The sequence below is a fragment of the Pseudactinotalea terrae genome (assembly GCF_009733845.1).
Taxonomy (GTDB): domain Bacteria; phylum Actinomycetota; class Actinomycetes; order Actinomycetales; family Beutenbergiaceae; genus Pseudactinotalea; species Pseudactinotalea terrae.
This window is the reverse complement of sequence record NZ_WNXZ01000009.1, coordinates 1-114406: the sequence shown is the minus strand read 5'-3', so window position 1 is coordinate 114406 and position 114406 is coordinate 1. Positions and strand designations below refer to the sequence as shown.

Sequence of the window (114406 nt, the reverse complement as noted above, 5' to 3'; positions counted from 1 at the left end):
GAGCGCGTCAGCCAGCATCAGGCGTTCTCGTCCTCGGCGGGAGCCTCGGCTGCAGCCTCGGTGTCCTCGGCGGGGGCCTCGGCCTCAGCCGGCGCTGCCGCGGCAGCAGCCTCGGCCTTCGCCTCGGCCTCGGCAGCGGCCTTCGCCTCCGAGGCGGCGGCCTTCTTGAGCTCGGCCTCGGCCTCGGCGGCCGCCACGGCGTCAGCGGCAGCGGTCTTGGGCGCAGCGGTCTTGAGGGTGCCCTCGGCGCCGGGCAGACCCTTGAAGGTCTGCCAGTCACCGGTGACCTTGAGGAGCGCGAGGACCTGCTCGGTCGGCTGGGCGCCGACACCGAGCCAGTACTTCGCACGCTCGCCATCGATGTCGATGAGCGAGGGCTCCTCGGTGGGGTGGTACTTGCCGATCTCCTCGATCACTCGACCATCGCGCTTGGTGCGCGAGTCGGCGACGACGACACGGTAGTAGGGCGCATGGGTCTTGCCGAAGCGCTTGAGACGAATCTTGACAGCCACGTTCTGGCTCACTCCTGGGGTTCAGATGGGTTGGGCCCGCGCGCTGCGCCGGTTGGGACTCGGCGGCTGCAGGGCCCGGTGGACACGCTGGCACCGGTGAGAGGGCCGGGACGAGCGGGTTCAGCGGGCCATTCTGCCACGAGGTGGCCGTGCGGGACGACACGGCGGGACCCGCTGGAAGGTGGTGTGCGCCTCAGCGGCCGAACATCTTGTCGAAGCCGGCGGGAAGCTGCAGCGAGCTGGGGTCGATCTGGTCGGCATCCTGCTGCAGCCCGAACGCCGAGCCCGGCTGGCCCTGGCTCGCCGTCGCGGCGCGCTCGGCGGCCTCGCGCTCCTGCTGCGCCCGCTTGGCGGGGTTGCCGGACTTGCCCTTCTTGGTGCGCTTCGGCGGTGCCATGCGGCCCTTGCTCTTCTTGCCGCCGCCGGGCAGGCCGCCCATGCCAGGCATGCCACCCATCCCCGGCACGCCGCGGCCGCCGCCGCGAGCCATCGACCGCATCATGGTCTTCGCCTGGTCGAACCGCTCGAGCAGCCCGTTGATGTCGCTGACGGTGGACCCGGAGCCGCGGGCGATGCGGGAGCGGCGCGAGCCGTTGATGATCTTCGGGTTGGCGCGCTCGGCCGGGGTCATCGAGTTGATCATCGCCTCGACGCGGTCGACCTCGCGCTCGTCGAAGTTCTCCAGCTGCTCGCGCATCTGGCCCATGCCGGGGATCATCCCGAGCATCTTCTTCATGGAGCCCAGCTGCTTGAGCTGGCGCATGTAGTCCATGAAGTCCTGCAGCGTGAAGTCGTCCTCGCCGGAGAGCTTGCGGCCCATCTCGGCGGCCTGCTTCTCGTCGAACGCCTTCTCGGCCTGCTCGATCAGGGTGAGGAGGTCACCCATGTCGAGGATGCGCGAGGCCATCCGGTCGGGGTGGAAGCGCTCGAAGTCGGTGAGCTTCTCGCCGGTGGAGGCGAAGAGCACCGGCTGACCGGTCACGGTCCGGATCGAGAGGGCCGCACCACCGCGAGCATCGCCGTCGAGCTTGGACAGCACCACGCCGGTGAAGCCGACGCCGTCGCGGAACGCCTCGGCCGTGGTGACCGCGTCCTGACCGATCATCGCGTCGACGACGAAGAGGATCTCGTCGGGCTGCGTGGCGTCGCGGATGTCGCGCGCCTGCTGCATCATCTCGGCGTCGACACCGAGACGGCCGGCGGTGTCGACCACGACCACGTCGTAATACTGCTCACGCGCGTGCTCGACGCCGGAGCGCGCCACCTGCACCGGGTTGCCGACGCCGTTGCCGGGCTCGGGCGCCCACACGGGCACGCCCGCCTGGCCGCCGACCACCTGGAGCTGGGTGACCGCGTTCGGGCGCTGCAGGTCGGACGCGACGAGCAGCGGGGTGTGCCCCTGCTCGCGCAGCCACTTGCCGAGCTTGCCTGCGAGCGTGGTCTTACCGGCACCCTGCAGGCCGGCGAGCATGATGACCGTCGGCGGGCGCTTGGCGAAGAACAGCTCGCGAGCCTCGCCGCCGAGGATCTCGATCAGCTGCTCGTTGACGATCTTGAGGACCTGCTGCGACGGGTTCAGTGCCTCGGACACCTCGGCCGAGCTCGCGCGCTCCCGCACCGCGGTGGTGAAGGCGCGGACGGCGGGGACGGCGACGTCGGCGTCGAGCAGGGCCCGGCGGATCTCCGAGACCGTCTTGTCGACGTCAGCCTCGGACAGGCGACCCTTGCCGCGCAGGTTCTTGAACGTCGCTGTCAGGCGATCGGAGAGTGAAGCGAACACGCAGGCGGTCCTTGTCGTCGATGGTCTGCCAGCCAGGATAACTGGGGCGGCAGCATCGGCCCCGCACCGCGAGTGCGCACATCGGCGGTGAGTGCGCACGGTGCCCGGTGCGCACTGACCGTCGATGTGCGCACTCAGCGCGGGGGCACCGGCTCAATCGGCAGCTCAGCGGCTCGCTCCGAGATGGTCGAGCACGTTGCGCGTGAGCGTGTCGACGAGGCGGGCACGCCAGGCCGTCCAGGCCTTCGGCCCGGCGGCCTTCGCGTCGGCCTCCGTGAGGTGGCGCAGCGCGCGCACCAGGTCGGGGCGACGCTCGAGCAGCACGGCGACACGTTCGAGGACCGCCGGGTCATGCGGGTCCTCGCTCGTGGCGGTCTCGGCCAGCAGGAGGTGGTGCTGGATGAGCAGCAGCACGTCGTGCTGCTCCTCATGCGTGAGTCCCACCCGTTCCAGGAGCGGGCGCGCACGTTCAACGCCAACCTCGGAGTGGTTCTCCGCGCCGGCGATCTTGCCGATGTCGTGCAGCAGCGCTGCCCACAGCAGCACGTCCCGCAGCACCAACGAGCGGGGCGCTTCGTGCACGTTCGCGACCGTCTGCACGAGGTGCCGGTCGACCGTGTAGATGTGCACGGGTGAGTGCTGCGGTCGGTTCCGCACCGCCGCCCACTCCGGCAGCCACCGCGTCACCACGCCGGCCAGGTCGAGTGCCTCCCAGATCGGCACCTGGGCCTCGCCGCTGCGCATCAAGGTCAGCAGGTGATCGCGGGCGGTCGCGCTCCAGGGCACCGGGAGCTCCGGAGTGCGCTGCAGCGACGCGATCGTCACCGGCGACAGCGGCAGCCGCGTCCGGGCGGCCGCCGCGGCGGCGCGCAGCGCGAGCTCGGGGTCGGCCTCCGGCCGGGCATCGATCCCCAGCACCAGCTCGCCGTCGTGCTCCACGAGGTTGTCCGCGACCGACCGCAGCCGCGGAGCCGTCCGGCGGCCCCGCACCAAGGCGGGCCGTAGCGACAGCGAGGGGCGGCGCAGTGCCTGCCGGGCGTGCCGGACCGTGGTGTCGAGCGCGTGCGAGATCGTGCGGGCGGACTCGGCGATCGAGGCCAGCAGGTCATCGGGATCGTCCTGACCCATCGCCTCGGCGACCTCGCGCTGGTGCACACGCAGCAGCCGGTTCGTGTGGCGGCCGGTCGCCGCTGCCAGAGCGTCCCGCACGTCGAGCAGGTGCGCGTAGGCACGATCGACCGTGCCGTGCGGCCGGTCGGTCAGCCAGGTGGCCGTGAGCGCCCACAGCACGACGGCGTCCCTGATCCCTCCCCGCGCTTCCTTCAGGTCTGGCTCGATCAGGTACGCGAGCTCGCCGTGCCGCTCGGCCCGCACCTTGGTGGAGGTCAGCAGCTCGGGCAGGCGGCGGCGGGCGGCGGAGCGCCAGTCCGCGAGCACGGCCGAGCGCGCCCGGTGCAGCACGGTCTCGTCGCCGGCCACGAGCCTGACGTCGAGGAGCCCGACGGCGGCAGGCAGATCCGCCGATGCCACGCCGCGGCACTGGGCCAACGTCCGCACTGAGTGGTCGAGATCGAGCCCGGCATCCCAGATCGGGTACCAGAGCGCGTTCGCGAGCGAGGCGATGTCCTCGCTGCTGTGGGTCTGCCCGTCATGGACGAGCATCAGATCGAGATCGGACGTCGGCCCGGCGTCGCGCCGGCCGTGCGAGCCGACCGCCGCGAGCGCCACCCCGGAGCCGACGTCGACACCGGACTTCCCGGCCGCCTCGTCCCAGAGCTCGAGAAGGGCCGTGTCGACCAGATGAGCCAGCGCGAGCCGGCGCGCGACGCCGTCGGAGATCTCGCCCCTCGACCGCGAGAGCTCCAGCCGAGCGGCACGAAGGCCCCGCAGCGGCTGTCGCGGGGCCTTCGTGGTCGGCGCGTCAGACTCAGAGGGCATCGGGTCCGGAGGCCCCGGTACGGACGCGGATCACCTGGTCGACCGAGCTGACCCACACCTTGCCGTCGCCGATCTTGCCGGTCTGGGCGGCGCTGACGAGCACCCCGGTGAGGGTGGTCGCGTCCTCGTCCTCGACGAGCACCTCCACGCGGACCTTCGGCACCAGGTCGACCGTGTACTCCGCACCGCGGTAGACCTCGGTGTGACCCTTCTGGCGACCGTAGCCGCTGGCCTCGGAGACCGTGAGGCCCCGGACTCCGGCCGCTTCCAGAGCGGCCTTGACCTCGTCCAGCTTGTGGGGCTGGATCACTGCGGTGATGAGCTTCATGACGCGATCCCCTCGTAGGCGCGCTCGGCGTGAACGGTCTGGTCGATACCGGTGACCTCATCCTCTTCCGGGATGCGCCACCCCATGGTCGCCTTGAGCGCGAGAGCGATCACCGTGGTGACGATCCCGGTGAAGACAACCGCAACGAGCGCGATGATCACCTGGACGACGAGCTGACCAGCCCCACCACCGAAGAACAGACCGGTGTCGGTGGCCAGGAAGCCGATCGCCACGGTGCCGATGAGGCCTGCGACGAGGTGCACGCCGACGACGTCCAGGGAGTCGTCGAAGCCCAGCTTGTACTTGAGGCTCACCGCGAGGGCACAGGCCGCACCGGCGATGGCCCCGAGGATGATCGAGGTCACGGGTGACAGCGCGCCAGCAGCCGGAGTGATCGCCACCAGCCCAGCGACGACGCCCGACGCAGCGCCCAGCGAGGTCGCCTTGCCGTTCCTGATCTTCTCGGCGACGAGCCATCCGAGCACGGCAGCGCAGGTGGCGACGGTCGTGTTGACCCAGGCCAAGCCCGCCAGGCCGTTGGCCTCGAAGGCCGAACCGCCGTTGAACCCGAACCATCCGAACCACAGCAGGGCAGCGCCCAGCATCACGAGCGGCAGGCTGTTGGGCTTCATCGGCTCCTTGCCGAAGCCCTTGCGCTTGCCGACGACGAGGGCGAGCACCAGACCAGCCATGCCGGCGTTGATGTGGACGACCGTGCCGCCGGCGAAGTCGATCGGATTGGTCCCGATCGCTGTTGCGAGCGGGCCGTCGATCGAGAGCAGACCGGCGGGCAACGCCCAGACCATGTGCGCCATCGGGAAGTAGCAGAGCGTCGCCCAGATCCCGGCGAACACCATCCAGGTGGAGAACTTGACGCGATCGGCGATCGCGCCGGAGATCAGCGCGACCGTGATGATCGCGAACGTCGCCTGGAATCCGACCCCGACGATCAGGGGGACCCCGAAGCCGTCGAGCGCGAACTCACCGGCCTCGTCGTAGATCGTGCCGGCCAGACCGAACTGATCGAACGGGTTTCCGACGATGCCACCGACGGACTCGCCGTAGGACATCGACCAGCCCCAGAGAACGTAGATGACACCGACCACGGCGAGGGCGCCGAAACTCATCATCATCATGTTGAGGACGGACTTGCCACGACTCATCCCGCCGTAGAACAACGCCAGCCCAGGGGTCATCAGCAGCACGAGAGATGCACTGACGAGCATCCATGCTGTGGACCCGAAGTTGAGGACTACCTCTTCCATCAATCCGCCTTTCGAACCCGACGCGGTGGAGGGGGCCGGGATAGGAAAAGCGTCGAGCAGGCGGATTTCTCTCGGGCGCCGCCGCTGTTACTGGCGTGTGACGGAATCCGCCACCGCGTGAACGGTGTGTTTCGTACTTAGCGGATTGTCCACATCACGAGACGATGGCGTCCACGAACGAGGCAGCGTCGAACGGCGCGAGGTCGTCGGGACCCTCCCCCAGCCCGACCAGCTTCACCGGGACCCCGAGCTCACGCTGGACGGCGACGACGATCCCGCCCTTGGCGGTTCCGTCGAGCTTGGTCAGCACGATCCCGGTGACGTCGACGACCTCGGCGAACACCTGCGCCTGCCGCATGCCGTTCTGACCCGTGGTGGCGTCGAGCACCAGCAGCACCTCCTGCACGGGCGCCTGCTTGGCGATGACGCGCTTGATCTTGCCCAGCTCGTCCATGAGACCGGCCTTGTTCTGGAGCCGGCCGGCGGTGTCGACGATCACCACGTCGGCACCGTTCTCGCGCCCCGCCTTGACCGCGTCGAAGGCGACGGCGGCCGGGTCGGCGCCGTCGCGGTCGGAGCGGACCACGGGCACACCCACGCGCTCGCCCCAGGTGGCGAGCTGATCCGCGGCAGCGGCGCGAAAGGTGTCGGCGGCGCCGAGCACGACGTCCTTGTCCTCGGCCACGAGCAACCGTGCGAGCTTGCCGACCGTCGTGGTCTTCCCGGTGCCGTTGACGCCGACCATGAGGATCGTGGCGGGGTGCGGCTGGCCGTCGTCGCCCAGCACCGGGCTGGCCGCGATGCGGCGGTCCATGTCCGGGTCCACGAGCTTGAGCAGCTCGGAGCGAAGAAGCTCACGCGCGGCGCCCGGCTCGGAGGTGCCCTCCACCTGGGTGCGGGTGCGCAGCGCCTCGAGCAGCTCGTCCGTGGGTCCGGTGCCGAGGTCCGCCATCAGCAGCGACTCCTCGATCTCCTCCCAGTCGGCGGTGCTCAGCTTGTCGCGCGAGAGCAACCCCAGAATCGTGCGCCCGAGCGCACCCGACCGGGAGAGCCGTTCGCGCAGCCGGACGAGCCGCCCCGCCGCAGACTCGGGCTTCTCGAGGACCGGCTGCGCCGGTGTCTCCTCGACGACGGCGGAGCCGGCCTGGTCCTGTGCCTCACCCTCGGTGGGCCGTTCCTGGGTGGTGACCCCGCCGTCGTCGGGCTCCCCCGCCTCGCTCGCCCCGCCCGGACGGACCGGCGGCTCCTTGAGCGTCGGCGCCGAACCGCCACGCGATCGGCCTCGGAACAGCGCGAACCCGCCGCCGGCGAGGACCACGACGGCCGCGACAGCGGCGATGATGATGTCTGGCGTTTCCACGACACCAGTGTGCCGCAGGCCCAGCAGTCCCCGGCCCCCACGCCCTTCGCGATTCGAGGAGGCTCAGGGGCGCGGAAGCGGGTCAGCGCAGGTGCGTCAGCGCTTGGAGCGGCCGCTGACGACCTCGCGGAGATCGACCGGCCGGTGGTAGGCGTTGCCCGGCTCGGCGAGGTCGAGGATCTGGCTGACCCGGATGTCACCGGTCTCGGCGGCCGGCTCGGCGAGCCGAGCGGACTCCTCCCGCATCGACCGGATCTCCTCGCCGGCCTTCACGGATCCGAACGAGTCCCGCAGCCACCGCCCGAGGCCGGAGTCGGGGATGTGGCGGCGAACCAGCACCGCGACGACCACGAGGGCCAGCACCACGGCGATTCCTGACACGATCAAGGGGTTCACAGCAGTCGAGTATCACCCGCGTACCTGGGAAACACCTGGGGCTCGCCGAGTCTTCACGCAATCGTCACCCGGGCCGCTGATCAGTCCTCCCCGCCACTGACTCGACCGAGCCAGTGGCCGCCTTGGCGGTGTGGAGGTGGTGCCGCCAGTCGGTGGAGCGTGGCGCCCGCCGGGAGCTTTGCTGCCAGGCACGCCGCCTCGGCCTCCGTCAGATCGGCGGTGATCGACAACCCGCAGTCGTGACACGTCGCCGTGGGACGACCAGGCCCGTTCAACTCGAGTTCCATGTGGATCGACCACGCCCCATAGGTGCGGAGCAGGTGCCAACCCTCGCCATCCCCTGGTTTGATCTCGATCGCCATCCCCGGATCACTGCGTCGGCGCATCGCACCGCGAGTGCGCAGCAGCTCCTCCGCGCCAGCAACCTGCTGGGGAAGCGATCGGCGATAGTCGGAGTAGGCATCGACCCAGGCAACCTTCACGGCAGCCTCGACGACATCGATGAGGGCACCCACGACGGCGACGACACCCGCCCGATCGTCGACATCGACATCGACGTAGTAGCCGAGCCGTGCCAACGGCGTCAGACCGCTTCCTGCAGCCGCTGGCTGATTACCGTCGTGACGCCGTCGCCACGCATGGTGACGCCGTAGAGGGCGTCCCCGATCTCCATGGTGCGCTTCTGGTGGGTGACGACGATCAGCTGCGAGTCCTCCTGGAGCTCGCGGAAGATGTCGAGCAGGCGGCCGAGGTTGACGTCGTCGAGGGCCGCCTCGACCTCGTCCATCACGTAGAACGGGCTGGGGCGCGCCTTGAAGATCGCGACGAGCAGCGCGACCGCGGTGAGGGAGCGCTCGCCACCGGACAGCAGCGAGAGTCGCTTGACCTTCTTGCCGGGCGGTCGGGCCTCGACCTCGATGCCGGTGGTGAGCATGTCGTCCGGGTTGGTCAGCAGCAGCCGACCCTCGCCGCCGGGGAACAGCCGGCTGAAGACGCCCTCGAACTCTCGGGCAGTGTCGGCGTACGCCTCGGTGAACACCTTCTCCACCCGTTCGTCGATCTCCCGGATGATCTCCTCGAGGTCGGCGCGGGACTTCTTGAGGTCGGCGAGCTGCTCGGTGAGGAAGCGGTGCCGCTCCTCGAGCGCCGCGTGCTCCTCGAGCGCGAGCGGGTTGACCCTGCCCAGCTGGTTGAGCGCGCGCTCGGCGGAGCGGAGGCGCTTCTGCTGCTCCTCGCGCACGTAGGGCCGGGGCTCGGGCAGCGGCACGTCCGGGTCGTCGCCGGGCTGCGGCACGTGCGGCACCAGCTGGTGCGGCCCGAACTCCTCGACGAGCACCTCGGGATCGGTACCGAGCTCCTCGATCGAGCGCTGCTGCAGCTGCTCGATCCGCAGCTGCTGCTGGGCTCGTGCGACCTCGTCCTTGTGCACCACGTCGGTGAGCTCGGCGTGCTCCTTGCCCAGCCCGTCGAGCAGCGTGCGGACCTCGGCGATCTCGGTGTCGCGGCTGCTGCGCTCGGCCTCCGCACGTTCGCGGTGACGGTGCGCCAACGAGAGCGAGGTGTCGAGCGAGGCGAGCGCACGCTCCGCACCGGCCCGTACCCGGTCGGCGATCTCCGCCTGCCGCGCACGACGCTCGGCGCGCTCCTGCGCGACCTTGCGGGCGTGGCGCTCGGCCGCGGCGGCACGCTCGAGCGACTCGGCGCGGCCGCGCACGTGGCGGACCCGCTCCTCGACGGTGCGCAGCACCAACCGGGCATCGGTCTCGGTCTGTCTCGCCTGGGTAGCGGCAGCAGCGGTCGCCTCCCGCGCGGCGGTCGCACCCTCGAGGTCGCCCTCGGCCTGCTCGGGCTCCCGCTGGGCGATCTCGAGCCGTTCGACGAGCTCGCTCAGCTCCGCGCCGTAGGTCTCGCGCTCCTTCTCGGCTGCCTCGATGGCAGGCTTGATGCGTTCGATCTCGGCGTTCGTGGCGCGCGTGGCGGAACCGAGCTGGCCCAGCCGCTCGGCGACGGCCGCCAGCTCGGCGTCCGAGGCGTGCAGCGCGGACAGCGTCCGCTCGACCTCCTGGCGCGCGGCCGCCTGGGCCTCGCGCGCGGGACCGAGAGCGAACCGCGCCTGCTCCCCGCGAGCGGTGGCCGCCGCGAGCTCGGTCTCGGCCTCGTCGTGCGCGGCGTGCAGCTCGAGCACGCTGGGCCCGCCGGAGCTGCCCCCACGCACCTCGGTCCTGGAGAGCACGTCACCCTCGCGGGTGACCGCGACGACGTCGGCCTCGGCCACCGCAGCCCGGGCCGCGGCGAGGTCCTCGACCACCACGACGCCGGCCAGCAGCCGCGCGAGCGTGCCCGTCACGCTGGGATCGCCACTGACCAGCCCCACCGCCCAGGCAGCGCCCGACGGCGGGTCCCCGGGCCCGCCGTCGACCTCACCTTCCGAGGCGATGACCAGGCGGGCCTGACCCGCCTCGTGGGCACGGACGAAACGAAGGGCGTCCACGGCGTCGCCGACGCCGCTCGCGAGCGCGGCATCGGCGTGCGTGCCGAGCGCAGCGGCGAGGGCGGTCTCGTACCCCGGCTCGACGCGGACATGATCGGCGAGCGTCGCGGAGATGCCGGGCAGCTCCTCGGCCTCGAGCAGCGCACCGGTCGCGTCCTTGCGAGCGAGGGAGAGCGTGAGCGCGTCCCGGCGGGCCGTCCAGGTGGCACGATCGCCGTCGGCTGCGCGCTCGGCCTCGACGAGGCGGTTCACCTCCGCGTCGGCGGCCTCCTGCTTCTCGAGCGCCTCCTCGTGAGCGGCGTCGAGCCCTTCCTCGCCCTCTTGCGAGCCGACGACCTGCTGCTCGAGCGCCGAGAAGTCGGACTGCGCGGTGCGGGCGCGCTCGATGGCGGCGTCGAGATCGGCCCGGAGCCGGGTGAGCTCGGACTCGGTACCCTCGAGGCGGCTGCGCCGTGCCGCGACCTGGCCGGTGAGGCGTGCGAGCCCTTCCCGGCGATCGGCCACGCCACGGTGCACGGCTGCGAGCGCCTTCTCGGCCTCGCGTGCGGCCTCCTCGTGATGTTGACGCTCGACGACGGCGGCCTGCAGGTCCGCCTGCGCCCGCTCGGCCTCCTGGGCGAGATCGGCCTCCTCGCCGCGAGCGCGCTTGGCCTGGTCGTCGAGGGCGTCCGGGTCACGGCCGCCCTCGTTCTCAGCGGTCGGTGCGCCCAGCAGCCGGCAGCGTTCGGCGGCAAGGCTCGCGGTGCCGCGGAGGCGCTCGCGCAGGCTCGAGAGGCGGTAGAAGGTGTCGGAGGCCTCGCTGAGCGCCGGCGCGGCCTTCGCGGCGGCGGCCTCGAGCTCGGTGAGCCGGGCACGGGCCTGCTCCTGAGCGGTCTCGACCTCGCCTCGGCGGGTGCGCAGCGCCGTCTCGTCGGCCTGCTCCTGGGCGAGGGTCGCCGTCAGCTGCACGAGGTCGTCGGCCAGCAGGCGGGCCTTGGCGTCACGGAGGTCGACCTGGACCACCTGCGCGCGGCGCGCAACCTCGGCCTGCCGTGCCAGCGGTCCGAGCTGACGGCGGATCTCGCCGGTCAGGTCGGTGACGCGCGCGAGGTTGCCGGCCATGGCCTCGAGCTTGCGGAGCGCCTTCTCCTTGCGCTTGCGGTGCTTGAGGACGCCGGCGGCCTCCTCGATGAAGTGACGCCGTTCCTCGGGACTGGCCTGGAGCACGGTGTCGAGGCGACCCTGGCCCACGATCACGTGCATCTCGCGACCCATGCCGGTGTCGCTCAGGAGGTCCTGGATGTCGAGGAGCCGGCAGGAGGTGCCGTTGATCGCGTACTCGCTGCCGCCGTTGCGGAACAGCGTGCGCGAGATCGTGACCTCGGTGTAGTCGATCGGCAGCGCGCCGTCGGTGTTGTCGATCGTCAGCGACACCTCGGCGCGGCCCAGCGGCGGGCGGGAGGAGGTGCCGGCGAAGATTACGTCGGCCATCGCGCCGCCGCGCAGCGTCTTGGCACCCTGCTCGCCCATCACCCAGGCGAGCGCGTCGACGACGTTCGACTTCCCCGATCCGTTCGGTCCCACCACGCAGGTGATCCCGGGCTCGAGGTGCAGCGTCGTCGCGGACGCGAACGACTTGAAGCCGCGCAGCGTCAACGTCTTCAGGTGCACCCGGTTAGCCTAGACGGCGCCACGCCCAGTTCCGGCCATCACCACACCATGGCGCCCGCGGTACCCCGCCGCGCACCGCCGGCACCCGCCCTCGTGGCCCAGGAAGGGTCGGTCGTCGGGTCGCTGGCTGCACATCGAGTTCGACGGCGAGGTCAAGTACCGGGACGACGCCCGCGGGCGTGATGCCGATCAGGTCCTCATCGCTGAGCGGAAGAGGGAGGCAGCCATCACGGACACCGGAGACTGGGTCGTTCGCGTCTACTCCGACGAGATCGCCGACGAGGACCGGGTGTTCCGGAAGATCACCCGCCGGATCGCTCCCGCCACGGTGGCGTCGTGGCGACCGGACCCGTTCCTGTTCCGCCTCCCTCGCACCTGACGTCCGGCTCCCTCGGCCTCACGAGATCGTTGCGGGGCGGCGGCTCAGTCGACGTCGGGATCGTCGTCCGAGTCGTCGACGGCGACCTCGTACCCCTGCTCGACGACGTCGGCCTCGGCGGCCCTGTCCTCGAGGTCGGGGCGGGCGATGGCCGGGTGGTAGTCCTCACCGCGCTCCTCGCCCTGATCCGCGAGCAGCGGGTTCGCTGGGTCGAGCTCGTCGGGCTCGGCCTCGCGCCAGTCGTCGTTCGGGAGTGACATGGTTTCCTCCTCGATGCTCGAGAACTCCATGATCCCGCAATCGCTCAGGCGATGCGGGGGAACCAGAGGCCGATCTCGCGGGCGGCCGAGGAGGGCGAGTCAGAACCGTGCACGAGGTTCTGCAGCACCTTCAGCCCCCAGTCGCGGGCGAGGTCGCCGCGGATGGTGCCGGGACCGGCCACGGTCGGGTCGGTGGCACCGGCGAGCGAGCGGAAGCCCTCGATCACCCGGTGGCCCTCGAGCACGGCAGCGACCACGGGCCCGGAGCTCATGAACTCCACCAGGGCGTCGTAGAACGGCTTGCCCACGTGCTCGGCGTAGTGGCCGGCGAGGAGATCGGCATCGGCGGTGCGCAGCTCCAGCGCCACCACCGAGTACCCCTTGGCCTCGATGCGGCGGAGAATCTCACCGGTGAGGTGGCGCTTGACGCCGTCGGGCTTGACAAGGACGAGAGTGCGCTCGGGCGCAGGTGCGTCGGTCATGCGCTCAACTTATCTTCGAGAGCGGTCCGCTCGGCACGCTCGGTGTCGATCCGGCGGCCCAGCACGATCGCCGCGACCCACAGCGCCGCGAACACCACGCCCACGATGTACATCGTGGGCAGCACCGCACCGGACGCGATCAGCAGCACCTGCACCAGCGAGCCCAACCAGAGGCCTGCCGTGCGTCGCACCAGCGCGGCCGCGACCAGGCACAGCAGCGCCCCAACGCCGGCGACCGCCCAGATCGGGCCCACGCTCGTGCCCGGCTCCCGCAACCCGAACGCCACGAGCGCGGCGAACACGACCACGAAGATCTCGAAGGTCAGCACGGCGGAGCAGAACATGCCGCGCGCCGATCGAGGCTTCTTCCTGGCCGGTGCTGCAGAACCACTCGTCGTCACGCGATCAGGATACGGCTGCGTATCAGGACGCTGTGGCAGACCTCGTCCAGGTCGATGGGTGCATGTTCTGTGCTCCCTTGCCTGCCATACCGTCTGACGCGGCGCTCAGACTTCGCCGAATCCCGACTCGATCTCCGCCGTCAGCGCCTCGAGCGCCTCCTCGGCCTGCGCACCTGACGCGCTGAGCTCCACCTCGGCGCCACCCGTGAGCCCGAGCGCCATCAGCGCGAGCACACTGGCCGCATCGACACCGTTGATCGTCACCTCGGCATCGAACTCCGATGCCTTGCGAGCGACGACGGCGGCCGGCCGCGCATGCAGCCCCAGCGAGTTCTTGAGCACGAGGCTGCGGGTCTGAGCGGCTGCGCCGCTCGTCGGTGCCTCGACGGCGGGAGTCGGCTCGTCGGCCGACCTGTCGCCGGATCCCGTGAACGCGTCCACGGCGGTGCGCGCCGCAGCACTGACCGCCTCGAGGTCACCACCGCCCTGGGCCGCCACCGCGGCGGAAACGGCGGCCTCGACGAACGGGGCCTCGACCAACCGCACTCGCTCGTCGTCGAGCATGTCCAGGACCGACTCGGCCGTGAGCGTCGCGGACCCCAGATCGGTCAGGATCGCCACGCCGTCCGCGCCGCCCTCCAACGCCTGCGCGACCGCCTGCTCCACGAGGTCGAAGCTCGTACCGATCGCGCCGTCGTCGGTGCCGCCTGCGGCGACGATCGTGACGTCAGGAGCCATCTGACCCGCCACCTCAGCGAGCCCTGCTGCGAGCTTGGCCGAGTGGCTGACCAGCACCAACGCCGTCGCCATCAGGCGCCAGCCGCCGCAGCCGCAGCCTCCAGCAGCAGCGCGGAGGATTGCGCGCCCGGGTCACGGTGCCCGATGGCCCGCTCCCCCAGGTAGGACGCGCGGCCCTTGCGGGCGACCAACGGCTCGGTCGACTCCGCGCCCGCGCGTGCGGCGTCAGCAGCCGCACGCAGGGCCTCGCCCGCGCTGCCGCCCGAGTCCGCGACCTCCTGCGCGGCTGCTGCTGCGGGGTGCCAGGCGTCGACCATCGTCTTGTCTCCGACCTCGGCCTTGCCGCGGGCAACGACGCCTTCGACGCCCGCCGCGAGCACAGCCGCCACCCCCGCCGCGTCCAGATCAGCGCTGTCCGCAGCCTTGGCACCGCGGAGGAAGGCGGTGCCGTAGAGCGGTCCCGCAGCCCCACCCACCTTCGACATCAGTGTGGTCGCCACCAGCTTGAGCACATCACCGACGGTCGCGGCCTCGAAGCCGTCGAGCTTCTCCAGCAAGATGCGGTAACCACGGTGCATGTTCTCGCCGTGGTCACCATCGCCGATCGCACGGTCGAGATCGATCAGCTCCTCACGGTGCTCGGTCACCACCGCGGCGCTGCACCGTACCCAGTCGAGCGCCCAGTCGACGCCGACCGTCGTCATCACAGGCCCCACCGCAGCGCCGGGGTGTGGACCGGCGCGTCCCAGAGCTCGGTGGTCTCGTCATCGAGGCGGAGCACCGTGATCGAGGCGCCCTGCATCTCGAGCGAGGTGATGTAGTTGCCGACGAGCGAGCGGGTCACGTTCGTGCCCAGCGCCTCGAGCCGTGCGCGCGCGTGGCGGTACACGATGTAGAGCTCCGAGCTCGGGGTGCCGCCCATGCCGTTGACGAAGAGCAGCACATCGTCGCCGCCTGCGAGACCGAGATCCTCGAGGATCGGGTCGAGCAGCAGGTCGGTGATCTCGTCAGCGGGTGCGGCCTTGATCCGCCTGCGCCCCGGCTCGCCGTGGATGCCGATGCCGATCTCGATCTCGCCCTCGGGCAGGTCGAAGCTCGGCTTGCCCGCGTGCGGCACGGTGCACGCCGTGAGCGCCACGCCCATCGACCGCACGTTGTCGTTGACCTTGGTGGCGACAGCCAGGACCGCGTCGAGGTCGTCGCCACGCTCGGCGGCGGCTCCCGCGATCTTCTCGAGCAGCACCGTGCCGCCGACGCCGCGTCGGCCCGCCGTGTAGAGGGAGTCCTCGACGGCGACGTCGTCGTTGACGACGATGGCCTTGACCGGGATGTCCTCGGCATCGGCGAGCTCGGCCGCGGTCTCGAAGTTGAGCACGTCGCCCGTGTAGTTCTTGACGATGTGGAGCACGCCGGCGCCACCATCGGCTGCCTTGGTGGCCGCGAGGATCGGGTCCGGCGTGGGTGAGGTGAACACGGGGCCAGGCACGGCGGCGTCGAGCATCCCGACACCCACGAAACCCCCGTGCAGCGGCTCGTGCCCGCTGCCGCCACCGCTCACGAGCCCGACCTTGCCCGAGACCGCACCGCCGGCGCGGGAGACGAAGAGCGTCTCCGGGTCGTCGCTGCCGACGATGATGTCCGAGTGGGCGAGGACGAAACCCTCGACGCTCTCTGGGACGACGTCGTTGGGGTCGTTGATCAGCTTCTTCACGGCCGGCTCCTTCGCTCGTGCTGACGGGCGGTGCTCCGCCCTGTCCCAAGGATCGCGCGGCGCTGGTGCGTGCGGGTGTCGTTTGGGTAGCCGCGAGACGAAGGTCGGCGTGACGCCGGTCACAGTCAGGCGGTCGGGCGCTGCGGCTGCGACTTGCTGACGGCGTCGACCAGGTGGACGAACAGCGCGTAGTTCGGCACGACACCGAGGGAGAGCCCGGCGAAACGACCCTTCGGGGTCCGGATGACGCCGACGTTGCCCTGGTGCAGCGCGATCCCGCCGTACTCGCTCCACGGCAGCAGCTTGCGGCCGTGGCTGATGCCTTCGCGGCTGACGCCCAGTGGCCCGAACGCGACGGTCTCGCCCCGGTTGACCGCATCGACCGCCGGCCGGAACTTCGCCTCGACGCTCTTGCGCTGCACGAGTGCCTGAAGCTCGTTCGCGCCCTGCAGCCCGGTGATCGGCAGCTGCTTCAGCCCCGGTCCGCCGATGCCGTGGTTGGCGGCGCCCTTGGCGGGCGTGATGACGTAGTTGACGTCGGTCCAGGCCCAGGTGTGCTGCTTGTCGTTCGCGATCACGCGCACGCCACCGTCGAAGGTCTGCAGCAGCTGGCCGTTCTTGGGCACCGCGAGATACAGGAACAGCAACCCCAGCAGGCCGAACGCGGCGGTGCCGAGGTAGTAGCCCCACGAGTCCTTCGTCATCCCGGTCAGCAGGAAGTAGCCGGCGAGAGCGATGAAGCCAGCACCGAAGATGATCCCGAAGAACGAGGAGCTCGTGGTGCGGCTGTGCGAGCTGATCGGGGCGCCGAGCTCGTCGGTCACCTGTGCCTTGGTCGCGATGTCCTGGCGCCACTTGAGGAATGTCATCACGGCGAACGCCACCCCGATCACGACCAGCGCGACGCCGGTCCACTGCCCCACCTGGTTGGCGCGGTGCGCCGCTGCGAGGACCTCGGCATAGGTGTCGGTCCCGACCGTGACACCGTTCTTGACGGAGTCACACACCTGGTTGGGAGCCATCGGGTCACCACCGCAGGTGGCGACGACCGTGGCGGTCTTCGTGAGCACGTAGGTGACGATGCCCGCGATCGTCACCACGGCCATCGTGGCGAAGGCCGCGATCGGGACGGCGCCGAACTTGGCACCGCCGTCGGTCGTGGGCCTCGCCTTCGACGGCGTCGCTGAGCTGGGCTGAGGCGGCACGGACATGGCGCACAGGCTAGTGGGGGTCATCGGCGATCGCGCGAGTATCCGGGCATGGGCAGCACTCCCCCACCCGACCGCCGCGGCATCGGGTGGGGAGCCGTGCGGGCTACTGCCCGCCGAAACCGGAGGTGGCGACGCCCTTGATGATCTGACGCTGGAACACCAGGAAGACCAGGATCAACGGGAGCGCTGCGAGCACCGCCTGGGCCATCACCTGCGAGTAGACGATGCCGTAGGCGCTGATCACGGTCTGCAGGCCGACCGGCAGGGTCATCAGCGAGGTGTCGTTCATGATGAGGAACGGCCACAGGAAGTTGTTCCACGCGCCGATGAACACGAAGATCGCCACCGAGGCCAGGATCGGGCGCGAGAGCGGCAGCACCACCGACCAGAAGATCCGAGGTCGGCCCGCACCGTCGATCCGTGCGGCGTCCTCGAGCTCGATCGGGACCTGGTCGAAGAACTTCTTGAGGATGAACACCATCGCCGGTGCGATCACCTGCGGCAGGATCAGCCCCCAGTAGGTGTCGACGAGGCGCAGCGCGAGCATCTCGTAGTACAGCGGGATGATCAGCACCTGGCCCGGCACCACGATCGAGGCGATCACCACGGCGTAGAGCCACGTGCGGCCACCGAAGTCGATGCGGGCGAACGCGTAGGCCGCGAGCGCGGAGATCGCCACCGTGATCGCCGTGATGATCACCGACGTCAGCAACGAGTTCCATGCCCAGATCGGTACGTTGCCGACCGCAAGCACATCGCCGAACGACTCCAGCGTGAAGCCGTTCTCGGGGATCCAGCTCGTCGACGTCGCGGCATCCTGCTCGGTCTTCAACGCCGTGTTGACGGCCCAGAGGAACGGCAGCAGCCACCCGATCGCCATCAGGATCAGGATGACGAAGGCGACGATCCGGCCCGGACCGGTCTTCCTGTCCGGCCCGCGCCCCCTGGGACCGACGGCGCGCTGGACCGGGGCGACGGCGGCGCTCATGAGTCACTCCTTCTCGTGAAGCGGAACTGGACGAGCGAGACGATGATGATGATCGCGAAGAACACGTAGGAGATCGCGGCCGAGTACCCGAACCGGTAACCGGTGAAGCCGACCTCGTAGACGTACTGCAGGATCGACCGCGTCGCACCTCCTGGCCCGCCCCCGGTCATCTGGTACACCTGATCGAAGAGCTTGAGCGAGGCGAGCACCTGCAGCATGACGATGAGGAGCGTGGTCGGCAGCAGCTGCGGCATCGTGATCGACCAGAACTGCCGGAACCGGCCGGCGCCATCGATCGCCGCCGCTTCGTACTGCTGCGGCGGGATGTTCTGGAGCGCCGCGAGGTAGAGCAGGAAGTTGAAGCCGATCGTCCACCAGACGGTGGCGATGACCACGCCGAGCATCGCGGTCTCCGGCTCCTGCAACCAGGCAACACCCTCGAGCCCGAACATCTCGAGGACCGCGTTCGCGATCCCGAGCTGCGGGTTGAAGATCCACACCCAGATCTGGCTGACGACCGTGGACGCCAGCAAGAACGGCATGAAGAACGAGAGCCGCCACAGCCACTGGCCCGGCAGCCCCTGCTCCACCAGCACGGCCATCACGAGCGCGATGACCACGAGCGGCACCGTGGACAGCAGCGTGAACCATGCGGTGTTGCCCAGCGAGCGCCAGACGTCGCCATCGGCGAAGGCCTCGGCATAGTTGTCGAAGCCGATGAAGCTCCCACCGGCGCCGGTGAGAGAGATCTCGGTGAAGCTCAGGTAGAGCCCGTGGATCATCGGCCAGATCAGGAAGGCGATGAAGAACACGAGGAACGGTGCGACGAATGCCCAGCCTGCGATGCGGTCCCCGGACCGCATCGAGCGCGCGCGCCCGCTGCTGGGGCCGGTGGCGGCCAAACCGGTCTCGGGGGCTGTCTGTGGTGCTGTGGTCATCTCGTCCTCCTCAACCCGCGACCGGGTTCGGCTGCCTGATCAGCGCGTCGACACGTCCCATGAACGCCTCGAACCCGCTCGCGGCGTCCTCACCGCTGAGCAGCACACCTTGCACGTACTCGGCGAAGTACTCCTGGAAGTTGCTGCCCGAACCGCTGAACCAGGCCTCCGGGTCGTAGTTGAGGATGTCGGCGGCGTTGGCGTAGTGCGCCTGCGGCAGCAGGTCCTCGTACTCGGGACTCTCGGTGATCGGGAGGAAGGCGGGAATGTGCCCGGCTTCGGCCCAGCGGAACGAGGAACCGAGGAGATCGGCGACGAACTGATAGGTCGCCCGTCGTGCGTCCGGATCCGGGTTGTCCTGGTGCGGGAGGACGAAGGAGTGAGAGTCGCCGTACGCGGCGTCGGTGCCGTACAGGTTGGGGATGGTCTGCGCGTCGAGAGCGATCTCGGCCCCGAGCATCGTCGGGAGCTCCCACACGCCGGTGAAGAACAGCCCGCTGTCGGTCCCGCTGGCGAACTCGGCGACCGCGTTGGCGTAGTCCGCGCCGCGGGCGCAGATGGTGTCGTCCAGGAGGGTCTGCATGAACTCCAGCGCAGTGACCGCCGCGTCGAGGTCGTACTCCGCGGCCTCACCGGTGAGCACGAGCTCGGCCCCTTGCTGCAGATACAGGCAGTACCAGAGCCGCCACATCTGGGCGCCGTCACCGAGGTAGCCGTAGGAGAGCGCGTGCACGCCGGTGACCCCCTGGATCGCGGCGGCCACCTCGAGGAAGTCCTCGGGGGAGGTGATCTCGGCGAGCTGGCCGTCGCTGCCGAGCACGCCCGCCTGATCGCAGATGTCGGTGTTGTACATCATGATGAACGGGTGCGCGTCGAGGGCGATCGAGTACAACGAGTCCTCGCTGAAACCCTTCTCCCAGATCGGGCCGGGGAACTTGTCCTCGGTGACGCCGACCTCCGCCAGCATGTCCAGGTCCCACGGGTCGAGCAGCCCGCCGGGCGCGTACCCGGGTAGCCGCGACGCGTGCATGATCCCGAGATCGGGCGCTCGGCCACCGGCTGAGGCCATGGCCAGCTTGGTGTAGTACGGAGCGCCCCAGGCGAGCACGGTCGGCTTGACCGAGTAGACGTCGCTGGCGGCGTTCGCGGAGTCGATCAGATCCGACATCTTGATGCCGTCGCCACCGCTGAGCAGGTGCCAGAAGTCAAGGTTCTCGCGGTCGGCGACCCCACCTCCCGGCGAGCATCCGGCCAGCAGCGGCGCGCCGACCGCAGCCGCGCCGAACGCGCCCACGCCTGTGGTCAGCAGCTGGCGTCTTGTCAGGCCTCTGGTGCGATCCACCATCGATGATCACTCCCTCGTGATGCCTCTCCCGCCGAGTTCCTCCCGGTGACCGCGTGCGAGCACCCGGCGTCTTGACCGTACAGCGCTGTAATTGGTCTCACAAGGAAACGCGCCGATGGGTACCATCCGGACAAGACGGAGGGGAGCCGATGGCGTCATCGCGCTCGAACGCACAGGTGCGGCTGGTCGATGTCGCCGCGCACGCCGGCGTCTCGATGAAGACCGTGTCGAACGTGGTGCACGGCCATCCCCACGTCAGCGCCGCCCTCCGCGCGCGGGTGCAGCAGGCCATCGACAAGCTCGGCTACCGCCCCAACCTCACGGCGCGGCGGCTCGTCACGGGCCGCACCGGGATGCTCGCGCTCGCGCTGCCGGAGATGGACCAGCCGTACTACTCCGAGCTCGCCCGGCACGTGGCCGAGGTGGCCCCGGAGCTCGGCTACCGGGTGCTGATGGAGCAGACGATGCTCTCCGCCGACGCCGAGCGTGCGGCGATCGGCGACCGCGAGAACGGTGTCGTGGACGGGATCCTGTTCCACCCGGTCCGGATGACCAACGCCGAGATCGCCTCGCTGCCGCGCGACGTCCCGCTCGTGCTCTTCGGCGAGAACCCGCCCGCAGCCGCCGACCACGTGATGATCGACAACGTCACCGCTGCCCGCGAGGTGATCGACCACTTCGCGGCCAGAGGCCGTCGGCGCATCGCGTTCCTCGGCACCGTGATCGACGAGGTCAGCGACGCGACCGCGCCGCGGCTGCAGGGATATCACGAGGGACTCGACGGCGTCGGGATCCCTCGGTCCGATCGTCCTGTCCTCATGTGCGAGGGCTACTCGGTCGAGGCCAGCGACGTGGGGCTGAGCGCCGCGCTGGCCGAGGGGCTGAAGATCGACGCCGTCATGTGCCGCGAGGACCGCTTCGCCGTCGGCGCCCTTCACGCGCTTCGCCGCGCCGGGCTGCGCGTGCCGGAAGATGTCGCCGTCGTCGGATGGGACGACACCCAGCCCGCCCGATGGTCGCAGCCACAGCTCAGCAGTGTCTCCCCCGACAAGCGCGAGCTCGCCCGGGTCGCGGTGCGGCTGGTGCACGAGCGGATCGGTGGCTACCAGGGTGAAGGTCGGCACCTGATCGTGCCGCACCGGCTGGTGGTGCGCGAGTCGAGCTAGGTCTGGCTCGGCGCCGCCGTCGAGCGCCGCAGCTCCAACCGCGGCTGGAACACCAGGTCGTGGTCGGGGCTCTCGTCCCGCAGCAGCGAGGACATCCTCGCCCACCCGAGCTGCCCCAGCATCTGGTGCGGAACCGACTCCGTGGTGAGCGAGGGCGACATGAACCGCGCGAACGGGATGTCGTCGAAGCCGGTGACCGAGACCTGCCCCGGGACGCTGACGCCGCGCTCCTGCAGCCCGTGCACGAGACCCACGGCGACCAGGTCGTTGAAGGCGAGCACCGCCGTCACCCCGGACGCGATCACGGCGTCGACGGCGGCGAGGCCGTCCTCGCTCGTGCCGCCGCCCGGCACCCGGACCAGATCGAGATCCTCGACGCCGGCACGGAAGTCACCGATCCCGTTGATGCGGTTGCGGTTCGCCACGCCCTCGGGGCCCTCGACGTACGCGATCCTGCGGTGGCCGAGCCCGTACAGGTGCCGCGTGAGGCTGACGAACCCGGCACGCGAGTCGACTGAGAGGGTCGGTGCAGGCAGGCCCGGGCATGCACGGTTGAGCAGCACCACGGGCGCCAACGACTCCGCGCACCGGATCAGCTCCGTCTCGGACATGCGTGGCGCGCACAGCACGAGCGCATCGCTGCGGCGGCGGATGTCGGCGGCGAGCAGCGGCTCGTCCTCCGCGGACTCGGCGGAGTCGGCAACCAGCACGCGGTAGCCGTCGGCAGCCGCCGCGGAGCTGAGCGAGGCGAGCACGGCCTGCGAGGACGGATTGGCGAGATCGGGCACGAGGAAGGCGATCGCGCTGGTCTGGCCCATCGCGAAGCTGCGGGCGAGGTGGTTCGGGGAGTACCGAAGCTCGGCGGCCGCCACCCGTACGCGCTCGGCGATGGCGGGGTCGCCGGCGAACCGCCCGTTCATCACGCGCGACACGGTCGACGCCGATACACCGGACCGCTCGGCCACCTCCGCGATCGTGGTCGCGCCTGGTCGTCTCATGACCATCAGCCATCCTCCCCTCGGTCCGTGTGCTCGCCCGGCGGGCGCTGCGACATCCTAGATTCCGAGCGTGATGCGCTCGTTCGCCTGCACGAGCAGATCCACGTCGTGGCCGGCACCGACCAGCCGCCCGCGGACTCCTCGAGGGCTGAGCCCGGTGACCGCGCTCACCTCGCCCTGCCGGTCGACGGCGATGCGCCAGCCGCGCGGGAACGTGAGCCAGAGCTCGTGGTCGCGATGGATCTCGACCCGCTCGTCGTCACCGACGATCTCGTAGCGCACACCCGCGACCGACCGGGCGTGCCCGGTCGCCAGCGGCTGCTCACCCCGGGCGAGGCGCGTGGGGGGCATCCCCGACAACCAGATCTCGCCGTCGGGCCGGGGAAGGACGCCGCAGGTGCGTTCGAGCGCATCGAGCAGCCACAGCATCGCGGGCGCGTAGCCGTCGGCGAAGCCCGGGCGGCCCGAGAAGGGGTCGACGCACTGCGGGAACGCCTCGTGCTCGGCCATCGCGGCGAGCAGGTCGCGCTCGATCTCGAGGAGCTCGGCATGGTGACCGTGCTGCTCAAACGCGTGCGGTGCGCGCAGCATCGTCAGCATGTTGACCGGGCCGGCCCACGAGTTGCGGTGGTAGTCGGCGTCGAACCGCGGGTCGTCCATCGCGATCGAGGTCAGCCCGGCCGCGGCGCGGAACCGGCGTCGGTTCATCAGGTACCGGTCGACCGCGGCGGCGGCAAGGTCGGCGTCGACGACCTCGCAGGCGAGCACGCGCAGCAGCACGTCGGAGTCCAGCCGCAGCAGCTCGCCGTCCGCCGTGCGGTCGTAGAAGGTGCCGGCCTCGGGGTCGAAGCACTGCTCGACGAGCGCAGCCCGGCTGGCGGCGGCCCGCTCGACCCAGGGCTCGGCGTCCTCCCCGAGCTCGGCCGCGATCAGCCCGAGATGGTGCCGCTGGCAGGCGGCGTTCGCCGTGAGGTCGGGTGCGACGAACGGCAGCCCGGGGACGTCGCCGTCGTACCGGGCGGCGTCACCGTGCAGGCAGCGGTCGGGGACGCCCCAGAACCGGGGCGACAGGTCGTGGCCGGTGTCGAAGGTGCAGAACACCTCGACGCCGCCGGTCCCCCGGGTGTCCCGGTGCCGGGCGAGCCAGGCATCGTGTGCTGCCATCGCACGGAACATCGTGGCCAGGTACTCGCCGTCGCCCTCGCGCAGGTAGTGGTGCCAGACGCACCGGGCCAGCGGCGTGACCATCTGGATCTGGCTGAAGGCGGGGCCGGCGGCGGTCACCTTGTAGGGCAGCAGCCCGTCCTCGCGCTGGTGGCGGGCGAGCTGCAGGTGGGTGGCCCGGGTGATGTCCGGGGCGAACCGGTCGAGCACCTCGGCCTCGATCGTGGCGGTGCTCTCGAGCCACGTGCCGTCGTAGCCGCCCCCCTCGTGCAGCACCGGCTCGCCGTCGTGACCCGGCCTGATGCAGTCGCCCAGCTCGGCCAGCGCCTGCTCCCACCGTCGCTGCAGACCACCGCCGACCGTCACGAGCGCGACGTCGGCGGTGGTCTCGCGCAGGCCCGTGAGGGCCTGCTCCAGAGATCTCACTCGTTAGCCCTCCAGCGCGGCAGACAACTCGTCGATCCACTGCTGCGCACCCTCGGCCGAGGTCACCCGGTCGAACAGGATCTCTGACTCGATCCGCTGCGACAGCTCGTTGAGGATCGCACCACCGGCGGGCTGCGGAGGTGCCACCACGCCGATCTCGAGAACCTCGGTGAGGTACGCGGCCGCCTGCGCGTCAGCGGGAGCGAGCAGCGGCTCGACCACCGAGAGGGTGTCCGGGTTGAACGGCAACCCGCGGTCGGACAGGATGATCTCGGCCGCCGCAGGCTGGTTGAGCAGCCAGTCGACGAGCAGGGCCGCTTCGGCCGGGTGCTCCGAGCCTGAGGCGATCGCCCAGAACTGCGACGGCAGCACCGCCAGCCCCGAGACTCCGGTGGAGGTCGGCGGGGTGAGGATCTCGACGTCGGCACCCGTACCCGCCTGGTAGGCCGCGATCTGGTTGCTGTAGCTGAAGGTCATCGCCGCACGACCGGTGCCGAAGAGACTCAGGTCTGGCGTCACGTTCCAGTGCTCCACGATCACCGAGGGGTCAGGCAGGCCACCCGCCTCGACCAGTCCGGCCTCCAGGTCGTACCACTGCTGGATCGTGGCGGCGTCGACGGCGAGCTGGCCATCCCAGTCGTAGATGCCGGTCTCGGTGTACTGGGCCACGTAGGTGCCCAAGATGTCCTGCAGGCGCAGGTCGAGACCGACGACGCCCTCGCCGGCGTTCGCCGAGATCTCGTTGGCGATGTCGATGAACTCCTCCCAGGTCCAGTCGGCCTCCGGGAGTGCGACGCCCGCCTGCTCGAAGATCGTGGGGTTGATGAGCACCCCGATCGCGTTGCCGCCGGTGGGGAGCCCGTAGAGGGTGTCGTCGACCGTGGCGTTGGTGAGCGTGAAATCGGGGTAGCCGTCGGTGGGCAGCTGCTCGCTCACCGTCGCGAGATCGAGCAGCGCTCCGGCCGCCCCGTACTCCTGCGGCTTGGCGCCGCCGAGCGCGAACACGTCCGGTGCCGTGCCGGAGGCGAAGTCGGTCGCGAGCCGGTTGAAGAGGTCGTCGGGAGCGCCCACCGGCTCCTCGACGACGGTGATGTTGGGGTGTTCGGCCTCGAACAGATCGATGGCCTCGGCCATGATCGCCGCACGGCCGTCGTTGCCCCACCAGGCGATGTGAAGCTCGACGGGCTGCTCGGTGTCGACCTCGCCGCCGCCGGTCCCGCCGTTGCCTGCGCCGCCGTCGCCGCCGGAGCAGGCCGCCAGTGCCAGGGCCGCCGCACCTGCGACGACGGCCGACCGCATCGAGCGATGTGAAGAACGCGTCATTGCTGTCTCTCTTCGATCGTCGTGGGCGATCGTCACGCCCGCGTGAAAGCGGATTCTCAGAAACCGCTTGCAGCGGAACGTAACAGCGCAAGACGAGGGTGTCAACGGTGCCGACTGGCAGCGCACCGGGTACGGCACGCTCTCGACGAAACCGCGTGATTACGCGCCTACTGCGTATTTGTTGACGAAGGCGACAATCCATGGTGATACTGGCCTACGTTCGAGAATGCGTTTGCACTCACGTGGGTGCGAGCGACGACATGGAGGTCTCGTGAGCAGCATCGGCGAGTTGCGCCAGCTGGCGCGCCAGCGCAAGCGCGGTGGGAAGGCCAGGAACCCCGACAACCTCGCCGGCCATCTCTTCCTGCTCCCGTGGTTCATCGGCGTCCTCGTCTTCACGATCGGGCCGATGATCGCCTCGCTGCTGCTGTCGTTCACCGACTACAACCTGCTGCAGCCGCCCACCTGGGCCGGGCTTGACAACATCGTCCGGATGATGGAGGACGAACGCCTCCTGAACTCGCTGCGCGTCACGCTCGTCTACGTGCTCGTGTCGGTGCCGCTGCAGCTCGCGCTGGCGCTGGCGGTCGCGCTCCTGCTCGACCGCGGGATGCGCGGACTGGCGTTCTACCGATCGATCTTCTACCTGCCCAGCCTGCTGGGCGGTTCGGTGGCGATCTCGATCTTGTGGCGGCAGGTCTTCGGCAAGGAGGGCATCGTCAACGCCTTCCTCGCGCTGTTCGGCATCGAGGGGCCGGGCTGGATCTCGCACCCGGACTACGCGCTGATCACGATCATCATCCTGCACGTGTGGACGTTCGGATCCCCGATGATCATCTTCCTGGCGGGGCTGCGGCAGATCCCGGAGATGTACTACGAGGCCGCGCAGGTCGACGGCGCCGGCAAGGCACGGCGCTTCTTCTCGATCACGTTCCCGCTGCTGACGCCGATCATCTTCTTCAACCTGGTGCTGCAGATCATCTTCGCGTTCCAGTCGTTCACGCAGGCGTACATCGTCTCGGGCGGCACCGGCGGCCCCTCGGACTCGACGATGTTCTTCACCCTGTACCTGTACCAGCAGGCCTTCACCGAGCTCGAGATGGGCTACGCCTCGGCGATGGCGTGGTTCCTGCTGCTGATCATCGCGGGGTTCACGGCCTTCAACTTCTGGCTGTCCAAGTTCTGGGTGTTCTACGAAGAGGACTCGGGGGCGCCGCCCAGACGCCAGCGCCGTGAGCGACAGGGGGCTGCGGCATGATGTCGTCTCAGCTCCGCTCCGTGATCAAGCATGTGTGTCTCATCGCGCTCTCGCTGCTGATGATCTACCCGCTGATCTGGCTGACGGTGTCCTCGTTCAAGCCGAACGCCACGATCTTCAGCGACCTCAGCATCTTCACCACCGACCTCACGCTGGACAACTACACGCACGGCTGGACCTCGCAGCAGCTCCCGTTCAGTCGGTTCCTCATGAACTCGGCGATCCTGTCCCTCGGCGCCATCCTGGGCAACCTGGTGTCGTGCTCGTTGGCGGCGTACGCCTTCGCCCGGCTCCGGTTCGCCGGTCGCAACCTCTACTTCGCCGTCATGCTCGGAACGATCATGCTGCCGTTCCACGTCGTGCTGGTGCCGCAGTTCATCATCTTCCGCGAGCTCGGCTGGCTCGAGACCTTCCTGCCGCTGGTCGTCCCGAAGTTCCTGGCCCTCGACTCGTTCTTCGTGTTCCTCATGGTGCAGTTCATCCGCGGGCTGCCCCGCGAGGTGTTCGAGGCTGCACGCATCGACGGCGCCGGCCACGTCCGCATCTACGCCGGTATCACGCTGCCGCTGATGGTGCCCGCACTCGCCACGACCACGATCTTCACCTTCATCTGGACCTGGGGCGACTTCTTCGGACCGTTGATCTACCTGCGCACGCGCGAGAACTTCACGGTGTCTGTAGCGCTCAAGGGATTCATCGACGCGCAGTCGAGCTCCAACTACGGCGCGATGTTCGCCATGTCGGTCGTCTCGCTGATCCCGCTGTTCGTCGCGTTCCTCGTCGGGCAGCGGTGGCTGGTGAAGGGCATCGCCACGACCGGCATCAAGTAGCGCGTCGCCCCCGCCGGGTCCGTGGATCAGCCAGCCGATCCTCCGTCACGCCGAGATCGTCGTTCCCGAGGGCAGCCGTCGGGCCACACTCGGAGAGCGTCAGCGAGCGTCGGGCTTGTCCCGGCCGAACACCGCCCGGGCCTCGGCAGCCAGGATGACCGAGCCGGCCACGATGACGCCGGTGCCGGAGCCGATGCGGTCGTCGTCCCCCTGCTCGGCGAGGTCGGCGGCCAGGGAGATCGCGTCGGGCAGCGAGGGCTGCACGTGCACGCGGTCCTCACCGAAGACGTCGCGGGCCACCTCGGCGAGCTCATCAGCAGGCATGGCACGGTCGAGACTCGCCTGGGTCACCACGATCTCGGGCAGCACCGGTTCGAGCACGGCCAGGATGGCCTCGGCGTCCTTGTCCGCCATCACGCCGATCACGCCGACCAGGCGCGAGAACGCGAACACCTCGTCGAGGGCGTCGACCAGCGCCTCGGCACCGCCGGGGTTGTGGGCGGCGTCCACCAGCACGGTCGGGCTGCGCCGCACCACCTCCAGGCGCGCGGGCGAGGTGACGTCGGCGAACCCTGCCTCGACGACCGACGCGTCCAGCGCACCACCGCCGAAGAACTGCTCGACGGCGGTCAGTGCGAGCAGCGCGTTGTGCGCCTGGTGCCGGCCGTGCAGCGGCAGAAAAATCTCGGTGTAGAGCCCGCCGGTGCCCCGCAGGTCGATCAGCTGGCCGCCCACCGCGACCACCCGGTTCGCGACCTCGATGTCGAAGCCCTCGGCCACCACGCGCGCGCCTCGCTCCCGTGCGGCGCGCGCGATCACCTCGGCCGCCTCCTCGGGTTGCGACGCGGTCACGACGACCTGTGCCGGGTCGGTGGCCTTGATGATCCCGGACTTCACCTCGGCGATCTCGGCGAGGCTGTGCCCGAGCCAGCGCTCGTGGTCCCGGGAGATCGGGGCGAAGACGGCGACCTCGGCGTCGAGCGTGTTCGTCGAGTCCCACTCCCCGCCCATGCCGACCTCGACCACCGCGACCTCCACGGGCGCGTCGGCGAACGCCGCGAACCCGAGGGCGGTCAGCACCTCGAAGAAGTTCAGCCGCGCCTGACCGGACGACTCGAGCTCGGCGTCGACCATCGCGACGTACGGCTCGATGTCGCGCCACGTGGCCACGAACTGCGCCGCGCTGATCGACTCGCCGTCGATCGCGATCCGCTCCCGCACGTTGTGCAGGTGCGGCGAGGTGAACCGGCCGGTCCGGAGCCCCGTCTCGCGCAGCAACCTCTCGATCATCCGCGCGGTCGAGGTCTTGCCGTTCGTGCCGGTGAGGTGGATCGCTCGGAAGCTGCGCTGCGGGTCGCCCAGCAGGTCCAGCAGCGACGCGACGCGCGCGATCGTCGGCTCGATGCGGTGCTCGGGAGCACGCGCGAGGATCGAGCGGTACACCTCGTCGGCCTCCCGCTCGAGCGCGGACCGGTCCTCGTTCCTCTTGGTCATGGCTGCTCGACCTTGGCCAGCTCGATGCCGACGCCCTCGGCGCCGTCCTCGTCGCGGACCGGCGCCGACTCCACGCCGACGTCGACCGCGAGCGTCTCCTCGCCGATCAGCTGGGCGCGGTCGGCCACCGCCTGCGCCCATGGTGCGGGCACCGCGAGCCGCAACGTGATCCGGTCAGCGACGTGCAGCCCCGCCGCCTTGCGTGCATCCTGCACCTGGCGGATCACGTCGCGGGCGTAACCATCACCGAGGAGCTCGTCGTCCAGCTCGAGATCGAGCACCAGGAACCCACCACCGGGCAGCACCGCAGCCGCGATCGAGTCACCGAGACGGTCCTCGACCTTGGTGACCAGCGCGTACTCGCCCTCCTGCAGCGTGATCCCTCCGGCGACCACGACGCCGTCGCGATCCTCCCAGCCGCCCGCGCGGGCGGCCTGGATAACCTTCTGCACGTCCTTGCCGAGCCGCGGCCCTGCTGCCCGGGCGTTGACCTGCAGCGTGGTCACGAGCCCGTACTCCGCCGCAGGCGTGGCGGCCTCGCTGACCAGCCGGACCTCCTTGAGATTGACCTCCTCCGCGATCAGGTTCTCGAACGGCGCGAGCGCCTCCGGGTCCGGCACGGCCACCACCAGCGAGCGCAGCGGCTGGCGCACGCGCAGCTTGTTGGACTTGCGCAGCCCGTGCGCCACGCTGACGACCTCGCGCACGGCGTCCATGGCCACCACGAGCGCGTCGTCGGCCACGAGCGCAGAAGCTGTCGCGTCAACAGTGCTCTCAGCGTTCGCGGCTTCGGGCCAGTCGGTCAGGTGCACCGACCGCTCCCCCGTCAGCCCGCGCCAGACCTCCTCGGTCACCATCGGTGCGAGCGGTGCCGCCACCCGGCACGTCACCTCCAGCACCGTGAACAGCGTGTCGTACGCGTGGGTGTCCTCGGCCCAGAAGCGCATCCGCGAGTTCCGCACGTACCAGTTGGTGACGACGTCGAGGTGATCCTTCAGCTTCTGCACCGCGCCCGGGATGTCGTAGACCTCGAGGTCGGCCTTCGCGGCGTCGGCGAAGGCACGCGTCTTGGCGAGCACGTACCGGTCGAGCACATCGAGCCCGGCCACGCCGTCTGCTGCCGGTGCCTTCGCGACATACCCAGCGCCGTCGGCCACGGTGTTGGCGTACAGCGAGAAGAAGTACCACGTGTTCCACAAGGGCAGGAGCGCCCCGCGAACCTGCTCGCGGATCGACTCCTCGGCCACGATGAGGTTGCCGCCCCGCAGCACGGGTGAGCCCATCAGCGACAGCCGGACCGCGTCGGAGCCGTACCTGGCCCACATCTCCTGCGGGTCCGGGAAGTTGCGCAGCGACTTGCTGGCCTTGCGGCCGTCGTCGCCCAGCACGATCCCGTGGCTGATGGCGGTCTGGAACGCCTGCCGGTCGAACAACGCGGTCGCGAGCACGTGCATCGTGTAGAACCAGCCGCGCGTCTGCCCGATGTACTCCACGATGAAGTCACCCGGATAGTGGTGCTCGAACCAGTCCTGGTTCTCGAACGGGTAGTGCACCTGCGCGAACGGCATCGACCCGGAGTCGAACCAGACGTCGAGGATGTCGGGGATCCGTCGCATGGTGGAGCGACCGGTCGGATCATCCGGGTTGGGCCGGGTCAGCTCGTCGATGAAGGGCCGGTGCAGGTCGGTGACCGGCACCCCGAAGGCCTCCTCGAGCTCGGCGAAGCTCCCGTACACGTCGATGCGCGGGTACTCCGGGTCGTCGCTCATCCACACCGGGATCGGGGTGCCCCAGTAGCGGTTCCGCGAGACCGACCAGTCGCGCGCGTTCTGCAGCCACGTACCGAACTGACCATCCTTGATGTGCTCGGGCACCCAGGTGATCTCCTGGTTGAGAGCGACCATCCGATCCTTGAAGTCGGTGACGCGGATGAACCACGACTCGACGCCCTTGTAGATCAGCGGGTTCCGGCACCGCCAGCAGTGCGGGTAGGAGTGGTCGTAGGTCTCCTGGCGCAGCAGCACGGTGCCGGGCGTGACGGATCCCGCGGCCTCGCCGCGGGTCGCCGCCTTCAGGTCGGCGATCACCTTGGGGTTCGCGTCGAACACCAGATCCCCGGCGTAGTCGACCACCGGCTCGGTGAACTTGCCGTCCGCGCCGACCGGCATCACGGCCTCGATGCCCTCGCGGTCGGTCACGACCTTGTCGTCCTCGCCGAAGGCGCCGGCGGTGTGCACGAGCCCGGTACCGTCGCTCGTGGTGACGAAGTCGGCCTCGACAACCCGGAACGCGTTCTCGCGACCGAGGTAGTAGGAGAACGGCGGCGTGTAGCTGCGCTCGAGCAGGTCGGCGCCCTTGAGGCGCTCGACCACCTGCTCCTCGACATCGTCGACGCCTTCGTTCTTCAGCTCGCGGGCGTATGCCTGCAGCCGCTCCGCGGCCAGCACATAACGCTCGGTCGTGCCGGTCGCGTCCGAGGACACCACCACGTAGTCGATGTCACGCCCGACGACGATCGCCAGGTTGCTCGGGAGCGTCCAGGGGGTGGTGGTCCACACGAGTGCGAGCTCACCGGTGGACAGCCGCAGCCCGACGGTCACCGCCGGGTCCTGACGCATCTGGTAGACGTCGTCGTCCATGCGCAGCTCGTGGTTGGACAGTGGTGTCTGGTCGCGCCAGCAGTAGGGCAGCACGCGGTAGCCCTGGTAGGCCAGCCCCTTGTCGTAGAGCTGCTTGAAGGCCCAGATCACCGACTCCATGTACCAGGGCTCGAGCGTGCGGTAGTCGTTCTCGAAGTCGACCCACCGGGCCTGCCGGGTGACGTAGTCCTCCCACTCCTGGGTGTAGCGGGAGACCGACTGGCGGCACTCCTTGTTGAAGGCCTCGATCCCCATCTCGTCGATCTCGGACTTGTCCGTGATGCCCAGCAGCCGCTCGGTCTCGAGCTCGACCGGCAGGCCGTGCGTGTCCCACCCGAACCGACGCTCGACGCGGCGCCCCAGCATCGTCTGGAAGCGCGGCACCACGTCCTTGACGTACCCCGTCAGCAGATGCCCGTAGTGCGGCAGGCCGTTGGCGTAGGGCGGGCCGTCGTAGAAGACGAACTCGTTGGAGCCGTTCTCCCCCGCTGACCGGCCGTCGATCGAGGCCTGGAAGGTGTTGTCGGCCTTCCAGTAGTCGAGCACGCCGGTCTCGAGGCTCGGCAGGTCCGGAGAGCTGACGACACCGTCCTCCGACGGCGGTATGGCCGGGCTGGCATCGCGGTGGCGGGGGTAGCTGTTGGAGCTCTGGCTCGTAGCCATCGTGGTCCTCTGGGGGCTGGGTGGTAGGTCTGCCTCGGCGAGGACGATCCGCCCGAGAGCGAACCGCGGTACCACCTCGCTTGCCCCGCTCACCCGTGGTTCCAGGTGGCGTGACCACTCCGCTGCGGCTGTCACGGGCCTGCCCCGTCCGGTTCTACTGAGCGCCACGATGATGCTGCGACGCGGTTCTTCCGGAGGCTCACCGGTGATAGCCGGGTCGATGCCTGTGCGGCCATGATACGCCGCGGCCGGTCGGCACGCTCGTCACGCGTACTTCGCCACTTCGCCCCCTGGCCGTCATGTCCGTGTCGACTCGCGTCCACCGGAGCGCACTTGCCTGGTCCCTGGCCGCTCCACTCCACCACAACCCACCGGGGGCAAGCAGGAATGACTGCGCTCGCTCGCACGCCAGCCCGACGAAAGTCGGCGGCGCACACCAGGTTCGTCCTCCGCGAGGGCCTCCTGTTCTGGGCACTCATCGTCCCGAACCTGGCGGCGATCATCGTGTTCGGCTACTACCCCACGCTCTACAACCTGGTTCTCAGCTTCACCGACTGGGACTTCGTGCAGCCGGCCCCGGTGCTCGTGGGGCTCGAGAACTACCTCGACCTGTTCCAGCCGGGCTCGCTGCTGATGGAGGCGCTGCGGAACACCGCGATCTTCGTGCTGTTCACCGTGGCCGGCACCATGATCGGCGGCCTGGCGATCGGTGGCCTGCTCGCACAACGGCTCCGCATGTCGGGCCTGGTCCGCACGATCGCGTTCGCGCCGCACATGCTCCCCGGCGCCGCGGTCGGTGTGCTCTGGCTGTTCCTCTTCGACCCGAACTACGGCTTGAGCCGCTGGTTCTTCGAGATGTTCGGGGCGGACTCACCGAAGTGGACCACGACCTCCGACTTCTCGCTCTGGGCGATCGTGATCGCCTACGCGTGGCAGCGCCTGGGATTCGTCGCGATCATCTACTACGCGGCGATCCTCGACCTGCCCAAGGACATCTTCGAAGCAGCCGCACTCGACGGCGCCACGGGCTGGAAGCTGTTCCGCTCCATGACGCTGCCGCTGCTCAGCCCGATCACGTTCTTCCTGACCGTCACGGGCATCATCGCCGCCGCGCAGACCTTCGACATCATCGCGACCCTCACCAACGGCGGCCCCGGCACCTCGAGCACCACGCTCCCTTGGCTGATCTACGACCAGGCGTTCGTGGAGTTCGACATCGGCACGTCCGCAGCCACCGCCACGGTGATGTTCGCGCTGCTGCTCGTCGTGACCCTCGTCCAGACCCGGTACGCATCGAAGCAGGTCCACTACTCATGACCCTCACCTCGCCCCGACCGGTCACCGCCGACATCCCCGCGGCCGACGACAGCACCGCGACCGAGCCCCGGCAGGAGTCACTCGGCCTACGCCCGGCCCGGGACCGCCGGCCCGCAGCACGGCGCTCGCGCCCGATGACCATCGCCCTCTACATCCTCATGGGGTTCGTGTTCGCGGTCTTCGCCATCCCGATCTACTGGCTGTTCAGCTCCTCCCTCAAGCCCGAAGGGGAGATCTACACCTTCCCCCTCACCTGGATCCCGAGCTCGCTCGAGTGGAGCAACTTCGCGGACGCGTGGACCTCGGCCCCGTTCGGTGCGTTCCTGCGGAACTCGATCATCACCACGGTGGTCGGCACCGCGCTGGAGATCGGAGTGGCCCTGCTCTCTGCCTATGCGTTCGCGTTCGTGCGCTTCCGCGGCAAGATGGTGATCTTCGCGATCATGGTCGGCTCGCTGATGCTCCCCGGGCACATCACGCTGCTCGTCAACTACATCACCGTGGCGGGCCTGGGCTGGCTCAACACCTACCAGGGACTGATCCTGCCGGGCATCGGCTCAGCATTCGCGATGTTCCTGCTCTTCCAGCAGATGCGCCAGGTGCCTGGTGAGCTGGTCGACGCCGCGAAGATCGACGGCGCGGGCCACATCCGCCGGATGTGGAACGTCGTCGCGCCCATCTGCCAGCCGATGATCCTCACGGCCACGCTGATCGTGATGATCGGCAAGTGGAACGACTTCGTGTGGCCACTGATCGTCACATCGACCGCGGACATGCGCACGCTCCCGATCGGGCTGATGTTCCTGCGCAGCCAGGAGGGCTACGACTCCTGGGGGCCCGTGATGGCCGGCACCGTGATCGTCGCGGCCCCGATGCTCATCCTCTTCTTCCTTGCCCAGCGCCGCATCATCGGCGGCATCGTCTCGGGCGCCCTCAAGGGCTGACCCACACGGGGGCTCCGCCCCCGTGCTCACCGCTGGGGCAGCGCCCCAGACCCCATCCCGCCTCACACCCCTACCCAAGGAGCACGACCCGCATGTCTTCTCTCATTCTTTCCCGCCGCCGCCTGCTCACCATGATGGGCATGGGTGCAGGGGCCGCCGCGCTGGCGGCCTGCACCGTGCCGACGAGCGACGCCGGCAGCGGCAACGACGTTGCGGGCAGCAACATCCGCTCCGACATGAGGCAAGCGGCGCTCGCCGAGATCCCCTCGCAGTACCAGGGCCGCACCAACATCCTGTTCTGGGCCCCCTGGACCGGCGGGCTGTTCGAGGGCGTGTCGAAGCTGTTCACCCAGTTCAACGACTCCCAGAGCGACATCTACGCCGCGATCGAGTCCGTCGGCGGCTACGACGACCTCAACACGGCGTTCACCGCGGCGCTCCAGGCGAAGGCGGTGCCCGACATGGTGTGCTTCCCGGAGATGCAGTGGATCCAGTTCTACTTCGCCAACGCCCTCGCTCCGCTCGACCAGCACTTCGACGACGAGTGGAACCTCGACATCTACCTGCAGAGCTACGTCGGCGAGGGCAAGGCGGGCGACGAGACCTACGTGGTCCCGTTCGCGCGGTCGAACCCGCTCTTCTACTACAACAAGACGCTCTTCAAGGACCTCGGGCTCCCCGTCGACACCCAGTACACCTGGTCGCAGCTGCGGGAGTTCGGTCCTGAGATCGCCTCGGTCCAGAGCTCGGGCCAGGCCGTGAAGACGTTCGCCTACGGGTCCGGGGACGCATGGTTCGCCAACTCGTGGCTGTGGGCGTTCGACGGCGTGTGGTCCGAGGGTTTCGACGTGATGCCCGACGAGGCCAAGGTCAAGGAGCTGATGACCTTCGCCAAGGAGTGGGTGCACACCGACGGCAACGCCTACCTCGCGCAGGCGGGGCACACCGACTTCCAGACCGGGCTGGTCGCAGCCGTGCACGGCTCGACCGCGTCGATGCGTGGCCTGACCGAGGCTGTCGACTTCGAGCTCGGTGCCGCCTTCATGCCCGGCGAGGTCAACCAGCCGCCGACGGTGCCGACGGGTGGTTCGGGCTTCTCGCTGGTCCGTACCGAGTCGCAGGAGCGCCAGGACGCCACCGCGGCTCTCCTCAAGTTCCTCGCGAGCCCGGAGATGTCCGGCCAGTGGCACATCGACTCGGGCTACGTCCCGATCGTGCAGGCCGCCGTCGAGGAGCCCGCGGTCGTCGAGCTGCACGCCAGCAACTCCAACTTCACGGTCGCGATCGAGCAGCTCCCGAACGCCAAGACGGTGGCACCGGTGAACTGGTTCCAGTCCGGCACCGCTGCACTGAGCCAGGCCTTCGCCTCGATCGCCGGTGACAACGCCGACGTCCAGACGACGATCGACACCCTGCGCGCCAGCTACGAAGAGCTTCTCGAGGACAACCGCGAGGACCTCGAGGCCCTCGGCGTCTCCTGACCGACACCCCACCCGAGAGAGAGCAGGGGACCGTGAGCACACCTCACAAGCTGTTGGTGGTGTCCGTCGACGCGATGCACACCGACGACATCCCGTTCGCCGCGACGCTGCCGGCATTCGCTCAGATCCTTGAGCGAGCGGCTGTCGCCGAGATCGAGGGGATCTACCCCTCGGTGACGTACCCGAACCACACGGCACAGACCACCGGTTGCCCGCCGGCACGGAGCGGGATCTTCAACAACCTGCAGTTCCAGCCCGGGAACGGTGATAGGTCTGAGTGGTTCTGGAACGCGGAGATGATCCGCGTGCCGACCATCTTCGAGGCCGCGAAGGCCGCGGGGCTGAGCGTCGCCGCCGTGCAGTGGCCGGTGACAGGCAACGAGCGCGACGTCGACTGGCTGGTGCCGGAGATCGCCAGCCCGCAGGTCTTCGACGGTCTGGAGGACCAGTACCGGAAGACGACGAACGAGGCGAGCCTCGAGCGCTACATCCTGCCGAACCTGGACAAGGTGATCGAGGGACCGAAGCGCAACTACTTCCCGTTCGTCAACCACGTCTCGGAGCAGATCCTGCGCCACGAGCGTCCCGATGTGATGTTCGTGCACCTGGTGGAGGTGGACTCCGCTCGCCATGCGGGTGGCAGCTACGGCCCGCACGTCGAGCAGGCGCTGCGGGAGGTGGACGCCACGCTGGGCACCTTCCTGCAGGCGCTCACCGACAACGGCGACCTGGAGTCGACCAACATCGTGCTGGTCTCCGACCACGGGCATCTCGACACCGAGCAGCACACCAACCTCAACTCGATCTTCGCTGAGCGCGGGTTCCTGCGCACCGACGGCGAGGGCAGGCTGGTGGACTACGACGTGTTCTGCCTCGGTGCCGGGTTCTCGGGTCAGCTGTTCCTCGCCGATGACATCACCCCGGAGCGTCGCGCCGAGGTGGCGGCCCTGCTCGCGGAGATCGAGGAGAACCAGGAGTACCGGATCGAGAAGTTCTGGACCTCGCAGGAGTCGCTGCGCGACTACGGGCTCGACGGCCCGTTCGACTACGTGGTGGAGTCCGAGCCAGGCGTCATCGTGGGCATGGTCCTGGGTCGTCGGCCGATCGTGCGCAAGGGCGACGACGACTTCCCGCCGTACATCGGCAACCACGGGCACGCGCCGCGGCACGGTGGCCAGCCGGTGTTCATCGGCACCGGGCCGGGGTTCACCCCCGGCGCCGATGCCGGCCGTCGCAGCATGCTCGACGAGGCCCCCACGTTCGCCGCGCTGCTCGGGATCGAGCTCCCGGCCGCCGAGGGCGCGGTCCTGGACGAGCTGCTGGTGAAGGCAGCGCAGCCGGTCTGAGCGCGCACGAAGAAGCGCCGCGTGAGGAGCAGTCCTCACGCGGCGCTTCTGCGTTCACCCGGATGTTGCGGAAGTGATCGCAACGCCGCGTATGGCAACGCCGAGGACGCGCCGCCGTTGTGGAAGCGACCACAACGGCCAGCCCCGCAACGCATCGCGGACGGCAGCGTTGCGGAACCCACCACCACGGCGGGTTCCGCAACCTGTACCGGGGCAGCGCGTGTCAGGCTCGCCCGTTCCGGGCTACTTACCGCCGGTGGTGGCGATGCCCTTGACGAGGTACTTCTGGCCGAAGAGGAAGGCCAGGAACATGGGCACGAGGGAGACGATGGACATCGCGAACATGGCGCCCCAGTTGCTGCCGGAGGTGGCGTCCAGGAACGACCGCAATGCGATCGGGACCGTGTACATGTCTGGGCTGGTCAGGTAGATCAGCGAGGTGAAGAAGTCGCTCCAGGTCCAGATGAAGGTGAAGATCGCGGTGGTGGCCAGCGCCGGGATCATCAGCGGGATCAGCACCTGCCCGAAGATGCGGACGTGGCCCGCACCATCGATGCGGGCGGCCTCGTCGAGCTCGGTGGGGATCCCGCGGATGAACTGCACCATCAAGAACACGAAGAACGCATCGGTGGCCAAGAACTTGGGCAGCACCAACGGCAGGAACGTGTTCACCATGTCCAGGTTGTTGAACAGGATGTACTGCGGCACCACGACCACGTGGTAGGGCAGCATGATCGTCATCAGCATGATCGCGAACCACAGCGTCTTGAGCCGGAACCGCAACCGGGCGAACGCGTACGCCGCCAGCGAGCACGCGATCAGGTTTCCCGCGATCGCACCCAGCACCACGATCCCGGAGTTGACGATGTACCAGTCGAACGGCCGCGCAAGCGCGGTCCAGCCGTAGATGTAGTTGTCCACGTACAGCTCGTTCAACCACAACCCCGGGGTCCGGAAGATCACCTCGGTGGGCCGCAGCGAAGACACGAGCATCCACACCAACGGGTAGATCATCGCCAGGCTCGCGGCGATCAGCAGCACATGCTTGAGCAATGAACGGCCCACCGAACCCGACCGACTCGCGCCAGGCGCTCTCATCGGCTCGTCCGCAGCATCCTCAGTCATCGGCTCGGTGGCCCGTTCCGTCGTCGTCGGCTCAGTCATCGTAGAAGACCCAGTACTTGGCAGCGAAGAAGTTCACGGCGGTGAAGATGCCGATGATGACCAGCAACAGCCAGGCCATCGCCGAGGCGTATCCCATCTGGAAATTCGCCCATCCCCGGTCGTAGAGATACAACGTGTAGAACAACGTCGAGTCAGATGGCCCGCCGGTGCCGTTGGAGACGATGAATGCCTGCGTGAAGGACTGGAACGCCCCGATGAGCTGCAGCACCAGGTTGAAGAAGATGATCGGCGACAGCAGCGGCAACGTGATCCTCACGAACTGCTTGCGCTTGTTCGCCCCGTCCAGCGCCGCCGCCTCGTAGTACATCCCCGGGATCTGTCGCAGCCCCGCCAGGAAGATCACCATCGGGGATCCGAACGTCCACACGTGCAGCAGGATCAGCGTCCACAACGCGTAGTCCGGATCGGACACGTAGCCGGTCGTGGCGTCGATCCCGAGCAGCTGCAGGACCTGGTTCACCAGGCCCCCGGTGCCGAAGATCTGCCGCCACAACAGCGCGATGGCGACCGACCCGCCCAGCATCGAGGGCAGATAGAACACCGACCGGTAGAACGCCAACCCCCGCATGCCCTTGTCTAGCAGCAACGCGATCGCCAGCGCCAACGCCAGCTGCGCGGGCACACCGACCACCACATAGGTGAAGGTCACCTGCAACGACTTGTGCAGCCGAGCGTCCTCCAGCATCCGCGCATAGTTGTCCAGCCCGATGAACTCCGGTGTCTGGATGAGGTTGTAGTCGGTCAGCGACAGGTACAACGACGCCAGCATCGGGCCCAACGTGAAGGCGAACAGGCCCACGAGCCACGGCAGCAGGAACAGGTAGCCGGCCTTGTTGTCCCGACCCGCCTCCTTGCGAGCCGCAGCCCGCTCCTCCGGCGTCCGCGCCCGCCGTGTCTTCAGCTTCGAGAGCTCGGAGATCGCACTCATGAATCAGCCACCGAGCGACGCGACGAGCTCGTCGTAGAACCCCTGAGCCGCGCCGGCGGCGTCGATGTTCCCGAACAGCATGTCGGTCGCATAGCGGAACAGCAGGGTGCCGAACTGACCACCGCCGGGCGGGGGCGCGATCGGGGTGTCGCCCAGCTCGGGAACGATGTCGTTGATGAACTGCAGCACCCGCTGCTGGTTCTCCGACAGATCCGCCGAGATCGACTCGGCCACCTCGGTGTTGGCGGGGATCCCGCGCTCGGCGAGCTCGATCGCGCCGGCGTCGGGCGAGTTGACGATCCAGTTGATCAGCTCGACGGCGGCTTCAGGGTTCTCCGTCGTCGCCGACACCGACCACAGCATCGAGGCCTTGTACCAGGCCTTGCGTGTCGTCGCGTCACCGTCGATGCTCGGGAACCGCAGCATCGCGATGTCCCCGCCTGAGGCCTCGGCCACGGCCTGCAGCTGGTTCGACCAGTACACGTTCATCGCGGTGTTGCCCACGATGAAGGCGCCCTGGTCGAAGGCCACGCTGGAGTCCTCGGTGATCTCCGACGCCGTGGGGATCGCTCCGGCGTCCGCGAACTGCTGGTGGAACTCCAGCCAGGTCACCACGTCCTCGACAGCGAAGCCTGGCTGGTTGCCCGAGACGAACAGCTCCTTGCCCTGCTGCCGCAACCAGCCGCTGAACATCGCGTCGTTGGAGATAAAGGTCGAGGTGCCCACGACCTCGCCTCCGGATGCCTCCGAGATCTCGGTACCCAGCGCCAGCCAGTCGTCCCACGTCCACGTGGTGTCGTCGGGCATCTCGATGCCGAGCTCGTCCAGGATGTCCTTGCGGACCATCACCGTGGGCGTGTTGATACCCGCGTTGACGCCGAAGGTCTGGCCCTCCAAGTCGCCGGAGTCGGCCGTGCCCTCGACGAACTTCGAGACGTCGATGCCGTGCTCGGCGAGGTCGAGGAGGGCGCCGCGCGCGCCGTACTCGCTGATGTACGCCATGTCCATCTGGATCACATCGGGAGCCGTGCCGCCGGCGGTCTGGGTCGCCAACCGGTCCCAGTAGCTCGCCCACTCGCCCGGCTGCTCCTCGATGGAGACCTCGGGGTTCGCCTCCTGGTAGGCCGAGAGCAGCGCAGAGGTGTTCTCGTTGCGAACGGGGTTGCCCCACCAGGTGAAGGTCAGGGCGGTGCCGTCACCACCACCGCCGCCCGCGTCACCACCGCCGGCACCGTTGCCGCCGCCGTCGTCGCCACCGCGGCTGCAGCCTGCGAGGCCGAGGCCTGCACCGACCGCGCCCATGGAAGCGAGGGTCAAGAACTGTCGTCGTGAGGTGCCCATCGTGGAGCCTTTCGCGTCTTTGTCGAGAGACGGTCCCTGCTCGCGTCGGGGACCCGCCGTCATGCTAGGTGGCAACCTCCGGATTTGAAACGGTACAGCGGCAAGTTGCAGCCACTTGCCACCAGGTCATGACCTTTCGTTTCTGTTCACATGGAACTCCGGCGTCAGCCCGGTGACACCGCGCGGCGGAGCTCGTCGGCCGTCATCGCTCCCGGCTTCGTCCCGCTGACGGCCGCCGCCCGCACGAGGGTGGCGAGGGCCGAGTTGACCGGTGCGGAACGCCCGAGGCGGTGGGCGATCGCAACGATCTCACCGTTGAGATAGTCGGTCTCGGCCGAGCCGGTGCCACGCTGCAACGACTGCCAGGTCGAGCCACCCATCCGCTCGGGCGCGCCGGGAACGGGCGCCACGGTGAGCTGGTTCCGGGAGTTTCGCTCGGAGTCCTCGGAGTTGATCTCGATGCCTGCCGCTGCGTACAGCTCGCGCGCCTCGGCACGCGCCGCCTCGGCGACGTCCTCGCCCTTGTGGCCGTCGCCGAGGATCGCCTGCACGGCATTGCCGAGGTTGCTCAGGAGCTTGCGGTACTTCCAGGGCATGACGTCCTCGGGGGTCGGGACCTCGATGCCCGCCCGGCGCCACTCCTCGGCAAGCTCACCGAGGAAGGCGGCATCGCCGTCGTCGGCCAACGACGCGGGGTAGCGCGCCGTGTGCAGGACGGCTCGCACCGGCGCGCAGCGGACGATCACCTCGCCGGGCTGAGCAAGAACCGCGGGCATCCACACGCAGACCCCGTGGACCCGTGCGAACCACCGCAGCGCGATCTCCTCGGAGGCGACGCCGTTCAGCGCGGTGAGCAGCGGCAACCGCTCCCCCGCCGTGCCGATCACCTCGCCCGCATCGTGCACAGGCGCGTCCGCCCATGCGGCCAGGGCGGCTGCCGCCTGGTGGGTCTTGGTCGTGAGGACGAGCACGTCGTCGCTCCGGAGCTCGACCTCCGCCGGCTCCGCGGCGACCTCCGGTCGACAGGTGATCACGCCGTCGGGCATCCGCACGGTGAGTCCACCCTCACGCATGGTCGCGAGGTGGTCGCCCCGAGCCACCAGCAGCACCTGGGCACCTGCGTCGGCGAGCAGCCCGCCCACGCCGGAGCCGATCGCACCCGCACCGATGATCACGTATCTCATGGGGCTCACTCTGCCGGATCCGGGGCAGGTGCGGCAGCCGGCGTCCACGTCCGGGGTGCGCGCGCCCCCTGGTGCTGCCTCAGACCCGCTCGACGCGCCGCGGCGCCGCCGCCGAGCCGAGCTCCTCGAGCGCCCGGGCTGCCAGGTCGGCAGGATCTGCCTCTCCCGTCACCTCGACGCTGAGCTCGTGCCCGAGCTCGGGGTGCGGCAGCACCTGCACGACGGCGGTGCTCACCCCGGGCTGTGCGACGAACCAGTCGTGGACACGCATGATCGAGACGTTGTGGCCGCCGACGACCACGACACCGTCGGAGCGGCCGTGCACGAACAGCCGGCCGCTCTCGTCGAGGTGACCGAGATCGCCGACCTCGACCTCCTGCTCGGTGACGGATGTCGCGCGCCATGGCGAGGTGATGCGCACCTGACCGACCTCGCCCGCCGGGAGGGGCGTCCCTTCGCCGTCGACGATCTCGATCCGGACGCCCGCAGCAGGGCGGCCGACCGTGCCGGGCGCGTCCCGCAGGTCCTCGGGCGTGGCGATCGTGGCGGTGCCCGCCTCGCTGGATCCGTAGAAGTCCACCAGCTGCTCCCCCAGCAGCCGGTGGGTACGTTCGGCGAGCTCGGCACTCAGCGGCGCGGACCCGGTCGCGATGCGCCGCAGCGATCCGAGCCCCGATCCTGGCGCCCCCGCAGCCTCCTCGGCCTCGAGCGCGTCGAGCACCATCGCCAGCTGGGCGGGCACCACCGCGAGCACGCCGGCGGCGTGGCTGTGGATGAGCTCGATCAGACCAGCGCCGTCGCGGCCCTGGCCCAGCGCGGCGGGTGCGCCGACCACCAGGGCCGCGGTGAGCACCAAGAGCCCATGACCGTGCGAGAGGGGCGGGGCGACCACGACCGGCTCGTCGCGGCGCAGGTCGAGGGCACGCATCAGGCTGAGCAGCGTCGCCAGCTGCCCGAAGGCGGCGCTGCCGCGCTCGGTCGTCTTCGGGGTGCCGGTGGTGCCGGAGGTGAGCAGCCGCAGCGAGCCGGTCTTGCGAGGCCGCGGCACCGAACGCAGCGACCGGCCCGGCGAGCGCTGAGCCAGCGCGATCACATCGAAGGCGCGTGCATGAGGCGCCGCCGCGCGGACCGCTGCCACGGTGGTGTCGTCGACCAGAACGACGTCGACGTCCGCGAGGGCGGCTGCCAGCACCTCGCTGCCCGCCGATGCCGGCACCAGCGCGCAGTCCAGGCCGAGCGCGCCGATCGCGGTGACGCCGGCCAGCAGCCCGCGGTGGCTGGCTGCGCAGACGCCGATCTCCTTGCCTGCACCCTGCCGCACCGCAGCAGCCACGGCGGCCGCGACGCTGTCCACGGCCGCCTCGAGAGCGGATCCGAACAACGGTCCCAGGTCGTCGACCAGGAGCTCCTTGCGCGGCCGCCCGCGCGCGGCAGCGAGCGCGACACCGGACAGGCTTGCGCCGTAGCGGAGCGTCGCGGGCAAGCCGCGGATGTCGGCGGGCCGCCACTGGCCGGCCACCTCGACCGCATCGGGGACCGCGTGCCAGGCGGGTGTGTGCGCGCCGCTCACGACCGCCGCCAGATCGCCTCGGCCAGCCGGTCGGCCGTGCTCGGGAACGCTGCCGTGGCCACCGCGCCGAGACGACCCCACCACGGGCTGATGACCCGAGCACGGGTGAGCGCGGCCCGACAGACCCAGGTCGCGGCGTCGTCGGCGGACAGCGCCGGCAGGCGTGTGCGCGCGTAGGTCGGTGCACTCATGGCGGTCCGGGTGAGCGGGAGGTGGATCGAGGTCACGGCCACGCCGTCGGCTGCCAGCTCGGGCGAGACCGACCGCAACCAGGCGTCGAACCCGGCCTTCGTGGCGGTGTAGACCGACCAGCCAGGTCCGGGCAGCGCCATCCCGACCGTGCCGACCGAGATCAGCTGTCCCTGCCGGGCCCGTCGCATCGCCACGAGGATCGGCAGCGCGAGCGCAACGGGGCCGAGCAGGTTGACCCCGGCCAGGCGGGTGACGTCGTGGAGACGATCGGCGTAGCTCACGAGATCGCGGTGGATGCTGTGGCCGGCGTTCGAGACCAGCAGCGCGGGTGCGCCGTGCTCGGCGACGATTCGCTCCCCCGCAGCTGTCGCGGCCTCGAGGTCGCGCAGGTCGACCGCGTGCACGGTGGCCTCGCCACCTGCCGAGCGGACCTCGCCGGCCACGCTCGCGAGCGCCGCCGCATCCCGCGCGAGCAGCAGCACGTGCGCACCGGCGGCCGCGCACCGCAGTGCCACGGCCCGCCCGATCCCGCGGGAGGCCCCGGTGATCACCACGAGGCGGCCGCCGACCGTGCGACGCAGCGCCTCGCTGTCCACCGCGTGCGGGCGCATGCCCAGCAGGGTGCCGACAGGCGAGCGCGTCATGCGCACATTCTCGCGTAGTCCTAGGCTGACAGCTGCGAGAGAGAAAGAGGCGGCATGAAGGTTCTCATCACCGGCGGGGCCGGTTACATCGGAAGCACGATCGGGCTGGCGTGCCAGGACAAGGGGTGGGACGTCGTCGTGCTCGACGACCTCTCGACCGGGCGGCGCGAGTTCACCGAGGGCACCACCCTGTACGAGGGTGATATCGCCGATCACGCCCTCGTCGCTCGGATCTTCGCCGAGCACCCGGACATCGAGGCGACCGTGCACTGCGCGGCCAAGATCGTGGTGCCGGAGTCGGTCGCGGACCCGATCGGGTACTACCGCAACAACGTGTCCAAGACGATCGAGCTGCTCGACTCGCTGCGGCGCGCGGGCTGCACCCGGCTGCTGTTCAGCTCGTCGGCCTCGATCTACGAGCCGGAGCCCGACCTCACGGTGAACGAGACCTCGGCGCTCAACCCGCAGAGCCCGTACGCGGCGTCGAAGATGCTCTGCGAGCGGATCATGGCCGACGTGGCGGCGGCGACCGACCTCCGCACGCTCTCGCTGCGCTACTTCAACCCGGTCGGGGGCGACCCCGACCTGCGCACCGGGCTCCAGAACCCGAAGCCATCGCACGCGCTGGGAAAGCTCGTCGACGCCTACACCTACGGCGACGTGTTCACGATCACCGGGGTGGACTGGGCCACCCGCGACGGCTCCGCGATCCGCGACTACATCCACGTGTGGGATCTCGCCAAGGCGCACGTGGCGGCGCTCGAGCACTTCGACGCGGTGTGCACTCCCGAGGAGCCGTACACGGTCATCAACATCGGCACCGGGACGGGATCGACCGTGCGCGAGCTGGTCGCCGCCTTCACCGAGGTGGTGGGCGAGGGCAACCTCAACGTGGTCGAGGGCCCGCCCCGCCCCGGTGACGTGATCGGCTGCTACACCACCTCCGGCCTCGCGCTGGAGAAGCTCGGATGGAAGGCCGAGCTCTCGATCGCCGACGCCATCCGCACCGCTCTCGAGTGGGCGAAGATCCGCCCGGAACGGCTGGGCGCGTAGCGCGTGCGGCTCACCCGGCTCAGCGCGGCCGAGTCGGAGCGGCTGCGTGGTTCGGCGGTCACCTACCCCGTGGTCGGCGGCACGCCCGTCGGGTACCTCACCTTCTCCCGGTCGGCAGTGATCGGGCACGGCAGGCAGTCGTTCACCGCGGCTGTGGAGGCGGTGCTCGGCTGGCAGGTCCAGCTGCGCTCGGGCTACGCCGTGGCGGCCTCGGAGCCCCGCGTCGAGATGGGAACCGTGGCGCGGCTGCGCATCCCCGTCGGACCCCTGCGCATCCAGGCGTACTGCCGCGTGGTGGAGGTCATCGATCAACCCGATCGCGCCGGTTTCAGCTACGGCACGCTGCCGGGTCACCCGGAATCGGGTCAGGAGTCGTTCGTGGTGACGATCGACGGGGCGGGCACGGTTCGCCTCGAGATCGCTGCCTTCAGCAGGCCGGTGAGCTGGTACGCCCGTCTCGGCGGGCCGGTGACCCGGTGGCTGCAGGACCTCGCGACCGAGCGGTACCTGCGTGCGCTCGCCCCTGCCGACTCCCTCGACGAGGTCGAGTCGGCGCGCCTGCGTGGGCTGGAGCTGTCGTACCCGGCGAGCGAGCGCGTCCGCCCGCCCGGCTACTGGGGCTACGAGATGTCCGCCGTCATCGGGCGCGGCCGCGCAGCGTTCGAGCAGGCGAGCGAGCGGGTGCTCGGCCACGAGGTCTTCCTCCGGTCCGGCATCGGTGTCGCCGCCTCCAGCCCGACGGCGGAGCCCGGCTCGGTCCTGCGGGTGCGGATCCCCGTGGCCATCCTGCGGTTCACGGGCTTCTCGAGGGTGGTCGCGATCATCGACGAGCCGGACCGCCGGGGGCTGGCGTACGGGACCCTGCCGGGACACCCGCAGTCGGGGCGCGAGGAGCTGGTCGTCACGATCGACGACCAGGCACTGGTGCGGCTTCACGTCACGGCCTTCTCCAAGCCCATGGCCTGGTACGCCCGGCTCGGCCGCCCGATCACACGCGCACTGCAGCTGCGGATGGCGCGCAGGTTCCTGCGCGCCATCCGGGCCTGATCGCTCAGCAGGGAGACCAGTGGCATGCACGGTACGTCGACGAGGTACCGCGGATGTCCGGACCGACAGACCCGTGACCCCAGAGGTGGTCACCGCCGGTCGACCCGGAGGCGCTGCCCAGGTACATCGCACCGGCGTACACGTCGGGACCGTAGGGGTCGCCGTATCCGTTGGTCGCGGGCTGGATCTCCTGCGCTGTCCGGAACCATGCCTGCTTCAGCGTCATCCCCGACCGCGCGTAGGAGGCGAACCGGCGCCCCTCCTCGGTGTTGTCGTAGGTGACCGCGGCGTAGCCCAGCAACATGTGCAGGCCGTCGAAGGCTCCGCTCCACCGCGAGAACACGCTCCCGCCGCCGTTGATGGCGTCGTCCTCCAACGGTCCGCACGCTGCCACGATCGCCCACTCGAGGTTCTCCTGGCCCCAGTGGTCCGACGGGCTGCCCTGCCACGGACCCACATCGGAGCTGTGCAGCCAGTCGCTGCTGCCGCCGCTGGCGAGCATCCACCCGTCCGGGCTGGCGTGACCGGTGTAGAACACGATGTCGACGTCGTCCACGTAGTTGTCGTCGTTCGAGAGCCAGTCCGACTTCCAGGCAGCCTCGTTGCCCCAGTTGAAGCGCCGCGACCAGCCTTCCGCCGTCATCTCGTCGACGAAGCCCTGCGCGTTGGCCTGGCTGCCGCCCAGCCCGCCCATCTCCCCGATCCACGAGGCTCCGAAGGACCGCGGCCGCAATGCCTCCCAGATGAGGGGGTAGAGCGAGAGGTCGAGCTGCGGCTTCACGAACACGTTGCCGCTCGGCCCGCGGGTGAGCAGGTCAGAGGCACGCACGCCGTTGCGCTCGAGCACGGCTGTGCTCACCGTCAGCGTGCTGGGCAGCACCTGTCCCGGCACCACGAGATGCCTCAGGTCGGTGAAGTCCTTCGCCTCGGCCCGCGGTGGGGTCTCGTGCTCCGGGACACCGATCTCCCCCACGTCGGTCGCCGGGATCAGTCGCACCCGGCTCGGCACCCAACGGTCGCCGTCCAACACATCGGCGGTGACGGCGTACACCGGGAACATCAGCTCCTGCCCGCTGAAGGCCGGGGCGCTGTAGTACCCGAGCGTGCTGCCCGTGATCTTGACGTCCTTGCGGCGCGTGCTGATCCCAGCCCGCTGGAGTGCCTGTGCCTGCGTCAGCAGCGGTCGCTCGTCCACGGCGTCGGCATCGCGCCACACCCCGTGGGCACCGACGACCTGTCCACCCTCGCCGACCGTGGCCCGGAACCGGCCGCCGCCGCCGAACATCGGGATCGAGTCGCCCACGATGTCGTCACGGTCCGAGATGTCCACGACGACGTCCCTCCCGAACGTCGACTCACCCTTGCGGGTACTGCGCTTGCCGGCGCGCTCGGTCACGGTCGTGGCCTGCCGGACCTCGCCCTTGGTGAGCCGGAACTGCCGGCCGAGCTCGGGGATCAGGTGGACCCGCTCCATCGCCTCCGTCGCGATCTCCGCCACCGCGCCGACGCCGGGGATCTTGGTCGGGCTCGGGTCCCACAGCCGGCTCAGATCGCCGGCCCACACGCCCCCGCGCCCGCGGTCGACGTCCAGATGCACCTCAGGTCCACGGATGGTGGTCGCGGGGCCTCGGGACTCCGCGGTCAGATCGCGACCACCGAGCACGTCTCGAGTCAACCGATCGACGTCGACATCGGTCTCGCGGCCCGCGTGCACGCTGAACACTGGCAGCGTTGCCATCGTGCGCTCCTCTCACAGAGCGAGGCTGGTCCTCGCCTGCAGGAGAAGAGCCGCACAGGTCCCGGGTGATACCGGACACGGAGGAGGGCCGTCAGGTCTGCGAGTGGTGCGACGTCGGCCGCGGCCTCAGGACGACCGTGCCAGCACGCGGCGCGCGAGCGCGAGCACCGGCTCGTCGATCATCTGGCCCTCGAACCGGAACGCACCGGGCTCGGACCTCGCCGCCGTGAGCACGGCCTCCGCCCACACGATCCGGTCAGCACCGGGGCGGTAGGCGCTGCGGATCACCTCGACCTGGTCGGGGTGCAGGCACGCCGTGGCGGTGAAGCCGCTCGCCACGGCATCCTCGGCCTCGATTCGCAGCCCGACCGGGTCGTCGAGGTCCGTGTGCACCGCATCGATCGCGGCCCTGCCGTGCGCACCCGCAGCCAGCAGCACGCTGGAGCGGGCATGCGCGGCGACGTGCCGATAGCGGCCGTCGGGCCACCGGCTCGAGGTCCCCCCGAGCGAGGCCACCAGGTCCTCCGCACCCCACATCAGCCCGACCACGCCGTCGGCGGCGGCGATCTCGGCAGCGTTCACCACGCCCAGGGCGGTCTCCACCAGGGCGAGGACGTCGTGCTGTACGAGCGCCCCGACGTCCGAGGCCGACTCGGTCTTGGCCAGCATCACGGTCCGGTACGGGGTGTCAGCGAGCGCGAGCAGGTCGGCCTCGAGCTCGCCCGAGAGCACGCTGTTGACCCTGACGATCGTCCGCGCAGGATCGAGGAGGTGCGCGGTCAGCGCCGCCCGCGCACCGGGCTTGTCGGTGGGTGCGACCGCATCCTCCAGGTCGAGGATCACGGCGTCGGCCCTCTCGGCCGCCTTCCGGTAGCGGTCCGGTCGGTCGGCAGGGCAGAACAGCAGCGCCGGCCCCAGGTCGAACGCGGCCGAGGCCACCTACGCCCCCGCCTGGTGCGCGAGATGATCGGCCTCGCTGAGCCACATCAGCACGGTACGCGTGGCCACGGCGACCACCACGTCGTCCTGGTTCCGGCCCGTGTGCTCGAAGGTCGCCACCCCTTGCCCGCGCCGCGACCGGGAGGGCCGCTTCGCCGTCAGCACGGTGTGCGCGTACAGGGTGTCACCGTGGAACAGCGGCGCGGGGAACCTCACCTCCTCGAAGCCCAGGTTGGCCACGATCGTGCCCTGCGTGAGGTGACCCACGGACAGGCCCACGAGGGTGGCCAGGGTGAACATCGAGTTCATCAGCCGCTGCCCGAACGGCTGCGACGCGCTGTAGGCCGCGTCGAGGTGCAACCCCTGCGGGTTCATCGACAACGTCGAGAACAGCACGTTGTCGGCCTCGGTCATCGTGCGGCCCGGCGCGTGCCGGTAGACGACGCCCTCGCCGATCTCGTCGAGGTAGAACCCTCGCTGCTGCACGTGTTCCATCAGCCCTCCACCTCGATCATCCCGCACGCCACCTCACGAGATCACAAGCCCCCGCCGGACAGCCCGAGCGCCCGGGCGATGACCATCAGCTGCACCTCGGTGGTGCCCTCGCCGACCTCGAGGACCTTGCTGTCCCGGTAGTGCCTCGCGACGACGTTGGAGTTGAGGAAGCCGTAGCCACCGAAGATCTGCGACGCATCGTGCGCGCACGCCACCGCGGCCTCGCTCGCCACCAGCTTCGCCATCGACGCCTGCTTCTTGAAGGGCTCCCCCGCTGCCATCAACCGGGCGGCCTCGACCCACGCGAGCCGCGCGGTGTGGACCTTGGCAGCCATCCGCGCGATCGTGAAGGCGATGTGCTGGCTGGAGGAGATCGGCTGCCCGAACACCACCCGCTCCCTGCTGTACCGGATCGCCTCCTCGAGGCAGCCCTGCGCGGCGCCGGTCGCGAGCGCCGCGAACGCGATCCGCCCCTCGTCCAGGCACGCGACTGCGTACGCGAAGCCGCGGCCGCGCTCCCCCAGCATGTTCTGACGCGGTACCCGCACGTCGGTGAGCGTCAGGGGGTGTGTGTCCGAGGTGTGCCAGCCGATCTTGTCGTACGAGGGGCCCACCTCCAGCCCCTCGCTCGGCACCGGCACCAGGAACGCCGTCAGCTCAGGGCCGGTGCTGCCGTCATCCTTCGTGACCTCGCCGGTCACAGCCGTGACGGTCAGCAGCCGCGTGATCTCGGTGCCCGAGTTGGTGATGAACTGCTTGGTGCCGTTGATGACCCACTCGTCGCCGTCGAGCACCGCGGTGGTCTCGGTGGCGCCGGCGTCCGAACCCGCGCCGGCCTCGGTGAGCCCGAAGGCGCCGAGCGCCTCACCCGCGGCGAGCATCGGCAGCCAGGCATCCTTCTGCTGCTGCGACCCGAACCGGAGGATCGGCATGGCGCCGAGCCCGATCGCAGCCTCGAGCGTGACGCCCAGGCTCTGGTCGACCCGGCCGATCTGCTCGACCGCGAGACAGAACGCGGTGTAGTCGCCAGCGGCTGTCGACCCGCCGTACTCCGCGGGGAACGGCAGCGCGAACAGGCCCATCTCGCCCATCTGGCGGATGATTCCGTAGGGCAGCGCCTGCTTGGTGTCGTAGTCGTAGGAGGCCGGCGCGACGACCGTGTCAGCGAACTCCTTGACCTGCTCTACCAGCGTGAGCTGTGCGGGGGTGAAGCCGTACTCCATCGATGACTCCTTCGTCCGATCTTGTGGATCATGGTTCATCCCTGATCTTGTGGATCGTCTGGGATGTGCTCGGGGTCTGGGGCGGAGCCCCAGCGGGGGCCACGGGGGCGGAGCCACCGTGCGTGTGGGTGTGAATGGTGGCGAGCAGCTGGTCTGCTGTGACCGTCTCGCCGCGCCTGACGGCAAGCACGAGTTTACCGGCGACCGGCGCCGTGACGGGGTTCTCCATCTTCATCGCCTCGACGACGGCGACCACCTCGCCGACCTCGATCGGCGCACCGTCGGTGGCCGGGATCGCGACGACGGTGCCGGGCATCGGCGTACGGACCTGCGGGTCTGGCGCTGCCCCGGCTCGCTCCCTGCGTGACCGCTCGACAGCCTCCTCCCGCGTCTGCTGTCGGATCTGCCAGGACTCGCCGTCGTGCCACAGCCAGGCCGTCGCCTGCTCGACGGCGCAGCGCACGCCGGTCGGTGCCTGCGCCGGGATCGGGGTGTCGTGGACATGCTCGCCCACGAGCAGCGAGACCGTCGGTGCGCGATGCTGCCCCAGTCGCCAGCCGGAGCGCGACGCCCAGGGCGAGGAACCGCCGTCGGGCATCGGTCGCAGCGCCCACGCGGCGGCTGCGAGCACACCTGCGTCCGGCTCGGTCGGCGCCGGCGGCTCGAGGGTGTCGAGGAAAGCGGTGTCGGCGGTCGCGTCGAGGACCTCGGGCGACTTCAGCACCGAGCGGAGGTAGGCGATGTTCGTGTGGACGCCGAGCACCACCGTGGTGGCGAGCGCCGCGTCGAGCCGCTGGATCGCCTCGGCACGCGTGGTGCCGTGGGCGATGACCTTGAGGAGCATCGGGTCGTAGTGCGCGGTGACGACCGATCCGGTGCTGACGCCCGAGTCCACGCGCACGCCGACCGGCTCGGCGACCTGCAGCAACCGCCCGGTGCTGGGGACGAAGCCGCGCTCGGGACGCTCGGCGTACACACGTGCCTCGATCGCGTGCCCCGCTTCACCGATCTCCCCGATCGAGATCGGCTCCCCGGCAGCGACCCGGAGCTGGGCCACCACCAGGTCGACGCCCGTGACCTCCTCGGTCACGGGGTGCTCCACCTGCAGCCGCGTGTTCATCTCGAGGAAGTACCACTGCTGCGGGTCCACGCCCGAGACGAGGAACTCGACCGTGCCGGCGCCCACGTAGCCCACACTGGCCGCCACCTGCGCCGCGGCGGCCGCGATCGCCTCACGCACGGCGCCGTGGGGGTAGGGCGCCGGTGCCTCCTCGATCTCTTTCTGGTGCCGGCGCTGCAGCGAGCACTCCCGCAGCCCGAGCACCTCGATCCGACCGTGCCGGTCCCCCAGCACCTGCGCCTCGATGTGCCGCGGCGCCACGACGAGGCGCTCCAGCAGCAGCGTGTCGTCACCGAACGCCGCCGCGGCGACCCGGCGGGCGGCCGCGAGCGCCTCTGGCAGCTCGGCCTCCTCGTGCACGACTTGCATGCCCTTGCCGCCACCGCCCGCGCTCGGCTTGACGATCAGCGGGAAGCCGACCTCGCCCGCCCGAGCCGCGAGCGCCGGGTTTCTGTCGTTCACGTCCGTCGAACGGGGGGCGGGTAGGTCGGACACGCCGGGGACGACAGGGACGCCGAGGGCGGCGACGTGGGCCTTCGCGCCGATCTTGTCGCCCATGAGCGTGAGCGCGCGCTCGTCGGGGCCGACCCACACGATCCCAGCCGCTGCGCAGGCTGCCGCAAGCACGGGGCTCTCGGACAGGAAGCCGTACCCGGGGTGCAGCGCCTGCGCACCGGCGCGCACCGCGACGGCCACGATCGCGTCTGCGTCCAGATAGGTGGGGACCTGGTACGCGAGGTCGGCCTCACGCACGTGGCGAGCACCGCCGTCGGCACCGGTGAACACGGCGACAGCCGTGCCACCCAGCTCCCGCACGGCGCGAATGACACGCACCGCGATCTCGCCGCGGTTCGCGACGAGGACACGCTCGAAGGGCCCCTCCATGCTCACGGCCCTCACATCCTGAACAGCCCGAAGCGGGGCTCCGGGAGCGGGGTACGGGAGACGACGTCGAGCGCGAGGCCCAGCACGGTGCGGGTGTCGGCGGGGTCGATGACACCGTCATCCCAGAGCCGCGCGGTCGCGTAGTACGGGCTGCCCTGGCTCTCGTAGCGCTCGCGGATCGGGGCCGCGAACGCCTCCTCCTCCTGCGGCGCCCACTCCTCGCCCCTGGCCTCGAGCTGGTCGCGCCGCACGGTCGAGAGCACGGAGGCGGCCTGCCGGCCACCCATCACCGAGATCCGCGCACCCGGCCACATCCACAGGAACCGCGGCGAGTAGGCGCGCCCGCACATCGAGTAGTTGCCGGCGCCGAACGAGCCACCGACCACCACCGTGAGCTTCGGCACCCGGGTCGTCGCGACAGCGGTCACCATCTTCGCGCCGTCCTTCGCGATGCCGCCGGCCTCCGCATCGGTACCGACCATGAACCCCGAGACGTTCTGCAGGAACAGCAACGGGATGCCCCGCTGGTCGCACAGCTCGATGAAGTGCGCGCCCTTGAGCGCGCTGGCACTGAACAGCACACCGTTGTTCGCCACGATGCCCACCGGGTGGCCGTGGATGTGCGCGAACCCGGTCACGAGCGTGGTGCCGTACTCGGGCTTGAACTCGACCAGCTCGCTGCCGTCCACGATCCGCGCGATGACCTCGCGCGCGTCGTACGGCTGGTTGACGTCGACGGGGACAGCGCCGTACAGGTCGGCGGGATCGACCGCGGGATCCCGTGCCTCGCGCACGTGCCAGGCCGGCTCGGCCGGCGGCGGCAGCGTGCTCACCATGTCACGCAGCATCGCGAGCGCGTGCTCGTCGGAGTCGGCGAGATGGTCGACGACGCCGCTCACCCGGGCGTGCACGTCACCCCCGCCGAGCTCCTCCGCGCTGACCACCTCTCCGATCGCCGCCTTCACCAGCGGCGGCCCGCCCAGGAAGATCGTGCCCTGCCCGGCCACGATCACCGACTCGTCGGCCATCGCCGGTACGTAGGCGCCACCGGCGGTGCACGATCCGAGCACCGCCGCGAGCTGCGGGATCCCGGCCGCGCTCATCTGCGCCTGGTTGAAGAAGATCCGCCCGAAGTGCTGTGCGTCGGGGAACACCTCGTCCTGCATCTCGAGGTTCGCGCCGCCGGAGTCCACCAGGTACAGGCACGGCAGCCTGTTCTCCGCGGCGATCTGCTGGGCGCGCAGGTGCTTCTTGACGGTCAGCGGGTAGTAGGCGCCGCCCTTGACCGTGGCGTCGTTGCAGACGATCAGCACCTCGCGGCCGCACACGCGCCCGATGCCGGCCACCACGCCGGCGGCCGGGCACTCGCCGTCGTACATGTCCTCGGCGGCCAGCGGGGCGATCTCCAGGAACGGGCTGCCCTCGTCGAGAAGCGCATCCACGCGCTCCCGGGGCAGCAGCTTGCCGCGCGCGAGGTGCCGCTCGCGCGAGCGCTCAGGCCCACCCAGGGCGGCCCGCGCCAACCGTTCTCGTAGCTCCGCCACGAGGGCACGCTGACTCTCGTCGTTGGTCCTGTACGTCTCGCTCGCCGGATCGACGGCGGTGCTGAGCGTGGTCCTCGTCGTCATCGACGCTCCTTCGCGCGGGGGTCTCCCGCTGCGGCAAGGATGTCATGACGGCACCCTGCCGTGGTGCGTCAGCGGCTCAGAAGATCCCGCACGCCGAGCCCCAGGCCGTGTAGTGCCCCAGGCCGACGTGGCGCCACACGTAGGAGGAGTAGCCGTCGTAGGAAGGCGAGTACACCGTCAGGCTGCGGCGGGTGCCCGAGCTGTAGCTCGACGTCGAGCTCGAGGCCAACGTGCTGCCGGTGGGGCAGCCGCTCGCACCGGTCGAGATGTCGTACAGCCGCAGGTAGGCGCTGACCGTGCCGGAGCCGTTGTACTGCCAGCTGGTGGCGACGTAGCTGCCCGAGCGAGAGATGCAGATCGTGCCGGGACCCGAGGTGCCGTTGCAGTCGCTGCCCACGGCCACGTTGGTGCGCATGCCCCCATCGAAGGCCAGCTCGGACGTGAGCGTCGTCGTGCTCGTGGGGCAGACCTCCTCACGCTCGACGACGGGGACCACGAGGTCCTCTGGCGCCCCGGCCTCGACATTGGCCCGCGGGTCGACGACCTCGCGCACCGTGACGTCGACCAACACGCAGCCATCAGCGGCAGAAACCGCTGCCCAGTCGGTAGCCTCGATCTCGTCGGCGGCATCGTCGGCCAACGCGTACCACGCGTCGTCGGAGAGCTCGTCGGTGGCGATGGTGTCTGCGGCGGCCGGCACCATCGCCGCCCCCAGCAGAGCAAGCGCGACGATCCCGGCTGCGGCGCGCCGCGTGTTCGACTGGACCATTCGACATTGATACACCACGGTGGGTACACCCTTCTGCGTGACGTGACCTACGTCACATGTAATCAGGTGGAGGGACCGGACATCTACACAGGTGAGGCGGGACGGGACGACGGATGAAGGCCGGCCGGGAGCGGTTCGAGGCGCTGTACTGGCGCCACCACCGCGATCTGGCCGCCTTCATCCGTCGGAGGGTCCCCCTCGACGCGGTGGAGGACGTGCTGGCGGAGACGTTCGTCGTCGCGTGGCGAAGGTTGCGGGACATTCCAGGGGAAGAGCGAGCGTGGTTGTTCGGGGTAGCACGCAACGTCATCCGGAACGCCTATCGAGCGGAGGCACGACAGCGTGCGCTCCACGTTCGCGTCGCGGAGGAGGCGACCGATCGCGTCGACTCGTTCGACGATGCGATCGCCACTCGCGCTGAGCTCGCCCACGCGTGGAACCAGCTGTCCGAGACCGAGCAGGAGGTGATAGCACTCGTGGCGTGGGACGACCTGAGCAACGCTGAGGCCGCGCAGGTCCTGGGTGTGACCACCTCGGCCTACGCGGTCCGACTGTTCCGCGCCAGGCGGCGGTTGCTCCACCTGCTCGAGCGCAGTGCGGGGGGTGCTCGATGAGGAGGCCGTTGCTCGATGCGGTCCGTGGTCTGGACCCTGCTGCCGGCGCACCGGAGATCGACGGCGAGGCGATGCTCGCCCGCATCAGGGCGAGCGCACAGGGTGCTCGGAAGGATGACGTCGCCCACCTGGTCCCGCGGCGCCCGTCGCGTCCGGTGCGCCGGCTGGCGGTCGGTGCTGCCGCGCTGTCGGCGGTCCTTGTGCTCGCTCTCGTGCTGACGCTCACCCAGGGCGGCGGTCAGGCCTACGCGACCTGGGTGGCTCAGCCGACTCTCGTGCCGGCCGAGACAGCCGGGGCCATCTGCCCCGAGGAGGCGGGCGGTCCGCCCCCCATCCCGGTCGAGCCCGTGCTCGCCGAGCGGCGTGGTGAGTACACGTTCGTGGTGCTGGTCGGCGACAACGTGTTCATGGAGTGCCTCATCAGCACCGCCGGCGAGGAGCTCTTCGTAGTGACTCAGGCTGCCGAGTCCGGTGTCGAGGGTGCGCTCGACCTCGGCGAGGCGCCGGCGCTGGTCGTCGTGCCGGGCGTGCCCTGGGACCCCGACCCCGGCGAGGGCCCGGTCACCACCGTGATGGGCGTCGCGAGCGAGGAGGTCACCGGTGTGCGCGTGACCACCACCGACGGGGTGAGCGCCGACGCCGCCGTCGCCGACGGCTGGTGGTCGGTCTGGTTCCCGGGCGAGGTCGAGATCGACGACGATCTCCTGCTGACCACGCCCGACGGCGAGAGCACGGTCAGTCTCGAGGGTCTCCTCGCTCCTGGGCTCGGCTACGGCTAAGGGCGTGCCTGCCGAGGTGTTCTAGGATGGTGTGTGGACTCCGAGGCCGATCTGCCTCGGCGCTCCCGGCTCGATCTGGCCGGGCGTCCCCGGCCGCAGCGGCCGGTCACGTCGCCCTGCCCGACTGGCCCCTGGAGCATCTCTCTTGTCTCTTCGCCGCGTCGGCACCCTCGGTGCCGCTCTCGCCCTCCTGCTGACCGCCTGCTCGGCCGGCACCGCTGACCCCCGTCCCACCGAGACTCCTGGTGCCACCGACCCCGCCGAGCCGCCCGGTGCCGCCTACCCCGTCACGGTGGACAACTGCGGCACCGAGGTGACGTTCGAGTCTGCCCCGCAGCGGATCGTCACCGTCAAGTCCTCCACCACCGAGCTGGTGCTGGCGCTCGGTGCCGGCGACCGCCTGATCGGCACCGCGTTCCTCGACGGCCCGTTCCCGGCCGACCTCGCCGAGGCCGGCGAAGAGGTGCCGGTCCTCGCAGAGAACGCTCCGTCGTCGGAGATCGTGCTCGGCGCGGAACCCGACCTGGTCTTCGCGGGCTGGGAGTCCAGCTTCGCACCCGACGCGATCGGCGACCGCGCAGAGCTGGCCGAGCTCGGCGTCGCGACCTACGTGGCACCGGCCGCCTGCCAGGGTGAGGGCTATCGGCCAGACCCGCTCACCTTCGACGCGGTGTTCAGCCACATCCTCGAGGCCGGCGACATCCTCGGTGAGCCCGAGGCCGCGGCCGCCCTCGTCACCCAGCAGCAGGAGGCGCTCGACGCGGTGACCCCGTCGGAGGACGGGCTGACCACGGTCTGGTACTCGTCCGGCTCCGACACCCCGTTCGTGGGGGCCGGCATCGGCGCGCCGCAGATGATCATGGAGGCGGCCGGGCTCACCAACATCGCGGCAGGGATCGACTCCTCGTGGGCGTCGATGGGATGGGAGAGCATCGCGGCCGCCGAACCCGATGTGATCGTCCTGGTCAACTCCCTGTGGAACAGCGCCGAGCACAAGATCGAGCTGCTCGAGGGCAACCCGGTGACCGCCGCGCTGCCGGCCGTGCAGCAGGGCCGCTACCTGGTGATCGACTTCGCCGCCACGGAGGCCGGGATCCGCAACGTCGAGGCGGTCGCGACCCTGACCGAGCAGCTGAGCGAGCTGGGATGACCGCTCGCCTGGAGGTCGCGAGGACGACGGCGCAGCCCGCCGCGCGTCGTCGTCCCCAGGTGCCGTGGCTCGGCATCGGGCTCGTGGTGCTCGTGCTCTCGATCCTGGTGGCGATCGTCATCGGCCCGGCCTCGGTGACCGGACCCGCGCCGATCACGCCCCTCGACGTGCTCGGCTCGGCGTGGCACCACGTCACGGCGTGGCTCGCCGAGCGCGGGCTTCCGGTCACGGTCGCTGAGAACCCGCTCTCGCTGGTGCGCGACGGGATCATCTGGCAGGGTCGCGCCCCGCGCGCCGTCACCGCGGTGCTGGTGGGCGCCGGTCTCGCGCTGTGCGGCGTGGTGCTCCAGGGCGCGACCCGCAATCCGCTCGCCGACCCCTACCTGCTGGGGATCTCCTCGGGCGCCGCGCTCGGCGCGGTCGCGGTGCTGATCCTCGGCGTGGCGGTGCCGCTGCCCGTGGCCGCGTTCGTGGGCGCGGTGCTGGCGCTGCTCGCCACGCTCGCCCTGGCCGGCATCGGGGGGCGGCTCACCGCGACGCGTGCGGTCCTGGCGGGGGTGGCGGTCGGGCAGGCTGCGGCCGCCGGGGTCTCGTTCATCATCTTCTCGACGGCGCAGGGCGACTCCTACCGCGACATCCTGGGCTGGCTGATGGGAACCTTCGGCGCTGCGAGCTGGAGCTCGGTGCTGATCGCGCTGGTCGCTCTCGTGGTGATCGGTGGCGTGCTGCTCGGGTTCGGGCGCACCCTCGATGCGTTCGCGTTCGGTGACACCGCCGCGACCGCGCTCGGCGTGAACGTGCCACGCACCCGGTGGCTGCTGCTGGTGCTGAGCGCGCTGCTGACCGGCGCGATGGTGAGCGTGAGCGGCTCGATCGGCTTCGTCGGTCTCACGGTGCCGCACGTGGTGCGGCTGCTGCTCGGCCCGACGCGCTCGGGGAACACGGCTGTCGCGCGCACCAGCGCCGCGGTAGGCGGCATCTTCCTGCTGTGGGCGGACACGGTGGCACGCACGGTGTTCACCCCGCTCGAGGTCCCGGTCGGCGTGCTGACCGCGCTGCTCGGTGCGCCCGTGTTCGCCTTCCTGCTGCTGCGCAGCCGCCGGCGGGGTGACGGATGACCGAGACCACGATGACCGCCGTCGACCTGACCGCCCAGGGGCTCGGCTACCGGGTCGAGGGCATCGACCTGCTCCGAGGCGCCTCGTTGCACCTACGTGCCGGCACCGTGACCGGGCTGCTCGGGCCCAACGGTTCGGGCAAGTCGACCATGCTGCGCGTGGTCGTGGGCGCGCTGCCGGCGAGCGCGGGCACGCTCGCCGTGACCGAGGACGGGATGTCGCTCGATCTCGCCGGCATGCGCCGGCGGGACCGGGCGAGGCGGATCGCGCTCGTGGAGCAGGATGCGCACGCCGAGGTGCCGCTGCTGGTCCGCGACGTGGTGGCACTGGGCCGGATCCCGCACGAGCGCCGCTTCGCGAGTGCCGTCGACGACGACCCGGTGGCGGCCGACGCCATCGAGCGTGCCGGCGTGACCGAGCTCGCCGACCGCTCCTTCGACACCCTCTCCGGCGGTGAACGCCAGCGGGTGCAGCTCGCCCGGGCGCTCGCGCAGCAACCGCGGGTGCTGCTGCTCGACGAGCCCACGAACCACCTGGACCTGGCCGCCCAGCTCGACATGGTGCGGCTGCTCCGCGAGGTCGCCGACACGGGTGTGGCGGTGCTCGTGGCCCTGCACGACCTCGCCCAGGCGGCGCAGACCTGCGACGAGGTCGTGGTGCTCCGTTCCGGCGAGGTGGCCGCGGTGGGCGACCCGGCCGACGTGCTCTCCCCCGCCCTGCTCGCCGACGTCTGGCGCGTGCGCGGCGAGTGGGTCACCGGGTCGCACGGCCGCGCCCTGGTGGTCAGCCCCTTGGCGTGAGCGTTCGCGGCGCTTGCTCGTGTGCTGCAGTCCCGCGAGACGACGGTCGAACGCGTGCTCGCCGCCCTCAGCGATCGGCGCCGCGTCAGCGGGCGGAAGGTGCTCCAGAGCATGCTCACCGAAGTCCGCGACGGCATCTGCTCGGTGCTGGGGCAGGTCGACCGAACAGGACGTGCGCTACCCGCGGTACTCCTTGGTCGCCGAGCTCGAGGGTCTCGCGTTTCACAGCTCGCTACAGGCTAGCGACGACGACGACGCCCGCGACCTTGCCGAGCTCGCCACCACGGCGGCCCACCGCCCGCGTCACATATGGGCTCGTGTTCACACGCTCGTGCCGGACGGCCTCGTGGATCGCCGACCTCCTGCACCACCGCGGCTGGACCGGAGCCCTCCAGCACTGCCTGACTGCCCTGCTCGACGCGCCGGGTGGTGCACTGTGCGCTGTCGTGTTCTCCACACGTACGACGCACGTGCGCAGAACACGCTAGAGCGTCTCTCGAACCATCCGCTGGAGGTGGGCGTGGTTCTCGGCCATGCCGGGTTTGCCGATGCGCGGGTCGTCCGACTCGCCGCGGCTGATCACGTCGGCGAGGTAGCGACGGTCGGCGTCGAGGCGGGCGAGCGGATCGGTGGTCGGGTGGCCGTGCCCCGGCACGAGCAGCTGGGCACGCGCGACGTAGGGAGCGAGCGCGTCCAGGCCGGCCAGGTACGCGGGCAGGTCGTCGGGCCCGAACGGGAGCGGGAGCTCGATGTCGGAGAGCATGTCTCCGGCCAGCAGCACGCCACGGTCGGGGTACCAGAGCGCGGTGTGCCCAGGCGCGTGGCCGTCATGGACCACCAGCTCGACCTCGCCCCACGGCTCCGGCAACCGGCCGGCGTCGAGGGCCTCGACCCGAGCGAACAGCGCCAGCAGACCGTCCGGCCAGCCTTTCCCCATGTTCTCGAGCAGGCCTGCGCGCTCGCTGACGGCGAGCTCGGCGGTCCGCGGGGACGCCCAGCGCGGCGCATCGCCGAACCGCGGGTGCCACAGCAGGTGGTCGTGGTGCGCGTGCGTGCTGAACCCGGCGGCCACGGTCAGCCCGCGCGCGTGCAGCAGGTCGGCGAGCGCCACCAGCTCGCTCGGCACCCACGCCGGGTCCACGAGCAGCACCTCTCTCCCCCGCACCACGATGGTCGAGGTCGTCACGTCGATCGCGCTGGTCGTGACCAGGACACCCTCGGTGACCTCGACGGCGGTCACCGGCTCCCCTGCGTCGCCGTCAGCCAGGCCTGCCCTCGCGGCGAGACGCGGTAGCCCACGGGGAAGCTGATCGTCAGGCCGAGGTTCTTCAGCTTGCGGACGTCGAGCTTGAACGGGTCCCGCTCGCGCCCGACCATCGCCGCGAGATCGGGCGCGCGCCGCTCCGGGTGCGCTGCGATCAGCTCGAGCGTCTGCCGGGTCCACGGCCCGATCGCCGACGCCCGGTCCAACCGGTCCAACCGTGCTGTGATCATCTCGACGTCCGTGGGCGAGAGGTCGGCGGCCTGGGCCAGGTCGTCGCGCTCGTCCGGGCCGTCGTACAGGTGGAACTCGACGCGGTAGATCGGCAGCCCCGGCTCGCCCGGCAGCTCACGCAGCAGCGCCGCCGCGCTCGGGTAGCCGGCGCGGACCGCGTCGGCGCGCGTGATCGACCGCGCGGGCACCGTGTCGACGGCATCGACAGCCAGCCTTCCCACCACGGTCCGGTACAGCCGGCCCGGGAGCACCTGCGGCCGCTTCCACCGCCGGAACGTCAGGGTGATCTGCCCCGCCTCGACCGCAGCCTTGTCCCGCATCAGCATCCGCACGGGACCATCCTCTCGCGCGGACTGCTGCCCGGTCAGGCCACCAGCGGCCGCACGACGTCGAGCTCACCGTTCTCGATCAGCCACCGGACCGACTCGAGCACGGCGGCCTCGGGCTGGTATCGCGGCGCGTACCCCAGCAGGGTGCGGGCCTTGTCGATCGACATCACATGGTTGCGGTGCAGATGGTCCCAGCTCACCTCGGCGTGCTCGGGCGTGGTCAGCTCGGCGAACCGGTCCCAGCCCACGCCGGAGGCGGTCGCCTGCTGCCCGAACCATCCCGCGGCGATCGCGATGTAGCCGCGCACAGTCAGGGCGGTGGGCGCGACGACGCTCAGGTCCTCGCCCGCCACCGCGTCGCGCCGCTCGATCGCGCGCTCGAAGGCCTGGGCGACATCGTCGGCGTGCACGTGGTGCATCGCCTCGGTGCCGCTGCCCGGCACCTCGATCACCCCGCCCTGCGACAGCCGCGTCCACACGCCTGGGTCGAGGTTCCCGAGCGGGCCGATCGGGTGCCAGCCCGGACCCACGATGTGCCCCGGATGCAGCGAGGTGGTGACCAGACCGCCCGCGGCGGTCTCGTCCTTGAGCATCCGCGCGATGCGGTCCTTCTCGATGCCGTACTGACCGACCGGCGGCTCGGTCGAGTCGGAGCCCTCCGCGATCGGGAGCGTACGGCTCGGGCCATGCCGCCAGATCGAGCCGCAGTGGAGCAGGTGGTCGACCTTGCCGCGCAGCGCCTCGACAAGCGCCGTCGCGGAGGTCAGCGTGAAGCAGACCAGATCGACGACGACGTCGGGCTCGAGCGCGGTCACCACCTCGCCCCAGGTGCCCGCCGCGTCGTGCTGCGCCCGGTCCGCGACGACCTGGCGCACCTGGTCCCACTCCGGTGCCGGCAGATACGCAACGCGGGTCCCGCGACTGATGTTGATGACCTCGTGACCGGCCCGGACGAGGCGCGGGACGAGGAAGGTGCCGATGTGACCGCTCCCGCCGATGACGACGACTCTCATGGTGCTCCGATCTCGTGGCCGAGGGCGCGGCTGCCGTTCGGTCGGACGACCATCCTCGCCTATGGCTGCGACGACGGCTCGGCGCGCCGCCGCCATGCTCGCGGTGACAGCCCGCTGTCCCGGCGGAAGCGCCTCGAGAAGTAGAGCGGATCGGGGTAGCCCACCCGGGTGGCGACCTGGGCCGCCGTCAGGTCGGTGTGGTCCAGCAGCTCGCGGGCCGCGTCCATCCGCACCCGTTCGACGGCGGCCATCACCGACATCCCCGTCGCCGCCTTGAGCGTCCTGCCGAGCTGCGACGGCGAGATCCCGGCCACGGCCGCGAGCGAGTCCAGCGTGTGGGGCTCCGCGATGTGCGCGCCCACGTGCTCCAGCACCGCGAGCACCGCGGCGTCCGTCCGGCCGCTGCGAGAGCGCTCGGATCCCGCCCACAGCAGTGCCTCCTCGATCGCGTTGAGCGTGAGCGCGCGCGCCTGCGCGAGACCGGTCCGGTGGTGGGCGATCGCCCGCGTCATCGCCGCCTCGACCCGCTCCGCTATCACCGGGGACAGGTCGAGCCGACCGATCCCCGGCGCGCACGGCGCCCACTCGAGCAACGGGAGCCAGTCGGTGCGCGGCTGCAGGTGGGCCCACTGCACGTCCCAGCCGCCGGGGCTCGGTGCCGCGGCGTACTCCTGCGGCACGTGCGGCCGGTAGGCCACGATCGAACGGGCAGGCAGCTGGAGCCAGTCCAGCGAGGTCGCGGGCCGCAACCGTCCGCACCCTCCGACGGTGTGCAGGATGACCCATTCGGGGACCCCGCGGGGGCGCACGGTGTCGAAGCCGGGCCCGACTGCCATCCGACCGGGCAGCACACCGTCGATCACCGGACCCGCATCGTCGCGCCGCGCCACTGCCACGAGTCAGATTGTCCATGTTCGTGACGCGACCGTCCATAGCGTCGGACCGCCGCACACGCCAGGCTGGGCGCATGACAACCCTCGTCACAGCCCCCACCACCCGCCGCGAGCAGTACGAGCGCGACGGCGTCGTCCAGGTCGAAGCTCTGCTCGACGCGGCGGAGATCGCGACCATCCGTCAGGCGTACATGGAGCAGGTCGAGCGGGATCGCACCGCCGTCGGCGCGATCGGGGAGGTCGACGAGAACGACGTCCTCGCCCGCTACCCCCGCTTCATGCAGCCGCACCGTCGCCCCGACCTGGCGATCGGACAGCTCGCCCGGAGGTACCTCAGCGACCCGCGCATCGTCGGCACCCTCACCGACCTCGTCGGCCCTGTGTACGGCGCGCAGTCGATGTTCTACTTCAAGCCGCCGACCGCCCGCGGCCAGGCGATGCACCAGGACAACTACTTCCTGCGCGCCCATCCCGAGACCTGCGTGGCCGCGTGGATCGCGGTCGATGACTGCGACGCCGAGAACGGTGCCCTCTCCGTGGTGCCGGGATCTCACACGATGGAGGTCGTCTGCCCCGAGGAGGCCGACGCCGAGGAGTCCTTCACCAGCGGCCTCGTGCGGCCGCCCGAGGGCATGGAGGCCGTGCAGACCGAGATGACGGCCGGCGACGTGCTGTTCTTCCACGGCAGCATGGTCCACGGGTCCCTGCCGAACACCTCGGCCGACCGGTTCCGCCGCTCGCTGATCCTTCACTTCGTGCCGCAGGCCAGTGTCGAGATCTCGCGCTTCTACCTGCCGCTGGTCGACCCCGTCACGGGTGCCGACGTCACGATCGACGAGGCCACCGGCGGCGGTCCGTGCGGCGAGGTCTGGGAGGGCGGCGCGCACTGACCTCGAGCCGCCGGGTCACGTCCCGGTACGGAACATGTCCTCCTCGGGACTCCTGACGACGGCGCGAGCGCCCGGGCCGTCGTCGGGAACGATCCGCGCACCCGAGCCACGCACGACGGCGACCGGTCGCCCCGCGACCTTGCCCTTGACCAGGTCGGCGGCTGCGGCGATCTCGTCGGCGATCGCGACCGTGGTCACCTGGAGCTCGCGGCCGTGCGAGTCGCTCACCCCACGCAGGTCCGCGATCGGGTGAAGGCCTGCGACACCGATCGCGATGTCGGCGATGCCGCGGCGCCACGGCCGACCCACGGTGTCGGTGACGATCACACCCGGCCGCACGCCGAGGCGTACGTTCAGGCCACGACGGATCCGGCGTGCCGACTCGTCGGGGTCCTCCGGCAGCAGCAGCACCGTGCCCGCGGGGACGTTGCTCGCGTCGATTCCCGCCGCCGCGAGCACCAGCCCGTGGTGCGTCTCCACGATGCGCAGCACCGTGCCGTCCGGGTTCTCGCGCCGCGCCACCTCCCGGACCGACTCGGCGTCGATGAGCGACTCCCGGTCCTCGGCACGCACGAGCCGGCCCTCCGCCTTGGCGACGATCTTGCTGGCGATGACCACCACGTCCTCGCCCGTGATACCCGTCGACCCATCGGGCCACACCAGCCCCGCCAGCAGGGGTGTCAGGACGGCAGCGAGGTCGGTCCCCGACGTGATCTGAGGCAGCCCCTCGGGCGCCTGGGCGAGCAGCAATTCGAGCTCCTAGGTGGTGAGGGCGGGAAGCACGTCGCGGCCGAAGGTCTCGATCCACTCGCGCTGGTTGCGGCCGACGTTGTGCAGGTAGACGCGGTCGAAGCCGAGGTCGAGGTAGCGCTGGATGTCGGCGCGGTGCTTGTCGGTGTCGGCGGAGATCACCATGCGGCCCTCGAAGTCCTCGGGACGCACCATCTTGGCGATCTGAGCGAGCTCGAACGGGCTGCGGATGTCCGCCTTCGGGAACCGCATGCCGCCGTTCGGCCACTCCTGGATCGCGTTCGCCATCGCCTGCTCGTCGGTGGGCGCCCACGACAGGTGCAGCTGCAGCACCTTCGGCATCGTGGCGGCGTCCTTGCCAGCCTCGCGCGCGCCGGCGGCGAACCTCGCGAGCAGCGCGGCGAGCTTGTCGATCGGGGCGCCCATGGTGATGAGGCCGTCCGCGCTGCGACCAGCACGGCGCGCCGTCACCGGGCCCGCCGTGGCGACCAGGATCTCCGGCGCCTGCTCCGGCATCGTCCACAGCCGCGTCGACTCGAGCCTGTAGAAGTCGCCCGCGTGCTTGTGGTCCTTGCCCGCCAGGCTGCTGCTGAACAGCTTGTGGATGATGTCGACGGCCTCGAACATGCGATTGATGCGCTCGGGCGCCTCCGGCCAGTACGGCGCGACCACGTGCTCGTTGATCGCCTCGCCGGAGCCGACGCCGAGCCAGTGCCTGCCCGGGTACATCGTGGCGAGCGTCGCGCTCGCCTGGGCCACGACGGCCGGGTGGTACCGGAAGGTCGGTGCCGTCACACCGGTGCCGAGGTCGCCCGTGGTGCGCTCGCCCGCCGCGGTCAGCACGTTCCACACGAAGGCCGCCTGCCCCTGCTGCGGCAGCCACGGCTGGAAGTGATCGGCGGCCATCACGCCCGAGAACCCGTGCTGCTCGGCATGCACGCAGTAGTCGAGCACCTCACGCGGGTCGAACTGCGCGAGCATGGCCGCATACCCGATGGTCGCGGCGGCGCGCTCGGCCCTCCCGGTGTTCACCACGCCTCGATCCTTCCAGGCCCGTCGCCGGTCTCCCACCACCTGCGCCAGACTCTCACCGACGACAAGCTCGACAGCGAGGTACCCATGGAGTTCCAGGATGTGGTCCGGAAGCGCCGGATGCATCGCAGGTTCACCGGCGAGGCGGTCTCCGCCGCGGCGCTCGATCGGATCGTGCGCAACGCCGTGCGTGCACCCAGCGCCGGTTTCAGCCAGGGCTGGGCGTTCGTGGTGCTGGAGTCCGCGCACGACCGGGACCGGTTCTGGGCGGCCTCCACCCCGGTCTCCTCCGACCGCGACATGTCGGCATGGCTCGACGGGATGCGCACCGCCCCCGTGCTGATCCTCGCTCTCGCGTCCAGGGCCGCGTACCTGCGTCGTTACGCCGAGGACGACAAGGGGTTCCATGGCGACGACGAGGCGCGCTGGTCGGCGCCGTACTGGCACATCGACGTCGGGATGGCCGCCTTGCTCATGCTGCAGACCGCCGTCGACGAGGGCCTGGGCGCCTGTTTCTTCGGCGTGCCGCCCCAGCGCTGCGCGGCGGTCCGCACCGAGCTCGGGATCCCGAGCGAGCTGGAGATCACCGGCGTCGTCGCCGTCGGGCACCCCGCCGAGGGCGGGGCCGCCGGCTCGGCCGGTCGTCGCGAGCGCAGGCCGCTCGAGGAGGTCGTGCACCGCGGCGGGTGGTGAGAGAGCCTGAGCGTGGCCCGCCCAGGACGTCCGAGCCGGGGTTCTCGAGGTGCAGGACGACGGCCCCTAAACTCGGCGGGTGCATGTCACTCTCCTCGCCGGCGGGGTCGGCGGTGCGAGGCTCGCCCACGGCCTCGACCTCGCGTTGGCGCCAGGCTCGGCGACGACCGGGCTGCTGACCGTCGTCGTCAACGTCGGCGACGACGTCGAGCTCCATGGCCTGGCCGTCTCGCCCGATGTCGACACCGTCGTCTACACGCTCGCCGGGCGCGGCGACGAGGAGCGCGGCTGGGGTCTGCGCGACGAGACGTACGCGACTCTGACGGCCCTGCGCGAGCTCGGCGAGGACACCTGGTTCACGCTCGGTGATCGCGACCTCGCCACGCACATCGTGCGCACGGCACGGCTGCGCAGGGGCGAACCGCTGTCCGCAGTCACCGCCCATCTCGCCGAGGCGATGGGGGTGCGCGCCCGGGTGCTACCCGTGACCGATGACCGGCTCGCGACCCTGGTGGACACGCCGGCCGGCCGGCTCGGGTTCCAGGAGTACTTCGTGGAGCGGCAGCACACGGATACCGTTCTCGGTCTGCACCTCGACGGAGCCGAGGGCGCCCGCCCGGCCCCGGGCGTGCTCGACGCCCTGACGGCCGACCTGGTCGTGGTGGCACCCTCGAACCCGTTCCTGTCGATCGAGCCGCTGCTGGCCGTGGCAGGGGTCCGTGCGGCTCTCACCGCCGCTCCGGGGCTACGGGCGGCCGTCAGCCCGATCATCGGCGGGCGGGCGATCAAGGGCCCGGCGGCCGAGATCCTGGAGTCGCTGGGCCACGAGGTCTCGGCTCTGGGCGTGGCACGGCTCTACGCCGACCTGGTGGACGTCATGGTGATCGACGAGCGCGACGGCGACCTCGCCGACCAGGTGGCGGGCCTGGGCCTCAGGGTTCACGTCACCGACACGGTGATGGGTGGACCGGCCGGCCGCGAGCGGCTCGCACGCGAGCTGCTGACGCTGGTATGACCGGCGCGGAGCCCGGGCAGGACCGCGCGGTCGCCGTCGTCCCGCTCCGCGACGGCGTCTCGGGCAAGTCCCGACTGGCGGCCGTGCTCGATCCCGACTCGCGGCGGCAGCTGGTGCGCGTGCTCGCCCGGCATGTCGTGCGGACCCTGCTGACCACCGACGGGATCGAGCGGGTCCTCGTGGTCACGGCAGACCCGACGTTCGCCCGTGAGGCGCTGACCGGGCTGGATCGGCTGGGGCCGCGGATCGAGGTGATCGAGCAGCCGGCGGACCGCCCCGGCCTCAACCCGGCCCTGGAGCACGCGCGCGAGGTGCTCGCGGCCGCACCCGCGCGCCTCGACGTCCCCCCGCATCGAGTCCTGGTGGCCCACGCCGACCTGCCGGCCCTCACCGCGCAGGACGTGGCGGCGCTGCTGGCCCCGGGCGAGCAGGTCGTGGTCGCGACCGATCGCAACAGGTCAGGCACCAACCTCCTCCTGCTTCCCGGTGGCGCGGACGGCGCACGCTTCGCCTTCCGGTTCGGGACCGACTCGCTCGCCTCGCACCTCGACGAGGCACGACGGGTCGGGATGACGGCCGCCGTCGTCGACCGACCGGGCTCGGCCGTCGACCTCGACACCACGCAGGACTGGTCGCAGCTTCCCGAGGGCGTGCGTGCCGCTGTCCGCCAGCACGTCCGCCACCTCCCGTAGCTCCCGGGCGGGACCGGCGTCAGGCGTCCAGGACCTCACGCAGCAGCGGCTCGGCGGCGAGGTAGCCGTCGAGCAGCGTGCGTCCGAGGTCGGGCGACCGCACCAGGGGGTGCTCGGCGAACGCCCGCCAGGCGAGCTCACGAGACCCGGTCCTGGCGGCCTCGATCACGAGCCGTTCGCTGGCCTTCACCGAGGTCACCAGCCCGAGCTGCTCCAGCGTCAGCGGGGCGTGCGGGCCAGCAGGCCGAGCCCCGCTGTCGTCGACGTGAGCAGACACCTCGATGACGGCATCGTCGGGGAGCGCCGGGATCACGCCGTCGTTGGCGAGGTTGAGGATCATCCAGGCGGGCGTTCCCGTGAGCAGCGCCGCCATCAGGTCGACGGCGACCTCGTGGTAGCCGCCGCCCTCCCGCTGACCGCCGCTCAGGTCGGTGTGCTCGCGGGTGCGGGCGTCGGCCATATAGGTGTTCTCACGCTCGGCGAGCGTGGCCTTCCAGCGCTGCGCCGGGTCGCCCGAGGAGCCCGCGTCGAAGAAGGCAGCCTGCTGGGCGGCGAGGAACTCCGCACGGCCCGGGCCGGTCTGCTCGCGCGCGGCACCCTGCTCGTAGTAGTGCAGGTACTCCCCCGGCAGGCAGCGCACGGCCTGCAGCCACTCGACGTCGTAGAGCGCGGCCTCGTCGAGCCGCAGCAGCAGGTCGCGATCGGCCAGCAGGCTCGGCAGGTGGTCGGCGCCCTGGTGGTCCAGCGACCGGAGCCAGCCCAGGTGGTTGAGCCCGAGGTAATCACCGGTCACCTCGCGCTGCGGGAGCCGGAGCGCGCGGGCGGCACTGCGCAGCAGCCCGATCGGGGTGTCGCAGATCCCGATCACGCGATCGCCGAGGTGGGTGCGCATGGCCTCGGTGACCAAGCCCGCGGGGTTGGTGAAGGAGACCACCCACGCCTGCGGCGCGACCTCGGCCACGAGCCGAGCGACGCCGTCGACCACCGGCACGGTGCGCAACGCGTACGCGAGGCCACCGGGGCCGATCGTCTCCTGCCCGAGGAGCCCGAGATCGCGCGCCACCTGCTCGTCGCGTACGCGGCCCTGGGTGCCGCCCACGCGCATCGCGGAGAAGATGACATCAGCGCTCTCGACGGCGGTGCGCAGGTCGGTCTCGATCCGCACCCTGGGTGCGTCGGTCCGCCCGCCCAGCTGCGCCGCGGCGACGGCCGCGATGACCTGCAGGCGACCGAGGTCCAGGTCGTGGAGCACGATCTCGTCGATGTCGACCCGATCTCGGGAGCCCGCCACCGAGTCGATCACGAGCGGGACCCGGAAACCGCCACCACCAAGAATCGTCAGCTGCACACCGGCCACGCTACCCGTGAGCGGGGCGCGGCGAGATGGCAGACTCGGTCCATGGCCGAGGAACCCGAGCTCGATCTGCTGCTCGCGGGCACGGTGTTCTTCGACATCGTGTTCACGGGGTTGCCGCACGAGCCCCGACCCGGCCAGGAGGTGTGGACCGAGGGCATGGGCTCGTGCCCGGGTGGGATCGCGAACCTCGCCGTCGCGGCTTCCCGGCTGGGGTTGCGCACGGCGCTGGCCTCGGGGTTCGGGGACGACGTGTACGCCGAGTGGCTGTGGGGCGTGCTGCGGGACCAGGAGCGCGTGGACCTGCGCTACTCGCAGCGCCACCACGGCGAGCACACGCCCGTGACCGTGGCGCTCAGCTACGAGGACGACCGAGCCTTCGTCACGCACGGCCACGCCTGGCCCACCTCCGCCGGCGAGATGCTGGCCGAGCTGCCACGGACCCGCGCGGTCCTGGTGGACGTCGGTGACGAGGCGGTGCGGGCCGAGACGTGGTGGCGGCACGCGGCTGCCGCCGGCGCACTGGTGTTCGCGACCGCCGGCTGGGATCCCGACCAGCAGTGGGACGGTCGGATCCTCGACGAGATCCGCGGCTGCCACGCGTTCATCCCGAACGCGGTGGAGGCCATGGGGTACACCCGCACCTCGTCCGTGGACGAGGCGCTGGTCGCCCTGTCCGAGCGGGTGCCACTGGCGATCGTGACCCGCGGGCGCGACGGCGTGAGCGGCATCGACACGACCACGGGCGAGCGAGCGGACGTCCCGGCCGTGCCAGTGCCCGTGATCGACACGACCGGTGCGGGTGACGTGTTCGCCGCAGCGGTCGTGCTCGGGACCCTCCGGGGCTGGCCGCTCAAGAAGCGGCTCGCGTTCGCGGCGCTGTGCTCAGCGTTGGCGGTCACGCAGGTCGGTGGCTCGTTGGCCGCACCGGGATGGGGTGACGTCGCGGACTGGTGGCGCGAGCACAAGGACCCTGCCGACGGCGACGCCGCCGCTCGGGAGGTCGCCGACCGTTATGGGTTCCTCACCGACTGCCTCCGCGGTGTCGAGACGCCCAAGGTGCGTCGGGCAGAGGCCACGATCGCCAAGTTCTCGGACGCGGGGTGAGGGACGTGCTGGTCGACGACGTGCGGGAGGCACTGGCTGCTGCCCGGCCCGGTGCCGAGGTCGTCGAGAAGACGATGTTCGGCGGGGTGGCCTTCATGGTCGCGGGACGACTGGCCCTGTCCGCCGGGAGGTCCGGCGACCTGCTGGTGCGGGTGGCCGACGAGCGCTCGGCGAGCCTGCTGACGCGGTCCGGCGTGACGATCGGTGAGATGGCCGGCCGGTCGATGGGTCCGCACTGGCTGGTGGTCGATGCCGCCACGATCGCCGATCCCGACGAGCTGAACTTCTGGGTGGCCGAGGCGCTGAGGATGAGCGGGTGAACGCAGGTGGCGGTCTGGACGTGCTCGGCGTCGATCTCGGTCCGGGTGTCAGCGCCGGCTTCTCGAACCGGTCCGGGGGCAGCTCCCTCGGGCCGCACACCTCCTTGAACCTCGGGTATCACGTCGGAGACGACTGGGACCGTGCCTACGCGAACCGGCAGGTGCTGGGTGGCTGGCTGCGCGCACCGATCACGATGACGACCCAGGTGCACGGGGCTGATGTCGCCCACGTGGACCGGTACCGGCCGAACATGAAGCGCAAGGCGGATGCGCTGCTCAGCACGACACCCGGTGTGGGCATCGGCGTGATGGTGGCCGACTGCGTGCCGGTGCTGCTGGCCGATGCGCGGGCGGGCGTCGTGGCGACAGCACATGCGGGCCGTGGCGGTCTCGTGGGTGGCGTGGTGCCGAACGTGGTGGCGGCGATGGTGGCGCACGGCGCACGCGTGCCGTCGATCCGAGCAGCGATCGGCCCCAGCATCTGCGGTCGTTGCTACGAGGTGCCCGAACAGCTGCGAACCGAGGTCGAGACGGCTGTGCCGGGCACGGCGGGCGAGACGTCCTGGGGCACGCCGTCGATCGATATCGCAGCGGGCGTCCTCAGCCAGCTGAAGGCTGCAGGAGTGCAGCGGATCTCGCGGGTCGACGACTGCACGTACGAGGACGAGCGCTACTTCTCGTACCGGCGCGACGGTGTGACCGGACGGTTCGCGGGCGTCGTCGCCCTGATCGGGCCCGCCCCCTCCCATGCCTGAGCCGCTGCTGACCCGGGACGGCCGGCCGGCGGCGGAGCTGTGGCCGAGCTCCGGTCTCGTGCACCTCAACCATGGGTCGTACGGCCGGGTGCCGCTGGCGGCGAGCCGTCATCGGCTCGGCCTCGTGCAGGAGATGGAGGCGCGGACCGCAGGGTTCATGGCCCGAGCGCCCGAGCGGCTGGCGCAGGCGAGGTCGTTGGTGGCGCCGTTCCTGGGCGTCGAGGGCGACGATCTCGCGTTCGTGCCCAACGCCAGCGCGGGGGTGAGCACGGCGCTGCGATCGCTGCCGCTGCCGGCGGGCTCGGAGGTGGTGGTCACCGACCACGCCTACGGAGCCGTGCGCATGGGAGTGGATCGGGCCGCACGCGAGGCCGGCGCCCAGGTACGGGTGGCCACAGTCCCGCTCGAGGCGGACGCCGATGCTGCGGTCGAGGCGATCTGGTCGGTAGTGACCGACCGCACGACGATGATCGTGCTGGACCAGATCACCTCGGGAACCGCGCGACGACTACCGGTCGGGCCCATCTGCGCCCGCGCGCGCGGGCGCGGGATCGTCTCCGTGGTCGATGCCGCGCACGCGCCGCTGCTGCTCAGCGACCCCGTGCGCGAGGCGAACGCGGACGTGTGGGTGGGAAACCTCCACAAGTTCGGTGCCGCACCGCGGGGCACTGCCGCGCTGGTCCCGCACCCGGACATCGCGGATCGCCTGTGGCCGCTGATCGACTCCTGGGGCGCGCCGGACCCCTTCCCGCGCCGGTTCGACTGGCAGGGCAGCGACGACTACACGGCCTGGTTGGCCGCCCCGGTGTCGTTGCAGCACCTCGAGGACGAGCTGGGCTGGGAACACATCCGCGCGCACGCCGCGATGATGGCGGACCACGCTGTCGACGTCATCACGACCGCCCTGGCCGACCGCTTCGACGTCGACCCCACGGTCGAGGTGGGCATGCCCGTGGACCCGATCCGCCTGATCGCGCTGCCCGCGGGCCTGACCGAGGACCCGGCCACCCTGCGTGCACGCTTCCTCGCGGCGAACATCGAAGCCACCTTCACGAACCACGACGACCGCGCCTTCTGGCGGCTGTCACAGCACGCCTACAGCACGCCGGCCGACCTGGAGAGCGTGCTCCCGCGGGCTCTCGACCTGCTCACCGGCCCCGGCTGAGACCGACCGCGGCCCTGTCCCCTCACGAGCAGGGCCGCGGTTCGGTGGTTCGAGCGGGGCGCAGCTCGCCCTAGAAGAGGCTCTGGTTCGAGACCCGGCGCGCGAGCCAGTTCGCCAGCAGCAACATCCCGAGGGCGATCACGGACTTGAACAACCCGATCGCCGAGGCGTAGGAGTACTGCGGGATCGACGAGGCGAAGGCCACCCGGTAGGAGTAGGTGTCGATCACCTCCGACACCGACAGGTTGAGCGCGTTCTGCATCAGCAGGACCTTTTCGAACCCGACCGACAGCATCGACCCCATGTTGAGGATCAGCAACGTGATCATCACGGGCATGATGCCGGGGACATCGATGTGCCAGATGCGTCGGACGATGGAGGCTCCGTCGACCTTGGCGGCCTCGTGGAGCTCGGGGTCGATCCCGGCAAGGGCAGCGAGATAGATGATCGCCGAGTAGCCGAGGGTCTGCCAGGCACCGGACCACACGTAGGTGTGCCGGAACATGTCGACACCGAGGAAGTCGACCGCTTCACCGCCGAGCGCGACGATCGCCTGGTTGACGATGCCGCTGTCGGGCGAGAACAGCATGATGATGATGCCGACCACGACGACGGTCGAGATGAAGTGCGGTGCGTAGGTGATCAGCTGGACCGACTTGCGGAACCGGCTGCTGCGGACCGCGTTGAGCAGCAGCGCGAGAATGATCGGCAGCGGGAACAGCGCGATCAGCTCGTAGACGTTGAGGATCACGGAGTTCTTGATGACGGTCCAGAACTGGAACGACGTCACGAACTGCTCGAGGTACTTCAAGCCGGCCCAGGGGCTGCCCGTGATGCCGAGCGCGACGCTGAAGTCCTTGAACGCGATCTGCAGCCCCCACAGCGGCCCCCACAGGAACACGAGCGTGTAGATGGCCGGCGGTGCCAGCAGCACGTACAGCCGCCACGACTTCGCCAGCCGCCGCTTCAGCGACGGTCGCGGGTTGAGCGGGGGTGTGATCACTTTCTCGGTCGCCCCGGGAGCGGGACGCATGTCGACGGCGGTCATTTGAGCGATCCGATCAGCGCACCCTTGACGAAGTGCTTCTGGACGAAGGGATAGGCGATCATCGGAGGGATCATGGCCACCACGATCAGGGCGTACTTCAACTTGTCGAACAGCTCCTTGCGGCGCAGCAGCTCGGCGACGTTGCCGCCGATGTCTGCGGGGTTCACCTCGCTCTGGGTGAGGATCTCCCGCAGCACCAGCTGAAGGGGAAACAGGTCGGCGTTCGAGAGGTACAGCAGCGCGTTGAACCAGCTGTTCCACTGGGCGATGCCGTAGAAAAGCAGGTTCACCGCAATGATCGGCTTGCTCAGCGGCAGTGCGATCTTGAAGAAGAACGTGAAGTCGGTGGCGCCGTCGACCTGCGTGGCCTCAAGCATCTCCTTGGGCACGCTCATCCGGTAGAACGTCATCGTGATGATCATGTTGAAGACGTTCATCGCACCCGGCAGCAGCACGGCCCAGACGGAGTCCAGCAGCCCGAGCGAGTTGACGATCATGTACGTCGGGATGATGCCCGCGCTGAACAGGGTCGGGATGAGGAAGAAGAACATCACCCACCGCCGGAACGGCAGGTCGTCGCGGGACATGGCGTACCCGGCCAACAGTGTCAAGCCGGTCCCGATCGTGGCACCACCGACCGTGTAGAGCACCGAGTTGAGGAAGCCCCGGACCAGCTGCGGCGAGTCCAAGATGGCCTGGTAGGCGCCACCGTTGAACCCGACCGGCCAGAGCCGCACCTCCCCCGAGCTGAGCGCGTCCCCGCTGGAGACGGACGCGCTCAGCACGAAGATCAGCGGGTACAGCACCGACAGGGTGAACCCCACCAGGAGGATGTAGGTGGTCACCATGAACACGAGGTCGCCTCGTGTCAGTGCTTGCCGCCGTGATCGGCGTACGAGAGCTCTCACGCCGGTCGAGCGTCAAACGCCTGCTGGTGCAGGTCGATGTAGGCCGGTAGCCCGATCGCCTCGAACGCCGAGGTGTACTCCTCCCATGCGGCGTCGTCGTTGATGTCGCGCTCGGCCACGGCGAACTCGGCCATGCTCTGGCGGACGTAGCCCTCCAGCGTCGCAGCGATGTCGGCCCGCGTGGAGGCCTGCGAGGCGTCGAAGATCAGCGGCGGCAGCTGGAAGTCCTGCGGCGGCTGGAACTCCTCGTACGGCTCGGTCGCCTCGAACAGCGCACGCTCGAGGTCGGGGTTCGCCGGGTCGGAGTACTGGCCGAGACGGAAGTCGTTGGCGTTGTACAGCAGCGAGTATACGTCCCAGCTGGTCCCGGGCGGGGCCGGCCACTGCTTGCGCTTCCACACGGCCTGCTCGCCATTGATGCCGGGCTCGCCCTCGTCGGCGTAGGACCAGTTGTCCTCGTTGCCGTTCGTGCCGCGGATCGTGCCCTCGAGCTCGAGCATCGTGCTCGCCCACTGGACCAGCACCTCGGGGTTCTCACAGTTGCTCGTGATGACGAAGGGGCGGCTGCGGTCGGTCTGGAAGTTCCAGTTCGCGTACTGCACACCCTCCGGGCCGGCGAGCGGCGGCACCGAGACGTACTTCTTCCACAGCGCGTCCTCGGAGTCCTCGATGTCGGCGAAGAAGCCCCAGTAGTAGGACCGCACGAAGCCGAGCCGGCCCTGGTTGCCTGCGCGGAGCAGCTCGTCGGAGGTCATCGTGAACGCGTTGCGGGTCAGCGTGCCGTCGTCGAACAGCGTGCGCAGGTAGCGCAGCCCCTCGCGCCACTCGTCCTTGTTGGCGACGAAGTCGACCTTGCCGCCGTCCACGCGCAGCCAGCCACCGCCCTCACCCGTGGAGCCCGGGTTGTACAGGAACGAGTTCATGATGTAGTTGTCGATGAAGTCGTTGTCACCGCCACCCGAGAACGGGATCATCTCGCCGGTGCCCGAGGGGTCCTGCTCCTTGAAGAGGCGCAGCACCTCACGCAGCTCCTCGGTGGTCGTCGGCATGTCGGCGCCGACCTTCTCGAGGTACTCGCTGTTGATGAAGGCACGCGAGGGGCTGACCCGGCAGTGGTAGCAGTCGTTCGGCGCGCTCAGCTGGTACTTGTGACCGTCGAGCGCGGTGATCGAGGGGCCCCAGTCGGGGTAGTCCTCCATCAGCTGACGCATCTCGGGTGCGTAGGTCTCGATGAGGTCCTCGAGCGGCTGGAACACGCCCTGGCTGCCGTAAAGCGAGAGCTGGTCGTTGGTGAACGGGATGGCCAGGTAGGCGTCCGGCATGTCGCCGGAGGCGATCGAGGCGTTCACACGGGTGAGGTCGTCGTCGCTGTTGAGCACCACCTGGTACTCCACCTTCACCCCGGTCCGCTCCTCCATCCAGGCCGAGAACTCGTTCGTGTTCCAGTCGCCGATGGTGTCGCTGCTGAGCTTGACGCCGATCTTGAACGTCTTGGAGCCGTCGTGGAAGGGCTCCACGACGCGCGCGCGGGGCCCGACGTAGCCCTCGGGGTAGAGGATGTCGGCGACCTCCTCGCCCAGCTGCACCTGCTCCACGCCCTCGACACCGCTCGGGCTCGAGGGGTCCTGCGTGGTACCCCCGCCGTCCGAGCAGCTCGCGATCATCGTGGATGCCGCCAGTGATCCTGCCCCGAACGCGCCGTAGCGCAGCAGCGAACGGCGGTCGATCGTGCGCGGCGTCGCGCCCGTGTTCGTCGTCATCTCGTTTCCTCTCCTTTGAGCCGACTCATGTGGTCGTCACGTTCGTCAGCACCATGCCGACGACGTCAGTGATGGCGTTCTCCTCGGCCATCGAGCCGAAGACGCAGTCCTCGATACCAAGGTCCGTGATCGGACTGTGGGTGAAGCCGGCGACGTGCAGGGCGCGCTTGGCCTTGCCCACCCGCACGTTCGTGATCTGGATGTTGCGGACCACCGGGATCCGCGGGCCGTTCAACCCTTCACCACGGTGAAGGTTGAGGCTGAGGAACTCCTTCTTGAGCTCGCTCGCCTCGACGCCGTCGACGTAGACGTTGGTCACATACCCGCCGCGCGCGGCGTTCGACTTGATGTAGAGGCCGTAGTAGAGCTCCGGCGACCCGATCGTGCAGCGCCGCACGTAGACGTCGCTCACGCCCCCGGTCAGCTCGCTGCCGATCGTGAAGGCGCCATACCGAGTGGTCATCACGCAGTCCTCGATCACCACGTTGCGGGTGGGCACCCCGACCCGCTCACCGTCGTCCTCGCGGCCGGACTTGATGGCGATCGCGTCGTCTCCGACGTCGAACCGGCTCCGTCGGATCACCACGTCGGTGCAGCACTCCGGGTCGACGCCGTCGTTGTTCGGGCCGTAGGTGTCGATGTGCACGTCCTCGACCAGCACGTTGGTGCACAGCACCGGGTGGATCTCCCACATCGGCGACCGCAGCACGGTGACGCCCTGCACCCAGACGTTCCGGCACCGGTAGAACTCGATCATGCTGGGCCGGAAGTGCGAGCGGGGCGCCACGACGCGCTGCTCGACGGGCACCCCTCGGCGCACGTCCTCGACCAGCACCTGCCAGTCCTGCTCCTGGGTGCGGATCCCTTCTCGCCAGCCATACTCGGCGAGTCCGGACCAGGGCCACCAGTTCTCGTTGGACGCACCGCCGTCGAGCACTCCCTCGCCGGTCACGGCCACGTTCTCCGCATCGAGCGCGTAGATCAGGGGCGAGTAGCCCATGATCTCGACGCCCTGGAAGCGGGTCAGGACGGCGGGCAGGTAGCGCTCCGGCTCGGTGACGAAGCGGACCCTGGCGCCGGCGGCGACGTGAAGGTTGACCCCGCTGCGCAGCACGATCGGGCCGGTCAGGTACTCGCCGCGAGCCAGCACCACGCGGCCGCCGCCGGCCTCGTGCACGGCGCGGATCGCCGCGGCGATCGCCTCCGTGCAGTCCGACTGTCCGTCACCGACCGCGCCGAGCTCCTCGACGGCGACGTCGCGATCCGGGAAGACGGGGGCGTTGACGCGCCCGACGATGGCGTCGGCCCGGTGCCATCCCGGTCCTTCGTCTGCCCAGTCTTCGGCCTGCATGCCTGCCCTGCTCACATCGTCGTGGTCGAACCTCGCGAACTCTGAGCAAAGGTACTATGTCTCACGTCTTACGTCAACGTGTGACGGGCTACGGACGTCGGCGTGTCAGATGCTCGATCAGATCCCCGATCCCGAAGCTCCATGGCGCCAGCGACTCGCAGTGCTGCACGCGATTGACGAGCGCGCCCAGCCGCGGCGAGGAGATGCTGACGACATCGCCGACGTGGTGGGTGAAGCCGAGGCCGGGCTCCCCCCGGTCGTCGGTCGGGGCGAACATCGTCCCGAGGTAGAGAACGAAACCGTCCGGGTATGCGTGGTGCGCGCCGCCGGCCTGCCGTGCGAGGTCCGCGGGGTCGCGGCTGATCTGCTCCATGTGGGAGCTCGCCTGCAGCTCGAAGCCGTCCGCGCCGTGGACCGAGAGCGTCACGGTCTCGGCGCGGACGTCGTCGAGACCGAACCGCTCGTCGAAGAGCCGGATGAACGTGCCGAGCGAGGCGGAGGCGTTGTTGTCCTTCGCACGGCCGAGCAGCAGCGCGGACCGGCCCTCGATGTCACGCAGGTTGACGTCGTTGCCGAGGGTCGCGCCCACGATCGCGCCGCGGGCCGAGACCACCAGCACGACCTCGGGCTCCGGGTTATTCCAGCGCGACTCGGCGAGCACACCCACGTCGACGCCCGACCCCATCGTCGCCAGCACCGGAGCCTTGGTGAAGATCTCGGCATCCGGGCCGATCCCGACCTCGAGGTACTGGCTCCAGAGCCCGGCAGCGATCAGGACCTCCTTGAGCCTGGTGGCCTCGGGCGAGCCGGGGACCAGATCGGCCAGGTCGCCGCCGATCGCGTCCAGCACCGTCGCGCGGATGCCCTCGGCGGTGTCGGCCTCGCCGCGCGCCCGCTCCTCGATCATCCGCTCGAGCATGGAGACCGGGAAGGTCACGCCCGCCGCCTTCACGACCTGGAGATCGATCGGCGAGAGCAGCCACGGCCGATCCTGGCGCCGGGTGTCCGGGTCCGTGTTCGCCCAGAGGTCCTCGAGGCTTCCGACGGCGGGGCCGGCCGCGGCACGCACGGCGCCCAGCGGGTCGGTGGACTCGGTGAGGTCCCGCATGGTGCGGAAAGTCGCCGACAGGTCATGGAGCACCCCGTCGCGCAGCACGACGACCGCGGGTCCCTCGACCTCGGGCAGCCAGGCGCGCCCCACGAGCAGGGCGTCAGCGGCGTCGGCGGGAAGGGTGTCGGTAGCGGATCCGGTCCAGGTGTCGGTCATCGAGGCTCCTCGTCTCAGGTGATCGCTCTAGCGTCGCAGCAGTCAGCGACCGTGGAAGATGCCGTCTCGCCGCTCGGCGAACGCCGCACGCCCCTCGGCCGCGTCCTCGGTCGCGAACGTGATCGCCTGCATCTCCCGCTCGTAGCTGATCGCCTGCTCCTGCGGCAGGTTGGCCGCTGCGCGCAGGTTCGCCTTGGCGGTCTCGGCGGCGATCGGCGGGCGTGCCGCGATCACCGCCGCGAGCTCCTGGGCGCGGGGCAGCAGCTCCTCGGCCGGCACGACCTCGCTCACCAGGCCCCACGCGAGCGCACGCCGTGCGTCGATCGGGTCACCGGTCATCAGCATCAGCGCCGCGTTGCTCGCGCCGATCGAGCTTGCGAGCAGGGCCGACATGCCACCGCCACCGATCCAGCCGAGCTTGATCTCGGGCGCGGCGAAGCTCGCGTTCTCGGCGGCGATCCGGATGTCGCACGTCAGGCTCGCCTCGAGCCCTCCCCCGAAGGCGTAGCCGTTGACGGCGGCGATCACCGGCTTGCGGAGCTCTCGGAGGGCGTCGCAGTAGTCGCGCCGGTTCCGGAACTCCCAGGGCGTCGCGTACGCATCGAGGGTCGCGATGTCGCTTCCGGCGCTGAAGGCGCGCCCGGTGCCGGTGTAGACCACCGCACGGATCGCCGGATCCTCGTTGATGGCGCGCACGATCCGCACGAGCTCCTCGCTCATCGTCTGCGTGACGGCGTTGAGCTTCTCCGGGCGGTTGAGCCGCACGGTGATCACGGCCCCCTCGGTGTGAACGGCGACGAGGTCGGTCTCGGAGGTGATGGTCACGGATGGTCCTCTCGGAGGGTGGCGAAGCGTTCCTCGATCTCGTCGAGGGCGCCCGCGGGCGAGCGGGCGCCAAGAGCGGCGGCGCGCACGATCGCGGACGCGGTCGACTGGAACGGGATGTATCCCGGGATGCGCGGCCGCACCCACGAGGTCTCGATCGTGGCGAGGGTCGCGGAGTAGAAGCCGTGCGCGGCGGCGTCCACCTCGGGGTCGGTCCACGCCGCCCGTGAGGCGGGCTGGCCGTCGTGCTGCGGGATGAAGGTGCGCTGAGTGCTGGCATCGAGCAGCCAGGCGAGGTGCTGCAGCAGCGCAGGGGTGGGCTCGCACCGGGCCGTCACGGCGATGCCGGTGCCGCCGATCGTGGAGCCGATCCGGTGCTCGCTCGCGGGGGCCGGGCCGAAGGCCAGGCTCGGCGAGGAGTAGTTGACATACCCGTAGATCAGCGGGACGAGCCCGATGTCACCACGGTCGCGCATCCGCTCCAGCAGCCCGATCGGGTTGAGCGAGGTGGTGCGCTCGGGTACCCGCAGCGCGAGGCGAGCCAGCAGCTCCAGGGCGCGCTCCGCCGTCGGGCGGTCGAAGAGGTGCCCAGGAGCGCTCCCGGGGTCGTCGCCGCAGGAGACCGCGATCGAGCACAGCGAGAGGAAGGCGTGCGGCCCGGCGAGGCTGAGCGCCACGAGACCGCGCTCGGCCAGCGCCTCGACGTCCTCCCAGGTGGTGGGCGCCTCGGGGACCAGATCGGTGCGCCGGGCGCAGACCTGGGTGGCGGCGTCCAGCGGCAGGGCCCAGAGGTGCGCGTCCATCAGGTACGACGCGATGCTGGGGCCGACGGCGGCATCCTGCCAGGCCCGGACCTGCGTGGCGTCGAACAGGGCGTCGATCGGTTGCAGGCTGCCGCCGGCGATGGCATCGCCGAGATGCGGGTGGTCGAGCACGAGCAGGTCGTAGCGCTGCGCGAGCTGCTCGATCGGTGCGGACTCGAACCCTTCGAGCGGCTGCACCTCCCAGCGCAGCGTGTCGCCGCCACCCATGCGCACGGACGCGGCCTCGAGGGCGGTCCGACCGCGCGGGTGGTCCCAGGTGAGCCCGCGGAACTCGGTCATGGGGAGACGGGCACGCCCGACTCGGCGATCGCGCCGGAGTCCAGCAGCGCCTGCGCACGGTCGTCGTCGATCCCGAGCTCGGCGAGGATCTCCCGGGTGTGCTCGCCGACCAGCGGGGCGCCCCGATCGACACGCGGCGGGGTCTTCGAGAACCGGTACGGGAAGCCCGGAGTCTTCACGTGCCCCTCGGTGGGGTGGTCGTACTCCACGAAGGTGCCGTTGTGAAGGATCTGCGGGTCGTTGACGAGCTCGGAGTAGCCGTAGACCGGACCGACCCACATGCCGGCGGGGAGCAGCACGTCGAGCCACTGCTGCGTGGTACGGCCCGCCAGGTGACGGGCCACCGTGGCGTACAGCTCGTCGCGGTGGCTCCAGCCGTGCTCCTCGGCGTCGAGGCCGAGAAGTGAAGGATCGCCGAACAGCTGACCCAGCTTCTCGAGGTCGGCGAAAGCGAGCGCGAGGTAGCCATCGCTCGTGGCGAAGACCCCGTACGGCGCGCGGATGTAGACGTGCGCGTGGGGCTCGGCGCTGCGCTGCTGCGGCACACCGCCGACCGTGTAGACGCTGAGCTCCTGCATCTGCAGGGTGGTGAGCGCATCCAGCATGTTGACCGTGACGAGCTGCCCCTCGCCGGTGCGCTCGCGGTGCAGCAGCGCGGCCAGCACCCCCTCGAAGGCCGTGGAGGCCGTGACGGCGTCGGCGAGGTACTGACCCGCCGGCGTCGGCGGCTCGCCGGCGCGACCTGCCGAGAGCATCGCGCCGCTCATCGCCTGCAGGATCAGGTCCTGGCCGGGACGATCGCGGTAGGGGCCGTCCTCGCCGTAGCCGGAGATCGAGACGTAGACCAGCGAGGGGTTGATGGCCGAGAGGGTCTCGTAGTCGAGGCCGAGCCGGGCGGCGACACCGGGCCGGTAGTTCTGCAGGAACACATCGGCACCGGCGATGAGCTCACGGACGAGGTGGCGACCGCCGTCGGACTTGAGGTCTACGGCGAGCGAGCGCTTGTTGCGGTTGAGCGAGAGGAACGAGACGTTGATCTGGTTCCCCTTCGCGCCGCCTGCTGCGGCGAAGCGCTGCCACTCCCCTGCGGTCGGCTCGACCTTGACGACATCCGCGCCCAGGTCGCCGAGGCGCTGGGCCGCGAACGGACCGGCCATCGCGATCGTGCAGTCGATGACGCGGTAGCCCTCGAGGACTCCGCGGGTGGACGTGGCAGACATGGGTTCCTTCGAGTGGGGTCTCAGTGCACGGGTGTGTCGACGCCGCCAGCCGCCGATGAGCGCAGCAACGCGTCGATCAGCTCGACCGATCGCGCGGCGACTTCTGCGTCGGAGTTGTTCTCGGTGCTGGCACCGGTGATGAGGTCGATGAAGCGCGACGGCGGGACAAGACACTCGTACTCGCCCTCGCCGGGTGCGATCTCGACCTCCTGGCGCGTGCCGTCGTAGCGGCTGAGCGTGACCCGCTCCCGCTCGACGTCGAGCATCAGCACGCCCTCGGTGCCGAAGAGGCGGATGTCCACCTGGTAACTGTCGCCGTCGGCGAGGGTCGCGGCTCCCGAGAGCGTGCCGAGGGCACCGCCCTCGAAGCGGATGACGCCGGCGTCGAACAGGTCCACGGGCGCGCCCGCCGTGCTGACCCGGCCCGCCACCGAGGCGGCGCGCAGACCTGTCAGCCAGAACAGCAGCGCCGAGGAGTGCGTCACCTGACCGTGCGCGTAGCCGCCGCCGCGAGCGGGGCTGGACCACGTGGTGGGGTCGGGCGCCACCTCCGAGCTCCAGCGCTCGAGCATGTGCGTCGGGTCGCTGCCGAACAGGCCACGGGTGGGCGAGGCCATGTGGCACATCGCGTACTGGATCTGACCGACGCCGCCCGCCTCGAGCATCCGCCTCGCTGCGACGGTGAAGGGTTTGTAGTTCCAGCCGTACGGCACCAGGAACACCGTGCCTGCCCTCTCGGCGCGCGTGGCGAGGTCCCACGCCTCGTCGGCGCGCAGGGTCATCGGCTTCTCGCACAGCACGTGCAGGCCGCGCTCCAGCGCCTGCGCGGCGAGCGGGTGGTGCAGGTCGTGCGGCGTGGAGATCACGACGGCGTCGATGTCGGCGGCGAGGAGCTCGTCGCTGTCCTCGGTGGCGAAGGTGAAGCCGAACTGGTCGCGGATCGCCTCGAGCCCGGGGCCCTTGCTGCACACGCCCACGAGCTCGACGTCGTCGTGCGCCGCGAACAGCGGGAAGTGGTTGCTGGTCGCCCACCAACCGGCACCGATGGCGCCGAGCCGGACGCGGCTCATGCGAGCCACCGCCAGGTGCGCGTCCCGTCGCGTTCGCCCTCGACGACCTTGCCCTGGGCGACCAGGCGCTCGAGGTTGCCCGTGACCGGGAAGATCAGGTACTCCGCGGCGCCCGGACCCCACGGCCCGAGGTCGGCGGTGATGCCGCGGATCAGCTCGAGCGAGGTGAGCTCCTGCCCCTGCTCCAGCTCCTTGGTGATCACGCGGTCGATCAGCTCGGTATAGGCGAGCGAGGCATCGAGGAACGCGGCCACGTCGTCACCCTCGTACACCGGGTAGTGCGCGGTGAGGAGCAGCTCGGCGTCGTAAGAGCCGAGCCGGCGGATCGTCTCGACGTAGGCAGGCGTGTCCCGATAGGTCGGCGGGAAGGCCGGTGCGCCGTCGGCGAACGGGACGGTCTCCCCGAGGACGGCGTCGGAGATCACGAGGGCCCGGTTGCTGGGGTCCCAGAGCGCGAGGTGACCGGGCGAATGCCCCGGGGCGGCGAGCACCTCGACGACGCGGCCGCCGCCCAGATCGAGCCGCTCACCGCCGTCGAGCGCACGATCGACGCCCACCAGCCCGGTGGCGCGCCGCACCTCGGCGGTGGTCTCGGGCGGGTCGTCGAAACCGTCGCGCTCGGCGAACTCGCCGTAGCGGCCGCTGATGAGCAGCTCGACGTCCTCGGTCATCGGCACGTCGGCGCGGCCGGCAAGCAGCTGGACGTTCGGCGCGACCTCGCGCAGAGCCGCGTTCCCGCCCGTGTGGTCGAAGTCGCAGTGCGAGCTGATCACCCAGCGCAGGTCGGCGGGATCGAACCCGATGCCGCTCAGGTAGGGCAGCAGCGTGCTCCGGACCGACTCGGCCACGCCGGTGTCGAAGAGCAGCGCACCTTCCGGCCCGGTGAGCAGGTACATCGCGATGAACCGCTCCCCGAGCGGCGCCTGGATGCGGTGCAGGCCCGGCCGGATCTCCATCTCAGTCCTCCCAGTGACCGTGATCGACCAGGCGGAGGCCGCTGCGCGGTGAGCGCACGTGCGGCCCCGCGGGTTCCTGCCAGGTGCCCGAGGCCTGCGCGCCGTCGATCGCGACCTCGTCGACAGCGATTCCCACGCCGGGGCGGTCGCCCAGCACCACACCGCCGTCGGCGAACTCCTGATCGAGCGTGAGCCCGAACGGGGACCCGAGGTCCTGCACCTCGGCGGAGAGGTGGTTCGGCACGGCGGCGGCCGCTGCCGTGACCGCGTGGTTCGCCGTCAGCCCGACCGGGCTGACGGGCAGGTCCCGGCTGTGGGCGGTGACGGCGACCCGCAGGAAGTGGGTGATTCCCCAGACAGCGCCGGCCTGCACGATGTCGGCACCGCCCGCGTCGAGGAGGGGACGGTACATCTCGAGCCCGGTGAGGTTCTCGCCGGTCGCCACGGCGGCCCTGATCGCCGCGCTCAGCCGCGCGTGGCCCTGCGCGTCCCAGCGGCGCAGCGGCTCCTCGATCCAGGTGAGATCGACCTTTTCCTCGAGCGCCGTCACGTAGCGGACCGCCTGCTTGAGGTTCCACGACTCGTTCGCATCGAGCATCAGCGCGGGCGCGGTGTCGTTGACCGACAGCAGCTCGGTGACGATGCCGAACCGCCGCAGGTCGGTGGCCACGTTGCGGCCACCCTTCAGCTTGGCGGCGGTGAAGCCACGCTCGGCGAAGCGGCGGTACAGCGTGGTGAGCTGGTCGTCGGTGAGTGCGGCGTCGAGGCCCGAGGCGTACCCGTGCACGAACCGGTCACCGGCGCCGAGCAGCCGCCACAAGGGCTCGCCGGCGGCCTTCGCCTTGATGTCCCACAGCGCCGTGTCGAACGTGCCGACGCCGCCGAACGTCGCGCCGCCGTGGGAGGACTTGAACACGCGGGCGAGCATCGCGTCGTACAGGGTCGACACCGCTCGCGGGTCGCGACCCTCGAGCGCGGGGAAGAGCCGGTCGAGGTCGGCGTGCGAGCCCATCCCGATGCCCTCGATACCCTCGTCGGTCTCGAGGATGACGACGGGCACGTCTGTCAGGCCGGAGGCGATGTAGCCGTTGACGTCGCCAACGGGTCGCCCCCAGTCATGGACCGTGCGCAGTGTGCGGTATCCAGTGATCCTCATGTCGCCCTCGAAAGTGAGACCATCATGGATGAACATACATCATATGTCTGTTCTTTGCGGGTGTCGAACCACGGCTCTCCGCTGCTGACTGAATAGATTGGCACTCATGTCCCAACCAGCGGAGGGCGGAACATCCGCCCGGACCCGCCGCCCGATCGACCGGATCGGCACCACGGTGCTGAACGAGCTCGTCCAGTCGATCGTCACAGGTGAGTACTCCCCCGGCGACCTGCTACCGCCCGAGGCGCCGCTCAGCGCCGAGTTCGGGGTGAGCCGGACCGTGATCCGCGAGTCGATGAAACGACTGCAGGAGAAGGGCATGGTCACCGTGGTGCAAGGCCGCGGTACCCACGTCACGCCCTTCACGAGCTGGAACGTGCTCGACCCGCTGGTGCTGAGCGCCATGATCCGCCACGACAGCACGCTCGGCGTGCTCGAGGATCTCAGCATCGTTCGCGCCGCGCTCGAGGCGGCCATGGCTGCCGGCGCCGCGGGAAGCGTGGACGAGGATGGCCGCGCCCGGCTGCACCGGCGCCTCGAGGCGATGAACGAACGGGTGCACGACTCCACCGCCTTCCGCCAGGCCGATGTCGACTTCCACATCGAGGTCATGGAGCTGTCCGGGAACGACCTCGCGGAGAACATCGCTCGCTTCCTCATCGCCCACGCCGTGAGCAGCGACCGCTACACCGGCGTCGACCCCGAGCGCGCCTTCGAGATCACGCTCGGCGAGCACCAGCGGATCGTCGATGCGATCTCGGCCCGTGACCGCGAGGCCGCGCGCGTCGCGATGCACGAGCACATCCTCGGGTCGTGGGAACGCCGTCGACTTCCTTCCGACAAACGGGCCTGAGCCGGCGCCCTCAGCCCTGTCGCGGGGCTGGGGACGGCAGTGGGGGCGATCTCGCCGGCTCACCTTGGCGGCGGTCGCCTGTGCTTGCACGGCGTTCGTGCCGCAGGTCAACCGTGACCATCGTGCCGTTTGGGCAATGTGGTCAACGCTGCCGGGACCGAGCGTTGACTTCTGTGCCAGATGGGCAAGCCGGTCACGCTGCGGTCGCACCGGCGTGGACTCCCACGGTTCGAGACCTCGACGAATGCTGCCGGGGATGCCGATCGGATCGGGCGGCAAGGTCACCTCGATGCGGCTCGCTCCTTCGGTGACCACGGGCGCCACCAGGATGGCGGAGCCGAAGAAGAACTGGGGGTCGACGTCGGGGGCGGCAGTGCCGGGAACCGTCAGCCAGCCGTGCCGGAGCGCGGGAACCTCGGTCGCCGTCGCCTCTGCCACGAGCTGGCACAAGACTCCGAGAGGGGGGCGAGCAGCTGGGTCATGCGTGCGAAGGTGCTGCGCGCCTCCTCGTCGCTGTCGACCTGGACGTTCCCACCCGGCCGGTTGCCCTCCCCGCCGGCCACTCGGCGCGACCCCCGCCTCCGTCAAGCGGCTCCACGCTGGGTCAGGCGATGGACCACCCCTCACAGGCGCAGATCGACGACTGCCGTAGTGGAAGGGCCGGACTACGACGGCAGCGCCGCGGAACCTGCCCTGGTCTCGCCGTACGGAACTCAGCCGCCCGGCGCTGCGCACCTGGCCCTTCTTGATGGGCCACGCCCGCGCGACCCGCCTCACGCCACCGATTCCCAGCGGTAGCCGGCCGTTCAGCGTGCATCCGTGCACTCCGACACAGGTGTCGGTGGTCGAGCATGGGATTGATCCATGATCATGCACCCTCGTGTGTTTGCCGTGGACCCTGACGCGGCTGAGCTGCCGGGCGCGCTGAGGCGCGGTCGTGGCTGGAATGTCGGTGGTCGAACATAGGTTTGATCTGTGACCACCACTGCCAGCCTTCAGACCGCCGCTGCCGCTGCGACGTGGGTGTCAAGAGAGTTCGGGTGCGGTCGTATCCGGATGTCAGTGGTCGAACATAGGTTTGATTCATGACCACGACTGCCACTGTTCCTCGCACCGCTGCGGCTGCTGCTGCGGTGGTGCGGGATGCTGATGAGGTGCTGGGGTCGGCGCGGGCGGCGCGGGCGCGGGCGGTTGCTGCCGAGGTGCAGGTGCTGGTGGATGCGGTGGACTGGGCGGTGTTGAATCCGCCGTTGTTCGGTCGGGAGGCAGCCACCTGGTATGCGGCCACGTCGCAGGGATCGGCGCCGGTGGCGCTGGAGCTGACGGCGGAGGGGGTGCCGGATGTGGATCGGGCGGCGGTGGCGGAGCTGGGCATCGCGTTGGGGATGAGCACGCAGGGCGCGCAGCGGTTGCTGGCGGAGGCGTTGGAGCTGGCGTTCCGGTTGCCGACGCTGTGGGCGCGGGTGGTGGCCGGTGAGGTGACGCCGTGGCGGGCGCGCCGGGTCGCGCAGGCCACCCGGCCGTTGTCCAAGCTCGCAGCGGCGTTCGTGGACCGGGAGATCGGCCCGGTGGCGGACCGGGTCACCGGTGCCCAGCTGGAGGGGTTGGTCGCGACCGCGATGGCTCGTCATGACGCCGAGCTGGCCGAGCAGGTCGCCGCGCAGCGGGCCGAGCAGCGTGATGTGCAGATCCGGCTGGGTGAGACCACGCTGGCGGGGTTGACCGAGGTCAGCGGCTGGGTGGACCTGCCCGATGCGTTGGATCTGGATGCGGCGCTCTCACACAGCGCCGCACAGCTGGCCGCGTGGGGTTCGTCGGAGCCGTTGCCGGTGCGCCGCGCCCGTGCCCTGGGCGAGCTGGCCCGCGAGCACCTGACCTTCCAAGGCCAACCCGTCACTGGCGCCGACCACCACCTCGACGACGACAGCAGCCACGACCGTGACCTCGATGGCGACCACGGCGACCACGCCGGTGAGACACGTCAGGTCAGCCGCCGCGGGGCTGGCGGTGCTCGGGTGCGTCCCAAGCGGCAGGTCATGCTCTACGTGCACCTGACCGATGCCGCCATCTACGACATGATCAGCCGCGGCAACAGCACGGCAGGCGACGATGCCACCCAGGGCACACCGGGCGGTGCGTGCGGCACCAACGAGGACCGGTGGCGGGTGCCGGTGTGGGTGGGGCGGGTGGAGAACACGGCCGCCGCGATCACCGCGGAGACGATCCGGTCCTGGTGCGCCGATCCCGACACCCGGCTCACGGTGCGGCCGGTGCTGGACCTGAACGGCTACCAGCAGGCCGACTCCTACGAGATACCGGGCCGCATCAAGGAACAGATCCGGCTGCGTGATGGCACCTGCATCTTCCCCGGCTGCCGGGCCAAGGCCCTGTACTGCCAGGACGACCACGTAGAACCCTACGACCACGCCAACCCCGACGCCGGCGGCCGCACCGAGACCACGAACCTGCGGCTGCTGTGCCAGCACCACCACAACCTCAAGACCCACCACGGGTTCCGCTACCTGATCCTGACCAACGGAGCAGTCCTGTGGCGCACCCCCCACGGGCTCCGCATCCGCCGCAACCGCGACGGCACCATCGACTACCTCACCAGACACCGCACCCGCTACCGACCCGACGACGGTGCCGACGGTGCCGACAGTGACGGTGGCGACGAGGCTGACGCGCACCTGCCCCAAGGAACCGCAGCTACTCGGGCCCGCCGCCGCGGCATCCCCGGCTGGGACACCATCGCCGGGCTCGAAGCCCTCAACCCCGCCGACACGGCCGACCCCGCATGCCCGGCCGAGAGCCCGAACGCTCTCGACCACCACGACCCACCACCCTTCTGAACCACCCGCCCCGGACCCCGTCACCACACCAGGAGACGGGGATATCCGGCTGCTGCCAGCGGCGGGGTCAGGACGTCGAGGCGGTCGCCCATTGCGCGATGGCCTCGACGACGTCCGCGACCGGGCGACCGCTCGTGTCGACGCGGGCCAGTCCCAGCGAGCGGTACTCCGCCGCATCCTTCAGCGCCTGCGCCACACCGCCCGTCGCCTCGCCTCGGTCGCGCAACCGACGGCCCCGCTCCTCGTCGTCGCAGTCGAGGAGAAGCCACTGCCCCTCGGGCCACCGCGCTGCGGCGTGGTCGAGCTCCGCCGGCGTGCACACGGTCGTGAGCAGCACCGGGACCGACCCGAGGCTGACGACCACCGAGCGCACCAGCTCGGTGTACGGGGCCCAGAGCTCCTGATGCTGACTGACCGACCGCCCGCTGAGCCGCTCGACCGCCGGCATCAACCAGTCCCAGTCGAGGACCACCCATCCGGGCAGCCGCTCCCGGAGCAACGGCAGCGCCGTGGTCTTGCCGACGCCTGGCGCACCCAGCACGTACCGCATCTGCACACCACCAGCGTTCCACACGGTGGCCCACCACCCGGCCGCGCGGCAATAGCCTGATCCCGTGGAACCGACGTCGACCCCCGTCCTGGCCAGCACTCCCCTCGAGTTGGACCCTGCCCCCGGTCACGAGCCCGAGTTCACCGCCCTCTTCCCCGAGGGCGCCACGCTCGACCTGCTCGCCACAGGCGGCACCTGGTTCGAGGGCCCCGCCTGGACCGGTGAGAACGAGATCGTGTGGAGCGACGTCGTCGGCAACCGCCTGCTCGTCTGGACACCGGAGCAGGGCGCCGGGATCCTCCTCGAGCCCTCGCACCACCAGAACGGGCACACGATCGACCGCGAGGGTCGCCTCGTGGCCGCCAGTCACGGCGAGCGCGCCGTGGTCCGCCGCGAGCACGACGGCGCCTGGCACGTCCTCGCCGACCGCCACGAGGGCCGCCGCTTCAACTCCCCCAACGACCTCGTCGTGGACAGCCGCGGAGCGATCTGGTTCACCGACCCCCGCTACGGCATCGACAAGCCCGAGGAGGGCTATGGCGGAACCGTCGAGATGGACGGCGCCCGCCTCTACCGCCTCGACCCCGATGGCAGCGTCACCGCCATGACCCCGCCACACCCCGGCCCCAACGGCTTGGCCTTCTCCCCCGACGAGTCGGTGCTCTACCTGGCCGACTCCGAGGTCGGCCACATCCTCGCCTTCGAGGTGCTCGACGGCGGGACGAGCCTGCGCGCGCCCGTCACCTTCGCGGTCCTCGACCCCGGTCCGCCCGACGGGGTCCGCGTGGATCCCGAGGGGCGTGTCTGGTCCTCCTGCGCCTCCGGCGTCCAGGTCTTCGCGCCGCCCGCGGCGTCCGACCGGCCCGCCGAGCGGCTCGGCACGGTCCGCATCCCGGAGCGCACCGCCAACCTGGCGTTCGGCGGCCCGGGCGGCACCACGCTCGCCGTCACCGCCACCTCCGGGCTGTACCGCCTGCAGACCTCCTGAACGGCTCCGATCGGACGCATACAGGCTGCACGCCGACGGCTCAGCCGCGACCGTGACCCCCGCCACGTCATCGAGCGTGGGCATCGTCCCCGGAACCCGGCTCGCCTCGCTGGTCGGCGGGACGACTGCGGGGTACCCTGGCCCCGTGACCTCGATGTTCTCGTCCCGCCCTCAGGTGGTTCTGACGCGCGTCGAGGTATCGGTACGAGTACACGTACCTCTCGTCTGAGCGCTCTGGCCATCGGCCGCGCTCGCGAACCGCAGGACACCCCTGCCCCAGCCGCACCGCGGGCGAACCGGCCCGCCGATACCGGAGAGACGAAGCGATCATGACCAGCACGACGCCGAGCCAGCCGACCTCCACCCGCCAGGCGCAGGTCCCGGACAAGGTCGCGCTCGAGGGCCTCGAGGGGCAGTGGGGCCAGACCTGGTCCGACCAGGGCACCTACGCCTTCGACCGCACCCGCCCGCGCGAGGACATCTACTCGATCGACACCCCGCCGCCCACGGTCAGCGGCTCCCTGCACGTCGGCCACGTGTTCTCGTACACGCACACCGACATCGTCGCCCGCTTCCAGCGCATGCGCGGCCGCGAGGTCTTCTACCCGATGGGCTGGGACGACAACGGCCTGCCCACCGAGCGCCGCGTGCAGAACTACTACGGCGTGCGCTGCGATCCGAGCCTGCCGTACGTCGAGGGCTTCACGCCCCCGTTCGAGGGCGGCGTGACCGAGACCGGCAAGGCCATCAAGCCCGCCGACCAGGTGCCGATCTCGCGTCGCAACTTCATCGAGCTGTGCGAACGCCTGACAGCTGAGGACGAGAAGCAGTTCGAGGAGCTCTGGCGCTACCTCGGCCTGTCCGTGGACTGGTCGCAGACCTACCAGACCATCGGCACGCGCGCCCAGAAGGTCGCCCAGGTCGCGTTCCTGCGCAACCTCGCCCGCGGCGAGGCCTACCAGGCCGACGCCCCAGGCCTCTGGGACGTCACGTTCCAGACCGCTGTCGCGCAGGCCGAGCTCGAGGCCCGCGACTACCCGGGTCACTTCCACGAGGTCGCCTTCCACACGCCCGACGGCGGAAGCGTGGTCATCGAGACCACCCGCCCCGAGCTCCTCCCCGCCTGTGTGGCGCTGATCGCGCACCCCGACGACGAGCGCTACCAGGCGCTGTTCGGTACAACCGTGACCTCGCCGGTCTTCGGCGTCGAGATCCCGGTCCTGCCGCACCCGGACGCGGAGCAGGACAAGGGCTCCGGCATCGCGATGTGCTGCACGTTCGGTGACCTCACCGACGTCACGTGGTGGCGTGAGCTCAACCTGCCCACCCGCTCGGTGGTCGGCCGCGATGGCCGCATCCTGGCCGACACCCCGGACTGGCTCACCACCGACTCGGGCCGCGCGACCTACGCCGAGCTCGCGGGCAAGACGACCTTCTCGGCGCGTGCCGCCGTCGTCGACGCCCTGATGGCGAGCGGCGACCTGCTCGCCGAGCCCAAGCCCACGCAGCGCAAGGCCAACTTCTTCGAGAAGGGCGACAAGCCCCTCGAGATCGTCACCAGCCGCCAGTGGTACATCCGCAACGGTGGCCGCGAGGCACCGGGCCGCAACCTGCGCAGCGAGCTGCTCGCCCGCGGCGACGAGCTCGGCTTCCACCCCGACTTCATGGGCGTGCGCTACGCCAACTGGGTCAACGGCCTCAACGGCGACTGGCTGATCAGCCGCCAGCGCTTCTTCGGCGTGCCGATCCCGCTCTGGTACCGATTGGACGAGTTCGGTGAGCCCGACTACGGCGACCCGATCCAGCCCACCGAGGACGAGCTGCCGATCGACCCGAGCTCTCACGCCCCCGCCGGCTACAGCGAGGACCAGCGCGGCGTGCCCGGTGGCTTCATCGGCGACGCCGACATCATGGACACCTGGGCCACCAGCTCGCTCACCCCGCAGATCGTCTCGGGCTGGCTGGAGGACGAGGACCTGTTCGACCGGATCTTCCCGATGGACCTGCGCCCGCAGGGCCAGGACATCATCCGCACCTGGCTGTTCGCCACGGTGCTGCGCAGCCACCTCGAGCACGGCTCGCTGCCGTGGACCGATGCCGCGATCTCCGGCTGGATCCTCGACCCCGATCGCAAGAAGATGAGCAAGTCCAAGGGCAACGTCGTGACCCCGATGGGCCTGCTGGAGGAGCACGGCTCCGACGCCGTGCGCTACTGGGCCGCCTCGGCACGCCTGGGCACCGACGCTGCGTTCGACCCGCAGCGCCCCACCCAGATGAAGATCGGGCGCCGCCTCGCGATCAAGGTCCTCAACGCGAGCAAGTTCGCGCTCACCTTCGGCGGCGACGAGCCGATCTCGCTCGACGGCGCTGCCGTCACCGAGGCGGTCGACCGCGCCGTGCTCGCTGCGCTCGCGACCGTGGTCGAGGAGGCCACCGCCGCGCTCGAGAGCTACGACCACACCCGCGCGCTCGAGGTCACCGAGACGTTCTTCTGGACGTTCTGCGACGACTACCTCGAGCTCGTCAAGGACCGCGCCTACGGCCGCGAGGAGGCCGGGCTGAACCCGGCCAGCATCACCTCGGCGCGCACCACGCTCGGTCTCGTGCTCGACGTCGTGCTGCGGCTGCTGGCCCCGGTGCTGCCGTTCGCGACCGAAGAGGTCTGGTCCTGGTGGCGCGAGGGCTCGGTGCACCGCGCTGCCTGGCCGGTCGCGGAGCCGCTGCGCGAGGCAGCCGGCGACGGCGACCCGTTCCTCCTCGCCGCAGCCGGCGCCGCGCTGGCGGCGCTGCGCAAGGTCAAGAGCGAGGCCAAGGTGAGCCAGAAGACCCGGTTCGCCGCCGCCGTCGTGCACGCGCCCGAGGCCGAGGTGGCGCTCCTGCCCGCAGTCCTCGAGGACCTGCGCGCGGTGAGCAAGATCGACGGCGAGCTGACGTTCGTCGTGGCCGACGAGCGCCGCGCCGAGGGCGACCTCGTCCTCACCGAGGGCGACTGAGCCACCGCGCAGCGCCGCCGCTGCGGCTACCCGTGCGGCGGCGCGCAGCGCGTCAGAGGTGCTCGCTGCGCTGCCGGGGCTTGAGGGCGCGCCAGCGCTCCAGCAGCAGCTTGCCGTAGCGGAGTGCGACGAACAGCGAGAAGGCGCCGAGCACCAGGCCCAGCCAGCTTCCGTGGCTGGCCGAACGGAAGTTGATCACCGTGATCACCACCGAGAGCGCGAACCAGGCAACGGCACCGCCGGTGGAACCTCCAGGCCGCTTCTCGCCCATCCGAACCTCCTCGATCAGCGTCCAGCCTACGGGTTGAAGTTGCACGAAGGAGCCGCGCCGTGTTGGCTCGCCCTCGATGAGCAGCGACGACGCCACCCAGGGGCCCCACGCCTGGTTCAGCCATGACCGTTTCGGGATGTTCGTCCACTGGGGGCTGTACTCCCTCGCGGCGCGCCACGAGTGGGTGATGACCAACGAGCGCATGAGCATCGCCGACTACGAGCGGTACACCGAGCGCTTCGAGGCCGACCTGTACGACCCGGCCGCGTGGGCGCGGGCCGCGAAGGCCGCCGGCATGACCTACGTGGTGCTGACGACCAAGCACCACGACGGCTTCTGCCTCTGGGACTCCGACCTCACCGACTACACGAGCGTCAACACGCCGTTCGGTCGCGACGCCGTCGCCGAGTTCGTCGAGGCGGTCCGCGCCGAGGGTCTGCGAGTGGGCTTCTACCACTCGCTGATCGACTGGCACCACCCCGACTTCGTGGTCGACGGCGTCCACCCCCGGCGCGGGGACGACCTCGAGGCGCTCAACGCCGACCGGGACTGGGACCGCTACCGCACCTACCTGCACGGCCAGGTCCGCGAGCTGCTCACCCGGTACGGACAGGTCGACTACCTGTTCTACGACTTCAGCTATCCGCACGGCCGCGACGGCCTGCCCGGCAAGGGCCCCGACGACTGGGACTCGCAGGCGCTGCTGGCCCTCACGCGCGAGCTGCAGCCGGGCATCATCGTCAACGACCGGCTCGGTATCCCCGGTGACCTCACCACGCCCGAGCAGTACCAGCCGACCGGCCCCGTGACCGACGAGTCCGGCCGCGAGATCCTCTGGGAGGCGTGCCAGACCATCAACGGCTCCTGGGGCTACGACCGCGACAACCACGACCACAAGTCACCCGAGCTCCTCGTGCGGATGCTGGTGGACGGTGTCTCGAAGGGCGGCAACCTGCTGCTCAACGTCGGCCCCACCGGGCGCGGCGACCTCGACCCGGTCGCGCAACGGACCCTGGCCGGCATCGCCGCGTGGACCTCCCACCACGAGCGCTCGTTCCGCGGAGCCGGTCCCGCGCCGTTCACTCCCCCGGCCGACGCCCGCTACACGCTGCGCGGCGACCGGCTCTACCTGCACCTGTTCTCCTGGCCCATGAACCACGTGCACCTGAGCGGGCTGGCGGGCAAGGTGTCCTACGTCCAGTTCCTGCACGACGCCTCGGAGGTTCGGTTCGAGGAGGCCACGGCCAACGACGAGCCGCATGGGAGCCTGACACCGGACGCACCGCAGGATGCCGTGACCCTGCACCTGCCCGCCCGCAGGCCGGAGGTCGTGGTCCCCGTCATCGAGATCTTCCTCAAGGAGTAGCAACCAGATGATCCACACCTGGCGCACCGACGAGACCGACCCCGCCGCACGCGGCGAGGAGCTCGGGACCCGCTGGCGCGACGAGGTGCGTGCCACGCTGGCCGAGTACGAGGCGCTCTTCGCCGGGCGCGGCGTGACCCCGGCCGTCGTGCAGGATCTCTCGAAGGACTCCCGCGAGGTGGTCGCCGAGCACGCCCCCGAGATCCTCGCCGAGATCGACGGCGTCGCGACCGGTGCGGGCATCGAGCCCTGGCAGGCCATGGCACTGAATGCCCGCACCGAGATCCTCGCCCGTGCGTCGGTGATCACCGAGGAGTGCTCGACGTCGGTGTTCCTGCCAGCCGATGGCGGCGCACCTCGCACCGTGCAGACCTGGGACTGGTACAGCCAGATGGCGCACGAGACGCTCGTGCGGTCGCAGCCGGCCCCGGGCGATGCTCGGGTCGTCATGTTCGGTGAGTTCGGCCAGGTCGCGAAGATCGGGGTCAGCAGCCGCGGCCTGGGCGTGCACTTCAACATCCTTCAGCACAGCAGCGACGGGTCGCGCACCGGCGTGCCCGTGCACGTGCTGACGCGCATGATCCTCGACCGGGCGGGCACCCTGCAGGAGGCACTGGAGATCGTGGACGGCGTGCCGCTCGGTGCCTCGACCGTGCTCACCGTGATGACGGCCGAGCCGGCCGCGGCGTGCGTCGAGCTGAGCCCGGCGGGGTGGGCGGCGATCCGGGCCACCCCAGGCGAGCCGCTGCTGCACACCAACCACTTCCTCGACCCCGCACTCGCGGCCGGCGAGACGCCCGCCACGGCCTTCAGCACCACGCGCGAACGTCTCGACTTCCTGCAGGGGCGAGCGGCCGCCGTCGAGATCCGCGAGCCGCTGGCGAGGGTGACCGCGCTCGCCTCCGAGCAGCCCGGCTCGATCTGCGTGGACCCGGACCCGCGCCGCGCGCTCGGAGACCGGCCGCAGACCAAGGCGACGTTCACGATCGACGTCGGGCGGGCCGAGCTGGGTTTCCATCCCGGCCATCCACGCCAGGTCGAGGCCGCGACCTGGACGGTGCTCGGGGCAGCCGTCACCCCGTGACATCTGTCAGGTCCCACCCGTGAACGGCACGCACGGACAGGTGAAGAACGGCACTACCGAGAAGCACCCCCGGCGGGCAGGCTCGTGGTCATGGCTGATCTCCTCATCTCCCTCCAAGACTTCACCGCTTCGCTGCCGCCGTTCCTGCGCTGGTTGGGCGTCATGCTCGCCGCTGTCATCCCGTACGTCGAGGCCGAGGGCGCCGCTGTGCTCGGCATCGCGGCAGGGTTGCACCCGGTGGTCGCGATCGCGGCCGCACTCGCCGGCAACGCGCTCGCTCTCGCCGTCGTGGTGAACGCCACCTCGGCTGTTCGCTCAGGCGTCGCGGCGCGCCGCTCGGGCAGCACGCCCACCGGAGGCGTCACCGTGATCGAGCGCGACGACGATCCCGCACCTGATGCCAAGCGCGCCCGGATGCGTCGGGTGTTCAACCGCTACGGCGTCCCAGGCGTCAGCTTCCTCGGCCCGCTGCTGCTTCCCTCGCACGTGACCGCGGCCGCGATGGTCGGCTTCGGCGCACCCAAGCGCACCGTGCTGACGTGGGGCATCATCGCCGTCGGCGCGTGGGCGATCGTGATCGGGACGATCGCGTACCTCGGGGTCTCCGCGGTCGTGGGGTGAGCTCAGCGGCGCTCGCGCACCCACATCTGCACCAGTCCGCGGAAGTGGGCCACGAACCTCTCGTGCTCCTGCGCCGGATAGGTGGTGCGCACCGTCTCGACCAGCATGGCGTCGAAGTCGGCGGAGTCCACCCAGTCCAGCACGCGCGCCTCGAGGTCGGGAAGGTACTCGGCGCACCAGTCCCAGTAGCGATCGGTCTCGAAGTGGCCGTCGGCGAGGCGCCGGTACCGCTCCATCTTCTCGTCGTAGCCGAGCGAGGCGTCGTCGGCGACGTCGAAGTAGGACTCCATGCTGAGGTCCGCCTTCACGCGGCGCTCGGTCACGAGGCAGTACACGCTCCAGCGCACCAGCGCCGTGATCGCCCAGGGGAAGTAGTAGTGAAGGGACGTCAGCGCCACATCCGGGCAGGCGTTGGCATAGTCGATCGGGTACACCTCGGTCCCGGCGACCAGCATCTCGGCGGAGTTGAACTCCCATCCGAAGAACGCGTTGACCACCCTGCTGACCGTGACCACCTCGGCGCCGGTCGACGGCGACAGGAAACCGTGGTTGACCTGGTACCGCTCATGCATCGGCAGCTCGGGCCGGAAGTCCATCACCATCGTCTCGGGGCCGATCGAGAGCGCCCGGGCGAAGTGGTCGTAGTCGACCGTGGCCTGCAGATGCATGAGCATCTGCCCCGAGTCGTCGTACGCGGCATGAAGCTGCTCGGCGTTCTCGATCCGGGAGACACCGCGCCAGGCCCCGCCGTCGAAGGGCTTCATGTAGAGCGGGTAACCGAGGTCCTCCGCGATGGCGTCGAGGTCGAAGGGGTCGTTGTAGGTCTGCGAGGTGAAGGCCCACCGGTCGTTGTCGACAGGATTCTTGTAGGGCACCAGCACCGTGCGCGGAACCTTCAGCCCGAGCCGCAGCATCGCGCAGTACGCGCTGTGCTTCTCCATCGACTGGAACGTGAAGGGCGAGTTCAGCAGATAGGTCCCGTCGATGAGCGCGGCCTTCTTCAGCCACTCACGGGGGTGGTAGTACCAGTGCGCGAGCCGGTCGATCACCAGGCCCGGCCGCACCGGGTCCATGAGGTCGAAGGGCGCGATGCGCAGGCGGTCGCTGCTGAAGGTGTGCGTGGTGCCATCAGCGGTGTGGATGTCACCGACCCGCCGCAGGATCTCCTCGAACGCGCGCGGCCAGTCCTGCTCCGCGCCGAGCAGCAGCCCGACCAGGTGCCTCGAGATGTCAGCCATCGATTCCTCCGATCCTCGTCGAACGCTATCGGTTCAGCAGCGCCGGCAGCTGATGAGCGAGCTGCAGCCGCCACCAGTGCCAGTGGTGCGCGACGTCGTGCCCCCACACGTCGAGATCGTGCGGGATGCCCACCTCGGCCAGCTTGGCCGCGATCTGGCGGGTGCCGGGCAGTGCACCCGTGGGCCAGGTCTCCCACTCCCCCTGGCCGACGACGAGCTGCACGAACAGCCGCGAGCGCAACCACTCCAGGTGGTCGGCGTCGAACGAGTCGAGGTACCTGCTGGGATTCGTCCAGTGCAGGTGCTCGCCGTGCTCGCCCCACGCATGCCACAAGGAGGGGTCGTAGCTTCCCGAGAGCGCCAGCACCCGTGGCGCGATGTCGGCTCTCGTGATCGCCAGCTGCAACGCGTGGTACGCGCCGAGGCTGGCGCCCACGGCGATGAGGTCGGCGGGTGCGTGCTCGTGGACGCGCGGCACCACGTGGTGCACGAGCCAGCTCTCGTAGGCGCGGTAGCGGCGTGCGCGCTCCTCGGCAGCGCTCCCCCGGTCGGACCAGGTGAAGGCGTCGTAGGTGTCGACGCAGAACAGCATCACCTGGCCCTCCTCGATCAGCGGCGCGATCGCGCCGACCATCCCCTCGTCCTCCCACTCCCAGGCACGCCCGAGCTCGGTGGGGAAGGCGAGCACCGGGCGACCGGCGTGACCGAACCGCAGCAGCGCACCGGGGTGCGGCAGGTCCGGCGCCTCGATCTCGAAGTGCTCGCGGCGCATGTCAGCCCGCCGCCGCGAGCAGGTTGCGCAACGCCGGGTCGAGACCGTCGCGCCAGCAGGTGAAGTTGTGCAGGTCGGGCACCTCGGTGTAGGTCACCGCGACGCCGACCTCCCGCAGCCGCTGCGCGAGCAGCCGGTTGTTGAGCGCGTTCTCCTCGTGGCTGCCGCACGTGAGCGCGATCGGCGGCAGCTCGCCCGCGGCGGCTTGCGTATGCAGCTCGGTGACGAAGCCCGTCAGCTCGGGCCACCGCGCGAAGCCGGACTCCTGCGGATCGGTCTGCGGCGTGAAGAAGGAGCCCGACTGCAGCAGCAGCGCGTCGAACGTGCCGGGGTGGCGCCACTGCGCGTGCAGCGCCGCGATCGCACCGAGACTGGCGCCGACGGCGATCGTCGCGGTGGTCGGCCAGCGGTGCCTCGCGCTGGGGATGAGCTCCGTCACGAGCGTGTCCGCGTAAGCCTCCGACGCGGCGTAGTGCAGCTCCCGAGGATCGGCGGTGAGCAGCAGCGCACGCGTCGGTGGCGCCGCCCCCTCCTCTGCGAGGACGCCGAGGTACCGCGTGAGCTCGCCGCGCTCGGCGTAGTCGGGTCCGTCGTGCACCACGAGCAGCGGTGCGAGCGCATCGTCCCCGAGCCCGTCGGGTGACCACAGCGCGGCGGTCACACCCTCGACGTCGGCGGCGACCGCCGTCGTCGTGCCCGAAGGAACCTCGCGTGCCACCCAGGCGGGGGCGCGGTACCCGGGCAGCTCGACCACGGACCGGTTACCGAAGCCCGTGTCGACCAGCGCCGGGTTGGCCGGGTCGGTGATCGTGCCGGTGACCTCGAAGCCGTACTCGATGCGGTGCAGCGGCGGGAGGTCGACCGTGACCGACCAGGCGCCGTCGGCCCAGGTCAGGTCGGGGCGGTCACCTGTGGTGCCGAGACCGGCGTCGAGGCGGACCCGGCTGTAGCTCCGCTCGGGGTCGGGCAGGCGGAACTCCAGACGGCCGTCGCCGCGCGTTCCTGCGTGCATCCGGCGAGGCTACCGGCCGCGCCCCGATCCGCTCGCGCGGCGCGATGGCAACCTTCACTCCGGCCGGTCGACGCCGTCCACGTACGTACGGAGTCGAGCGGCGAAGTCCGCGACGTCACCACGAACCCCGCCGTCCCACTGCTGCCACCAGGGATGGTCCTGGGGTGTTCCGACGTGCCGGGCAAACAGGTGCTCGTGGAAGTGGGATATGCCGAGCCCTGCCACCAAGGCGTGCACATGCTCGACGCCGAGCTCGGTCCGCAGCCCGCGGGCCAAGCGGGTCCGAGCCTGACCGATCACCCTGGCCTCGTCCTCGGTCAGCTGACCGAGTGACGCAACGTGCCGCTTCGTCTCGATGAACACATACCCCAGCGGTCCGTCGGCTCGATGGGTTACCTCGATCAGCGTGTCCGAGTGGATCACCGGTCCGACCAAGGGTCCGTCACCGCGGTGCTTCTGACAGATCGGGCAGGCCGGGTTCGAGATTGCGCCGGTGGCCGTGGTGCTGGGTGGCTGCTCGATCGACATGAGGTTCGCCTTCCGTTCCGTGCCGCGTCCTACGACTCCCTGCTGCCGTGAGTATCGCGCGACAGCAGGTGTCATGGCCGACGGCGCGGCGAGAGAGCTACGAGGCCGCGACGGCGCCGATCACGATGACGGCGGGAGCGCGCACCCGGACTTCTGCAGCGACGGCGACGATGTCGGCCAGAGTGGCGCGGGTGAGGCGCTGCTCCGGGGTGCTCCCCCGCTCCACGACGGCGACCGGCGTGCTCGGATCGGCGCCGGCACCGCGGAGCTGCTCGACGATGTGACCGAGGTTCCCCACCCCCATGAGGACGACGAGGGTGGCCGACTCCTCGCGAACAGAGGCCAGGGCGGCGTCGGCCAGCGGCTCGTGGCCGCTCGTCACGTGCACCGCGGCGACGAGACCGCGCTGCGTGACCGGGATCCCCGCCAGCGCCGGCACCGCGAACGCGCTGCTGATGCCGGGGACCACATCGACCGGCACCCCGGCCTCTTGGCAGGCGAGCACCTCCTCGCCGCCCCGACCGAGCAGGAACGGGTCGCCGCCCTTGAGCCGGACCACGCGGCGGCCGAGCTGAGCCTGCTCCACCAGGATCCGGTTGATCTCGTGCTGCGGCACCGGGTGGTGCCCCGGGGTCTTGCCGACGTCGATGATCTCGACACCAGGCCGCACGTTCGTGAGCACGCTACGCGGGCCGAGGCGGTCGGTGACGATCACGTCCGCCTCCGCGAGGGCGCGGCGGCCGGCCACCGTGATCAGCTCAGGGGCGCCGGGCCCACCACCGACGAGCGTGACGGCGCCGAGCGTGCCGGTAGGGCGGCGGAGATCGAGGTCACCGTGGGCGAGGAGGGAGCCGGCGTCGTGGATCTGGGCGGCGGTGGCGTCGTCGTCGACGACGCACCAGATGCGACGCGCCTCGGCCCAGCCCTGCACGCGGGCACGGTCGGTCGAACCACCGTCAGCGGCGACGACCAGCCACACGCCGTCGAGATCGGACTCGCGGGGCTCGCGCTCGTCGAGCGTGACGGTCGCGGCGTCCCGGACCACGAGCTCGTGGAGGTCCTCGCACACGTGCGGCGCCACCACCCGCACGAGCGCCCCCGCCTGCCGCAGATCGCCCGCGTGCGCCGCCGCCGCGGGACCGCCACCGGTGACGAGCACGTCACGGCCGGCGAGCGGCAGGCCGACGAGCAGCGGGGAGGTCATGCGTCCATGGTGACGTGGCGTCGCGATCTCGGGCGAACCCTCCCCCGGGCGTCCACCTACCGGACGCCCGACCCGTTCGACACGTTCTTCCTGATCAGCCCACCGTGACATCGGCGTTCTCCTTCTCGTTCGCTCCCAGCCAGTCGAGCAGGCCGCAGACCCTGGCCGTGCAGCTGCCGCAGCCCGTGGTGGCCCTGGTGGCCCGCGCGACCTCCGCCACGCTCCGTGCTCCCGCGTGGAAGCTGTCCGCGATATCGCCCTTGGAGACCGAGTTGCACGTGCACACCGTGGCGCGCGCGGGCATCTGCTCCGGTCCCGCCGCCACCGCGGGCGACGGCACCACCGGTCGCAGGAACAGCATCGACGGATCGCCCGGCACCGGGGTCCGCCGCGTGTACGTCGCGACAAGATCGGCTGCGAGGTCGGGTGACCCGACACACGTCGCGCCCACGAGCTGTCCCTGCGCCACCACCACCTCGACGTGCCGACCGGACGCTGCGTCGTCGAGCCGGAGCACGCGGTGGTCGGGTGCGGGCGGGCTGCCCCCGCACACGCCCATCGCGACGACGTCGAGGCCGTGCGCCTTGAGCTTGACCACATCGGTGCCGGACACGGCGGGGACCGCAGATGCCGCACCCCGCATCTCACGCGCGGCGATCACGGAGCCGAGCCGCACCGCCACGCTCGGCCGCGTCCGCACCTGTCGAGCCGGGTCGGACTCGGAACCGGTGAGCTGCGTCGCCAGCTGCCGGGCCTGCGCCCACCCCTGCGCGATCAGCCCGCTCGCACCCTCGGGCGGCTCCGCGCAGTCGCCGATCGCGTAGATCGCGGGGTCAGCCGTGCCGAGGTCGGCGCCCACGCGGATCCCGCGCCCGGTCGCGAGCCCCGCCGCCGCGGCCACCGAGCACGCGGGTGCGGTCCCTATCGCGAGCACCACGAGGTCGGCCTCGAGATCGGCGGCTGCCGCGGTGTCCGAGGCAGTGCCAGCCGGCGGACACCCCTGCACCGCGACCGACGCCACCCGGCCGTTGCGCGTGCTGATACCGAGCGTGCGCGCCCGGGTCCAGCAACGCACCCCCAGCCGGGCGAGTGACGCCTCGGCGACCAGCCCGGCGCCAGGCGCGAGCTGGCGGTCCATCACGCCGGCGCCGCCGTGCACCAGCGTCACCTCGAGGCCGCGACCCACCAGCCCGCACGTGACCTCCACGCCGAGGACTCCGCCACCGACGACCACGGCGCGGCTCGCGTTCGCCGTGGCGGCGACGATCTCGCGGGCGTCGTCCAGTGTCCGCAACGGATGCACCCCGGCCGGCAGGTCGCCGTCGAGCCCGGGTACCTCCGGGATCCGCGCCGCCGCGCCGGTGGCGAGCACCAGCAGGTCGTACGGCGTGCTGCTGGACTCGGTCTGCACGACCCTCTGGGCCCGATCGATCGCGACGACCTCGGTGCCGAGGTGCACGCTCGCGCGCTCGTCCGCCTGCGGGAGCTCGAGACCGAGCATGTCGACCTTGCCCGCCACCACCTCGCTCAGCAGCACGCGGTTGTACGGGCGGTACGGCTCGGCACCGAGCACCGTGATGTCGAAGCGGCCATCGACGTCACGGGCCACGATCTCCTCGACGAAGCGGGACCCGACCATCCCGTTGCCGATCACGACCAGCCGGGTCATGCGACCGCCTCCTCACCCACCGCGCTCAGCTCGACGGCGCACACCTTGAACTCCGGCATGCCCGAGATCGGGTCGGTCGCATCGTTGGTGACGCGGTTGACGCTGCCGACTCCCGCGAAGTGGAACGGCATGAACACCGTGTCCGGGCGGATCCGGTCGGTCCACCGCGCGCCTGCCTCGACCCAGCCTCGGGCCGAGGTGATCCGGACCAGCGCGCCGTCGGGCACCCCGAGGCGGAACCCCAGCACCGGGTGCAGCTCGACGTACGGCTCCGCCACCGCCGCGTTGAGCTCGTCGACCCGGCGCGTCTGCGCTCCCGACTGGTAGTGCTGCAGCACCCGGCCGGTGACGAGGTGGATCGGGGCGTCGCTGCGGACCTGGTCGTCCGGTCCGAGGTGCTCGACGGCGATCAGCCTCGCCCGGCCGTCCGCCGTCGGAAAACCGTCGAGGAACATCCGCGGCGTGCCCGGGTGGTCGGTCGCCGGGACCGGCCAGAAGAAGCCGGGCCCGGCAGCGTTCTCGTCCGCGTCGAGCCTGGCGTGGCTGAGACCCGAGTAGTCGGCTCGGCCGCCCGCGCTCGCGCGTGCGAGCTCGGCGAACACGTCCGCGGGTTCGGTGTCGAAGTGGACCGGCGAACCCAGCCGCTCGGCGAGCTGAGCCAAGATCCAGAGCTCGGACCGGACGCCGTCGGGCGGTGCGAGCGCCTGGCGACGGCGGATCACCCGCCCCTCGAGCGAGGTCATGGTGCCCTCCTCCTCGGCCCACTGGGTGACCGGCAGCACGACGTCGGCGATCCGGGCGGTCTCCGACGGCACCACGTCGCACACGACCAGCAGGTCGAGCGAGCGCAGCCGTTCCGCCACCGCGGTCGCATCCGGGGCACTGACCAGCAGGTTCGAGCCGTGCACGAGCAGCGCGCGGGCACCGTGCGGGGTTCCGAGCTCGCGCAGCAGCTGGACGGCGGGCACGCCTGGACCGGGCAGGTCGTCCGGTTCGATGCCCCACACGGCCGCCACGTGCGCCCGCGCCGTCGAGTCGGTGATCGAGCGGTAGCCGGGCAGCTGGTCCGACTTCTGCCCGTGCTCGCGGCCCCCCTGCCCGTTCCCCTGTCCGGTGATCGCGCCGTAGCCACTGCCGGTGCGCCCGACGAGCCCGAGCACCAGGGCGAGGTTGATCGCGGCGGTGACGGTCGCCGTCCCCTGCACCGACTGCTCCACCCCACGCCCGGTGAGCACGTAGACGCCGCGACCGCCGTGCGAGGGTGCCGCCGCCGCGAGGAGTTGCGCGGTCCGGCGCAGCGCGTTGGCAGGGACGCCGGAGATGGCGGCGACCCGCTCCGGCCACCACGCCACGACCGACCGGCGCAGGTCCTGCAGGCCGGTCGTGCGCGCGGCGAGGTAGCCCGCGTCGGCCAAGCCCTCCATGAGCACGACGTGCAGCAGCCCGAGAAGGACCGCGAGATCCGTGCCTGGCACCGGCTGCAGGTGCACCCCCTGGCTCCCGCGGCCGCCGCCGTCGACCCCTGGCGTCAGCTCGCCCGTGAGGGCGGCGGTCGCGCTGCGCCGCGGGTCGACGACCACGAGACCGCCCCGGTCGCGGACCTCCGCGAGGTGCTGCACCGCCGGCGGCATGGTCTCGGCGAGGTTCGAGCCCAGCAGCAGCACGGCGTCGGCCCGGCCGAGATCGGCGAGCGGGAACGGCAGGCCGCGGTCGAGGCCGAGGGAGGCGTTCGCGGCCGCGGCGGCGCTCGACATGCAGAAGCGACCGTTGTAGTCGATCCGGGACGTGCGCAGCACGGCCCGCGCGAACTTGCCGAGCGCGTACGCCTTCTCGTTGGTGAGGCCGCCACCACCGAACACGGCGACTGCGTCGCGCCCGTGATCGACCTGCAGCCGCCGCAGGGTGTCGGCCACGTGGTCGAGGGCGATATCCCAGCTCACGGGTTCGAGCTCACCGGAGGGCCCGCGCAGCAGGGGCGTCGTCAGCCGGTCCGGGGCGGTGAGCACGGCGGGGCTGGTCCAGCCCTTCTGGCACATGCCGCCACGGTTGGTCGGGAACGCACGAGGTTCGACGGCGATCGCCTGACCCGGTTCCGCGCTGATCGTCATGCCGCACTGCAGTGCGCAGTAGGGGCAGTGACTCGCGGCGCGGTGCGCGGTGAGGGCCGACATCAGATCGTGGCCGCGGAGAGCGCCGTGCCGCGGCGCAGGTACACGATCCAGGTGACCGCCGCCATCAGCAGGTAGCAACCGACGAAGATGACGAGCGCGGCCACGAGGGAGCCTGTCAGCTGCGTGGAGAGGGCGAACCCGCGAGGGATCAGGAAGCCGCCGAACGCACCGATCGCGCCGGCGATCCCGATGCAGCCCGCGGCTGCGCGCTGAGCCCGGAGGCGGCGCTCGGCCACATCACCCTCGGCCTCGACCTCGCTCATGCCTTCGTGCGCGCCCGCCGCGAAGACCGCGGGGATCATCCGGTAGGTCGAGCCGTTGCCGATGCCGGTGGCGACGAACAGCAGCAGGAAGGAACCGAAGAACAGCCCGAACTCCGTGCGCTGGAGCGCGGTGATCGCCCCGACGGCGCCCAGCCCCATCACCAGGAAGGAGGCGACCGTGACCCGGGCGCCGCCGAGCCTGTCCGCCAGCACCCCGCCGAGCGGGCGCGCCACCGATCCCACCAGGGCACCGAGGAACGCGATCGTCAGCGTCACCTCCGGGAAAGTGGTCGCCAGCAGGGTGGGGAACACCCCGGAGTAGCCGATGAAGGAGCCGAAGGTACCGATGTAGAGGAACGAGATGATCCAGGTGTGCCGGTTCCTCGTCGCAGCCGTGAAGGTGCGCGGGTCGGTCCGCGCGGTACTGAGGTTGTCCATGAGACGCCAGGCCAGGACCGCGGCCAGGAGCGCCAACGGGATGACGACCAGCCCGGCGCGCTCGAGCGCGATGCCGGCACCGGTGGCGATCACGAGCGGCACGGCCAGCTGCACGGCGGCGGTGCCGACGTTGCCGCCCGCGGCGTTGAGCCCCAGCGCACGCCCCTTCTCGCGCTGCGGGAAGAAGAAGGTGATGTTCGCCATGGAGGAGGCGAAGTTGCCGCCTCCGAGGCCCGCGAGGGCCGCCACCGCCAGCAGCAGCGGGAACGGGGTGGCGGGCTGCTGCACCACGACCACGAGCGCCGCCGTGGGGATCAGCAGCAGCAATGCCGAGATGATCGTCCAGTTGCGGCCACCCAGCAGCGGGACCGCGAGCGTGTACGGGATGCGCAAGGTGGCGCCGACCAGGCTGGGGACCGCGATCAGCCAGAACTGCTGGTCGACCGTGAGCGCGAACCCGGCGCCGGCCAGCTGCGGGACGACGATCGACCACAGCGCCCACACCGCGAACCCGAGGAACTCGGCGAAGATGGAGACCGACAGGTTCCGCCGCGCGACGCGGCGACCGGTCGAGGACCAGAACACCTCGTCCTCAGGATCCCAGTGGTCGATCCAGCGGCGGCCGAACCGCCGGGGCGTCTGCGTGGACGTGGCGGTCCGGTCTGCTTCGGTCGTCGACATGTGCGCTCCCCAGAGGATCGGCGGTATGTCGACCGACGCTAGGGACGCGCTGTTTCATGCAGTGGCGATGTCAGTTACCTGGCCGTAAGGGTTTGCGCACGGCGGAACGGGCACGGGTGTGAGGTCAGCCCTGGGCTGCGATGTCCTCGTGGTGCCGGATCACCTCGGCGACGATGAACGCCAGGAACTTCTCCGCGAACACGGGGTCGAGCCCTGCCTCCTCGGCGAGGGTGCGCAGCCGTGCGATCTGCTTCGCCTCACGACCAAGATCTGACGGCGGCAGGCCGTGCTCGGCCTTGAACCGCCCGACCTCCTGGGTGCACTTGAAGCGCTCGGCGAGCAGGTGAACCAGGGCTGCGTCGATGTTGTCGATGCTGCCGCGAAGCCGGACGAGCTCCGCAGGCGGTTGGTCAGGCACTCTTCTCCCGAGGGGTGCGCTTGCTGCGTGGCGCTTCGCGCGGCACGAGGGTGGGGTTGACGTTCTCGAGCACGACCTCACGGGTGATGACCACCCGGGCCACGTCATCACGGGAGGGCACATCGAACATCACCGACTGCAGCACCTCCTCCAGGATCGCCCGCAACGCACGAGCACCGGTCCCCCGCAGGATCGCCTGCTCAGCCACCGCCTCCACCGCGTCCGGCGTGAACTCCAGCTCCACGTTGTCCAGCTCGAACATCCGCTGATACTGCTTGATCAACGCATTCTTCGGCTCGGTCAGGATCTTCGCCAGCGCCTCCTTGTCCAACGGCGACACCGTGGTCAGCACCGGGAGACGACCGATGAACTCCGGGATCAACCCGAACTTCAACAGATCCTCCGGCATCACATCAGCGATCCCGTCCACATCATCAGCCGAGTGCAACGGCGCACCGAACCCGATGCCCTTACGACCCCGCCGACCCGCCACGATCTCCTCAAGACCGGCAAACGCCCCCGCCACGATGAACAACACCTTCGTCGTGTCGATCGTGATGAACTCCTGATGCGGGTGCTTACGGCCACCCTGCGGCGGCACCGAGGCCGTCGTACCCTCGAGGATCTTCAGCAACGCCTGCTGCACACCCTCACCCGAGACATCCCGCGTGATCGAGGGGTTCTCGCTCTTGCGAGCGATCTTGTCGATCTCATCGATGTAGATGATCCCGGTCTCAGCCTTCTTCACATCGAAGTCAGCCGCCTGAAGAAGCTTGAGCAGGATGTTCTCCACATCCTCACCCACATACCCAGCCTCGGTCAGCGCCGTCGCATCAGCGATCGCGAACGGCACGTTCAACAGCTTCGCCAAGGTCTGCGCGAAGTACGTCTTCCCGCACCCCGTCGGACCGATCAACAGGATGTTCGACTTCGCCAGCTCGACGTCGTCGTTCTCGCCACCGCCGAACGGCGAGGCCGCGTTCGCGCCGCTCTCGCTCGCCTGGACACGCTTGTAGTGGTTGTAGACCGCGACGGCGAGCGACCGCTTGGCCGGCTCCTGACCCACGATGTAGGACTCGAGGAAGTCGAAGATCTCCCGCGGCTTGGGAAGCTCGACCAGGCCGAGCTCACTCGCCTCGGCAAGCTCCTCCTCGATGATCTCGTTGCAGAGCTCGATGCACTCGTCGCAGATATAGACGCCGGGACCGGCGATCAACTTCTTGACCTGCTTCTGGCTCTTGCCACAGAACGAGCACTTGAGCAGGTCAGCGCCTTCTCCTACCCGGGCCATGGGTACCTCCTGCTCGTCTCAGTTCTGGGGTGGTGCTTGCGGTGTCGTACCCGCGCCGGTGGTTGGTTGGCGCGGTGTGATCTCACGTGCTCTCGAGCATCAGGCTCTCAGCACCATTGCACACTATGTTCACCCACCGACGCACGCGAGATTGACGACCGCGTGTCGGAACGACACAGGGCCCCGCCCGACCTTGTCGGCCGGTGCGGAGCCCCGTGCGTACTCAGTTCTCAGCCCGCGGTGAGCTCGACAGCCTTGCGGCTCTCGAGCACCTGGTCCACGAGGCCGTAGTCCTTGGCCTGCGCGGCGGAGAGGATCTTGTCGCGCTCGATGTCCTGGCGGACCTCGTCGACGTCCTTGCCCGAGTGGGCGGCGAGCGTGTTCTCGAGCCACTCGCGCATGCGGATCATCTCGTTCGCGTGGATCTCGATGTCCGACGCCTGCGCGTAGCCACCCTCCATGGCGGGCTGATGGATCAGCACGCGGGCGTTGGGCAGCGCGAGCCGCTTGCCGGGCGAGCCGGCGGCGAGCAGCACAGCCGCGGCCGAGGCGGCCTGCCCGAGGCAGACCGTCTGGATCTGCGGCTTGATGTACTGCATCGTGTCGTAAATCGCCGTCATCGCGGTGAACGATCCACCGGGGCTATTGATGTACAGCGTGATCAGGCCGTCCGGGTCCTGGCTCTCCAGGACCAGCAGCTGGGCCATGATGTCGTCGGCCGACGCATCGTCGACCTGCACCCCGAGGAAGATGATGCGGTCCTCGAAGAGCTTGGTGTAGGGGTCCTGGCGCTTGAAGCCGTACGCCGTGCGCTCCTCGAACTGCGGGAGGATGTAGCGCGACGACGGACTCTGCGGCGCGGTTCCGCCGGGGGTGCCGTAGCTCATGTTCACGTCTGTTCTCTTCCTGTCCTCGCCGGCCCGCTCAGTCGCTCGTCCCGCCGCCACCGCGGACAGCGGAGGAGTGCGCGACGACGTGGTCGACGAACCCGTACTCCAGCGCCTCCTGGGCGGTGAACCAGCGGTCGCGGTCGGCGTCACGGTTGATCTCCTCGACCGTCTTGCCCGTCTGCTCCGCTGTGAGCTCGGCCATCACGCGCTTCATGTGCAGGATGAGCTCGGCGTTGATCTTGATGTCGGTGGTGGTGCCGCCGATGCCGCCCGAAGGCTGGTGCATCATCACGCGGGCGTGGGGCGTGGCGTAGCGCTTGCCCTTCGCGCCCGAGGCCAGCAGGAACTGACCCATCGATGCCGCCATGCCCATCGCGACCGTGGCCACGTCGGGCTCGATGAACTGCATCGTGTCGTAGATCGCCATGCCGGCGGTCACCGAGCCGCCGGGGCTGTTGACGTACAGCCAGATGTCCTTCTCGCTGTCCTCGGCGGCCAGCAGCATCATCTGCGCACAGATCTGGTTCGCGTTGTCGTCACGCACCTCCGACCCGAGCCAGATGATGCGCTCCTGCAGGAGCCGGTTGTAGATGCTGTCCCCGAGTGTCAGGCCCCTGCTGTCCGGGCCCGCCGCCTGCGGGAGGTCGATCGAGTGCTGACTCACGTCTGCCGCCATTTCTGCTCGGTTGAGGCTGTCGCTTGGCACTGCCATTGGTGGCCGTTGCATGCGAGGTTAACGCCGCAGCACTCCCCGCCATGCCTCCGCAGGGCCCGGTTTCGCTCGCAGCGCACACCGGGCCCCGGCGGGAGGTGTCAGGACTTGGTCTCGCCCTCGGCGGACTCCGCTGCCGGCTCCTCGGCCTCGACGTCGGCCTCGACGATCTCGACCTCGGGCGCCTCGACGGCGGCCTCGTCGGCGGCTGCCGCGTTCGCGGCGTCCTCCTCGTCCGAGCCGATGTAGTCGGCCAGGTCGACGGCGTTGCCGGCGTTGTCGACGACGCTCACCTCGCGCAGCGCGACAGCCAGCGACTTGTTGCGCGCGAGCTCGGCCGCGTACAGCGGGATCTGGTTGTTCTGCGAGGCGCTCTGGATGAACTCGTTCGGGTCCATCCGGTACTCCTGCGCGGTGCGCAGCATGAACTCGATCATCTCGCCCTGCTCGACCTGCACCTTGAGCTTCTCGGCCAGGGTGTCGAGCAGGAGCTGACGGCGCAGCGCGTCGGTGGCCTGCTCGCGCACCTCCTCGCGGTGCTCGTCGTCCTCGAGCCGACCCTCACCCTCGAGGTGGCGGTGGATCTCGTCCTCGATGACGCCCTGCGGCAGCGGGAACTCGACCTTCTCGAGCAGGTGCTCGAGCAGCAGGTCCCGGGCCTGCACGGCGCGGTTGTTCGACTTGGCGTCGGCGACCTGGGTGCGGAGGTTCTCGCGCAGCTCCTCGATCGTGTCGACCTCGGATGCCATCTGGGCGAAGTCGTCGTCGACCTCGGGGAGCTCCTGCTCCTTGACGGCGGTGGCGGTCACCGTGACAGTGGCCTCCTCGCCCGCGTGCTCGCCACCGGCCAGCGGGGCGTTGAACGTGGCGGACTCACCGGCGGACAGCCCGATCAGCGCCTCGTCGATCCCGGGCAGCATGTTGCCCGAGCCGACCTGGTAGGAGACGCCCTCGGCGGTGTCGATCTCCTCGTCGCCGATCTTGGCGACCAGGTCGAGGCTGACGAAGTCGCCGTCGGCGACGGCGCGCTCGACGCCCACCAGGCTGGCGAAGCGCTGACGCAGCTCGGTGAGGCTCTCCTCGATGTCCTCGTCGCTGACCTCGGCGTCGTCGACGGTGATGGTCACCTCGGACAGGTCGGGCAGCTCGACCTCGGGGCGCACGTCGAGCTCAGCGGTGAAGACCAGCTCATCCGCGGCGTCATCGGTGAGGCCCGGGATCGAGGTGACATCGATCTTCGGCTGCCCGATCGGCTTGAGGTCGGCCTCGGTGACGGCCTGGCGGTACAGGTCGGGCATGGCGGAGTTGATCGCCTGCTCGAGCACGGCGGCCTTGCCCACCCGCTGGTCGATGATGCGTGGCGGCACCTTGCCCTTGCGGAAGCCGGGGATCGTGACCTGCTGGGCGATCTCCGAGTAGGCCTGGTCGACCTGCGGCTTGAGGTCGTCCATCGGGACCTCGACGGTCAGCTTGACCCGGGTCTCGTCGACGGTCTCGACGGCGCTCTTCACGGCATGCACTCCTGAACGTTTTCTCTGGGTCTCGACGGGCGCTCGCCTTGGCGACAGCACCGGCGTCGAGCGGGCTCGATCGGCTGAGCGCGCCAACGACACGGCGCACGACAGCGACGCCCAATGCTACGGCACCGGCTCCCCCGCCAAAGACGCTCAGCGAACCGGGGGCACGTCGGCCACCGGGATGCGTCAACCGTGCGTGCTCGGGGCGACCTCATGCACCATCACACAGTTGCCCGACCCCTTGGGCCGGTCGTAGCGGAAGCCCTCGCGCTCGTACATGGTGCGGGTGCCGTTGTAGAGGAACGACGAGTTCTTCTTCCGCACCCCACCGGTGTCGTGCGGATAGCCCTCGACCAGGCCGCCCCCGGCGCGCGCGATCAGCTCCATGGCCCCCCGCAGGGCCCTCGCTGCGAGGCCCTGACCACGACGGCTGCGCTCGACCAGGATGCACGTGACCCGGTAGTCGGGCAGCCGCTCGGCGGTGGCCAGGTACTCCTTGCGGTGATGGATCGCGGGCAGCTCTTCGGGTGACCCGTACTGCGCCCAGGCGACAGCCCGATCGCTGTCGTAGACCAGCGCTGCATGGGCGAGCCCTTCGGCCACCAGCCGTTGCTTGAGCGCCCGGTTCCCCTCGGCGCTCTGCCACTTCTCCGCGCAGTCGGGATGGAACTTCGTTCACCAGCAGCCCGCGAACATGCCACCAGTTCGCACAACCAGGTCCGCGAAGTCGTCGAACGTCTCCGAGGTCAGCGCCCTGATCGTGAAGTCGGACATACTCCAACGTAGGCCGGATCGGGGACGTTCGACGTCCGGGAACGAGCAGAATCCCGGCACGACCTTCGTCGGCGCGCCGCACGAGGGGCATCGCTCACACGACCCCGAACCCACGATCGGTGGGTTCGGGCCATTCCGATGTCCTGAGACATCACATGGTCGGGATGACAGGATTTGAACCTGCGACCTTCCGCTCCCAAAGCGGACGCGCTACCAACCTGCGCCACATCCCGTCGCCCGGCGCGACACCATCGGCGTCGCACAGAACCACCCGCTCCTGCCTGTATTCTCGTCGGCAGCACCGCGGGTGTAGCTCAATGGTAGAGCCTCTGCCTTCCAAGCAGATGGTGCGAGTTCGATTCTCGTCACCCGCTCCAAGCGTTACCGCAGGTCAGAGGCACAATCAGCACCCCGAAACTCCCCGCCTGAGACCCGCACACCGTGGCCGCGTGGAACAACGTGGAATAGCGGTGACCCTCAATGGCTCCGACCTCGAGCCCGCGCACAACCCCCGAGCCGGTTTGCGGCAGCTGCGGCCGCCCGGCTGGCACTGACCGCGATGGCGCCCGCCGCCGCGGTTGGGACCCCTACAGCACCCGGACCCAACACGACCTCGACGCCGGCCCGCTGATCTGCCCCGACTGCCTGGGCGGGCTGATCGCCGAAGCGTTGGCGCTCACCCGCCGGCCGCGCTGGTCGAGCCAAGCCGGACTAGCGACCTTCCGCGGCGGCCCACGATGAGCGGCACCCTGGCCGCACGGTTCGCCGACCTGGCACTAGCGGCGCCGCCCGACCTGCCACGACACTGGCACGCATGGGCGCTCGCGCTGGCGCTGGCTGCGCACCTGAGCGACGCCGAGCGCGGGCACCTGCTGCGCGCCGGCGCCCTCGAGCATGCCGCGGCGTTGCCTGCCGCACTCGACGGCGCACCCTGGCGCCTGGCGGCTGCCGTCGATCCGGCGATGGCCGACCTCGCCGACGAGCTGCGCCCCGAGGACGCCGCCGACGTGCCCGCGGTGTGGGGTCACTGGGCGTACAGCATCACGGCAGCGGCTCACCTGACGCCGACCTGGCGCGGGCTGCTGCTGCGCGGCACTGCGCGCCTGCTCGCCGAGGTCGCACGCGACGAAGCGGCCGCACACGCCGCCGAGGCCACCCGATGAGCCGCCGCGCCGGCCGTCGTGAGTTTGGTGCTGTGGAGCGGTTGCGGTCGGGTCGGTGGCGTGCCCGGTATGTCGGCGCGGATGGCCGGCTGCGGTCGGCGCCGGTCACGTTCGACACCCGCGGCGAGGCTGACCGGTGGCTGGTCGGCATCCGTGCCGACCTGCTGCGCGGCCAGTGGGCACCACCCGAGCGCGCAGAGGTCACCCTGGCCGAGTACCTGACCGCGTGGCAGCGTCAGCGCGCGCCGCAGCTGCGGCCCCGCACCCGCGACCTCTACGCCCGTCTGATCGCCCGC

Annotated in this window: 102 protein-coding genes, 2 tRNA genes and 2 pseudogenes (1 of these 106 cut by a window edge); 32 read left to right on the top strand and 74 right to left on the bottom strand. The window is 70.3% G+C overall.

The window, feature by feature from the left end:
• The 20 genes from GPA03_RS21250 to GPA03_RS21155 form a co-directional block, all read right to left on the bottom strand.
• Nucleotides 1-18, bottom strand: the 5' end (the start) of a protein-coding gene (locus GPA03_RS21250; RefSeq protein WP_156254064.1) for an RNA-binding protein. The gene continues 222 nt to the left of window position 1, outside the view; the window shows 18 of its 240 coding nt (coding positions 1-18); its start codon is at nucleotides 16-18; its stop codon lies beyond the left edge, outside the window.
• Complete coding sequence (gene rpsP, locus GPA03_RS21245) at nucleotides 18-512, bottom strand: 30S ribosomal protein S16 (RefSeq protein ID WP_156254063.1); 495 nt, start codon at nucleotides 510-512, stop codon at nucleotides 18-20. Before rpsP ends, GPA03_RS21250 begins: the two co-directional genes overlap by 1 nt.
• Before the next feature lie 193 nt (nucleotides 513-705).
• Nucleotides 706-2292, bottom strand: a complete 1587-nt coding sequence (ffh, locus tag GPA03_RS21240) for a signal recognition particle protein (protein ID WP_156254062.1) — start codon at nucleotides 2290-2292, stop codon at nucleotides 706-708.
• Between the two features lie 165 nt (nucleotides 2293-2457).
• Complete coding sequence (locus GPA03_RS21235; RefSeq protein ID WP_156254061.1) at nucleotides 2458-4230, bottom strand: [protein-PII] uridylyltransferase family protein; 1773 nt, start codon at nucleotides 4228-4230, stop codon at nucleotides 2458-2460.
• Nucleotides 4220-4558, bottom strand: coding sequence for a P-II family nitrogen regulator (locus GPA03_RS21230; protein ID WP_156254060.1), 339 nt, complete (start codon nucleotides 4556-4558; stop codon nucleotides 4220-4222). Before GPA03_RS21230 ends, GPA03_RS21235 begins: the two co-directional genes overlap by 11 nt.
• Nucleotides 4555-5823 carry an ammonium transporter gene (locus GPA03_RS21225; protein ID WP_156254059.1) on the bottom strand — a complete coding sequence of 423 codons (1269 nt, stop codon included), beginning with the start codon at nucleotides 5821-5823 and terminating at the stop codon, nucleotides 4555-4557. Before GPA03_RS21225 ends, GPA03_RS21230 begins: the two co-directional genes overlap by 4 nt.
• A 154-nt stretch (nucleotides 5824-5977) precedes the next feature.
• A complete protein-coding gene (ftsY, locus tag GPA03_RS21220; protein WP_156254058.1) occupies nucleotides 5978-7183 on the bottom strand; it encodes a signal recognition particle-docking protein FtsY in 1206 nt (401 codons plus the stop codon).
• 96 nt (nucleotides 7184-7279) lie between these two features.
• Entirely contained in the window at nucleotides 7280-7579 is a 300-nt protein-coding gene (locus GPA03_RS21215; RefSeq protein ID WP_156254057.1) for a hypothetical protein, read from the bottom strand.
• An 80-nt stretch (nucleotides 7580-7659) separates the two neighbouring features.
• Nucleotides 7660-8094 (bottom strand): hypothetical protein, encoded by a 435-nt coding sequence (locus GPA03_RS21210; protein ID WP_156254056.1) that lies wholly within the window; start codon nucleotides 8092-8094, stop codon nucleotides 7660-7662.
• Nucleotides 8095-8162: 68 nt separating this feature from the next.
• Nucleotides 8163-11720, bottom strand: a complete 3558-nt coding sequence (gene smc / locus GPA03_RS21205) for a chromosome segregation protein SMC (protein ID WP_156254055.1) — start codon at nucleotides 11718-11720, stop codon at nucleotides 8163-8165.
• Nucleotides 11721-12143: 423 nt separating this feature from the next.
• Nucleotides 12144-12359, bottom strand: coding sequence for a hypothetical protein (locus tag GPA03_RS21200; RefSeq protein WP_156254054.1), 216 nt, complete (start codon nucleotides 12357-12359; stop codon nucleotides 12144-12146).
• Nucleotides 12360-12403: 44 nt separating this feature from the next.
• Entirely contained in the window at nucleotides 12404-12841 is a 438-nt protein-coding gene (gene ndk / locus GPA03_RS21195) for a nucleoside-diphosphate kinase (RefSeq protein WP_156254053.1), read from the bottom strand.
• Nucleotides 12838-13242 carry a DUF4233 domain-containing protein gene (locus tag GPA03_RS21190; protein WP_156254052.1) on the bottom strand — a complete coding sequence of 135 codons (405 nt, stop codon included), beginning with the start codon at nucleotides 13240-13242 and terminating at the stop codon, nucleotides 12838-12840. Before GPA03_RS21190 ends, ndk begins: the two co-directional genes overlap by 4 nt.
• 105 nt (nucleotides 13243-13347) lie before the next feature.
• On the bottom strand, nucleotides 13348-14052 hold the full coding sequence (gene dhaM / locus GPA03_RS21185) for a dihydroxyacetone kinase phosphoryl donor subunit DhaM (protein ID WP_156254051.1): 705 nt from the start codon (nucleotides 14050-14052) through the stop codon (nucleotides 13348-13350).
• Nucleotides 14052-14684 carry a dihydroxyacetone kinase subunit DhaL gene (gene dhaL / locus GPA03_RS21180; RefSeq protein WP_156254088.1) on the bottom strand — a complete coding sequence of 211 codons (633 nt, stop codon included), beginning with the start codon at nucleotides 14682-14684 and terminating at the stop codon, nucleotides 14052-14054. The genes dhaM and dhaL overlap by 1 nt, the downstream gene beginning before the upstream one ends.
• Entirely contained in the window at nucleotides 14684-15691 is a 1008-nt protein-coding gene (dhaK, locus tag GPA03_RS21175; RefSeq protein ID WP_156254050.1) for a dihydroxyacetone kinase subunit DhaK, read from the bottom strand. Before dhaK ends, dhaL begins: the two co-directional genes overlap by 1 nt.
• 125 nt (nucleotides 15692-15816) lie before the next feature.
• Nucleotides 15817-16902: a DUF6585 family protein gene (locus tag GPA03_RS21170; RefSeq protein ID WP_156254049.1), complete on the bottom strand. Its 1086-nt coding sequence runs from the start codon at nucleotides 16900-16902 to the stop codon at nucleotides 15817-15819.
• Between the two features lie 103 nt (nucleotides 16903-17005).
• Nucleotides 17006-17890 (bottom strand): carbohydrate ABC transporter permease, encoded by an 885-nt coding sequence (locus GPA03_RS21165; protein WP_156254048.1) that lies wholly within the window; start codon nucleotides 17888-17890, stop codon nucleotides 17006-17008.
• Nucleotides 17887-18828 (bottom strand): carbohydrate ABC transporter permease, encoded by a 942-nt coding sequence (locus GPA03_RS21160; protein WP_156254047.1) that lies wholly within the window; start codon nucleotides 18826-18828, stop codon nucleotides 17887-17889. Before GPA03_RS21160 ends, GPA03_RS21165 begins: the two co-directional genes overlap by 4 nt.
• 10 nt (nucleotides 18829-18838) lie before the next feature.
• The gene (locus tag GPA03_RS21155; protein ID WP_156254046.1) at nucleotides 18839-20173 is read right to left on the bottom strand and encodes an extracellular solute-binding protein; all 1335 of its coding nucleotides are present in this window, start codon (nucleotides 20171-20173) and stop codon (nucleotides 18839-18841) included.
• 149 nt (nucleotides 20174-20322) lie between these two features.
• Here GPA03_RS21155 and GPA03_RS21150 point away from each other — a divergent pair, with 149 nt between their 5' ends.
• A complete protein-coding gene (locus tag GPA03_RS21150) occupies nucleotides 20323-21339 on the top strand; it encodes a LacI family DNA-binding transcriptional regulator (protein ID WP_156254045.1) in 1017 nt (338 codons plus the stop codon).
• Here GPA03_RS21150 and GPA03_RS21145 read toward each other — a convergent pair.
• From GPA03_RS21145 to GPA03_RS21135, 3 genes are read right to left on the bottom strand one after another with little or no spacing between them, the layout of a single operon-like run.
• Entirely contained in the window at nucleotides 21336-22337 is a 1002-nt protein-coding gene (locus GPA03_RS21145) for a LacI family DNA-binding transcriptional regulator (protein ID WP_156254044.1), read from the bottom strand. The genes GPA03_RS21150 and GPA03_RS21145 overlap by 4 nt on opposite strands.
• 57 nt (nucleotides 22338-22394) lie before the next feature.
• Complete coding sequence (locus tag GPA03_RS21140; protein WP_156254043.1) at nucleotides 22395-23927, bottom strand: MGH1-like glycoside hydrolase domain-containing protein; 1533 nt, start codon at nucleotides 23925-23927, stop codon at nucleotides 22395-22397.
• Nucleotides 23928-23930: 3 nt separating this feature from the next.
• Nucleotides 23931-25250, bottom strand: coding sequence for an ABC transporter substrate-binding protein (locus GPA03_RS21135; RefSeq protein WP_156254042.1), 1320 nt, complete (start codon nucleotides 25248-25250; stop codon nucleotides 23931-23933).
• Between the two features lie 271 nt (nucleotides 25251-25521).
• On the opposite strand from GPA03_RS21135, the gene GPA03_RS21130 reads away from it, so the two are divergent.
• Together GPA03_RS21130 and GPA03_RS21125 are read left to right on the top strand one after the other, a co-directional pair.
• Complete coding sequence (locus GPA03_RS21130) at nucleotides 25522-26508, top strand: carbohydrate ABC transporter permease (RefSeq protein WP_156254041.1); 987 nt, start codon at nucleotides 25522-25524, stop codon at nucleotides 26506-26508.
• Nucleotides 26505-27338 carry a carbohydrate ABC transporter permease gene (locus tag GPA03_RS21125; protein ID WP_156254040.1) on the top strand — a complete coding sequence of 278 codons (834 nt, stop codon included), beginning with the start codon at nucleotides 26505-26507 and terminating at the stop codon, nucleotides 27336-27338. The genes GPA03_RS21130 and GPA03_RS21125 overlap by 4 nt, the downstream gene beginning before the upstream one ends.
• A gap of 99 nt (nucleotides 27339-27437) precedes the next feature.
• Here GPA03_RS21125 and GPA03_RS21120 read toward each other — a convergent pair whose 3' ends face one another.
• Together GPA03_RS21120 and ileS are read right to left on the bottom strand one after the other, a co-directional pair.
• The gene (locus GPA03_RS21120; RefSeq protein ID WP_156254039.1) at nucleotides 27438-28832 is read right to left on the bottom strand and encodes a bifunctional folylpolyglutamate synthase/dihydrofolate synthase; all 1395 of its coding nucleotides are present in this window, start codon (nucleotides 28830-28832) and stop codon (nucleotides 27438-27440) included.
• Complete coding sequence (ileS, locus tag GPA03_RS21115) at nucleotides 28829-32134, bottom strand: isoleucine--tRNA ligase (RefSeq protein WP_156254038.1); 3306 nt, start codon at nucleotides 32132-32134, stop codon at nucleotides 28829-28831. The genes GPA03_RS21120 and ileS overlap by 4 nt, the downstream gene beginning before the upstream one ends.
• A 387-nt stretch (nucleotides 32135-32521) precedes the next feature.
• On the opposite strand from ileS, the gene GPA03_RS21110 reads away from it, so the two are divergent.
• The 4 genes from GPA03_RS21110 to GPA03_RS21095 all read left to right on the top strand — a co-directional run bounded on the left by GPA03_RS21110 (nucleotide 32522) and on the right by GPA03_RS21095 (nucleotide 37222).
• Nucleotides 32522-33451, top strand: a complete 930-nt coding sequence (locus GPA03_RS21110) for a carbohydrate ABC transporter permease (RefSeq protein ID WP_156254037.1) — start codon at nucleotides 32522-32524, stop codon at nucleotides 33449-33451.
• A complete protein-coding gene (locus tag GPA03_RS21105) occupies nucleotides 33448-34395 on the top strand; it encodes a carbohydrate ABC transporter permease (RefSeq protein ID WP_156254036.1) in 948 nt (315 codons plus the stop codon). Before GPA03_RS21110 ends, GPA03_RS21105 begins: the two co-directional genes overlap by 4 nt.
• A gap of 92 nt (nucleotides 34396-34487) precedes the next feature.
• Nucleotides 34488-35876, top strand: a complete 1389-nt coding sequence (locus GPA03_RS21100; RefSeq protein ID WP_156254035.1) for an extracellular solute-binding protein — start codon at nucleotides 34488-34490, stop codon at nucleotides 35874-35876.
• Nucleotides 35877-35908: 32 nt separating this feature from the next.
• On the top strand, nucleotides 35909-37222 hold the full coding sequence (locus GPA03_RS21095; protein ID WP_156254034.1) for an alkaline phosphatase family protein: 1314 nt from the start codon (nucleotides 35909-35911) through the stop codon (nucleotides 37220-37222).
• 243 nt (nucleotides 37223-37465) lie between these two features.
• Here GPA03_RS21095 and GPA03_RS21090 read toward each other — a convergent pair whose 3' ends face one another.
• The 6 genes from GPA03_RS21090 to GPA03_RS22495 all read right to left on the bottom strand — a co-directional run bounded on the left by GPA03_RS21090 (nucleotide 37466) and on the right by GPA03_RS22495 (nucleotide 44266).
• Nucleotides 37466-38320 (bottom strand): carbohydrate ABC transporter permease, encoded by an 855-nt coding sequence (locus GPA03_RS21090; protein ID WP_241681433.1) that lies wholly within the window; start codon nucleotides 38318-38320, stop codon nucleotides 37466-37468.
• 58 nt (nucleotides 38321-38378) lie between these two features.
• Entirely contained in the window at nucleotides 38379-39335 is a 957-nt protein-coding gene (locus tag GPA03_RS21085) for a carbohydrate ABC transporter permease (protein WP_156254032.1), read from the bottom strand.
• A 3-nt stretch (nucleotides 39336-39338) separates the two neighbouring features.
• The gene (locus tag GPA03_RS21080; RefSeq protein ID WP_156254031.1) at nucleotides 39339-40637 is read right to left on the bottom strand and encodes an ABC transporter substrate-binding protein; all 1299 of its coding nucleotides are present in this window, start codon (nucleotides 40635-40637) and stop codon (nucleotides 39339-39341) included.
• Between the two features lie 203 nt (nucleotides 40638-40840).
• Complete coding sequence (locus GPA03_RS21075) at nucleotides 40841-41860, bottom strand: ketopantoate reductase family protein (protein ID WP_156254030.1); 1020 nt, start codon at nucleotides 41858-41860, stop codon at nucleotides 40841-40843.
• Between the two features lie 79 nt (nucleotides 41861-41939).
• Complete coding sequence (locus GPA03_RS21070; RefSeq protein ID WP_162458461.1) at nucleotides 41940-43430, bottom strand: AMP-binding protein; 1491 nt, start codon at nucleotides 43428-43430, stop codon at nucleotides 41940-41942.
• Nucleotides 43427-44266: an SDR family NAD(P)-dependent oxidoreductase gene (locus GPA03_RS22495; RefSeq protein WP_162458460.1), complete on the bottom strand. Its 840-nt coding sequence runs from the start codon at nucleotides 44264-44266 to the stop codon at nucleotides 43427-43429. Before GPA03_RS22495 ends, GPA03_RS21070 begins: the two co-directional genes overlap by 4 nt.
• Nucleotides 44267-44320: 54 nt before the next feature.
• On the opposite strand from GPA03_RS22495, the gene galE reads away from it, so the two are divergent.
• On the top strand, nucleotides 44321-45319 hold the full coding sequence (galE, locus tag GPA03_RS21065) for a UDP-glucose 4-epimerase GalE (RefSeq protein ID WP_156254028.1): 999 nt from the start codon (nucleotides 44321-44323) through the stop codon (nucleotides 45317-45319).
• 3 nt (nucleotides 45320-45322) lie between these two features.
• Nucleotides 45323-46366: a DUF1990 family protein gene (locus GPA03_RS21060; protein ID WP_156254027.1), complete on the top strand. Its 1044-nt coding sequence runs from the start codon at nucleotides 45323-45325 to the stop codon at nucleotides 46364-46366.
• 4 nt (nucleotides 46367-46370) lie between these two features.
• On the opposite strand, the gene GPA03_RS21055 is transcribed toward GPA03_RS21060, so the two are convergent.
• From GPA03_RS21055 to GPA03_RS21025, 7 genes are all read right to left on the bottom strand, one after another.
• Nucleotides 46371-48104, bottom strand: coding sequence for a DUF6345 domain-containing protein (locus tag GPA03_RS21055; protein ID WP_156254026.1), 1734 nt, complete (start codon nucleotides 48102-48104; stop codon nucleotides 46371-46373).
• Nucleotides 48105-48230: 126 nt separating this feature from the next.
• Nucleotides 48231-49043: an HpcH/HpaI aldolase/citrate lyase family protein gene (locus GPA03_RS21050; RefSeq protein ID WP_156254025.1), complete on the bottom strand. Its 813-nt coding sequence runs from the start codon at nucleotides 49041-49043 to the stop codon at nucleotides 48231-48233.
• Entirely contained in the window at nucleotides 49044-49538 is a 495-nt protein-coding gene (locus tag GPA03_RS21045; RefSeq protein ID WP_194239548.1) for a MaoC family dehydratase, read from the bottom strand.
• A gap of 41 nt (nucleotides 49539-49579) precedes the next feature.
• Nucleotides 49580-50761 (bottom strand): acyl-CoA dehydrogenase family protein, encoded by a 1182-nt coding sequence (locus tag GPA03_RS21040; protein ID WP_156254024.1) that lies wholly within the window; start codon nucleotides 50759-50761, stop codon nucleotides 49580-49582.
• 28 nt (nucleotides 50762-50789) lie between these two features.
• On the bottom strand, nucleotides 50790-52766 hold the full coding sequence (locus GPA03_RS21035) for an acetyl/propionyl/methylcrotonyl-CoA carboxylase subunit alpha (protein ID WP_156254086.1): 1977 nt from the start codon (nucleotides 52764-52766) through the stop codon (nucleotides 50790-50792).
• 11 nt (nucleotides 52767-52777) lie between these two features.
• Nucleotides 52778-54394: a carboxyl transferase domain-containing protein gene (locus tag GPA03_RS21030; protein ID WP_156254023.1), complete on the bottom strand. Its 1617-nt coding sequence runs from the start codon at nucleotides 54392-54394 to the stop codon at nucleotides 52778-52780.
• A gap of 76 nt (nucleotides 54395-54470) precedes the next feature.
• Complete coding sequence (locus tag GPA03_RS21025) at nucleotides 54471-55163, bottom strand: hypothetical protein (protein ID WP_156254022.1); 693 nt, start codon at nucleotides 55161-55163, stop codon at nucleotides 54471-54473.
• 113 nt (nucleotides 55164-55276) lie between these two features.
• Here GPA03_RS21025 and GPA03_RS21020 point away from each other — a divergent pair, with 113 nt between their 5' ends.
• From GPA03_RS21020 to GPA03_RS21000, 5 genes are all read left to right on the top strand, one after another.
• Entirely contained in the window at nucleotides 55277-55777 is a 501-nt protein-coding gene (locus tag GPA03_RS21020) for an RNA polymerase sigma factor (protein WP_156254021.1), read from the top strand.
• Nucleotides 55774-56556, top strand: a complete 783-nt coding sequence (locus GPA03_RS21015; protein WP_156254020.1) for a hypothetical protein — start codon at nucleotides 55774-55776, stop codon at nucleotides 56554-56556. Before GPA03_RS21020 ends, GPA03_RS21015 begins: the two co-directional genes overlap by 4 nt.
• A 145-nt stretch (nucleotides 56557-56701) precedes the next feature.
• A complete protein-coding gene (locus GPA03_RS21010; RefSeq protein WP_156254019.1) occupies nucleotides 56702-57706 on the top strand; it encodes a putative F420-0 ABC transporter substrate-binding protein in 1005 nt (334 codons plus the stop codon).
• Entirely contained in the window at nucleotides 57703-58824 is a 1122-nt protein-coding gene (locus GPA03_RS21005; RefSeq protein WP_156254018.1) for an iron chelate uptake ABC transporter family permease subunit, read from the top strand. The genes GPA03_RS21010 and GPA03_RS21005 overlap by 4 nt, the downstream gene beginning before the upstream one ends.
• A complete protein-coding gene (locus GPA03_RS21000) occupies nucleotides 58821-59624 on the top strand; it encodes an ABC transporter ATP-binding protein (protein WP_241681431.1) in 804 nt (267 codons plus the stop codon). The genes GPA03_RS21005 and GPA03_RS21000 overlap by 4 nt, the downstream gene beginning before the upstream one ends.
• Before the next feature lie 484 nt (nucleotides 59625-60108).
• Here GPA03_RS21000 and GPA03_RS20995 read toward each other — a convergent pair whose 3' ends face one another.
• From GPA03_RS20995 to GPA03_RS20980, 4 genes are read right to left on the bottom strand one after another with little or no spacing between them, the layout of a single operon-like run.
• Complete coding sequence (locus tag GPA03_RS20995) at nucleotides 60109-60864, bottom strand: MBL fold metallo-hydrolase (RefSeq protein WP_156254017.1); 756 nt, start codon at nucleotides 60862-60864, stop codon at nucleotides 60109-60111.
• Nucleotides 60861-61445 (bottom strand): ASCH domain-containing protein, encoded by a 585-nt coding sequence (locus GPA03_RS20990; protein WP_156254084.1) that lies wholly within the window; start codon nucleotides 61443-61445, stop codon nucleotides 60861-60863. Before GPA03_RS20990 ends, GPA03_RS20995 begins: the two co-directional genes overlap by 4 nt.
• A 38-nt stretch (nucleotides 61446-61483) precedes the next feature.
• The gene (locus GPA03_RS20985; RefSeq protein WP_156254016.1) at nucleotides 61484-62461 is read right to left on the bottom strand and encodes an NAD-dependent epimerase/dehydratase family protein; all 978 of its coding nucleotides are present in this window, start codon (nucleotides 62459-62461) and stop codon (nucleotides 61484-61486) included.
• A gap of 59 nt (nucleotides 62462-62520) precedes the next feature.
• Nucleotides 62521-63357, bottom strand: coding sequence for a helix-turn-helix domain-containing protein (locus GPA03_RS20980; protein WP_156254015.1), 837 nt, complete (start codon nucleotides 63355-63357; stop codon nucleotides 62521-62523).
• A 71-nt stretch (nucleotides 63358-63428) separates the two neighbouring features.
• Between GPA03_RS20980 and GPA03_RS20975 the strand changes: the two genes are divergently transcribed.
• On the top strand, nucleotides 63429-64244 hold the full coding sequence (locus tag GPA03_RS20975; RefSeq protein WP_156254014.1) for a phytanoyl-CoA dioxygenase family protein: 816 nt from the start codon (nucleotides 63429-63431) through the stop codon (nucleotides 64242-64244).
• Nucleotides 64245-64259: 15 nt separating this feature from the next.
• Here the strand turns inward: GPA03_RS20975 and cofE are convergent, their stop codons facing one another.
• Together cofE and GPA03_RS20965 are read right to left on the bottom strand one after the other, a co-directional pair.
• A complete protein-coding gene (gene cofE / locus GPA03_RS20970) occupies nucleotides 64260-64994 on the bottom strand; it encodes a coenzyme F420-0:L-glutamate ligase (protein WP_156254013.1) in 735 nt (244 codons plus the stop codon).
• Nucleotides 64995-65003: 9 nt separating this feature from the next.
• Nucleotides 65004-66029, bottom strand: a complete 1026-nt coding sequence (locus GPA03_RS20965) for a TIGR03557 family F420-dependent LLM class oxidoreductase (protein WP_277755265.1) — start codon at nucleotides 66027-66029, stop codon at nucleotides 65004-65006.
• An 84-nt stretch (nucleotides 66030-66113) separates the two neighbouring features.
• Here GPA03_RS20965 and GPA03_RS20960 point away from each other — a divergent pair, with 84 nt between their 5' ends.
• The 3 genes from GPA03_RS20960 (at nucleotide 66114) to cofC (ending at nucleotide 68426) form a co-directional block, all read left to right on the top strand.
• The gene (locus GPA03_RS20960; protein ID WP_156254012.1) at nucleotides 66114-66719 is read left to right on the top strand and encodes a nitroreductase family protein; all 606 of its coding nucleotides are present in this window, start codon (nucleotides 66114-66116) and stop codon (nucleotides 66717-66719) included.
• Between the two features lie 79 nt (nucleotides 66720-66798).
• Nucleotides 66799-67734: a 2-phospho-L-lactate transferase gene (gene cofD / locus GPA03_RS20955; RefSeq protein WP_156254011.1), complete on the top strand. Its 936-nt coding sequence runs from the start codon at nucleotides 66799-66801 to the stop codon at nucleotides 67732-67734.
• Nucleotides 67731-68426, top strand: a complete 696-nt coding sequence (gene cofC / locus GPA03_RS20950) for a 2-phospho-L-lactate guanylyltransferase (protein ID WP_156254010.1) — start codon at nucleotides 67731-67733, stop codon at nucleotides 68424-68426. Before cofD ends, cofC begins: the two co-directional genes overlap by 4 nt.
• 19 nt (nucleotides 68427-68445) lie before the next feature.
• Here cofC and GPA03_RS20945 read toward each other — a convergent pair whose 3' ends face one another.
• A complete protein-coding gene (locus GPA03_RS20945) occupies nucleotides 68446-69774 on the bottom strand; it encodes a family 4 glycosyl hydrolase (protein WP_156254009.1) in 1329 nt (442 codons plus the stop codon).
• A gap of 51 nt (nucleotides 69775-69825) precedes the next feature.
• On the opposite strand from GPA03_RS20945, the gene GPA03_RS20940 reads away from it, so the two are divergent.
• Genes GPA03_RS20940 through GPA03_RS20925 form a run of 4 tightly spaced genes read left to right on the top strand, consistent with a single transcriptional unit; the run spans nucleotide 69826 to nucleotide 73127 of the window.
• A complete protein-coding gene (locus GPA03_RS20940) occupies nucleotides 69826-70887 on the top strand; it encodes a carbohydrate kinase family protein (RefSeq protein WP_156254008.1) in 1062 nt (353 codons plus the stop codon).
• A 5-nt stretch (nucleotides 70888-70892) separates the two neighbouring features.
• A complete protein-coding gene (locus GPA03_RS20935) occupies nucleotides 70893-71207 on the top strand; it encodes a TfoX/Sxy family protein (protein WP_206673677.1) in 315 nt (104 codons plus the stop codon).
• Nucleotides 71204-71962, top strand: a complete 759-nt coding sequence (gene pgeF / locus GPA03_RS20930; RefSeq protein WP_206673676.1) for a peptidoglycan editing factor PgeF — start codon at nucleotides 71204-71206, stop codon at nucleotides 71960-71962. The genes GPA03_RS20935 and pgeF overlap by 4 nt, the downstream gene beginning before the upstream one ends.
• Nucleotides 71955-73127, top strand: a complete 1173-nt coding sequence (locus tag GPA03_RS20925) for an aminotransferase class V-fold PLP-dependent enzyme (protein WP_156254007.1) — start codon at nucleotides 71955-71957, stop codon at nucleotides 73125-73127. The genes pgeF and GPA03_RS20925 overlap by 8 nt, the downstream gene beginning before the upstream one ends.
• A 70-nt stretch (nucleotides 73128-73197) precedes the next feature.
• On the opposite strand, the gene GPA03_RS20920 is transcribed toward GPA03_RS20925, so the two are convergent.
• The 11 genes from GPA03_RS20920 to GPA03_RS20870 form a co-directional block, all read right to left on the bottom strand.
• Complete coding sequence (locus GPA03_RS20920) at nucleotides 73198-74175, bottom strand: ABC transporter permease (RefSeq protein ID WP_206673675.1); 978 nt, start codon at nucleotides 74173-74175, stop codon at nucleotides 73198-73200.
• Nucleotides 74172-75023, bottom strand: coding sequence for a carbohydrate ABC transporter permease (locus GPA03_RS20915; protein ID WP_156254006.1), 852 nt, complete (start codon nucleotides 75021-75023; stop codon nucleotides 74172-74174). The genes GPA03_RS20920 and GPA03_RS20915 overlap by 4 nt, the downstream gene beginning before the upstream one ends.
• A gap of 56 nt (nucleotides 75024-75079) precedes the next feature.
• Nucleotides 75080-76843 carry an extracellular solute-binding protein gene (locus GPA03_RS20910; protein ID WP_156254005.1) on the bottom strand — a complete coding sequence of 588 codons (1764 nt, stop codon included), beginning with the start codon at nucleotides 76841-76843 and terminating at the stop codon, nucleotides 75080-75082.
• A 25-nt stretch (nucleotides 76844-76868) separates the two neighbouring features.
• Entirely contained in the window at nucleotides 76869-78194 is a 1326-nt protein-coding gene (locus tag GPA03_RS20905; protein ID WP_156254004.1) for a glycoside hydrolase family 28 protein, read from the bottom strand.
• A gap of 88 nt (nucleotides 78195-78282) precedes the next feature.
• Nucleotides 78283-79461, bottom strand: a complete 1179-nt coding sequence (locus GPA03_RS20900) for a fumarylacetoacetate hydrolase family protein (RefSeq protein ID WP_156254003.1) — start codon at nucleotides 79459-79461, stop codon at nucleotides 78283-78285.
• 42 nt (nucleotides 79462-79503) lie between these two features.
• Nucleotides 79504-80286, bottom strand: coding sequence for an enoyl-CoA hydratase/isomerase family protein (locus tag GPA03_RS20895; protein WP_162458459.1), 783 nt, complete (start codon nucleotides 80284-80286; stop codon nucleotides 79504-79506).
• A complete protein-coding gene (locus GPA03_RS20890) occupies nucleotides 80283-81389 on the bottom strand; it encodes a type 2 periplasmic-binding domain-containing protein (protein ID WP_156254002.1) in 1107 nt (368 codons plus the stop codon). Before GPA03_RS20890 ends, GPA03_RS20895 begins: the two co-directional genes overlap by 4 nt.
• Nucleotides 81386-82609: a CaiB/BaiF CoA transferase family protein gene (locus GPA03_RS20885; protein WP_156254001.1), complete on the bottom strand. Its 1224-nt coding sequence runs from the start codon at nucleotides 82607-82609 to the stop codon at nucleotides 81386-81388. The genes GPA03_RS20890 and GPA03_RS20885 overlap by 4 nt, the downstream gene beginning before the upstream one ends.
• 20 nt (nucleotides 82610-82629) lie before the next feature.
• A complete protein-coding gene (locus tag GPA03_RS20880; protein WP_156254000.1) occupies nucleotides 82630-83679 on the bottom strand; it encodes a Gfo/Idh/MocA family protein in 1050 nt (349 codons plus the stop codon).
• On the bottom strand, nucleotides 83676-84635 hold the full coding sequence (locus GPA03_RS20875; RefSeq protein ID WP_156253999.1) for an MBL fold metallo-hydrolase: 960 nt from the start codon (nucleotides 84633-84635) through the stop codon (nucleotides 83676-83678). The genes GPA03_RS20880 and GPA03_RS20875 overlap by 4 nt, the downstream gene beginning before the upstream one ends.
• 1 nt (nucleotide 84636) lies before the next feature.
• On the bottom strand, nucleotides 84637-85791 hold the full coding sequence (locus tag GPA03_RS20870; protein ID WP_156253998.1) for a mandelate racemase/muconate lactonizing enzyme family protein: 1155 nt from the start codon (nucleotides 85789-85791) through the stop codon (nucleotides 84637-84639).
• A 106-nt stretch (nucleotides 85792-85897) separates the two neighbouring features.
• On the opposite strand from GPA03_RS20870, the gene GPA03_RS20865 reads away from it, so the two are divergent.
• The gene (locus GPA03_RS20865; protein ID WP_156253997.1) at nucleotides 85898-86644 is read left to right on the top strand and encodes a FadR/GntR family transcriptional regulator; all 747 of its coding nucleotides are present in this window, start codon (nucleotides 85898-85900) and stop codon (nucleotides 86642-86644) included.
• Between the two features lie 282 nt (nucleotides 86645-86926).
• Here the strand turns inward: GPA03_RS20865 and GPA03_RS23165 are convergent.
• Nucleotides 86927-87082: pseudogene (locus tag GPA03_RS23165) on the bottom strand (hypothetical protein); the annotation flags it as partial.
• Between the two features lie 647 nt (nucleotides 87083-87729).
• On the opposite strand from GPA03_RS23165, the gene GPA03_RS20855 reads away from it, so the two are divergent.
• Nucleotides 87730-89496, top strand: coding sequence for an HNH endonuclease signature motif containing protein (locus GPA03_RS20855; RefSeq protein ID WP_156253996.1), 1767 nt, complete (start codon nucleotides 87730-87732; stop codon nucleotides 89494-89496).
• A 67-nt stretch (nucleotides 89497-89563) separates the two neighbouring features.
• Here the strand turns inward: GPA03_RS20855 and GPA03_RS20850 are convergent, their stop codons facing one another.
• Entirely contained in the window at nucleotides 89564-90046 is a 483-nt protein-coding gene (locus tag GPA03_RS20850; RefSeq protein WP_156253995.1) for an AAA family ATPase, read from the bottom strand.
• Between the two features lie 64 nt (nucleotides 90047-90110).
• On the opposite strand from GPA03_RS20850, the gene GPA03_RS20845 reads away from it, so the two are divergent.
• Together GPA03_RS20845 and valS are read left to right on the top strand one after the other, a co-directional pair.
• A complete protein-coding gene (locus GPA03_RS20845) occupies nucleotides 90111-91034 on the top strand; it encodes an SMP-30/gluconolactonase/LRE family protein (RefSeq protein WP_206673674.1) in 924 nt (307 codons plus the stop codon).
• 329 nt (nucleotides 91035-91363) lie between these two features.
• On the top strand, nucleotides 91364-94027 hold the full coding sequence (gene valS / locus GPA03_RS20840) for a valine--tRNA ligase (protein ID WP_156253994.1): 2664 nt from the start codon (nucleotides 91364-91366) through the stop codon (nucleotides 94025-94027).
• 52 nt (nucleotides 94028-94079) lie between these two features.
• Here the strand turns inward: valS and GPA03_RS20835 are convergent, their stop codons facing one another.
• Nucleotides 94080-94298 carry a hypothetical protein gene (locus GPA03_RS20835; RefSeq protein ID WP_156253993.1) on the bottom strand — a complete coding sequence of 73 codons (219 nt, stop codon included), beginning with the start codon at nucleotides 94296-94298 and terminating at the stop codon, nucleotides 94080-94082.
• A gap of 76 nt (nucleotides 94299-94374) precedes the next feature.
• Between GPA03_RS20835 and GPA03_RS20830 the strand changes: the two genes are divergently transcribed.
• From GPA03_RS20830 to GPA03_RS20820, 3 genes are all read left to right on the top strand, one after another.
• The gene (locus tag GPA03_RS20830; RefSeq protein ID WP_156253992.1) at nucleotides 94375-95664 is read left to right on the top strand and encodes an alpha-L-fucosidase; all 1290 of its coding nucleotides are present in this window, start codon (nucleotides 94375-94377) and stop codon (nucleotides 95662-95664) included.
• Between the two features lie 7 nt (nucleotides 95665-95671).
• Nucleotides 95672-96748: a C45 family autoproteolytic acyltransferase/hydrolase gene (locus GPA03_RS20825; RefSeq protein WP_156253991.1), complete on the top strand. Its 1077-nt coding sequence runs from the start codon at nucleotides 95672-95674 to the stop codon at nucleotides 96746-96748.
• A gap of 90 nt (nucleotides 96749-96838) precedes the next feature.
• Complete coding sequence (locus GPA03_RS20820; protein ID WP_156253990.1) at nucleotides 96839-97369, top strand: hypothetical protein; 531 nt, start codon at nucleotides 96839-96841, stop codon at nucleotides 97367-97369.
• Between the two features lie 2 nt (nucleotides 97370-97371).
• On the opposite strand, the gene GPA03_RS20815 is transcribed toward GPA03_RS20820, so the two are convergent.
• The 15 genes from GPA03_RS20815 to GPA03_RS20745 all read right to left on the bottom strand — a co-directional run bounded on the left by GPA03_RS20815 (nucleotide 97372) and on the right by GPA03_RS20745 (nucleotide 113180).
• The gene (locus tag GPA03_RS20815) at nucleotides 97372-98607 is read right to left on the bottom strand and encodes an ATP-grasp domain-containing protein (protein WP_156253989.1); all 1236 of its coding nucleotides are present in this window, start codon (nucleotides 98605-98607) and stop codon (nucleotides 97372-97374) included.
• 25 nt (nucleotides 98608-98632) lie between these two features.
• Nucleotides 98633-99379: an alpha/beta hydrolase-fold protein gene (locus GPA03_RS20810; protein ID WP_156253988.1), complete on the bottom strand. Its 747-nt coding sequence runs from the start codon at nucleotides 99377-99379 to the stop codon at nucleotides 98633-98635.
• A gap of 1 nt (nucleotide 99380) precedes the next feature.
• Nucleotides 99381-100391: an alpha/beta hydrolase gene (locus GPA03_RS20805; RefSeq protein WP_156253987.1), complete on the bottom strand. Its 1011-nt coding sequence runs from the start codon at nucleotides 100389-100391 to the stop codon at nucleotides 99381-99383.
• Nucleotides 100392-100445: 54 nt separating this feature from the next.
• Nucleotides 100446-100919 (bottom strand): HIT family protein, encoded by a 474-nt coding sequence (locus tag GPA03_RS20800; RefSeq protein ID WP_156253986.1) that lies wholly within the window; start codon nucleotides 100917-100919, stop codon nucleotides 100446-100448.
• Nucleotides 100920-101016: 97 nt separating this feature from the next.
• On the bottom strand, nucleotides 101017-102123 hold the full coding sequence (cobA, locus tag GPA03_RS20795) for a uroporphyrinogen-III C-methyltransferase (RefSeq protein WP_156253985.1): 1107 nt from the start codon (nucleotides 102121-102123) through the stop codon (nucleotides 101017-101019).
• 94 nt (nucleotides 102124-102217) lie between these two features.
• Nucleotides 102218-103792: an FAD-dependent oxidoreductase gene (locus tag GPA03_RS20790; protein WP_156253984.1), complete on the bottom strand. Its 1575-nt coding sequence runs from the start codon at nucleotides 103790-103792 to the stop codon at nucleotides 102218-102220.
• Entirely contained in the window at nucleotides 103789-105963 is a 2175-nt protein-coding gene (locus GPA03_RS20785) for a molybdopterin oxidoreductase family protein (protein WP_156253983.1), read from the bottom strand. Before GPA03_RS20785 ends, GPA03_RS20790 begins: the two co-directional genes overlap by 4 nt.
• On the bottom strand, nucleotides 105963-107345 hold the full coding sequence (locus tag GPA03_RS20780; RefSeq protein ID WP_156253982.1) for an MFS transporter: 1383 nt from the start codon (nucleotides 107343-107345) through the stop codon (nucleotides 105963-105965). The genes GPA03_RS20785 and GPA03_RS20780 overlap by 1 nt, the downstream gene beginning before the upstream one ends.
• Nucleotides 107346-107469: 124 nt before the next feature.
• Nucleotides 107470-107763 (bottom strand): chorismate mutase, encoded by a 294-nt coding sequence (locus GPA03_RS20775; RefSeq protein WP_241681429.1) that lies wholly within the window; start codon nucleotides 107761-107763, stop codon nucleotides 107470-107472.
• A complete protein-coding gene (gene clpX / locus GPA03_RS20770; RefSeq protein WP_156253980.1) occupies nucleotides 107756-109054 on the bottom strand; it encodes an ATP-dependent Clp protease ATP-binding subunit ClpX in 1299 nt (432 codons plus the stop codon). The genes GPA03_RS20775 and clpX overlap by 8 nt, the downstream gene beginning before the upstream one ends.
• Nucleotides 109055-109284: 230 nt before the next feature.
• Nucleotides 109285-109941: an ATP-dependent Clp protease proteolytic subunit gene (locus tag GPA03_RS20765; protein WP_156253979.1), complete on the bottom strand. Its 657-nt coding sequence runs from the start codon at nucleotides 109939-109941 to the stop codon at nucleotides 109285-109287.
• A gap of 37 nt (nucleotides 109942-109978) precedes the next feature.
• Nucleotides 109979-110620, bottom strand: coding sequence for an ATP-dependent Clp protease proteolytic subunit (locus GPA03_RS20760; RefSeq protein ID WP_156253978.1), 642 nt, complete (start codon nucleotides 110618-110620; stop codon nucleotides 109979-109981).
• A 137-nt stretch (nucleotides 110621-110757) separates the two neighbouring features.
• The gene (gene tig, locus GPA03_RS20755) at nucleotides 110758-112167 is read right to left on the bottom strand and encodes a trigger factor (RefSeq protein WP_156253977.1); all 1410 of its coding nucleotides are present in this window, start codon (nucleotides 112165-112167) and stop codon (nucleotides 110758-110760) included.
• Nucleotides 112168-112359: 192 nt separating this feature from the next.
• Entirely contained in the window at nucleotides 112360-112776 is a 417-nt protein-coding gene (locus tag GPA03_RS20750; RefSeq protein ID WP_241681428.1) for a hypothetical protein, read from the bottom strand.
• Nucleotides 112777-113103: 327 nt separating this feature from the next.
• Nucleotides 113104-113180 (bottom strand) — tRNA-Pro (locus tag GPA03_RS20745).
• A gap of 70 nt (nucleotides 113181-113250) precedes the next feature.
• Between GPA03_RS20745 and GPA03_RS20740 the strand changes: the two genes are divergently transcribed.
• From GPA03_RS20740 to GPA03_RS20730, 3 genes and pseudogenes are all read left to right on the top strand, one after another.
• Nucleotides 113251-113324, top strand: a tRNA-Gly gene (locus tag GPA03_RS20740).
• Between the two features lie 360 nt (nucleotides 113325-113684).
• Nucleotides 113685-114110 carry a hypothetical protein gene (locus GPA03_RS20735; RefSeq protein ID WP_156253976.1) on the top strand — a complete coding sequence of 142 codons (426 nt, stop codon included), beginning with the start codon at nucleotides 113685-113687 and terminating at the stop codon, nucleotides 114108-114110.
• 32 nt (nucleotides 114111-114142) lie between these two features.
• Nucleotides 114143-114406, top strand: a pseudogene (locus GPA03_RS20730) (site-specific integrase); the annotation flags it as partial.

Excerpts from the sequence above, each read along its gene's own strand:
- GPA03_RS22495 (WP_162458460.1), bottom strand. The coding sequence starts at position 44,266 with ATGACGCGCTCGCCTGTCGGCACCCTGCTGGGCATGCGCCCGCACGCG.
- GPA03_RS20780 (WP_156253982.1), bottom strand. The coding sequence starts at position 107,345 with ATGTCGACGACCGAAGCAGACCGGACCGCCACGTCCACGCAGACGCCC.
- GPA03_RS21000 (WP_241681431.1), top strand. The coding sequence starts at position 58,821 with ATGACCGAGACCACGATGACCGCCGTCGACCTGACCGCCCAGGGGCTC.
- GPA03_RS20885 (WP_156254001.1), bottom strand. The coding sequence starts at position 82,609 with ATGTCTGCCACGTCCACCCGCGGAGTCCTCGAGGGCTACCGCGTCATC.
- GPA03_RS20940 (WP_156254008.1), top strand. The coding sequence starts at position 69,826 with ATGGCCGAGGAACCCGAGCTCGATCTGCTGCTCGCGGGCACGGTGTTC.
- GPA03_RS20825 (WP_156253991.1), top strand. The coding sequence starts at position 95,672 with ATGATCCACACCTGGCGCACCGACGAGACCGACCCCGCCGCACGCGGC.
- GPA03_RS21035 (WP_156254086.1), bottom strand. The coding sequence starts at position 52,766 with ATGGAGGGGCCCTTCGAGCGTGTCCTCGTCGCGAACCGCGGCGAGATC.
- GPA03_RS20815 (WP_156253989.1), bottom strand. The coding sequence starts at position 98,607 with ATGGCTGACATCTCGAGGCACCTGGTCGGGCTGCTGCTCGGCGCGGAG.
- GPA03_RS21150 (WP_156254045.1), top strand. The coding sequence starts at position 20,323 with ATGGCGTCATCGCGCTCGAACGCACAGGTGCGGCTGGTCGATGTCGCC.
- GPA03_RS21075 (WP_156254030.1), bottom strand. The coding sequence starts at position 41,860 with ATGAGATACGTGATCATCGGTGCGGGTGCGATCGGCTCCGGCGTGGGC.
- valS (WP_156253994.1), top strand. The coding sequence starts at position 91,364 with ATGACCAGCACGACGCCGAGCCAGCCGACCTCCACCCGCCAGGCGCAG.
- GPA03_RS21120 (WP_156254039.1), bottom strand. The coding sequence starts at position 28,832 with ATGACCAAGAGGAACGAGGACCGGTCCGCGCTCGAGCGGGAGGCCGAC.
- GPA03_RS20880 (WP_156254000.1), bottom strand. The coding sequence starts at position 83,679 with ATGAGCCGCGTCCGGCTCGGCGCCATCGGTGCCGGTTGGTGGGCGACC.
- GPA03_RS21020 (WP_156254021.1), top strand. The coding sequence starts at position 55,277 with ATGAAGGCCGGCCGGGAGCGGTTCGAGGCGCTGTACTGGCGCCACCAC.
- clpX (WP_156253980.1), bottom strand. The coding sequence starts at position 109,054 with ATGGCCCGGGTAGGAGAAGGCGCTGACCTGCTCAAGTGCTCGTTCTGT.
- GPA03_RS21100 (WP_156254035.1), top strand. The coding sequence starts at position 34,488 with ATGTCTTCTCTCATTCTTTCCCGCCGCCGCCTGCTCACCATGATGGGC.
- GPA03_RS20805 (WP_156253987.1), bottom strand. The coding sequence starts at position 100,391 with ATGCACGCAGGAACGCGCGGCGACGGCCGTCTGGAGTTCCGCCTGCCC.
- GPA03_RS20820 (WP_156253990.1), top strand. The coding sequence starts at position 96,839 with ATGGCTGATCTCCTCATCTCCCTCCAAGACTTCACCGCTTCGCTGCCG.
- GPA03_RS21030 (WP_156254023.1), bottom strand. The coding sequence starts at position 54,394 with ATGACGACGAGGACCACGCTCAGCACCGCCGTCGATCCGGCGAGCGAG.
- GPA03_RS21170 (WP_156254049.1), bottom strand. The coding sequence starts at position 16,902 with ATGTCCGTGCCGCCTCAGCCCAGCTCAGCGACGCCGTCGAAGGCGAGG.
- GPA03_RS20765 (WP_156253979.1), bottom strand. The coding sequence starts at position 109,941 with ATGAGCTACGGCACCCCCGGCGGAACCGCGCCGCAGAGTCCGTCGTCG.
- GPA03_RS20835 (WP_156253993.1), bottom strand. The coding sequence starts at position 94,298 with ATGGGCGAGAAGCGGCCTGGAGGTTCCACCGGCGGTGCCGTTGCCTGG.
- GPA03_RS20900 (WP_156254003.1), bottom strand. The coding sequence starts at position 79,461 with ATGACCGACACCTGGACCGGATCCGCTACCGACACCCTTCCCGCCGAC.
- GPA03_RS20890 (WP_156254002.1), bottom strand. The coding sequence starts at position 81,389 with ATGACCGAGTTCCGCGGGCTCACCTGGGACCACCCGCGCGGTCGGACC.
- GPA03_RS21090 (WP_241681433.1), bottom strand. The coding sequence starts at position 38,320 with ATGAGAGCGCCTGGCGCGAGTCGGTCGGGTTCGGTGGGCCGTTCATTG.
- GPA03_RS20735 (WP_156253976.1), top strand. The coding sequence starts at position 113,685 with ATGAGCGGCACCCTGGCCGCACGGTTCGCCGACCTGGCACTAGCGGCG.
- dhaM (WP_156254051.1), bottom strand. The coding sequence starts at position 14,052 with ATGGCGACGGCGTTGGTGCTGGTCAGCCACTCGGCCAAGCTCGCAGCA.
- cobA (WP_156253985.1), bottom strand. The coding sequence starts at position 102,123 with ATGACCTCCCCGCTGCTCGTCGGCCTGCCGCTCGCCGGCCGTGACGTG.
- GPA03_RS20990 (WP_156254084.1), bottom strand. The coding sequence starts at position 61,445 with ATGCTGATGCGGGACAAGGCTGCGGTCGAGGCGGGGCAGATCACCCTG.
- GPA03_RS21145 (WP_156254044.1), bottom strand. The coding sequence starts at position 22,337 with ATGAGACGACCAGGCGCGACCACGATCGCGGAGGTGGCCGAGCGGTCC.
- GPA03_RS21055 (WP_156254026.1), bottom strand. The coding sequence starts at position 48,104 with ATGGCAACGCTGCCAGTGTTCAGCGTGCACGCGGGCCGCGAGACCGAT.
- cofC (WP_156254010.1), top strand. The coding sequence starts at position 67,731 with ATGACCGGCGCGGAGCCCGGGCAGGACCGCGCGGTCGCCGTCGTCCCG.
- GPA03_RS20760 (WP_156253978.1), bottom strand. The coding sequence starts at position 110,620 with ATGGCGGCAGACGTGAGTCAGCACTCGATCGACCTCCCGCAGGCGGCG.
- GPA03_RS21160 (WP_156254047.1), bottom strand. The coding sequence starts at position 18,828 with ATGACCACAGCACCACAGACAGCCCCCGAGACCGGTTTGGCCGCCACC.
- GPA03_RS20830 (WP_156253992.1), top strand. The coding sequence starts at position 94,375 with ATGAGCAGCGACGACGCCACCCAGGGGCCCCACGCCTGGTTCAGCCAT.
- GPA03_RS20850 (WP_156253995.1), bottom strand. The coding sequence starts at position 90,046 with ATGCGGTACGTGCTGGGTGCGCCAGGCGTCGGCAAGACCACGGCGCTG.
- GPA03_RS20870 (WP_156253998.1), bottom strand. The coding sequence starts at position 85,791 with ATGAGGATCACTGGATACCGCACACTGCGCACGGTCCATGACTGGGGG.
- GPA03_RS21200 (WP_156254054.1), bottom strand. The coding sequence starts at position 12,359 with ATGTCACTCCCGAACGACGACTGGCGCGAGGCCGAGCCCGACGAGCTC.
- dhaL (WP_156254088.1), bottom strand. The coding sequence starts at position 14,684 with ATGACGACGGTCGGCGTCGACTGGGCGCTCGACTGGGTACGGTGCAGC.
- GPA03_RS20910 (WP_156254005.1), bottom strand. The coding sequence starts at position 76,843 with ATGACGACGAACACGGGCGCGACGCCGCGCACGATCGACCGCCGTTCG.
- ileS (WP_156254038.1), bottom strand. The coding sequence starts at position 32,134 with ATGGCTACGAGCCAGAGCTCCAACAGCTACCCCCGCCACCGCGATGCC.
- GPA03_RS20975 (WP_156254014.1), top strand. The coding sequence starts at position 63,429 with ATGACAACCCTCGTCACAGCCCCCACCACCCGCCGCGAGCAGTACGAG.
- GPA03_RS21225 (WP_156254059.1), bottom strand. The coding sequence starts at position 5,823 with ATGGAAGAGGTAGTCCTCAACTTCGGGTCCACAGCATGGATGCTCGTC.
- GPA03_RS21005 (WP_156254018.1), top strand. The coding sequence starts at position 57,703 with ATGACCGCTCGCCTGGAGGTCGCGAGGACGACGGCGCAGCCCGCCGCG.
- ndk (WP_156254053.1), bottom strand. The coding sequence starts at position 12,841 with ATGACCGACGCACCTGCGCCCGAGCGCACTCTCGTCCTTGTCAAGCCC.
- GPA03_RS20875 (WP_156253999.1), bottom strand. The coding sequence starts at position 84,635 with ATGGAGATCCGGCCGGGCCTGCACCGCATCCAGGCGCCGCTCGGGGAG.
- GPA03_RS20960 (WP_156254012.1), top strand. The coding sequence starts at position 66,114 with ATGGAGTTCCAGGATGTGGTCCGGAAGCGCCGGATGCATCGCAGGTTC.
- GPA03_RS20855 (WP_156253996.1), top strand. The coding sequence starts at position 87,730 with ATGACCACGACTGCCACTGTTCCTCGCACCGCTGCGGCTGCTGCTGCG.
- GPA03_RS20985 (WP_156254016.1), bottom strand. The coding sequence starts at position 62,461 with ATGAGAGTCGTCGTCATCGGCGGGAGCGGTCACATCGGCACCTTCCTC.
- GPA03_RS21015 (WP_156254020.1), top strand. The coding sequence starts at position 55,774 with ATGAGGAGGCCGTTGCTCGATGCGGTCCGTGGTCTGGACCCTGCTGCC.
- GPA03_RS20925 (WP_156254007.1), top strand. The coding sequence starts at position 71,955 with ATGCCTGAGCCGCTGCTGACCCGGGACGGCCGGCCGGCGGCGGAGCTG.
- GPA03_RS21110 (WP_156254037.1), top strand. The coding sequence starts at position 32,522 with ATGACTGCGCTCGCTCGCACGCCAGCCCGACGAAAGTCGGCGGCGCAC.
- GPA03_RS20785 (WP_156253983.1), bottom strand. The coding sequence starts at position 105,963 with ATGTCGGCCCTCACCGCGCACCGCGCCGCGAGTCACTGCCCCTACTGC.
- GPA03_RS20915 (WP_156254006.1), bottom strand. The coding sequence starts at position 75,023 with ATGGTGACCACCTACATCCTCCTGGTGGGGTTCACCCTGTCGGTGCTG.
- GPA03_RS20905 (WP_156254004.1), bottom strand. The coding sequence starts at position 78,194 with ATGCAGGCCGAAGACTGGGCAGACGAAGGACCGGGATGGCACCGGGCC.
- GPA03_RS21045 (WP_194239548.1), bottom strand. The coding sequence starts at position 49,538 with ATGGAACACGTGCAGCAGCGAGGGTTCTACCTCGACGAGATCGGCGAG.
- galE (WP_156254028.1), top strand. The coding sequence starts at position 44,321 with ATGAAGGTTCTCATCACCGGCGGGGCCGGTTACATCGGAAGCACGATC.
- GPA03_RS21235 (WP_156254061.1), bottom strand. The coding sequence starts at position 4,230 with ATGCCCTCTGAGTCTGACGCGCCGACCACGAAGGCCCCGCGACAGCCG.
- GPA03_RS20865 (WP_156253997.1), top strand. The coding sequence starts at position 85,898 with ATGTCCCAACCAGCGGAGGGCGGAACATCCGCCCGGACCCGCCGCCCG.
- GPA03_RS21080 (WP_156254031.1), bottom strand. The coding sequence starts at position 40,637 with ATGGGCGCGGTCGGTGCAGGCCTCGGCCTCGCAGGCTGCAGCCGCGGT.
- GPA03_RS21135 (WP_156254042.1), bottom strand. The coding sequence starts at position 25,250 with ATGACGCGTTCTTCACATCGCTCGATGCGGTCGGCCGTCGTCGCAGGT.
- GPA03_RS20810 (WP_156253988.1), bottom strand. The coding sequence starts at position 99,379 with ATGCGCCGCGAGCACTTCGAGATCGAGGCGCCGGACCTGCCGCACCCC.
- GPA03_RS21085 (WP_156254032.1), bottom strand. The coding sequence starts at position 39,335 with ATGAGTGCGATCTCCGAGCTCTCGAAGCTGAAGACACGGCGGGCGCGG.
- GPA03_RS21025 (WP_156254022.1), bottom strand. The coding sequence starts at position 55,163 with ATGGTCCAGTCGAACACGCGGCGCGCCGCAGCCGGGATCGTCGCGCTT.
- GPA03_RS20790 (WP_156253984.1), bottom strand. The coding sequence starts at position 103,792 with ATGACCCGGCTGGTCGTGATCGGCAACGGGATGGTCGGGTCCCGCTTC.
- GPA03_RS21230 (WP_156254060.1), bottom strand. The coding sequence starts at position 4,558 with ATGAAGCTCATCACCGCAGTGATCCAGCCCCACAAGCTGGACGAGGTC.
- GPA03_RS21165 (WP_156254048.1), bottom strand. The coding sequence starts at position 17,890 with ATGAGCGCCGCCGTCGCCCCGGTCCAGCGCGCCGTCGGTCCCAGGGGG.
- GPA03_RS21155 (WP_156254046.1), bottom strand. The coding sequence starts at position 20,173 with ATGGTGGATCGCACCAGAGGCCTGACAAGACGCCAGCTGCTGACCACA.
- GPA03_RS21040 (WP_156254024.1), bottom strand. The coding sequence starts at position 50,761 with ATGGAGTACGGCTTCACCCCCGCACAGCTCACGCTGGTAGAGCAGGTC.
- GPA03_RS20800 (WP_156253986.1), bottom strand. The coding sequence starts at position 100,919 with ATGTCGATCGAGCAGCCACCCAGCACCACGGCCACCGGCGCAATCTCG.
- GPA03_RS20920 (WP_206673675.1), bottom strand. The coding sequence starts at position 74,175 with ATGACCGCCGTCGACATGCGTCCCGCTCCCGGGGCGACCGAGAAAGTG.
- GPA03_RS21105 (WP_156254036.1), top strand. The coding sequence starts at position 33,448 with ATGACCCTCACCTCGCCCCGACCGGTCACCGCCGACATCCCCGCGGCC.
- GPA03_RS21125 (WP_156254040.1), top strand. The coding sequence starts at position 26,505 with ATGATGTCGTCTCAGCTCCGCTCCGTGATCAAGCATGTGTGTCTCATC.